This is a genomic window from Streptomyces globisporus C-1027 (assembly GCF_000261345.2).
Classification (GTDB): domain Bacteria; phylum Actinomycetota; class Actinomycetes; order Streptomycetales; family Streptomycetaceae; genus Streptomyces; species Streptomyces pakalii.
On the sequence record NZ_CP013738.1, the window covers coordinates 5525370 to 5640712 of the forward strand.

Here is a 115343-nt window from a genome sequence, read left to right on the forward strand (position 1 = left end):
ACCCCGGCCCTCACCTCCCGGGGCGTCCCCGCCTCCGCGATGGGCACGGTCGCCACCTGGATCACCACAGCGGTCGACGCGGCACGCACGGGCGACGAGGCGGCGATCAGGAAGGTACGGGGAGAGGTGAAGGAGCTATTGGACGCGTATCCGGCACCCGGGCTGCCGGTCGGCTGACGAGGCACTCTGTGCGCCTTCTTCACCTGATCTCCGCCCGCCCAACCTCCCTCTGTGGCACCGTGGATCGACTGATGACCCGGGTGTCCGGGCATCCGCGTAGGGGGGATTTCCATGCGACTTCGTACCGCCGCGGCCTCGGCCGCCCTCGTCCTGTGCGCCACGGCGGGCCTGGCGGCCTGTTCGTCCTCGCCGGGCAGCGCGGACGCCGAGCGGCCCGCCGCCCCGACCGCACCGGCCTCCGTGGAAGGTCTCGCGGAGAACATCGAGACGGGCAAGCTCGCGACGGAGCCGCCCGAGCTGAACGAGCAGAGCGTGGCGGGCCCCGAGAAGTGCGCCCGCTCCGCCGCCGACATTCCGGCGGAGTGTGCCGTCGACCCCTCGTTCGCCGAAGTCACCGAGGGCGAGCGGGCAGCCGAGCCGCCCACCCTGCCGTGAGCGCATTCCCGCTGAGCGGGTGAGGGAACCGGAACGGGAGGGCGGGCACACGACGGTGTGCCCGCCCTCCCGTTCCGCGTACCGCACCGCCGTCGGCGTCCGTGCGACCGCCGGGATCGTCGGCCTTATCACAGGCACCGCTGACCACTTGCGTCACAGGGCCCTTCCTTCCGTCACAGCGATCTCTTAGTCTCACAGCCTGTTCACAATTGATAATTGATGATCTCGCTACAGAGGTCAGGCGCGGGGGTAGTGAAGCATGCGTGAAAACTGGCGCTCGAAGTTGAGCGTTCTCGCCGGGGCGTCGGCACTCGCCCTCTCGGCTGTCACCGCGACGCCGGCGCTCGCCGACGACGCCCCGGAGACCCCCGTGGAAATCCAGCTGCCCGCCGACGTGCAGATCGTCGAAGGCCTCGCCACGGAACCCGGCGCGGAGATCCCCTTCCCGGCGGACGAGGACGAGACGACGGGACCGGCGGGCGCGATGGCCGCCAAGGCCGCCCCGCCGTCCAACACCTGCCTGGGCGCGACCGCCGTCTACGGCACCAGCGGGTGCTTCCAGCACAACGGCGACATCGTCTGGGCGGGCGACACCAAGAAGGACGGCATGTCCGCGGCCGTCGGGGTCTACACCGACTACGGGCGCGCCGCGGAGGTCTGCGTCAACAAGCTCGGTGTGAACACCTGGGCGACCTGCAACAAGGACTACCGCGAGACCGGCAACGTACGCCTGCGCGTCCTGCGCTACGACGGCGACACCGGCAAGTTCTACCAGCCCGAGGCCTGGTCCGGCTGGATCCCGGTCGACGGGAAGTTCTGATCACGTCCCGCTGTGAGGGCGAGCCGGACCACACGTCGCTCGCCCTCGCCCGGCCACGCGGGTGCCGCTACGGGGCCGGTACGGATGACGGTGGGAGCAGGCGCTCGAAGCAGAGCGAGTCAGGCACCTGGGCGTACGCACCGAAGTTGGGGATCCGCCGGTAGCCGGAGCGCGTGTAGAAGCGGACGGCGTCGGGCTGCGCGGGGCCGGTTTCCAGCCGCAGCCGGGTCCAGCCCCTGGCCTGCGCCCACTGCTCCAGCGCCGCCAGGACGGCGGGAGCCACACCGGTGCCGCGCCGGTCCGGCACCACGAACATCCGCTTGACCTCGCCCGACCGCTCGTCCAGGGCGCGCAGCCCGCCGCAGCCGACGGCGGTTCCGTCGGCCGTCCGGGCCACGACGAACACCGCGATGTCGGATGCGGAAGGCGCGCTGCCCGACTCGCTGTCAGGGGTGCCGTACCGCTCGGCCATCTCGGCGCGCTGCCGGGCGCGCAGCATTGCGGCGTCGGGGTGGTCCCAGGCGACGGGTTCGATGTCCATGCGAGGATTCTGCACCCCGGCGGGAGTTGACGAAGTCGGCCGGGACCTGACGGCGTCGGGTAAGGAGCGTGTCGCGTCCCGCGTCCTGTCCCTAGCCTCAAGGAATGATCAGTGCTGAAGCCGGCCGCGTGCTCGCCGACCTCGCCGCGGAGGGGGTGTACCCCTGGCTGGTGTGGGACGACGCGCTGCCTCCCGGCCCCGAGGTCACCCGGCAGGGGTGGCGGGGTATGCGCATGTCGCCCGGCGCGCCACTCGCCGCGGTGCGGGCCGCCTGCGACGTCCTGCGCGACGTCGACGGATTCGTGAGCATGCCGGTGGGGGCGCCGGCCGACCGCCGCGAAGCGTCGCCCGGCGACTGGATAGCGTCCGCCCGGGTGTTGCGGGGCGGGGTCGACCGGCCGAATCTGCTGGTCGGCCTGCCGGCTGACGCCACCGGGATCCGGGCCCTGGTCGGATGCCTCGAGGAAGGCATCTCGGTCGACTCCTCCCCTTGCTACACGGTCGAGCAGTACGCAGAGGTGCTGGACGCCCAGCTCACCGGCCTGGAGAGGGCGTTGTCGGCGGGCGTCGAACCGAGTGCGCCGGTGGTGGCGGCCTCCTGCGCCGTGGGGGTTCTCGACGCGGAGGTCGACGTACGCCTCACCCGGCTCTCGGGCGGAGAACCGCACACCCTGCACGGTACGGCGGGGCCGGCCACCGCCCAGCTGATCTACCGGCTGAGGGAGAAGCGGCTGGCCGGGGCGCGGTGGCGGGCCCTGAGCAGCGCGGGGGCCCGCCTGCCGAAGCTCGTGTGGACGGATACGGGCTCCGGCCACATCCCGGCGCTGGTCGGCTGGAACACCGGACACGCGCTCACCGCGGAGATGGCCGAGGCGGCGGCCGTCGGGGGCGGTCTGCGCGGAGACACCCTCCTGGGCTGCGACGCACCGGCGGCTCGCGCCCTGGACGCCCTGGCCGGGCAGGGCGTCCAGGTGGCGGCGGTCGGCGCGGAGTTGCTGCGCCGCCATCGCCAGGGCCTGTCGTCGAACTGCCGCCTGCCGCGCGACGACAGGCCCTAGCAGGCGGGCACAACGAGCCGCTCCGGAACGGGCGGCCGCTCTCCGACGGGCGGTGCGGACAGGGCCGCGCGGTCCGGGAAGGCCGCGCCAGTCAGGGCGAGGAGAGGGGCGGCTTTGACCGCCGTCTCCTCGAACTCCGCCGCCGCGTCCGAGAGTGCCACGATCGCCCCGCCCACCCCGTACCGCACCCGGCCGGGCGTGACCACGGCCGTACGGATGACGACGCTGAAGTCGGCCGCACCGGAGAGCGACAGATAGCCGATCGCCCCGGAGTACACCCCGCGCGGGCCGCCTTCGAGGCGATCGATGATCTGCATGGTGCGGATCTTGGGCGCCCCCGTCATGGAGCCGCCGGGGAAGGCCGCGCGGAGGCATCCCACCGGGGTGCTGTCCGGGTGGAGGCGGGCGGTCACGGTACTGACGAGCTGATGGACGGTCGCGTACGTCTCCACCCGGAAGACGTCGTCGGCCCGGACGGAACCGACCTCCGCGCACCGGCCGAGATCGTTGCGTACGAGATCCACGATCATCAGGTTCTCGGCGAGATCCTTCTCGTCCGTGAGCAGGCTCGCGGCGAGGGCGGCGTCCTCGGCGGGGGTGGCGCCGCGCGGGCGGGTGCCCTTGATCGGGCTGGACTCGATGTGCCCCTCCGCCGAGATGCGCAGGAACCGCTCGGGCGAGGTGGAGAGCACCGACACGTCACCGAAGCTCAGCAGGGCGCCGAACGGGGCGGGGCTGGTGCGGCGCAGAAGGCGGTACGCCTCCCACGGGTCGACGGTGCTGTCGGCCTCGGCCATGTTGGTCAGGCAGATCTCGTAGCTCTCGCCGGCCGCGATCTCCTCGTGACACGCGGCGATCAGGCCGAGGTAGGCGGCACGGTCGTGACGCAGCCGGATCTCCGGGGAGCCGGCGGGAGCCGCGGGGGGAGCCGCCGGGGCCGCCCCGGACAGGGCCGAGAGCCGGGAGCGGGTGTGCTCCAGCCAGGCGAGGGCGGCCTCCTCCCCGTCGTCGTCGCGTCCGGTTCCGGGCTCGGCGAGGGCGAGCAGATGGGTGGTGCCGGTGAGGTGGTCCACGACCAGGGCGCGGTCCGCGAAGACCATGGCGGCGTCGGGCTCCTCGGAGCGGTGGACGGCGTCCCCGCCGCACTCGGCCTTCAACTCGTAACCGAGGTAGCCGGTCCAGCCGAGGGCGAAGTCGCAGGGCAGCGGCGGGACATCGGTGTCGAGCGCGGCACAGTCACGGTCCAGCCATGCGAGGAACCCGCTCCTGACGGTCTCCGGCGACCCCGGGCCGTTCGACCGCACCGTGACCGTTCCGGCGGACACATCGGCGGTCGCCACCCTGGCGAGCGGACCCGAGGCGTCGCCCATGATCGAGAACCGGCCGCTGCGCCCGCCGTCGTGACGGCTGCTGTCCAGCCAGAACGCGTGGTCGCCGCCACGGAACAGCCGGTCGTAGGCCGTCTCGTCGTCGCAGCCGGTCGGTACCTCGGCGGTCAGGACCCGCAGGGAGCGCCGGGGTTCGGCCGGGTCGCGGCGGGCGACGGGCGCCGGGTTTCCGCCGTGCAGGAGAACTCTCGCGCGGTTACCGCTCCGGTAGTCCCGGGTCAAGCGGTCGAAGTTGGCGAGCAGCTCATGACCGTACTGGCTGCGGATCGACTCCGGGTGGAACTGCACGCCCCACTGCGGGCGGTCCCGGTGGCGCAGTCCCATCACCACACCGTCCGGCGTCCACGCGGTGACCTCCAGTTCCTCGGGCAGGTCGGTGACGGTCAGCGAGTGGTAGCGCACCGCCTCGAACGGGGACGGCAGCCCGGCGAACAGGCCCTGCGACTCGTGCAGTACGGGCGACGTGCGGCCGTGCCGGGGCTCCGGCGCCCTGCGCACGCTCGCTCCCCCGGAGATGCCGATCCCCTGGTGCCCCAGGCAGATGCCCAGCAGCGGAAGGGAGGAGCGGTCGATGATCTCCGCCGAGATGCCGAAGTCGGCGGAGCGGACGGGATGGCCGGGGCCGGGCGATATGACTACGTTGTCAAACCCTTCGAGGAGCGACGGATGCCACGACGGGTCGTCGTTGCGGACGACGACCGGCTCCTGGCCGCCCACCCGGGCCAGGTAGTGGAAGAGGTTGTAGGTGAAGGAGTCGTAGTTGTCGACGAGCAGCGAACGCATGACGGTGTCTGATTTCCCTTGCTCGGGGCCTACGTGCACGGGGGGCGTGTCTCTTCGCGGCGCGCCGGCTCAGGCTCGACGGGAGCGCGGGGCGGGAAGGATCTGGAACAGCAGGTGCTCGACCAGGTCGTTGCCGTATTCGCCCTCCTGGACGAGGCAGGCGGCCAGGGTGCGCAGCTCGCGGCCGCTCTCCGCGGCGATGCGGTGGAGCAGGGCGACGTCGCCCCGGCTGCTGAAGTGCAGCAGGGCCGCGCCCGATGCGGTGGTCCGGCACGGCGCCTCCTCCAGGTAGCGCCGGTGGGCCTGGTAGCCGGTGTCGACGTAGGCGCGCTCGTGGACCGACTCGTAGACGTAGTCGGCGGGGCCGAGGACGTAGTTCGAGCTCCAGAAGACCGTGTCGAAGCGCTCGCCGTCGTCCAGCCCGCCGAACAGGTCGCCGCACACGGCTCTCAACCGGTCCTGCACGCCGTGCCGTTCGGCGTTCCGCACGGTGTTCTCCACTGCCTGGGGGCTGATGTCGCAGGCCACCACCGGACCGTGGGCCGCCAGGGCCGCCGTCACGGCGATCACTCCGGCTCCGCAGCCGATCTCCAGGAACGAGCCCCGCCTGCCGGACACCTCCGGGGCGAAGGCGGTGGTGACCGCCGCTTCCTCCGGGTCCGTGTCCGCCGGCCGCGGGTCGTTGAGTCCCAGGAAGTCCAGGCCCACGCCGGTCGAGGGCGAGTAGACCGGGGCGAAGACCTCGTCCAGGAGATCCCACTCCCGGCCGCCGAGGACGAAGGTGCGGGGACGGTCGGCGCGGGTCAGCGACTGGCGGCTGCGGTTCAGGGATCTGGTGAAACTCCGCACCTGGTGTGCCTCGGCTTCACCGGGGCACCCGAGGATGGGAGCGGTACCGGGACCGGCCGGTGCGGGCACGACTGCCCTGGGCGCGGAGACGACGGATGCGACGGGTACGGCTGACACGGACCCCACCTCTTCCTCGGCGACGGCGCTACTCTCTGCAACGCCTGCATGCACAGCGTGGTCCGGCGCGGGTGCCCGCCGGAAGGTGATGCGACGACACCGTCCGCCCGGCGGGGTGGTGATCTCGTCACCCGTAACCGCTGTGACCTCCGGTGACGGCGGTCAAGTGGTGTTGACCACCTGATGAGATGTGGATTACGTTCCTCGAGGCCTCGATGGGGGAAGGGCCCGGGGATATGACCTGTGCCTGAGGGGAATTGCGGCCTCCTGGGAGGGACCACGTCATGTCGCCCGATGCGGACGGCTCGCTCGACGGCCACGCGCTGAGCATGCTGGAACTGCTGGCGCAGGAGGCGCCGGTGGAGCGGTTCGAGGAACCGGTGCGCCGCGCCGCGGCCGAGGGCGCCCCGGCGGATGCCCTCGCCCGGCTCGGCGAGGCCAGGGACCACGCGTTGAGCGTGCGCCGGCTGTTCGGCCGGCGCCAGCAGCGGGAGGCGGGACTGTCCGCCCTGGTGGACACCGCCCGTGACCTGACGCTCCCGTACAACCTGGACGCCCTGCTGAAGGTGATCACCCGGCGGGCCCGGCTGCTGCTCGGTCTGGACATGTCCTGGGTGAGCCTGCACGACTCGGCCGGCGCGCTGTCACGCGTGCGCGCCGCCGACGGCAACGCTTCGGCGATCACTGTCGGCTTCGAGGTACCGAGCGACGGCGGCGTCGGCAGACAGGCCCGGCAGGGCTCCGCCCCCTTCTGGACCTCGGACTACTTACGCGACGAGTCCTTCGAACACGCCGCCGTCATCGACGACGTCGTGCGGGTCGAAGGGCTCCGGGCCATCGTCGCCGTCCCGCTGCGTCACGCGGACTCCTCCTTCGGCGTCCTCTACGCCGCCGACCGCAACATCCGGCACTTCGTGCCCGACGAGATATCCCTGATGAGCTCACTGGCCGACCTCGCGGCCGTCGCCATCGAACGGACCAGCCTGCTGGAGCAGACGCGGAGCGAGGTCACCGAGCTGGAGGAGGACACCAGCCGGGCCTGGGGGCGCTCGGCCGCCGCCGCCCGACTGCACGGGATCCACAGCGACTTGATCGACCTGATCCTCCACGGCGGCGACCTGCACACCCTGCTCGGGCGGGCGGCCGGCGAACTCGGCGCGGAACTGATGGTCCGCGACGCGGTCGGCAAGGATCTGGAACGGACCGCGGGATTCCCGGCGCCCGCCACCGGCCAGGCGCGTGGCGGTTCACCGGGCGTGCCGAAACCTTCCGCCGGGCGGTCGTCCGCAGCCAGGAGCGCCGATACGGAGACCGGGGACGGCACCACCGGACGAGGGCCGCTGTCCGTCGACGAGGCCGCACTCGTGCGGGCCTCCCTGGACTCCTACGCGCGCAGAGAGCCGATCCGCTGCGAGAGCACGGCGGACGACGACACCGAGGTGTGGGTCCACGCGGTGACCGGCGGCTCGGAGCACCTGGGCACCCTCGTCGTCCACGGGCCGGGGCCGGCCGAGGACGACCGGCGACGGCTGATGGCGCTCACCGCCCAGACGGTCGGCGTACTGATGCTCATGCAGCGCAGCACCGTGGTGGCCGAGGCACACGTCCGCGACGACTTCTTCCACGAGTTGCTCGCCTCCCAACTCTCCCCGGAGCAACTGGCGACCCGGGCCCGTCGGCTCGGCGTCAACCTCGCCCAGCCGCATGTCGTCGTGGTGGCCCGCCCCGAAGGCGGCGCGCAGGGCCGGGCGGTCGTGTGGGCCTCGTCCTACGTGCATCAGCTGTCGGGACTCAAGTACGTCGACGGGGAACACATCGTGCTGCTGGTGCCGGGCGACGATCCCACCGCCGCCGGGCAGACGGTGTCCCGGGAACTGTCCGTGGTGCTCGCCCACCCCGTCACCGCGGGAGCCGCCGGACCGGTCACCGCTCTGGGAGCCGTACGGAGCACCTACCAGGAGGCACAGCGCTGCCTGGACGCACTGACCGCTCTGGGCGGCACGGGCGGCGCCGCCTCCCAGCGGGAACTCGGCTTTCTGGGGCTGTTGTTGTCGGAGCGGCACGACGTCGGCGGATTCATCGCCTCGACGCTGGGCCCCGTGCTGGACTACGACAGTCAGCAGGCGACCGAGCTGCTGCGGACCCTGGAGGAGTACTTCACATCGGGCAACAGCCCGACCCGGGCCGCCGAGACGCTGCACGTCCACCCCAACACCGTGTCGCGGCGCCTGGAACGGATCACCTACCTGCTCGGCAGCGACTGGCAGGAGCCGGCCCGTGCCCTGGAGGTGCAACTCGCCCTGCGTCTGCAACGCGCTCGCCAGGTGCTGGAGCCCGAGGGCGGACCGCCTTCCCGTCCGGGCCCGTGAGTACCGTGACGACACCGGCGCCGCGTACCGCAGCGTATCCGTGACGACACCGGCGCCGCGTACCGCAGCGCAACCCTGAGGACCGGCGGCGCGCAGCGGTGACCTCCGGGCCGGCGGACACCCGCAACCGGCCTCAGCCGGTCGGAGCGAACAGCGCCTCGACCCGGCCGGGCCCTGTCGGCTCTCCCAGACCCACCGGCGCTCCGAAGCCGGCCGACGGCCCGGGCCCACCGAGACCCTCCGGCCCCGGCCACGGGTCGCGGCCGCCGAGAGCGATGGCCGCGTACGCGATCGAGGCGAGCGTGACATGGCGGTGCCATCCCGTGAAGGACCGGCCCTCGAAGTCCCGGAGGCCGACCCGGTCGCCCAGCGTCGCGAAGTCCCCGGCCACCCGCTCGGCCAGCCTGGCCAGCCGCACCAGCGCCGGAACCGGGGTGTCGGCCATCTCGGTGAGCCAGAACCCGGCCGGTGGCCCGTCGGGATCGTGCCACTCCGCCAGCAGCAGCCCCGTCGGTTGCCCGGCGTCCGCGCGGGAGGCCCGCGGCCCCGGGGCGGGCAGCACCACGCGCGCGGCCACCACCAAGGAGCGGCCGGTCTCGCCCGGTGCGCCGCCCGGCACCGGCCACCCGACGGGACGGCGCAGCGCCCGCACCGACGCGGCGATACGGTGCGCGCTCACCCGCCCCGCACCGTGCCCGGGCATCGACGGGTCGGCCACGGTCAGCCCCGTCGTCCCGGACACCCGCAGCAACAACGGCTGTCCGGCGGCGCGGTGACGCTGCATCGTGCCTCCCACGTCCGGGCCCGCGGCACTCATCACCACCGGCGCCCTCGGGACCCGCCAACCGAGCACGGCGCCCAGCACCGAGGCCGAAGCACACTCCTCCAGCGTCTCCTCGACCACCGAGTCGGGGATGTCGGCCCGTCTCCTGTGCTCCTCGTCGTGCACCCAGTCACCCGGCAGGTGCAGCCGCCAGCTGACCGGCACGCTCATGTCCTCGGCGGCGAACCAGACGCCGAACGCCTGCTGGCCGCTGTCGGCCTGGCCCAGGTGAGGGACGAACCGGCGGTGCACGCCCACCGAATGGACGCCCACCTTCGGAATGGACACCGGCTGCACCACCCAGGCCTGGGGTGGCATCACCCCCTGGACATGACGGGCGAGCCGCTCGCGCGTGGCGTTCCATTCCCAGGTGGAGTGTGCGACGAAGTGGTGCAGGCCCTGTTCGGCCGCGCCCCCGCCGACACTGCTGGCGATCCTGCGCACCGACTTGCGGCCGTCCACCGACAGCAGCCCCCGTACGTACTGCTCGGCCCGCCTGCGCTGGTCCCTGCGGCGCAGGACCGGAGAGATCAGCGCGGCCAACAGCTCGGTGACGGTGTCCGTCGGCTCCACGACCTCCAGCCGGCCGAGACCCGGCCCGGCCGCGCGGCCCGACATCACTGCTCTGCTCATGGCTCTCCCGCCCTGTCCTGTTCGCTGCCTCTCCCGATGACCGTCACTCTGCCCGCCCGGGCGGCGACGGGCAGAGGTGTCACGGCGACCCCATCCGGCGTGCGGGTGGTGGCCGGACCACCATGGGGGCCGGTCCGATCCGGTTCCGCGGGCCCGTGGGAGGCCTGGAGGTGTGGTGGGGGCACCACCCCGTGGCACATGCCGTCCCTCGCACCGCTCGGAGCGCGACCTGACGAAGTCGGCGTATCTGACGGAGTCCGCCGGACCTGACGAGAAGCCGGGACACCGCTTGTGAGGGCTTCCGCTCGCTTCGCATGGTGATGACCGAACAACCCACCGCAGCGCCGGGCCCGACGACCCGGCCGCTCGGTACCGCACCGGAGAGGTCACGGGAGAACGTCCGCACGACCTGCTCCACAGCGCGGCACCGTCGCCCCGCTGTACAGCACCGAAGCGCCGCTTCCCACCGCTCCACGCGATCCGATCCGACAGGGGAACCTCCATGCCGTCACCGCAGCTCGTCGATGCCGTTCTCGCCCACGGCGAGAACAGACCCGAAAGGGTCGCGCTGGTGAGCCACCGGCGCACCGTCACCTACCGGGAACTGGCCGATACGGTACGCACGTTCCGCCACCGGCTCGGCCGGCTGGGACCGGTCGCGGGAAACACCGTGTGCGTTCCGGCCCACAAGTCCCCGGAGACCCTCGCCCTGATGCTCGCGGCCTTCCGCGAAGGCCTGGTGGTGCTGGCGCCGTCTCCGGACCTGGGCGGCGCGGCCCGGGACCGGCTGTGCCGCCAGGCCCGCGCCTCCCACCTGCTGGCCGTCACCGACAACGGTGTCATCTCGGCCGAGCCGGTCGCCCAGGACGCCGCCGACGCCTCGCGGTTCGGCACGCCCGACCCCGAGGTCACCCGGCTGCTCCTCACCACATCGGGCTCGACCGGCACACCCAAGATCGTGCCCATTCCCCTCGACGGCTTCGCGGCCTTCGCGGACTGGGCCGCACGGGACTTCGGCCTCACGGCGGACGACGCGAGCCTCTCCTACGCCCCGCTCAACTTCGACCTCGCCCTGCTGGACGTCTGGACGTTCCTGCGGGAAGGGGCCCGGGTCGTCCTGGTCGACCAGGACCGCGCGGCCGACGGCCCGCACCTGCGCCACCTGGTCGCCGCGCACACCGTCACCTTCGTCCAGGGCGTTCCCCTGCTGCACCGGCTGCTGACCGGCGACGGCACAGCCTTCCCCACCGTCCGCCAGGTCGTCACCACGGGCGAGGCCCTCGGGCCGGAACTGCTGCGCCCGCTGGCCGCGGCGTTCCCCGGGGCGCGCTTCCACAACGTGTTCGGCTGCACGGAGACCAACGACTCCTTCATCCACTCCTTCTCGCCCGCCGCCTGGGAGGGCCGGCTGCCCATCGGCCGCCCCGTCGACGGCGTACGCGCCGAGCTGCTCACCCCCGAAGGGGAGCGGCTCTCCGGGCCCGGCATGGGGGAGTTGCTGGTCACCACCCCCTTCCAGACGAGGGGCTACCTCGAATCCTCCCTCAACGCCAAGGCGTTCACCGAGATCGAGGGGCACCCCTACTACCGCACGGGCGACCTCGTCACCCGTGGCACGGACGGCCTGCTGTACCTGGAGGGCCGCGCCGACTGGCAGGTCAAGATCCGCGGCGTGCGCACCAACCTCCTGGAGGTGGAGACCGTCATCGCCTCCCACCCCGACGTCACGGAGGCGGTGGTGGTCGCCCTTCCCGACGAACAGGCCGGAGTACGCCTGCACGCCCAGGTGGTGCGCCGCCCCGCCAGCCGCCTCACCGGACTGGGGCTGCGCGCCCACGCCGGCCGCCACCTGCCCCGCCACGCCATCCCGTCCTCGGTGCGCTTCACCGAGGCCCCTCTGCCCCGCACGTCCACCGGCAAGCCCGACCGAAGCCTGATCAAGGCCGATCGCCTCAAGGAGTCAGCATGACCAGCACCGACATAGCGGCCGAGATCCACGAGTACATCGTGGCCACGTTCCTCGACGGCGAGGACTGCGCGGACCTCACCCACGACTACGACCTGATCGCCAACGGAGTGATCGACAGCCTGGGTCTGGTCCGGATGGTCTCCCACATCGGACGCCTCTACGAACTGCCCGTCGACGACCTGGACTTCGGTCCCGCCGACTTCCGCAGCATCGCCGCCATCACCGCGTTCATCGGCGCCAACTCGCGCGCCCTGGCGGTCTGACCGCCTGGTCCTCCGCGCACGCCGGACCCTCTTTCCCCCCTTCCTTCCTCACCTTTCAAGGAGTTCCCCATGATCATTCGCAGCGTCGACGACGTCGTTCCCGTCCAGTGGGGCAACGGCACCAGCCACCGACTGCTCACCCAGGCGGACGAGATGGGCTTCGCCGTCGCCGTCACGCTGGTGCGGGCGGGCACCACGAGCGCCCTCCAGTACCGCAACCACCTGGAGGCCTGCTTCTGCGTGGCCGGCTCGGGCGAGGTCGTCGAGAAGGACGGCACCCACCACAAGATCCTGCCCGGCATGATCTACGCCCTCGACCAGCACGACCCCCACTACCTGGTGGCCTCCGACGACGAGGACCTGCACCTCATATCGGTCTTCAACCCGCCGATCGTCGGCAACGAGAAGCACACGCTCTCCGAGGACGGCTTCTCCCAGTACTGAGCCGTACGCCCCTCTGCGACCGGCGCCGTACCCACCGCGTCCGGCCAGGAACGGGCCGCACCCCATCTCCCCGCCGTCGGGGCGCCGCGCACCCCGGTGCCGTGCGCCCCGACGGACCCCCGCCCCTCCTGCCGAAGGAACCCCATGCCCCGCCCCCCGAACGCGCCCCCCGACGACCTCTTCACCCTGATGACCCCCTGGGCCGAACGGCTCAACACCGACCTCGACGCACTGGACCGGGAGGCCGTCCTCTCCCCCGAGAAGTGGTCGGCCGTCCGCGAGTCCGGCATCCTGCGCACCCCGTTCGACACCGAGAACGGTGGCCATGGAAGGTCGCTGACCGACACCATGCGGGTGCTGGAGGGCCTCGGGTACGTGTCTCGCGACTCGGGCCTCTCCTTCTCCACCTCCACCCAGATGGTCTCCGTGGGCGTCCCCCTCCAGCGGTTCGGCAGCGCAGAACTGAAGCGCCGTCACCTGCCGGGCATCCTCTCCGGCGAGACGATCACGGCGCACGCCATCACCGAGGAGTCCGGCGGTTCCGACGCGGTGAACACGGCGACCACCGCGGTGCGGGACGGAGACCACTACGTGGTCGACGGCGGCAAGATGTTCATCACCAACGCGCCGGTGGCCGGCCTGTTCCTGCTCTACGTCCGCACGGGCGACCCCGGCCCGTTCGGCCTCACCTGCCTGCTCGTCGAGGCGGGCACGCCCGGTCTGACCGTGGGTCCCGCCATGGACAAGATCGGGCTGCGCACCAGCCCGATCGGCACCCTGGACTTCCGTGGTCTGCGGGTCCCCGTCGCCCAGCGGGTCGGCAAGGAAGGGGCGGGATTCCGGGTCCTGGACTACGTGATGAAGCGCGAGGTGCTGTTCGCCTTCTCCATCACCCTGGGCGAGATGACCCGACGTCTCGAGGAGACGATCGCCTTCGCCAGGAAGCGCGAACAGTTCGGCAAGCCGATCGGCAGCTACCAGGCCGTGTCCCACAAGATCGCCAACATGAGCATCGAGGTCGAGACCGCCCGCAAGTGGCTGCGGGACACCGGCGCCAAGGTGGAGGAGCGGCAGGACGCCTCCCTCGACCTCGCCTCGACCAAGACGGTGGTCTCCGAGGCCAACGTCCGCACCGCCCTCGACGCCGTTCAGATCCACGGTGGACGCGGCGTCCTCACCGCCCACGGCGTCGAGCGCGACCTGCGCAACTCCGTCGCCGGAACGATCTACTCCGGCACCAGCGAGATCCAGCGCAACCGCATCGCCGCGCTCCTCGGCCTCTGATCCGGCCCCCGCCCCTGCCACCCGGCCTCGCGCCGCCCGACCCACGGGACCGCCATGACCTCCCCTCTGTCCGCCCCCGCCCCGCTCGACCCGTACGTCCACCTCACCCGGCCGACCGCCTTCCTCGACTACGAGACGGACGCCGTCCAGGAGTTCATCGACCACGTGGTCGACGACCGCTCCGCCGACCGCCGCACCAACGCGGTGAAGCTGTACTACGCCGTCCGCGACACCGTCGACTACGAGGTCTACGGCGCCGACCTGTCCGCCACCGGCCTCAGGGCCTCCAGCACAGCGCTCGCCCGCTCCGGCTTCTGCCTGCACAAGTCCGCCCTGTACGCGGCGGCGGTACGAGCCCTGGGCATCCCCTCCCGGCTGGTCTACGGCGATGTCCGCAACCATCTCGCCTCGCCCCGCCTGCTCGCCCACATCGGCGGCGACGTCTTCTTCCACGGCCTGACCCAGGTCCACCTGGAGGGCGCCTGGGTGAAGGCCACCCCGGTCTTCAACAAGCTGCTCTGCAAGCTGTACGGCATGCAGGCGCTGGAGTTCGACGGACGGGGCGACAGCCTCCACCACCCGTACGGCCAGGAGGGCGGGGCCATGGAGTTCGTGAAGGACCACGGCGCCTTCGACGACCTGCCCTACGCGTTCGTCATGGCCTCCATGCGCCGCTCCCACCCCCGGTTCGTCGAGGGGGACGGGACCGTGTCGGGCGGCTCACTGGCCGACGAGGCCGAGCCCGCCGTCAAGGCCTGAAGCCACGGACCTCGCTCGCCCGGGTCCACGCAACTCCCCGTTTTCCGAAACGACTTGTGATCCAAAGGAGTCCCACCATGACCGCTGTGACCACCGCCCTGCACCGCGCCCTTGCCGCAGACCCCGACCTGTTGGTCCTCGACGAGGAGGTGGCCGAGGCGCTGCACGAGGGACGGCCGGTCGTCGCCCTGGAGTCCTCGGCCATTCCGCAGGGGCCGGCCTTCCCGGCCAACCTCGACCTGGCACTCGACATCGACGCGGCCGTTCGCGCCTCCGGCTCGGTCCCCGCCCGGATCGCCCTGCTCGGCGGCAAGATCCTCGTCGGTATGGACAAGGACCGCCTGGAGCAGTTCGCCACCGACACCTCCATCCCCAAGGTCAGCACCCGGGGCGTGGGCCTCACCCTGGCGGGCGGCGGCGCCGGCGGGACGACGGTCTCCTCCTCCCTGCTGGCGGCCGATCTCGCCGGTATCCCGGTGTTCGCCGTGGCGGGCATCGGCGGCGTCCACCGGGACGCCCCGCAGAGCTTCGACATCTCGGCCGACCTGGTGCAGTTCACCCGCAGCCGCACCGCCGTGGTCTGCGCGGGCGCCAAGTCGATGCTGCACCCGGCGTGGACCCTGGAATGGCTGGAGACCGCGGGGATCCCCGTCATCGGCTACCGCTGCGACGACTTCCCCGCCTACCTCAGCGTGAGCACCGGAGTCCGCAACCCGCACCGCATCGACGACCTCCGTGAGATCGCCGCCGTGGCGGCCACCCACTGGCAGGTCGGCAACGACACCTCCCTGCTCGTCACCCACCCCATCAGCGAAGCGGACGGCATCCCGACCGCGGACATCGAGGCGGCTCTGGCGGACGCCACCGCGCTGGCGGAGGCCGCGGGAGTCAGCGGCCCCGCGATCACGCCGTACCTCCTCAAGGCGATAGCCGAAGCGACCGAGGGGCGCACCTCCGCCGCCAACCGCGCGGTGCTGCTGTCGACCGCCACCCTCGCCGGTGAGTTCGCCGTACAGATGTCCCTCGAACTGGCCGAGCGCGCGGGGGAGTCCCGGTGAGCGCCGAGCGCCCCGCGATCCTCTTCGACCTCGATGGCACCCTGCTGGACACGCCGGGAGCCATCGCGGGCACCCTGCACCGGGTGCTGGCCGAGACCGGGCACGGCGACGTGCCGGACGAGCGTGTCCGAGCTACGGTGGGCCGTCCGCTGACCGCGGTCTTCGCCGATCTGACGGGCAGCCCGGAGAACAGCGCCCCGGTGGCGGAAGCCGTAGTCCTCTTCCGGGAGTTGTTCCGCCGGACCGTGGTGCCGGAGGCCGCGGCGCTGGTGTTCCCCGGTATCCCCGAACTCCTGCGCACCCTGCGTCGGAGCGGCTACCGGACGGCCGTCGTCACCAGCAAGATCCTTCCCAGCGCCATGGAACTGCTCGAACCGGCAGCCCTGGTCGACCAGTTCGACGCCATCATCTGCCACGGCATGGCGGAGCGCGGGAAACCGCACCCGGACCTGGCGCTCCTCGCGGCGGAACGGATCGGCACCCCCACGCACCTCTGCACGGTGGTCGGCGACGCCGTCGACGACATGCGGATGGCCGCCGGCGCGGGCATGCGGGCCATCGGCGTCACCTACGGCGTAGCGTCGGCGCGTCAGCTCACCGCCTCCGGCGCCGTACAGGTGGTGGAAACGGTCGCGGACCTGGCCCGCGGCCTGGGCCAGGAACCCCCGCGGCCCACCGCCCCGGCCCCGCGCGCGGCCCCCGTACCGCTCCCCTGACAACCCCTCACCTTCTGCTCCCCACGCACGAACCCCACGCACGCATCCCCACGCACGAACCCCGCACATGCATCCACCCCCACGCATCCCACGCATCCCACGCACGAACGGAAGTGGCTCACCATGCAGCACGCCGACCCCCCTCCCGCGACGACGAAGGCCGAGCGAGGCCTGACGGGAGGGCTGCTCACCCTCTCCGCGGCCCAGTTCCTCATCGCCCTCGACTTCTCCGTCATCTTCGTCGCCCTGCCCAGCATGGGCGCGGAGCTGAACCTGTCCGGCAGCGCCGTCCAATGGGTCGTCAGCGCCTACTCGGTGTTCTTCGCCGGATTCCTGATCGCCGGAGGCCGGATCGGCGACCGGCTCGGCGCACGCAACATGTTCATCGCCGCGCTCGTCCTGTTCGGCGTCTCCTCACTCCTGGGCGGACTCGCCGGGGACGCCTCCCTGCTGCTGATCGCCCGAGGCGCCCAGGGCGTCGCCGCCGCGGCACTCCAGCCCGCCATCCTGGCCCTGGTCAACACCACCTTCCCGGCAGGCCGGGAACGCACCCGGGCCCTCGCGGTGTGGGGTGCGGTGGGCGCGAGCGGGCTGGCCGCGGGCGTCGTCATCGGCGGGCTGCTGACCACGGTGTCCTGGCGCTGGACCTTCTTCGTGAACCTGCCGTTCGCCGTGGTGTGCGCGCTGGCCGCCCCCCGGCTGCTGCCCGCCCGTGCCGAGGGCGGCAAGCGTGTCCCGCTGAACATCATCAACGCCGTCCTGTGCACCGCCACGGTCCTCGTCTTCGCCCTGAGCCTGACGCTGGCCGCGGACTCCGGCTGGACCGCCCCCGCCACCCTGATCAGCCTCGCGGTGGGCGCGGCACTGCTCGCCCTGTTCGTCGTACAGGAACGGACCAGCCGACAGCCGCTGGTGGCACCGGTGCTCCGGCGCACGCGCAGCCTGGTCGTGGGCTGCGGCTCCTCCGCCCTCTACATGGCGAGCGTGGCCGGCGTCGAGTTCTACCTGGTCACCCTGCTCCTCCAGGACGGCCGCGGGTACGAGCCGCTGGCCGCGGGCATCGCCTTCCTGCCGCTGGCCGCCTGCATCACCCTCGGCAACGTCCTCGCCGGCCGACTGCTGAACATCCTGGACGTACGGCGCACGCTGACCCTCGCCTTCGCCATCGGCGCGGCGGGACTGATCCTGCTGGGCCTCTCCACCTCCTCGCACGACTACCTCACGGCGCTGCTCCCCGGTCTGGTGGTGAGCGGGCTCGGCCACGGCATGATCTACACCTCGATGTTCGTGGGCGGCACGCGTGACGTCGCCGACCACAACCAGGGTGTGGCCGGGGCGATGATGACGACGACGCAGTACGCGGGCGGCGCGCTCGGAGTGGCCGTCGTGGTGCTGGTGCTCGGCACCGACATCGGGGACGGCGCCTTCCGCGCCGCCTTCCTGCTGGCCGCCGGACTGGCCGTCGCGGGAGCCGCCCTCGCCTGGACCGGATTCACCGCCACGTCGGGCAGGGCGTCCGCGCCCGCCCCGGACGAGGAGGCCGCCCAGGACGCGCCCGCCCACCGGATCGAGGACGGCACGGGCCGCGACCACGCGGAACGGTCCCTCGCCGGCGAGCCGCCCGCGACGGGGAGCGTCGGCCGATGACCGCGACCGCGCACGGCACGGTGGACCACGCACCCCGGCTGGGCCTCCTGGTCATCCACAACGATCCGGTGCCGGAGACGGAGATCTGGCGCATGGCACCCGCGGGCGTGTCCGTCCACACCGCACGCTTCGAGTGCCCCCGCGCCGACGACACCGAGTACGTGGGCAGCCCGGCCCTCGCCCTCGCGGAAGCCCCGGACGTGGTCCGCGGGCTGGACCACCTGGGCAGGACCGGGGTGGACAGCATCACGCTCTGCTTCGGCTCCAGCAGCTTCTTCGGCGGACCCGGCTTCGACACCGCGTTCGCCGCGGCGGCCGCACGCCACGCCCACGGCACACCCGTGCACACGGCGGCCACCGCCATCACCGAGGCGCTCACCGCCACCGCGGTGACCCGGCCCCTCGTCGTGATGCCGCCCTGGTTCACCGAACCGACCTTCCGGGCCACCGACGCGTACCTGCGTACGGCGGGTGTGGCGGGCGACCGGATCGTCCAGTTCGCCCTGTCCTCCCCGTGGGACACCATCACGCGGTACAACGCCTTCGACGCGGGAGCCCACTGGACGATCGCCCCGGACGCGGTCCACCGCCAGGTCGCCGACGCCTACCGCGCCGCCCCGGCCGGAACCTTCGACAGCGTCCTGATACCGGGCAGCGGGTTCCCCGGTCAGGGGGCGGTCGCTGCCCTCGAGAAGACGCTGGGCGTGCCGGTGATCACCTCAAACCAGGCCGTGCTGTGGCACGCCCTGCGGAGCACCCCGTACGCCACCGTACCCACCGCCGATCCGACCCTGCACGGCACTCTCTTCACCCGGCGCATGCGCGGGGAACGAGGCGCGGAGACCACGCCGGTGCGGACCCCCGTGTGAGGTCGGCGGCCTCCCGTGCGGGTCCGGCAGGAAGGCACATGGAGGCACGAAGGCACACAGCAAAAGACCCTCTGATCCGGCGTACTGCCTGATCAGAGGGTCTGTGGCACCTGAACTACGGTGCCCCCGGCAGGATTCGAACCTGCGCACCCGGCTCCGGAGGCCGATGCTCTATCCCCTGAGCTACGGGGGCGAATCGCGGTGTTGCTCTGCGACGGGTGAAACACTACCAGCTCCCTCGGGGTGTCCGTGAACAGGTATTCCGCCGCCATGGCGGGCGAAGGCGGTGGCCACCCGTCCGGGGCGGAAGTGGACAAAACCCGGACGCCGCCCCTCCGGCCGACCTACTCTCGAAGGGTGTCAGGGGCGTACGGCCGCGTGCTTGTTGTCGACGACAACAAGGTCATCCGGCAGCTGATCAGGGTCAATCTCGAGCTGGAGGGCTTCGAGGTCGTGACCGCGGCCGATGGTGTCGAGGCCCTGGACCTGGTCGGGAGAGTCCGCCCCGACGCCGTCACCCTCGACGTCGTGATGCCCCGGCTGGACGGTCTGGAGACCGCCACCCGGCTGCGCTCCGACCCCCGCACCCGCCGTCTTCCCATCGCCGTCATCAGCGCCTGTACGCCTTATGAGGTCGACGCCGGTGTGGCGGCCGGGGTCGACGCGTTCCTGGCGAAGCCGTTCGAGCCGAGTGAACTGGTGCGGATCATGCGCCGGCTGGTGACCGGGGAGGAAGAGGCATCGGCGGATGGGCGCCGCGGGGCCGGGCGGGCAGGGAGCACCGCCGGCTGACCGGCTGGCGGGCCGGGACCGGCTGCCCCGCGCCGTGGAACCGGGCCCGGCCGACCGGATGGCGAAACCGGGTCGCAAAGTGCCCCCCTCTCTCACCTACGCTTGACCCGTGACCCCCGCCGATCTCTCCCGGACCGTGCTGCACGCCGTGCGCCGCGCGGTCGACGAGGATGCGCTGCACGCGCCCGTGCCCGCGCGCGTGCGGGTGGAGCGGACCCGGCCCGGGGGCAGCGGCGACTACGCCTGCGCCGTCGCCCTCCAGCTCGCCGGGCCCGCCGCGCTGCCCGCCCTGGAGGTCGCCCGCATCCTGCGTGAACGCGTCGCCGCCGAGCCCGGCGTCGGGCGGGTCGAGATCACCGGGCCGGGGTTCCTGAGCTTCACCCTCGACGCCCCGGCCGAGAGCGACCGGGCCGTGCTCGCCGCCGTACGGGAGCAGGGCCTCGCGTACGGGCACGGGGACGCGCTCCGCGACGAGATCCACCAGTTCCACCACGCGCGGGAGGTCCGCGCCGCCGTCACCGCCCAGGCCGTGTTCCGGCTCCTCGTCGCCCAGGGCGCCCGGGGCCGGACCACCTGCGACCAGGCGCCCGACCCGGACTGGGTCCGCCTCGGCGTCACCGTCAACGCGTACGGGACACCCCCCACACCCCTCACCGAGATCCGCCCCGTTCCCGCCGGGGCCACCGCGGGGGAGCTGCTGGAGCGGCTCGGGCCCGACGCGGCCCGCTGGGGTCTCCTGCGGGCCGCCGGACACGACCGCGCCGCCCTCGGCCCCGAACTGCTCGTCCAGGGCGAGGCCAACCCGCTCTTCCGGGTCCGTTACGCCCATGCCAGGGCCCGCGCCCTCACCCGCGGGGCCGCCGCCCTCGGCTTCACCGCCGAGGCAGCCCCGTACGGCGCAAGCCCCGCCGGGGCCGCCGAGGCAGCCCCGTACGGCGCAAGCCCGGCCGGGCCCGCCGCGAACGCCGCGCCCGCCCCGTACGACCGCGCCGCCCGCCCCCTCCTCGACCTCATCGCCGACCACCCCGGCGTCCTCCTCGCCGGGGCCCGTCACCGCGCGCCCGACCGGGTCGCCCGGCAGCTGGAAGCCGTCGCGCACGCGTTCTTCGACTTCCACGACTCCTGCCCGCCCCTGCCCGCCGGTGACGAGAAACCCTCGGCCGCCCACCGCGCCCGGCTGGCCATCGCCGAAGCCGCCGGGACGGTGCTGGCAGGCGGCCTGTCCCTGCTCGGCATCCGCGCGCCCGAACATCTCTGACGAGATCAGAAGAGACCCGAGAGAGCATCACGATGAGCCGCTCCGCACACCCCGCAGGCCCCCGTCACGCCGACGTCCTCCCCGAGGGGCACTACTCCGCCCCCGCCGCCGACCTCAACGCCCTCGACGAGAAGGTCTGGTCGCGCACCGTCACCCGTGACGCGGACGGTGCCCTCACCGTCGGCGGGATCGCCGTCGCCCGGCTCGCCGAGGAGTTCGGCACCCCCGCCTACTTCCTCGACGAGAGCGACTTCCGGGCCCGCTGCCGCGCCTGGGCCGACGCCTTCGGGCCCGACGCCGACGTCTTCTACGCCGGCAAGGCCTTCCTCTCCCGTGCCGTCGTGCGCTGGCTCAAGGAGGAAGGGCTCAACCTCGACGTGTGCTCCGGCGGAGAGCTGACCACCGCTCTCGACGCCGGTATGCCCGCCGAGCGCATCGCCTTCCACGGCAACAACAAGACCGTCGCCGAGATCGAGCGGGCCGTCGAGGCGGGCGTCGGGCGGATCGTGCTCGACTCCTTCCAGGAGATCGTCCGCGTCGCCCACATCGCCCAGCGCCACGGGGTGCGCCAGCGCGTGCAGATCCGCGTCACCGTCGGCGTCGAGGCCCACACCCACGAGTTCATCGCCACCGCGCACGAGGACCAGAAGTTCGGCATCGCGCTCGCCGACGGGCAGGCCGCCGAGGCCGTGCGCCGCGCGCTCTCGCTCGACGGCCTCGAACTCATCGGCGTCCACTCCCACATCGGTTCGCAGATCTTCGACATGGCCGGCTTCGAGGTCTCCGCCCGGCGCGTGGTGCAGCTGCTCGCCGAGATCCGCGACGAGCACGGCGTCGAACTGCCCGAGATCGACCTCGGCGGCGGCCTCGGCATCGCGTACACCTCCGACGACGACCCCCGCGAGCCGCACGAGATCGCCAAGGCGCTCAGCGACATCGTCACGCGGGAGTGCGAGTCCGCGAAGCTGCGCACGCCCCGGATCTCCGTCGAGCCCGGGCGCGCCATCGTCGGACCCACCGCGTTCACGCTCTACGAGGTCGGCACGATCAAGCCCCTGGAGGGGCTGCGGACCTACGTCAGCGTCGACGGCGGCATGTCGGACAACATCCGCACCGCGCTGTACGACGCCGAGTACAGCGTCGCGCTGGTCTCCCGCACCTCGGACGCCGAGCCGATGCTCGTCCGGGTCGTCGGCAAGCACTGCGAGAGCGGTGACATCGTGGTGAAGGACGCGTTCCTCCCCGCCGACCTGGCGCCCGGCGACCTGATCGCCGTCCCCGCCACCGGCGCGTACTGCCGTTCCATGGCGAGCAACTACAACCACGCGCTGCGCCCCCCGGTCGTCGCCGTCCGGGAAGGCGAGGCGCGCGTGATCGTCCGGCGCGAGACGGAGGAAGATCTCCTGCGTCTCGATGTCGGCTGATGAAATAGTCATCTCAGGATCCGGACGGGGGTCAGAAACTCCCGTCCGGTGAGTGAGACTGGTCCCCACATGTGCATGTATGAGAAACGAGGTCGGATGATGCGTACGCGTCCGCTGAAGGTGGCGCTGCTGGGCTGTGGTGTGGTCGGCTCAGAGGTGGCGCGCATCATGACGACGCACGCCGACGACCTCGCGGCGCGCATCGGCGCGCCCGTGGAGCTCGCCGGTGTGGCCGTCCGCCGGCCCTCGAAGGTGCGTGAGGGCATCGACCCGGCACTGATCACCACCGATGCGACCGCGCTCGTGCAGCGCGGCGACATCGACGTCGTCGTCGAGGTCATCGGGGGCATCGAGCCCGCCCGTACGCTCATCACCACCGCGTTCGAGAACGGCGCGAGCGTCGTCTCCGCGAACAAGGCGCTGCTCGCCGAGGACGGCGCAGCCCTGCACGCCGCCGCCGAGAAGTACGGCCGCGACCTCTACTACGAGGCCGCCGTCGCCGGGGCCATCCCGCTGGTCCGGCCGCTGCGCGAGTCGCTCGCGGGCGACAAGGTCAACCGGGTGCTCGGCATCGTCAACGGCACGACCAACTTCATCCTCGACAAGATGGACACCAGCGGCGCCGGCTACTCCGAGGCGCTCGACGAGGCCACCGCCCTCGGGTACGCCGAGGCCGACCCGACCGCCGACGTCGAGGGCTTCGACGCCGCCGCGAAGGCCGCGATCCTCGCCGGGATCGCCTTCCACACCCGCGTGAAGATCGGTGACGTGCACCGCGAGGGCATCACCGAGGTCACCGCCGCCGACATCGCCTCCGCCCGCCGCATGGGCTGCACCGTCAAGCTGCTGGCCATCTGCGAGCGCGCCGCCGACGGGGCCTCCGTCACCGCCCGCGTCCACCCCGCGATGATCCCGCTCAGCCACCCGCTGGCCTCCGTCCGCGAGGCGTACAACGCGGTGTTCGTCGAGGCCGAGGCCGCCGGACAGCTCATGTTCTACGGGCCCGGCGCCGGCGGCTCCCCGACCGCCTCGGCGGTCCTCGGCGACCTCGTCGCGGTCTGCCGCAACAAACTGGGCGAGGCCACCGGACCCGGTGAGTCCGCCTACACGCGCCTGCCGGTCAGCCCCATGGGCGAGGTCGTCACGCGCTACCACATCAGCCTCGACGTGGCCGACAAGCCGGGCGTCCTCGCCCAGGTCGCGACGGTCTTCGCCGAGCAGGGGGTATCGATCGATACGGTACGCCAGCAAGGACGTCCAGACGGAGGCGGCGAGGCATCGCTCGTCGTCGTCACCCACCGCGCGCCCGACGCCGCCCTCTCCGGGACCGTCGAAGCGCTGCGCAAGCTCGACACCGTGCGCGGTGTCGCCAGCATCATGCGTGTTGAAGGGGAGTAAAGGACCCATGACCAGCAAGGGCACCCACCAGTGGCGCGGCATCATCGAGGAGTACCGGGACCGGCTTCCGGTCACGGCGACGACGCCGGTCGTCACGCTTCGTGAGGGCGGTACGCCGCTCGTACCGGCGCAGGTCCTCTCCGAGCGCACGGGCTGCGAGGTGCACCTCAAGGTCGAGGGCGCCAACCCCACCGGTTCCTTCAAGGACCGCGGCATGACCATGGCCATCACCCGGGCCAAGGAGGAGGGGGCGAAGGCAGTCATCTGCGCCTCCACCGGCAACACCTCGGCCTCCGCCGCGGCGTACGCGGTGCGCGCGGGGATGGTCTGCGCCGTCCTCGTACCGCAGGGCAAGATCGCGCTCGGCAAGATGGGCCAGGCCCTCGTGCACGGCGCCAAGATCCTCCAGGTCGACGGCAACTTCGACGACTGCCTGACCCTGGCCCGCGCGCTCTCGGACAACTACCCGGTGGCGCTGGTCAATTCGGTCAACCCGGTCCGTATCGAGGGACAGAAGACCGCCGCGTTCGAGATCGTCGACGCGCTCGGCGACGCCCCCGACATCCACGTCCTGCCGGTCGGCAACGCGGGCAACATCACCGCGTACTGGAAGGGGTACACCGAGTACGCCGGTGACGGCGTCTCCTCCCGCTCCCCGCGCATGTGGGGCTTCCAGGCCTCCGGTTCGGCGCCCATCGTGCGCGGCGAGGTCGTCAAGGACCCGTCCACCATCGCCACCGCGATCCGCATCGGGAACCCGGCCTCCTGGAACTACGCGCTCGCCGCGCGGGACGAGTCGGGCGGCTTCATCGACGAGGTGACGGACCGGCAGATCCTGTCCGCCTACCGGCTGTTGGCCTCCCAGGAGGGCGTCTTCGTGGAGCCCGCGTCGGCCGCGTCCGTCGCCGGTCTGCTCAAGGCGGCCGAGGAGGGCAAGGTCGACCCCGGCCAGAAGATCGTCTGCACGGTCACCGGCAACGGCCTCAAGGACCCCGACTGGGCCGTCGCGGGCGCCCCGCAGCCGGTCACGGTCCCGGTCGACGCGGCCACCGCCGCCGAGAAGCTCGGCCTCGTCTGAGCCGGTGCCGGACGGGCCGCGGCAGCCGCCGCGGCCCACCGGCCGACCAGGGTGACGCCGCCCGTGGCGACATCACCCGGTCAACCGTGACAACCCAGCTCAACCGCCCCCTTTCCGGGGCGGAGAGCGCATAGGAGGCGGGCGACACGCATCGTGCGCCTCCTGTGCGCCCTATGTCGCGACAGAACCTTCCTTCGATAAGCTGTACCCCATCCGCCCGACACCCGCCCGACGGTCCGCTGCGGTACGGCAGCCGTCGTGGGCGAACGCGGGACGGGCCACCGGATCCCCTGTACGCCCCGGTGCGCACCGTGTCCCGCCCCCGTCCCCGCAGACCCCGCCGCCGCAGATCCACCGCACTGCATCCCCGCCGCCTTACAAGGAGTGGTCCGACCGATGGCCGGTCCCGCGTTCCGAGCCGCCGCCGTCCGGGTGCGCGTCCCCGCCACCAGCGCCAACCTGGGGCCGGGTTTCGACGCCCTCGGCCTCTCGCTGGGGCTGTACGACGACGTCGTCGTCCGGGTCGCCGACTCCGGGCTGCACATCGACATCGCAGGTGAGGGCAGCGAGAGCCTGCCCCGCGACGAGAGCCATCTGCTCGTGCGCTCCCTGCGCACCGCGTTCGACCTGCTCGGCGGCCAGCCCCGCGGGCTGGAGATCGTCTGCGCCAACCGCATCCCGCACGGCCGCGGCCTCGGCTCCTCCTCCGCCGCCATCTGCGCCGGAATCGTCGCCGCCCGTGCCGTGACGACCGGCGGCGACGCCCGCCTCGACGACGCGGCCCTGCTGGAGCTGGCGACCGAGATCGAGGGGCACCCCGACAACGTCGCGGCCTGTCTGCTCGGCGGATTCACCCTCGCCTGGATGGACGGCGGCTCGGCCCGGGCGATCCGGATGGACCCCGCCGACTCCGTCGTGCCCGTCGTCTTCGTGCCCGGGCGCCCCGTGCTCACCGAGACGGCGCGCGGCCTGCTGCCGCGCACCGTCCCGCACGTCGACGCGGCTCTCAACGCCGGCCGGGCGGCCCTGCTCGTCGAGGCACTGACCCGCCGCCCCGAGCTGCTGCTCGCCGCCACCGAGGACCGGATCCACCAGGAATACCGGGGCCCGGCCATGCCGGAGAGCGTGGAGCTGGTGCACCGCCTGCGCGCCGACGGCGTGCCCGCGGTCATCTCCGGCGCCGGACCCACGGTCCTCGCGCTGACGGAGGAGGGTTCGGCCGACAAGGTCGCCCGACTGGCGGGGGAGGGCTGGGCGGCGAATCGGCTGGCCCTCGACGCGACGGGCGCCAGTGTGCTGCCGCTGGCCGCGTAACCGCATGTGATTACCGGTGAGCGAGAGGGGGAATGTTTGTTGGAGCCGGTAGTGTTAACCTCAAGTCTGCAACCGACGTCTTTGAGGCGCGTTGCTTCGTGTCCCCCTCCGGGACCACCATTCTTCCGGGAGCCTCCCCAACTGCCTGAGCAGCCTGCCTGAGCAGTTTCGAGCACGCTCCGGAACCGGCACGACACCCCTCGCTCGTCCAGGAGTGGGCCGAGCAGGGGGATCTCGCGCCGGACCCCGCACGTTCATCTCTCCGCCGTACCCGGCGGACCACCGCCCCGGCAAGGTCCGCGATCCAGCAAGATCAACAGACCGCAGTCGGACAGCACAACCGGTCGCCGAGCCAGAAGGCCGACGTCCGCTCCAGGGAAGGACCCTTCGTGAGCGACACCACCGATCTGATGGGCGTCACTGCCGACAAGAACGTCGACAGCGCCGCGCCCGCCGAAGGTGCTGCCACTGGCACCACCGCACGGCGCCGCCGCTCCGGCACCGGCCTCGAGGGCATGGTCCTGGCCGAGCTGCAGCAGGTCGCGTCCGGCCTCGGCATCAGGGGCACCGCGCGGATGCGCAAGAGCCAGCTGATCGAGGTCATCAAGGAGGCGCAGGCGGGTGGCGGATCCGCCGCCCCCAAGGCCTCCTCCAAGGCCGCAGAGGCCCCCGCCGAGGCGGAGAGCAAGCCCAAGCGCCGCGCGACCTCCAAGGCGCGCACCGGGGACGAGGGCGCTGCCGCCGCCGAGAAGAGCACGGCCGCGCAGCAGCAGATCGACATCCCCGGCCAGCCGGCCAGCGACGACCAGCCCGCGGGCGAGCGCCGTCGCCGCCGTGCCACCGCGCAGGCGGGCAGCCCCGACACCAAGACCGAGGCGAAGACCGAGGTCAAGGCGAAGGCGGAGCCCGAGGTGCAGCAGAAGACCGAGGAGCGGGCCGAGCCCAAGGGCGACGCCCGGGCCGAGAACGCCACCGACACGGCCGAGGGCCGTCGCGGCGACCGCCAGGGCCAGGGCCGCGGTGACCGCGAGGGCCGCCGTGAGCGCCAGCGCGACCGTCGCGGCAAGGGCGACGACCAGGGCCAGCAGGGCGGCGGCGGGCAGCGCCCGCAGCGCCAGGGCCAGGGTCAGGGCCAGCAGAACCGTGACAACGGTCCGCAGGACGACTTCGACGACGAGGCGGGAGGCCGCCGCGGCCGCCGTGGCCGCTACCGCGACCGCCGCGGCCGCCGTGGGCGCGACGACTTCGCCGGCGATGTGCAGGTGGCCGACGACGACGTCCTGATCCCCGTCGCGGGCATCCTGGACATCCTCGACAACTACGCGTTCATCCGGACCTCCGGCTACCTGCCGGGCCCGAACGACGTGTACGTCTCGCTCGCCCAGGTCCGCAAGAACGGCCTGCGCAAGGGCGACCACGTCACCGGCGCGGTGCGCCAGCCCAAGGACGGCGAGCGGCGCGAGAAGTTCAACGCGCTGGTCCGCCTCGACTCGGTCAACGGCATGGCGCCGGAGTCCGGCCGCGGCCGCCCCGAGTTCCAGAAGCTGACCCCGCTCTACCCGCAGGACCGGCTCCGTCTGGAGACCGACTCCAACGTCCTGACGACGCGGATCATCGACCTGGTGGCCCCGATCGGCAAGGGCCAGCGCGGGCTCATCGTGGCCCCGCCGAAGACCGGCAAGACCATGATCCTGCAGGCCATCGCCAACGCGATCACGGTCAACAGCCCCGAGTGCCACCTGATGGTCGTCCTGGTCGACGAGCGTCCGGAAGAGGTCACCGACATGCAGCGGTCGGTGAAGGGCGAGGTCATCTCCTCGACCTTCGACCGTCCGGCCGAGGACCACACCACCGTCGCCGAGCTGGCCATCGAGCGCGCCAAGCGCCTCGTCGAGCTGGGTCACGACGTGGTCGTCCTGCTCGACTCGATCACCCGCCTGGGCCGCGCGTACAACCTCGCGGCGCCGGCCTCCGGCCGCATCCTCTCCGGTGGTGTCGACTCGACCGCGCTGTACCCCCCGAAGCGCTTCTTCGGCGCCGCGCGCAACATCGAGGACGGCGGCTCGCTGACCATCCTGGCCACCGCGCTCGTCGAGACCGGCTCGCGCATGGACGAGGTGATCTTCGAGGAGTTCAAGGGCACCGGCAACATGGAGCTCAAGCTCGACCGGAAGCTCTCGGACAAGCGCATCTTCCCGGCGGTGGACGTCGACGCGTCCTCCACCCGTAAGGAAGAGATCCTGCTCGGCACCGACGAGCTGGCGGTCGTCTGGAAGCTGCGCCGGGTGCTGCACGCGCTCGACCAGCAGCAGGCGATCGAGCTCCTCCTGGACCGGATGAAGAAGACCCAGTCCAACGCGGAGTTCCTGCTCCAGATCCAGAAGACGACGCCGGGCAGCGGAAACGGCAACGACTGACGCAGACCCTGGGCGGTTTTCCCAACCGCCTCTTGAATCCGCCCCGTTACTCCGGTGACGGGGCGGATTTCTGCATGTAATATCAATTCGCCGTCACTCTCCCCCCACTTACGGCACCTCCACTTGATGCCCCTGGATAACGGGAGACTTGCGTGCGCATATCGCGTCATGCCGGATCAGTACGAATCATCGGCCGCCTGGCGGCCGTCGGTGCCGCGACGCTGGCACTGCTGGGCGGCGGCCTGACCGTCGGAGCCCAGGCCGCGGAGAGCGGTGAACGCTTCCTGCCGCCGAAGGGCGTCGAGGTGGTGAGCCCGCAGAAGCTCTCGCCGAAGATCATCGGTGGCTCCAACACCGCCTTCAAGGACGCGCCTTGGATGGTGCAGCTGCTTTTCGAGTACGACAACGACGGGCTGTTCTACTTCTCCTGCGGCGGCACTCTCGTCGCCCCCAACAAGGTGATGACGGCCGCCCACTGCGTCACCGACGAGAATGGCAAGGCCCTCGATATGGTCAACCGGGGCATGGTGCTCGCGGGAACGGCCAAACTGGCGGGCGGCCCCAAGGACGAAGGGACCGCTGTAGGGATATCCCGCTCCTATTTCGCGGGTTCGTACAACGCGGCCGAGATCGACAACGACATCGCACTGCTGACGCTCTCCAAGCCCCTGAGCTACACCCCGGCGCAGCCCGCTTCGTACGGTGACACCGCCCGTTACGTCGCGGGGACGAAGGCCACCACCTACGGCTGGGGCATGACCGGCTCGGACTGGGACTTCTCGCCCCTGTCGGACACCCTGCTGCGGCTGGAGCAGCCGCTGCGCTCGGACGCCGAGTGCTCCGAGAACCTCGACGGCGCCATCGGCGTCCCGGGCGCCTACAAGGCCGGCCACATGATCTGCGCGGGCATCGGCGGCACCGGCAACGACTCCACCGGGAAGGCCACCTGCCCCGGTGACTCCGGCGGCCCGATGTTCGTCTCCGGACGCATCATCGGCATCACCTCCTGGGGTCCCGCCAACAGCGTCGAGGCGTGCAACCTGAGTGGCACGTACGACGCTTACACGAAGGTGTCGACCTACTACCGGTCGATCCAGCCCCGTATCGACGACACCAGCTTCAGCGGTGACCACCGGGCCGACGTGTTCGCCCGTTCCACCGGCTCGACCGCGTACACCTTCCCCTCCTCCGGTGAGAAGCTCGCGGCGCGCAAGGTGCTCGCCGGGTCCTACAGCGCGTACAACCTGTTCATCCAGACGGACCTCGACCGGGACGGCTACCAGGACCTGATCGCCCGGCACGGCACGACCGGGGACGTCTACTGGCTGCACCGCTCGGCGAGCAGCTCGACGTACGCCAAGACGAAGATCTTCAGCAACTGGAAGACCGTCCGGGCGATCGTCGCCCCCGGCGATGTGAACAACGACGGCAAGGGCGACATCCTGGCCGTCACCTCCACGGGCGACCTCATGACGTACCCGAGCTACGGCAACGGCAAGTTCAACACCCCGGTCAAGGCCGCGACGGGCTACCAGGCCTACAACCAGGTGCGCGGACACGGCGACCTCACCTACGACGGCAAGAACGACCTGCTGGTCCGTCGCGGCGGGACGAACGACCTCTACCTGGTCAAGGGCACCGGCAAGTCCACGGCCCCCTTCGAGGCGCCGGTCAAGGTCCGCAGCAACTGGTCGACGTACAACCTCCTGGTCACGCCGGGCGATGTGAACGGCGACGCCAAGGCCGACCTCGTGGCCCGCTCGACCGCCGGCGACCTGTATCTCCTCAAGGGCACCGGAAAGGGCGACTCGGAGATCTTCGCCACACAGATCAAGCTCGGCAGCGGCTGGAACAGCTACTACACCGTCGGCTGAATCCCCAGGTGAACGCCGCCTCACGGCTCGTACGCCCGTAAGACCTGTGGCCCCCGTCCTCCGACGGGGGCCACAGGCATCCATGCAACCCTTCTTGGTGCTTCGGCCGTCCTCAAGGACAGCCGACCGCGCGTGGAACACCACGGCAGGGGGCACACGGGCACACAGGAGTGACGAGGGAGACGCGTGAGCGAGCAGAGCAGGGGCACGGGCCGCATACGCGGCACCGGCAGCCGACGGAGGAAGCCGACCCGCGGGCGCCGGGCCAAGGTCGTCGCGGCCTGGACGGTGGCGGGAGTCGTGGTCGTCGGCGGGGCCGGTCTGGGATACGCCTACATGGCGCTCGACGGCAATCTCTCCAGCGTCGACATCGACGCCAAGCTGGGCGCCGACCGTCCCGACGACGTCGACGACGGCTCGCAGGACATCCTGGTGCTGGGCTCCGACTCGCGCTCCGGCGACAACAGCAAGTACGGCCAGGACGAGGGCGCGGCCCGCTCGGACACCGCGATGGTCGTCCACGTCGACAAGGGCCACAAGTCCGCGAGCGTCGTCTCGATACCGCGCGACACCCTGATAGAGCGCCCCGCCTGCGCGAGCGACACCACGGACGAGACGGTCCCCGCCGAGCACCGGGCGATGTTCAACACCGCCTACGAGGTCGGCGGGCCCGCCTGCGCGGTGAAGACCGTCGAGTCGATGTCCGGCATCCGCATGGACCACTACCTGGAAGTGGACTTCACCGGCTTCAAGAAGCTCATCGACGAGCTCGGCGGCGTCGAGATCACCACCAAGACCGCGATCGACGACTCCAAGAGCCACCTCGACCTGGAGCCCGGCACCCATACCCTGAACGGCGAGGAGTCCCTCGGGCTCGTCCGTACCCGCAAGAGCGTCGGCGACGGCAGCGACCTGGGACGCATCCAGCTCCAGCAGGCGTTCATCAAGGCGCTGATGGACCAGGCGAAGAGCGTCGGGGTGTTCTCCAGCCCCAAGAAGCTCTACGGTCTCGCGGACGCCGCCACCAAGGCCGTCACCACCGACTCCGGACTCGGCTCCGTCAAGAAGCTCACCGGATTCGCAGGCGGTCTCAAGGGGCTCGGCGCCGACAACGTCCACATGGTGACCCTGCCCGTCGAGTACGACCCGGCCGACCCGAACCGGGTGCTGCCGCAGGAGAAGGCCGGACGGCAGGTCTGGGCCGCGCTCAAGAACGACCGGCCGATCCCCGCCTCCGCCACCGAGAAGTCGGCCGGCGACAAGGGCGACGCCGACAAGGTCGTCGAGTAGCCCACCGGTCACCCCGGGTGCACGGCCGGGTGGCGGGAATACCCGCGCCCCGCCCCCGGTTTTGGGAGATACGGCCGGTCCTGGCAGACTGGTACGTCGGCCCCGGTTCACGGCCCCGCAAATCCGCGCGGACGACCCGGCGCCCTCCCGAAACTAGGAGACACCTTGAAGCGCGACATTCACCCCGAGTACGTCGAGACGCAGGTCAGCTGCACCTGCGGTGCGTCGTTCACCACCCGGAGCACCATCGACAACGGCACCATCCGTGCCGACGTCTGCTCCGAGTGCCACCCGTTCTACACGGGCAAGCAGAAGATCCTCGACACCGGCGGCCGCGTGGCCCGCTTCGAGGCCCGCTTCGGCAAGGCTGCCGGCTCCGCCAGCAAGTAGCGAGCCACTGCGCCGGTTCCTGGCGCCCTCTTCCCGGGGGCGTCGGAACCGGCGTTTTTTCCGGTCGGGTGTCCGGGGGAGACCCGACGGACGCCCCACCGGCAGTCACGTCCTCCAGCAGGCCCGCAGATCTCAGAGCAACCAGGAGCCCCCGCATGTTCGAGGCGGTCGAGGAACTGATCGGTGAGCACACCGGTCTCGAGAAGAAGCTCGCCGACCCGTCGGTCCACGCCGACCAGGCCAACGCGCGCAAGCTGAACAAGCGTTACGCGGAGCTGACCCCGATCGTCTCCACGTACCGGGCCTGGAAGCGGACCGGCGACGACATCGAGACCGCCCGCGAGTTCGCCGCGGACGACCCCGACTTCGCCGCCGAGGTCAAGGAGCTGGAGAAGCAGCGCGAGGAGATCACGGAGAAGCTCCGCCTCCTCCTCGTCCCGCGCGACCCCAGCGACGACAAGGACGTGCTCCTGGAGATCAAGGCGGGCGCCGGCGGCGACGAGTCCGCCCTGTTCGCCGGTGACCTGCTGCGCATGTATCTGCGCTACGCCGAGCGCGTCGGCTGGAAGACCGAGATCATCGACTCCACCGAATCCGAACTCGGCGGCTACAAGGACGTCCAGGTCGCGGTCAAGACCAAGGGCGGCAACGGCGCCACCGAGCCCGGCCAGGGCGTCTGGGCCCGGATGAAGTACGAGGGCGGCGTGCACCGCGTGCAGCGCGTGCCCTCCACCGAGTCCCAGGGCCGCATCCACACCTCCGCCGCGGGCGTGCTCGTCACCCCCGAGGCCGAGGAGGTCGACGTCGAGATCCACGCCAACGACCTGCGCATCGACGTCTACCGCTCGTCAGGACCCGGCGGCCAGTCCGTCAACACGACCGACTCCGCCGTCCGCATCACGCACCTGCCGACCGGCGTCGTCGCCTCCTGCCAGAACGAGAAGAGCCAGCTCCAGAACAAGGAGCAGGCCATGCGCATCCTGCGGTCCCGGCTGCTCGCCGCCGCCCAGGAGGCCGCCGAGCAGGAAGCCTCCGACGTCCGCCGCAGCCAGGTCCGTACCGTCGACCGCTCCGAGAAGATCCGGACGTACAACTTCCCGGAAAACCGCATCTCGGACCACCGCGTCGGCTTCAAGGCGTACAACTTGGACCAGGTGCTCGACGGCGACCTGGACGCGGTGATCCAGGCGTGCGTCGACGCCGACTCCGCCGCCAAGCTCGCCAACGCGTAAGCGACCCGCCCGCCCCGCACCCCCCGTACGGAGAACCGCGATGAACCTGCTGCTCGCCGAGGTGGCCCAGGCCACCCAGCGGCTGGCCGACGCCGGTGTCCCCTCACCGCGATTCGACGCCGAGGAACTCGCGGCCTTCGTGCACGGGGTGAAGCGGGGCGCGCTCCACGCGGTCCCCGACAGCGACTTCGACGCCCGCTACTGGGAGACCATCGCCCGCCGCGAGGCCCGCGAACCCCTCCAGCACATCACCGGCCGCGCCTTCTTCCGCTACCTGGAGCTCCAGGTCGGACCCGGGGTCTTCGTGCCCCGCCCGGAGACCGAGTCGGTCGTCGGCTGGGCCATAGACGCCGTGCGCGCGATGGACGTCGTCGAGCCCGTCGTCGTCGACCTGTGCACCGGATCGGGCGCCATCGCGCTCGCCATGGCCCAGGAGGTCCCCCGCTCCAAGGTGCACGCCGTGGAGCTCTCCGAGGACGCCCTCAGGTGGACGCGGAAGAACGCCGAGGGGTCCAGGGTCACCGTGCACAAGGGAGACGCCCTGAGCGCCCTTCCCGAGCTCGACGGCCAGGTCGACCTGGTGATCTCCAACCCGCCGTACATCCCGCTCACCGAATGGGAGTACGTCGCCCCCGAGGCCCGCGACCACGACCCGGAGATGGCCCTCTTCTCCGGCGAGGACGGCCTCGACACCATCCGCGGCATCGAACGCACCGCCCACCGTCTGCTGCGCCCCGGCGGCCTCGTCGTCATCGAGCACGCCGACACCCAGGGCGGCCAGGTCCCCTGGATCTTCACCGAGGAGCGGGGCTGGGCCGACGCGGCCGACCACCCCGACCTCAACAAGCGCCCCCGGTTCGCCACCGCCCGCAAGGCCATGCCGTGACCGGCCCCCGGCACCACCACCCGTACCCGCACCTGTCCGAGGAGGCCGGCTGATGGCTCGGCGATACGACTGCAACGACGCCACCGACCGGACCACGGGCCTGCGCGAGGCCGCATCGGCCGTCCGCCGGGGCGAACTGGTCGTGCTGCCCACCGACACCGTGTACGGGATCGGTGCGGACGCCTTCACCGCGGAGGCCGTCGCGGACCTGCTGGACGCCAAGGGCCGGGGCCGCAACATGCCCACCCCCGTCCTCATCGGCTCCCCGAACACCCTGCACGGCCTGGTCACCGACTTCTCCGAGCAGGCCTGGGAGCTCGTCGACGCCTTCTGGCCCGGCGCCCTCACCCTCGTCGCCCGGCACCAGCCCTCCCTCCAGTGGGACCTCGGCGACACCCGGGGCACCGTCGCGATCCGGATGCCGCTGCACCCGGTCGCCATCGAGCTGCTCACCGAGGTCGGCCCGATGGCCGTCTCCAGCGCCAACCTCACCGGACACCCCTCGCCCGAGGACTGCGACGCCGCCCAGGGCATGCTCGGCGACTCCGTCTCCGTCTACCTCGACGGCGGCCCGACGCCCGGCATCGTGCCGTCCTCCATCGTCGACGTCACCGGCGCCACCCCGGTCCTGCTGCGCGCCGGCGCCCTCTCCGCGGAGGAGCTGCGCAAGGTGGTCCCCGACCTCGAGGTGGCCAATTGACCGCCCCCGAGGGGCGTGGCATAGCGGGGCGGACCGACACCTTCCGCATCCTCCACGTCAGCACCGGCAACGTCTGCCGCTCGCCCATCACCGAGCGGCTGACCCGCCATGCCCTGGTGGACCGCCTCGGCGACCCGCTCAGCGGCGGCCTGATCGTGGAGAGCGCGGGCACCTGGGGCCATGAGGGCGCCCCCATGGAGGCCAACGCCGAGGTCGTCCTCGCCGACTTCGGCGCGGACGCCAGCGGTTTCGTCGGCCGCGAACTGCTCGACGAGCACGTCATCCGCGCCGACCTGGTCCTCACCGCCACCCGCGACCACCGCGCCCAGGTCATCTCCATGGGCCACTCCGCGGGCCTGCGCACCTTCACGCTCAAGGAGTTCACCCGGCTGGTCCGGGCGATAGACCCGGCCACCCTGCCCGATGCGCGCGACGAGGGCGTCGTCGAGCGCGCCCGCGCCCTGGTGCGCGCCGCCGCCGCGCTGCGCGGCTGGCTGCTGGCCCCGACCGCCGAGGCGGACGAGGTCTACGACCCCTACGGGGCGCCCATCACCTTCTTCCGCTCGATCGGCGACGAGATCAACCAGGCCCTCGACCCGGTCGTCACCGCGCTCACCGGCGTACGCGCCCCGCACTGACCCTCCCGCGCCGTGCGGTACGCCGGTGCGCCGACCGGCGTACGGCACCCTCCGACAGCGGGCACGCCGCCCCGCCCCGGCGTACGTTGGAGCTGACACCGGCACCCCTCGCCGGCGCACCCACCTCCAGGCCCGGAGCCGTCCCATGCCGGTCACCTCTCCCGCCGCCCCCGCCGCCGTGCCGCCCGCGCCCGAGCACCCCGACCCGCTGCCCCAGGACTTCGGCACGCTGCTGGGCCAGGACCCGGAGATCGCCGGGATCCTGCTCGCGGAGCGGGACCGGCAGGCGGGCACCCTCCAGCTGATCGCCGCCGAGAACTTCACCTCGCCCGCGGTCCTGGCCGCCCTCGGCTCCCCGCTCGCCAACAAGTACGCCGAGGGGTACCCGGGAGCCCGCCACCACGGAGGCTGCGAGCAGGCGGACGCCGCCGAGCGCATCGCCGTACGCCGTGCCACCGCCCTCTTCGGCGCCGAACACGCCAACGTCCAGCCGCACTCCGGCTCCTCCGCCGTCCTCGCCGCCTACGCCGCGCTGCTGCGTCCCGGCGACACGGTCCTCGCGATGGGACTCCCGTACGGGGGCCACCTCACCCACGGGGCGCCGGGCAACTTCTCCGGCCGCTGGTTCGACTTCGTCGGATACGGGGTCGACCCGGACACCGGGCTCATCGACCACACCCGGCTCCGCGCCCTGGCCCGCGCCCGCCGCCCCAAGGCCATCGTCTGCGGCTCCATCTCCTATCCCCGCCACCCCGACTACGCGCTGTTCCGGGAGATCGCCGACGAGGCCGGGGCGTATCTGATCGTGGACGCCGCGCATCCGATGGGGCTGATCGCCGGGGGAGCGGCGCCGAACCCGGTCCCGTACGCCGACGTGGTCTGCGCCACCACGCACAAGGTGCTGCGCGGTCCGCGCGGCGGCATGATCCTGTGCGGCGCCGATCTCGCGGAGCGGATCGACCGGGCGGTGTTCCCGTTCACCCAGGGCGGGGCGCAGATGCACACGGTGGCGGCGAAGGCGGTCGCGTTCGGGGAGGCGGCCACCCCGGCGTACACGCTCTACGCCCACCAGGTCGTCGCCCACGCCCGGGTGCTCGCCGCCGGTCTGGAGGCGGAGGGCTTCGAGGTGACGACGGGCGGCACGGACACCCATGTCGTCGTCGCGGACCCGGCCCCGCTCGGTGTCGACGGCCGCACCGCCCGTGAGCGCCTGGCGGCGGCCGGTATGGTCCTCGACACGTGCGCCCTGCCGTACGGGGACGCCCGGGGCATCCGGCTCGGCACCGCCGCCGTCACCACGCAGGGCATGGACGACGGGGACATGGCCCGCATCGCGGCCCTGTTCGGAGCAGCCGTACGGGAGCCGGGCGATGTGAGCCCGATCGCGGCGGAGGTCCGGGCGCTGGCGGAGCGGAATCCTCCCTATCCGGGGTAGGCGAGGCGCATGGAACCATCACCCGTACCGTTGAGTCCTTGTATCAGAGACTAGGGTGTGGGGCTGAGATGGCCGGCGAAACCTGTGGGGCAGCCCGTGCGTGATTACCTGCTGACGCTCTGTGTCACGGCAGCGGTGACCTATCTGCTGACCGGACCGGTGCGTAAGTTCGCCATCGCGATCGGGGCGATGCCCGCGATCCGTGCGCGCGACGTCCACCGCGAGCCGACACCCCGGCTCGGTGGGATCGCCATGTTCGGCGGGCTGTGTGCGGGGCTGATCGTCGCCGACCACCTGTTCAATCTGCAGGGTGTCTTCGAACTCTCCAACGAGCCACGGGCGTTGCTCTCCGGAGCCGCCCTGATCTGGCTGATCGGCGTGCTCGACGACAAGTTCGAGATCGACGCCCTGATCAAGCTCGGCGGTCAGATGATCGCCGCCGCCGTCATGGTCATCCAGGGGCTCACGATCCTGTGGCTGCCGATCCCCGGCGTCGGCACGGTCGCCCTCACCCAGTGGCAGGGCACGCTGCTCACGGTGGCGCTGGTCGTCATCACGATCAACGCGGTGAACTTCGTCGACGGCCTCGACGGGCTCGCGGCGGGCATGGTGTGCATCGCCTCGGCGGCGTTCTTCCTGTACGCCTACCGGCTCTGGATGGGGTACGGGATCGAGGCGGCGGCCCCCGCGACGCTGTTCGCGGCGATCCTGATGGGCATGTGCCTCGGCTTCCTGCCGCACAACATGCACCCGGCGCGGATCTTCATGGGCGACTCGGGCTCGATGCTGATCGGCCTGGTGCTGGCGGCCGGCGCGATCTCGATCACGGGCCAGGTCGACCCGGACAACATGCGGATCTTCTTCGAGGGCAGTGAGCGCGGGGCGACCCACGCGATGTTCCCGGTCTTCATCCCGCTGCTGCTGCCGCTGACGATCATCGCGATCCCGGCCGCCGACCTGATCCTGGCCATCGTCCGGCGCACCTGGAACGGCCAGTCGCCGTTCGCCGCCGACCGGGGCCACCTGCACCACCGGCTGCTGGAGATCGGGCACTCGCACAGCCGGGCCGTGCTGATCATGTACTTCTGGTCGGCCCTGATCGCCTTCGGCACGGTCAGCTACTCCGTGCACTCGGCCTCGATGTGGATCGTGTTCGTGATCGTGGGGGCGAGCGCGGTCGGTCTGATCCTGTTGCTGCTGCCGCGCTTCACCCCGCGTACCCCGCACTGGGCCAACCGCTTCGTGCCGCCGCGCTACCGCCACCGGGCCGCGGAGCAGGAATCCTCTCCCTCGCCCTCCTCGGGCGAGCAGCCGGTGCCCGTGGCCTCCGGGGCCCAACAGGGCGCGGGGGGCGCTCAGATGGGCGAGGAGGACGCCGAACGGGCCCCTGTGGCGGTCGGGGTGTCCGGCGTCAACGGCGCTACCGCGATCGGCGCTCGTTCGCGTTTCTCCGATCGCCGTTCCGTCGATTCCTCCCGTTGACGATTCGGAAGTCGCGGTGCATTAGCAGACATTGCGACGCCTTGTCGTGCACACACGCGCGGGTTAACCCTCATGTGTGACAGTTGGCACACTTTCCAGGTAAAGACCTCATCAAATAGTTTGTGATACCGTTCACGAGACCCGGTGACGGAGCCGAAGGACCCTGGTAGGACGGTCCATTGGCCTGGTAATCCGCCTCGCGGACCGGGCCTACGCTCGTCCATGACGACGCCCCATTCCTCCTCTCAGACCAGTGGAGCTGCCGCCATGCAGTCCGACATGCGCGAAGTACTGCGCATCGCCACCCCCACCGCCGCGGTGGGAGCCATCGCCACGCTCGTCGGCGGGCTCGTCGTCGGCGGCAAGGGGGCGGTCGGCGCCGTCGTGGGCTGTGTGGTGGTCATCCTCTTCATGGCCCTCGGGCAGCTGGCGCTGCAGTGGGTCGCCAAGTCGATGCCGCACCTCTTCCAGGGCATGGGGCTGCTGGTCTACTCGGTCCAGCTCGTGCTCCTGCTCGGCCTGATCATGGCCATCAGGAACACCTCTCTCTTCGACCTCCAGGTCTTCGCCCTCACGCTGGTCGTCTCGGTGATCACGTGGATCGTCACGCAGACCGTGCTGCACGCCAGGAGCAAGACCCTGTACGTCGATCCCGACGGGGAGAGCGAGAAGACCCCCGGCGGAACCGAGGGGAAGCATGACCAGTAGGGCCGGGATAAAGCCCTGTTCGACATGCTGCTATCGTCCGGTCTCGGTTGCGGTACTGCGGGCGCGGACAACACGGCTGTCGCCTGATACATCGCGAGGCTTCGGGCCCAGCCGCCGCCTCCTCACCGTAAGAACCAGTCCGGTGCCGACCTGCGGCTGCCAGCCGCTCCGATACAACGAGGTAGCCGTATCCATGCGCCATGCAGAAGGAGCTCCTGGTGACTGCTGACGCCCAGACGCTCGCCTTCGAGGTTGACTGCCACCTGTTCCAGGGCTCGTGCGGATTCCCAGCCCCGAGCGCGTGGTCGTTCATCTTCGACCCGATCTTCTCGATCGGGCCGGTCGAGTTCAACAAGCCGATGCTGCTCGCGATCATCGGGACCTTCGCCATCCTGGCTCTGTTCTGGGCCGGCTTCTCCAAGCCCAAGGTCGTCCCGGGCAAGCTCCAGATGATCGCGGAGACGCTCTACGACTTCGTGCACCGGGGCATCGCCAAGGAGATCATCGGCAAGAAGGGCGAGCCCTTCGTCCCGCTGCTGGTGTCCCTGTTCTTCTTCGTCTGGATGCTGAACCTCTGGGCGATCATCCCGATCGCACAGTTCCCGGTGAGCTCGCTCATCGCGTACCCGGTCGGACTGGCCCTGCTGGTCTGGGTCGTCTACATGACGGTGACCTTCCGGAGCAACGGCTTCGTCGGCGGTATCCGCAACCTGTGCGTACCCAGCGGCCTGCCCAAGCCGATCTACGTGATCCTGACGCCGATCGAGTTCGTCTCGAACATCTTCGTGCGCCCCTTCACGCTGGCGGTCCGGCTCTTCGCGAACATGTTCGCCGGCCACATCCTGATCCTGGTCTTCACGATCGCGACCTGGTACATGCTCGGCACCGTGCTCGGCACCGTCTACGCCACCGCGTCGTTCGCCGTGACCCTGGCCCTGACCGTCTTCGAGATGTTCATCCAGGCGCTCCAGGCCTACGTGTTCACCGTGCTGACCGCCACGTACTTGTCCCAGGCGCTCGAAGAAGCGCACTGAGGACACCCGGGCCACCACCCGGACACCCCCTAGAACGTCCGGTGGACGCAATCTCCACCGGCCAATCAAGAGAAGGAATCACAGATCCATGTCTGAGACTCTCGCAGCCGTTGTGGGCAACGTCGGCACCATCGGTTACGGCCTCGCGGCGATCGGCCCCGGCGTCGGTATCGGCATCATCTTCGGTAACGGTGTGCAGGCCATCGCCCGTCAGCCCGAGGCGGCCGGCCTGATCCGCCAGAACATGCTGCTCGGCTTCGCGGTCATCGAGGCCCTGGCCCTGATCGGCTTCGTCGCCCCCTTCATCTACCCGAAGTAGTCCCGGCGACCTGACGATACGTTTCCGACGAAAGGTCCACCATGTTGCATCTGGCAGCCGAGGAGCCGCAGTCACCGCTGCTGCCGGTCTGGCCCGAGATCGTCATCGGTCTGATCTGCTTCAGCATTGTCTTCTTCGCGTTCTACAAGAAGCTCCTCCCGGCCATCAACAAGGCCCTGGACGAGCGTCGCGAGGCGATCGAAGGTGGCATCGAGAAGGCAGAAGCGGCTCAGACCGAGGCGCAGAGCGTTCTTGAGCAGTACAAGGCCCAGCTCGCCGAGGCCCGCCACGAGGCCGCGCGTCTGCGCCAGGAGGCGCAGGAGCAGGGCGCCGTCATCATCCAGGAGATGAAGGCGGAGGGTCAGCGCCAGCGCGAGGAGATCATCGCCGCCGGCCACACCCAGATCGAGGCCGACCGCAAGGCCGCCGCCTCGGCGCTGCGTCAGGACGTGGGCAAGCTCGCCACCGACCTGGCCGGCAAGCTCGTCGGTGAGTCCCTCCAGGACCACGCCCGGCAGAGCGGCACCGTCGACCGGTTCCTCGACGAGCTCGAGGCGAAGGCCGAGGCGGCCCGATGAACGGCGCGAGCCGCGAAGCACTGGCTGCCGCACGCGAGCGTCTCGACGCGCTGACCGACAACACGTCGGTCGACGCGGCGAAGCTCGCCGAGGAGCTGGCCTCGGTCACCTCGCTGCTCGACCGCGAAGTATCCCTGCGCCGGGTTCTCACCGACCCGGCCCAGAGCGGCGAGAGCAAGGCCGAGCTGGCCACGCGTCTGCTCAGCGGACAGGTCGGCGGCGAGACCGTCGACCTGGTCTCCGGACTCGTCCGGTCCCGCTGGTCGCAGTCGCGTGACCTGGTGGACTCGGTCGAGGAGCTGGCGAACACCGCCGACCTCACCGCGGCCCAGCGCGGCGGCAGCCTCGACGACGTCGAGGACGAGCTGTTCCGGTTCGGCCGGATCGTCGGTTCCGACACGGAGCTGCGTTCCGCGCTGACCAGCCGTACGGCCACCGCGTCCGCCAAGGGCGAGCTGCTGCGCAGCCTGCTCGGCGGCAAGGCGCAGCCGGTCACCGAGCGGATCATCGTCCGCCTCGTGACCCACCCGCGTGGACGTAGCCTGGAAGCAGGGCTGGACTCGCTGTCCAAGCTCGCCGCGGAGCGCCGGAACCGCATGGTCGCCGTCGTCACCTCGGCGGTGCCGCTCAGCGACCGGCAGAAGCAGCGCCTCGGCGCCGCTCTGGCGAAGCTCTACGGCCGCGAGATGCACCTGAACCTGGACGTGGACCCCTCGGTCCTCGGCGGGGTCTCGGTGCGTGTCGGTGACGAGATCATCAACGGCACCGTCGCGGAGCGCCTCGACGAGGCGACCCGTCGCATGGCCGGCTGAGACAGAGCAAGACCTAGCAAGACCAGCGGCCCGGTTGGGCCGTGCAGAAATTGCAGAAGATTCCTGGGGGTCGGCCCCCAGACCCCCTTAAGAAACTTCGGGCCCAACAAGGAGAGCAGGGAACCCAGATGGCGGAGCTCACGATCCGGCCGGAGGAGATCCGGGACGCACTGGATAACTTTGTCCAGTCGTACCAGCCGGACGCGGCCTCGCGCGAGGAGGTCGGTACGGTCAGCGTTGCCGGCGACGGCATCGCGAAGGTGGAGGGTCTGCCCTCCGCCATGGCGAACGAGCTGCTGAAGTTCGAGGACGGCACCCTCGGTCTCGCCCTCAACCTCGAGGAGCGCGAGATCGGTGCGATCGTCCTCGGCGAGTTCAGCGGAATCGAGGAGGGCCAGCCGGTGCAGCGCACCGGTGAGGTGCTCTCCGTCGGCGTCGGCGAGGGCTACCTCGGCCGCGTCGTCGACCCGCTCGGCAACCCGATCGACGGTCTCGGCGAGATCGAGACCGACAGCCGTCGCGCCCTCGAGCTGCAGGCCCCTGGCGTCATGGTCCGCAAGTCGGTGCACGAGCCGATGCAGACCGGCTACAAGGCCGTCGACGCCATGGTGCCGATCGGCCGCGGCCAGCGTCAGCTGATCATCGGCGACCGTCAGACGGGTAAGACCGCGCTGGCCGTCGACACGATCATCAACCAGCGCGACAACTGGCGCTCGGGCGACGTGAACAAGCAGGTCCGCTGCATCTACGTCGCCATCGGTCAGAAGGGTTCTACCATCGCCTCCGTGCGTGGTGCGCTCGAAGAGGCCGGTGCGCTGGAGTACACGACCATCGTCGCCGCCCCGGCGTCCGACCCGGCCGGCTTCAAGTACCTGGCGCCGTACACCGGTTCGGCCATCGGCCAGCACTGGATGTACCAGGGCAAGCACGTCCTGATCATCTTCGACGACCTCTCGAAGCAGGCCGACGCCTACCGCGCCGTGTCCCTGCTGCTGCGCCGCCCGCCGGGCCGCGAGGCCTACCCGGGTGACGTCTTCTACCTGCACTCCCGTCTGCTGGAGCGCTGCGCGAAGCTCTCCGACGAGATGGGCGCCGGTTCGATGACGGGCCTCCCGATCGTCGAGACCAAGGCGAACGACGTGTCGGCGTTCATCCCGACCAACGTCATCTCCATCACCGACGGCCAGTGCTTCCTGGAGTCCGACCTGTTCAACGCGGGTCAGCGTCCGGCGCTCAACGTCGGTATCTCGGTCTCCCGAGTCGGTGGCTCCGCCCAGCACAAGGCCATGAAGCAGGTCTCCGGCCGGCTTCGCGTGGACCTCGCCCAGTACCGCGAGCTGGAGGCGTTCGCCGCCTTCGGTTCCGACCTGGACGCGGCCTCGAAGGCCTCGCTGGAGCGCGGTAAGCGCATGGTCGAGCTGCTGAAGCAGCCGCAGTACGCCCCGTTCCCGATGGAGGAGCAGGTCGTCTCGGTCTGGGCCGGCACCACGGGCAAGATGGACGACGTCCCGGTCGAGGACATCCGCCGCTTCGAGAGCGAGCTGCTGGAGTACCTGCGCCGTGAGCGCAAGGACCTCCTGACCAGCATCGCCGAGGGCGGCAAGATGTCCGACGACACGCTGCAGTCGATCGCCGACGCGATCGCCGCCTTCAAGCAGCAGTTCGAGACCTCGGACGGCAAGCTCCTGGGCGAGGGCTGATCGATGGGCGCTCAGCTTCGCGTTTACAAGCGCCGCATCCAAGCCGTCACCGCGACCAAGAAGATCACCAAGGCGATGGAGATGATCGCCGCCTCGCGCATCGTCAAGGCGCAGCGCAAGGTGGCGGCATCGCAGCCGTACGCGACCGAGCTCACCCGTGCGGTGACCGCGGTGGCGACCGGCTCCGACGCCAACCACCCGCTCACCACCGAGGTCGAGACGCCGACCCGGGCCGCGGTCCTGCTCATCACGAGCGACCGCGGTCTGGCCGGCGGTTACTCCTCCAACGCCATCAAGGCCGCGGAGCGACTGCGGGAGCGCCTTGCCTCGGAGGGCAAGGAGGTCGACACGTACATCGTCGGCCGCAAGGGTGTCGCGTACTACGGCTTCCGCGAGCGCAAGGTCGCCGACTCCTGGACCGGCTTCACCGACAACCCGGCGTACAGCGATGCCAAGCGCGTCGCCGCCCCGTTGATCGAGGCCATCCAGAAGGAGACGGCCGAGGGCGGCGTCGACGAGCTGCACATCGTCTTCACGGAATTCGTGTCGATGATGACGCAGAACGCGGTCGACGCCCGGATGCTGCCGCTTTCGCTCGACGACGTGGCCGAGGAGAGCACCCGCAAGGGTGAGATCCTCCCGCTCTTCGAGTTCGAGCCGTCGGCCGAGGACGTCCTGGACGCCCTTCTGCCGCGCTACGTCGAGAGCCGTATCTACAACGCACTGCTGCAGGCTGCCGCTTCCGAGCACGCCGCCCGCCGCCGCGCGATGAAGTCGGCCACCGACAACGCCGGGGACCTCATCAAGAGCCTGTCCCGGCTTGCCAACGCGGCCCGCCAGGCCGAAATCACCCAGGAAATCAGCGAGATCGTCGGCGGTGCCAGTGCTCTGGCCGACGCGACCGCGGGGAGTGACAAGTAATGACGACCACTGTTGAGACGGCCGCTGCCACGGGCCGCGTCGCCCGGGTCATCGGCCCGGTCGTCGACGTGGAGTTCCCCGTCGACGCGATGCCGGAGATCTACAACGCCCTCCACATCGAGGTCGCCGACCCGGCCGAGGAGGGCGCTCGCAAGACGCTGACCCTCGAAGTCGCCCAGCACCTGGGCGACGGCATGGTCCGCGCGATCTCGATGCAGCCCACCGACGGTGTGGTGCGCCAGGCCCCGGTCATCGACACGGGCACGGGCATCACCGTTCCCGTCGGTGACATCACCAAGGGCAAGGTGTTCAACACCCTCGGTCAGATCCTGAACGAGCCGGAGGCCGAGGCGCAGATCACCGAGCGCTGGCCGATCCACCGCAAGGCCCCGGCCTTCGACCAGCTCGAGTCCAAGACCGAGATGTTCGAGACCGGCCTGAAGGTCGTCGACCTTCTCACCCCGTACGTCAAGGGTGGAAAGATCGGTCTGTTCGGTGGTGCGGGCGTCGGCAAGACGGTCCTCATCCAGGAAATGATCATGCGTGTGGCGAAGCTGCACGACGGTGTGTCGGTGTTCGCCGGTGTCGGCGAGCGCACCCGTGAGGGCAACGACCTCATCGACGAGATGACCGAGTCGGGCGTTCTGGAGAAGACCGCGCTCGTCTTCGGCCAGATGGACGAGCCGCCGGGGACGCGTCTGCGCGTGGCCCTGTCCGCCCTGACCATGGCGGAGTACTTCCGCGATGTGCAGAAGCAGGACGTGCTGCTCTTCATCGACAACATCTTCCGCTTCACGCAGGCCGGCTCCGAGGTCTCCACGCTGCTCGGCCGTATGCCGTCCGCAGTGGGTTACCAGCCGACCCTGGCCGACGAGATGGGTGTGCTCCAGGAGCGCATCACCTCGACGCGTGGTCACTCGATCACCTCGATGCAGGCGATCTACGTCCCCGCGGACGACCTGACCGACCCGGCCCCGGCCACCACGTTCGCCCACCTCGACGCGACGACGGTTCTCTCCCGTCCGATCTCGGAGAAGGGCATCTACCCGGCCGTGGACCCGCTGGACTCGACGTCCCGCATCCTGGACCCGCGGTACATCTCCCAGGACCACTACGCCGCGGCCAGCCGCGTCAAGGGGATCCTGCAGAAGTACAAGGACCTCCAGGACATCATCGCGATCCTCGGTATCGACGAGCTGGGCGAGGAGGACAAGCTCGTTGTCCACCGTGCCCGTCGCGTCGAGCGCTTCCTGTCGCAGAACACCCACGCCGCCAAGCAGTTCACCGGCCTGGACGGTTCGGACGTCCCGCTCGACGAGTCGATCGCCGCGTTCAACGCGATCTGCGACGGGGACTACGACCACTTCCCCGAGCAGGCGTTCTTCATGTGCGGTGGCCTGGACGACCTCAAGGCCAAGGCCAAGGAGCTCGGCGTCTCCTGAGCCTCCGGCTCACCGAGGGGGGTGGGTGTGTCCCGCCCCCCTCACCACGCCCCGTAGAATTGACCCAACACCCGGCCGGGCGGCCGGGTGGTGACCCGAGGAGCCACCCTTGGCTGCTGAGCTGCATGTCGAGCTGGTCGCCGCGGACCGAAGTGTCTGGTCCGGCGAGGCCACCCTGGTCGTCGCGCGTACCACGTCCGGCGACATCGGCGTCATGCCCGGTCACCAGCCGCTTCTCGGTGTGCTGGAATCGGGCCCGGTGACGATCCGCACGAGCGAGGGCGGTACCGTGATCGCCGCCGTGCACGGTGGATTCATCTCGTTCGCGGACGACAAGCTGTCGCTGCTGGCGGAGATCGCCGAGCTGGCCGACGAGATCGATGTCCAGCGCGCCGAGCGGGCGCTGGAGCTCGCGAAGTCGGATGCCGACGCTGCCGCTGAGCGGCGCGCCGAGATCCGTCTGCGTGCGGTGGCGGTGCTCTAGCACCCCACGGACAGATGTTTTTACTCAGCCGCGGCCCGAGCTGGAGCGATCCAGCCGTGTCGCGGCTGAGGCGATGCAGGTGCAATACGGTTGCGGTGTTCGTTACTCGACGATGCGAGGAGGTCGGTGGAGATGGTCCTCGCATTGTGGGTGGGCTTGTCCGTCGTCGTCATGGTCCTGCTCGGACTGTTCGTCTTCGGCCTGCGCCGGCGGCTGATCCAGCGCTCCGGAGGGACCTTCGACTGCAGTCTGCGCTGGGATGTGTCCGAGGAACCGGACTCCCTCGGCAAAGGCTGGGTGTACGGGGTCGCCCGCTACAGCGGTGACCGCGTCGATTGGTTCCGGGTCTTCTCCTACGCTCCTCGCCCCCGCCGGGGCCTGGAGCGTTCTGCGATCGAGGTGATCGCCCGCCGGATGCCGGAGGGCGAGGAGGAGCTCGCGCTGCTGTCCGACTCCGTCGTGCTCGGCTGTCTTCACCGGGGGACGCGCCTGGAGCTGGCGATGAGCGAGGACGCCCTCACCGGCTTCCTGGCCTGGCTGGAGGCGGCACCGCCCGGCCAGCGGGTCAATGTTGCCTGATATGCAGTCCCGCTGGTAGGGGGCCCCGGACGAAGTCTGGGGGAGGGTGAACGTGGCGTAGCGGGCCGCACACACCGCCGTACACAGCGAAAACCGGGGAGACGGGGGGCGGACCCGTCTCCCCGGCGCTTTTCCGGGGTCGTGCTTTTCGTGCTGCTTCGGGCTACGGCGTGGGGATCACTTGAGACCGTTGGCGATCGCGGTCACGAGTTCGCCGTTGGTGGTGTCACCGGAGAACTCCCAGGAGAACGCGCCTCCCAGGCCCTGGTTCTTCGCCCAGGTCATCTTCGAGCCGATGGTGGCCGGGGTGTCGTAGCTCCACCAGTTGGTGCCGCAGTGGGCGTACGCGGTGCCGGCGATGGTGCCGTTCGCCGGGCAGGAGCTCTTGAGGACCTTGTAGTCCTCGATGCCCGCCTCGTACGTGCCCGGGGCGGCGCCGGTCGCCGTGCCGCCGGGGGCGGCCTGGGTGACGCCGGTCCAGCCGCGGCCGTAGAAGCCGATGCCGAGGAGCAGCTTCTTGGCCGGGACGCCCTTCGCCTTCAGCTTGGCGATGGCGTCGGCGGAGGTGAAGCCCTGCTGGGGGATGCCGGTGTACGAGGTCAGCGGGGAGTGCGGGGCCGTCGGGCCCTTGGCCGCCCAGGCGCCGAAGAAGTCGTACGTCATCACGTTGTACCAGTCGAAGGACTGGGCCGCGCCCCCGTAGTCGGCGGCGTCGATCTTGCCACCGCTGGAGCCGTCCGCGGTGATGGCGGCGGTGACCAGGTTGTTCGCACCGAACTTGGCGCGCATCGAGTCGGCCATGGTCTTGATCGCGGCCGGGCCGCTGGTGTCACAGGTCAGACCACAGGCGTTGGGGTACTCCCAGTCCAGGTCGATGCCGTCGAAGACATCGGCCCAGCGGGGGTCCTCGACCAGGTCGTAGCAGGACTGGGCGAAGGCGGCGGGGTTCTGGACGGCCTGGCCGAAGCCGCCGGACCAGGTCCAGCCGCCGAACGACCAGAGGACCTTGATGTGCGGGTACTTGGCCTTCAGCTTGCGCAGCTGGTTGAAGTTGCCGCGCAGCGGCTGGTCCCAGGTGTCGGCGACGCCGTCGACGGACTGGTCGGCGGTGTACGCCTTGTCGTAGTCGGCGTAGGAGTCGCCGATGGTGCACTTGCCGTTCTGCACGTTGCCGAAGGCGTAGTTGATGTGCGTGATCTTCGCGGCGGTGCCGGACGTCACCAGGTTCTTGACGTGGTAGTTGCGCCCGTAGACGCCCCAGTTGGTGAAGTAACCCAGGTTGATCTTGTCGCCGCCGGGCTGCTCGCCGCCGCCACCGGTGGTGCGTACGGCCGTGGAGGCGGACGCCGGACCGGTCTGGTCGGCGGTGTCCCGGGCCTGCACGGCGTAGGAGTAGTCGGTGCCCGCGGTCAGGCCGGTGTTGGTGTACGTGGTGCCGGTGACCGTGGCGACCTTCGCGCCGTCGCGCAGGACGTCGTAGTTCTTGATGCCCTTGTCGTCGGTGGCCGCGGTCCAGCTGAGCTTCACCGAGGTGTCGGTGATGTCGCTCGCGGTGGGCTTGCCGGGGGCGGAGGGCGCGTTGTCGCCGGGGACGCTGCCGCCGTCACAGGAGGCGCCGTTGAGCTTGCAGCCCGTGGGGGAGCCGGAGCCGGTGCCGTTGAAGCCGAAGCTGACGCTGGCACCGGGCGCGACGGTCCCGTTCCAGGAGAGGTTCTTGGCGGTGTAGTGGTTGCCGCTCTTGGTGAGGCTCGCGTCCCAGGCGGAGCCCGCCGCGGTGCCCGAGGGGAAGTCCCACTCGATGGTCCAGGAGGAGAGCGCGGTGGTGCCGGTGTTCTTCACCGTCCACTGGCCCTCGAAGCCGCTGCCCCAGTCCGACTTCTTGGTGTACGTGGCGGTGGCCGACGCGGCCGCCGAGGCGGGGGTCGCGAGGCCCACCATCGCGGCCAGCGGCACGACCAGCGCGGTCAGGCCCGCGACGACCTTGGATCTGCCGCTGACGGCGGGCATCCATCTGAATCTGGAACGGCGTTGGGGGGTTTCAGTGCTCAACGGTGCTCCTCGGGTGAGGTCCAACAAACGGGGGTGATTCGTGGACTGCAAACCCTGCGCCGCCCTGAGTACGGGTGCTCTCGTACTCACCGCAGTGTGTGTTCGGTGACAGTAGAAAGGTCTGGACCAACCGTCAAGAGGTCTGGACCAAAGACCGGCCCCCGGTTCAGATCCCCAACTCCTGTGCCAGCACCGCCGCCTGAACCCTGCTGCGTAGCTTCAGTTTGCCCAGCAACCTGCTGACATGGGTCTTCACCGTGGCCTCGGCCATCGACAGGCGCAGCGCGATGTCCGCGTTGGACAGCCCTTCGCCCAGGCACCCCAGCACCTCGCGCTCACGCCGGGTGAGCGCCTCCAGCGCTGCCAGCACCGCCGGATCAACCGTGCTCCGCTCGCGTACGGCTCCGCCTCCCGCTCCCCCTCCCGCGAACTCGGCGATCAGCCGACGGGTCACCGCGGGGGCGATCAGTCCCTCGCCGCGCGCCACCGTCCGTACCGCCTCCAGCAGTTCGCGGGCGTCGGTGTTCTTCAGCAGAAACCCGGAGGCGCCCGCGCGCAGCGCCCCGAAGACGTACTCGTCCAGATCGAACGTGGTCAGCACGAGGACGTCCGCCAGCTCCTCCGCCACCACCTGCCGGGTCGCCGACACCCCGTCCAGCCGGGGCATCTGCACATCCATCAGGACGAGATCCGGCCGGAGTTCACGGGCCAGGCGTACCGCCGCCTCGCCGTCCCCCGCCTCCCCGACGACCTCGATGTCCGGCGCGCTGGAGAGGATCAGTACGAGCCCCGCGCGCACCGCCGCCTGGTCCTCGGCCACCAGTACCCGGATCGTCATTCCCGCATCTCCCTTTCCCGTACGGGCAGTTCGGCCCGCACCCGCCAGATCTTCACGCCGTCGCCGTCCGGTTCGGGCCCCGCCCCGAATGTCCCGCCGAGCAGCGCCACCCGCTCCCGCATGCCCACGAGACCCGCCCCCGAGCCGGGCGCCGTGGGCCCGGTCCGGCTGCCGAACGCACTGGTCACCTCGACCGTCAGCAGCTCCCCGGCCCGGCCGAGCCGCACCACGACCGGGCCCGGCGCCGCGTGCTTGAGGGCGTTGGTCAGGGACTCCTGCACGATCCGGTACGCGGCCAGCTCGACCGGCGTCGGCAGCGCATCGGCCCCCGGGTACCGGGTGTCCTCCAGGGTGCAGACGAGTCCGCTGGACGCCCCGTTGGCGTTCGTCTGCTCGATCAGGGTGTCCAGGGCCGCCAGCGTCGGGGCCGCGGCCGGGGTGTCGTCCTGGCCGCCCTCGCGCAGCAGCCCGATCAGCCGGCGCATCTCCGCGAGCCCCTCGACGCTGTTCTCCCGGATCACCTTCAGCGCGTTCCGCGAGGTCTCCGGTTCGTCGATGGACAGGGCCGCCGTGGAGTGGATCGCCACCGCGGAGAGATGGTTGGCCACCATGTCGTGCAGCTCCCGGGCCATCCGGGCCCGCTCGGCGATCACCGCCTGCGTCCGGTCCATCTCGGCGAGCCGCGCGGTCTGTGCGGCCGCCAGCCGGGCCGCGTCGGCGGCGGTGCGATGGCTGCGCACACTGACCCCGGTGAGGGCGGGAATGAAGGAGACGAGCCCGATGACCAGGCCGATCAGCAGCGCCTCGGGCTTGCGGAACCAGGCCAGGAAGCCGATCGTCGACGCCACGGTGACCAGCAGTGTGGCCACCGGGAGGCGGCGGGCGGCGGCCGGGGTCCCGTAGAGCACGGCCGCGTACATGACGTCCGTGAACATCAGGATGGTGGCGAGGCTGCCCCGGGTGAACTGGTCCGCCACCAGCGCGAGCGTGCCGACGGCCAGCGCCGTGCGCGGGGCGTTGCGGCGCAGCAGTTCGGCCGCGGCCATGGCGGTCAGCGGTACGAGGGTGACCCAGGACGCGGAGAAGGGGTGGCCGCCCTGGGTGTGGAGGCCCAGCAGCCACAGCAGCAGCCCCCCGAGCAGCCCGGAGACGGCGAGGGCCACCGCGTCGCGGTCGGGGCGGATCGAGGTGAGCACCCCTCCATCCAACACGCACCGCCGCCCCCGGACCTCCCTTCGCGGGCCGATCCGCGACTACATCGAAGGATGCAGTCCGGTTTCGTCACCGCCGACGACGTCACCGCGCCCGGCGGCCGGGAGGCTGGAGGGGAACGGGAGGAGAGAGTCGTGATCGCCCTACTGGTCGTGGCCTGCGAGGTCGCATTCTGGGTTCTGCTGGCCGCCGGACTGGCCCTGCGGTACGTCGCGAGGAAGCCGAAGCTCGGCGCGGCCGTGCTGCTGTGCGAGCCGCTGCTGGAGGTCGTGCTGCTGGTGGTGACGGCCATCGATCTGAAGAGCGGGGCCGAGCCGGACTGGAAGCACGGCCTGGCCGCCGTCTACATCGGCTTCACGGTCGGCCTCGGCCACCACACCATCAAGAAGGTGGACGCCTGGGTCGCCCACCGCTGGTTCGGCGGCCCGCCGCCGGTCAAGCCGCCGAAGTACGGAACGGCCCGCGCCGTCCACGAGTGGCGCACGGCCGCCCGCTGGATCCTCGCCGCGGTGGTCGCCCTGGCCCTGCTCCAGGCGGCGGTCTGGTACGTCGGCCCGGACGGCGCCGTCAGCTCGCTCCAGAGCTGGCAGCAGAAGATGCTCCTGGTGATCGGGATCAACGTGATCATCGCCGGCGGCTACACGCTCTTCCCGAAGCAGGCCCCGAAGGACGCCGACGCGGTTGACCGCGAGCCGGCCGACCGGTTCTAGACTCCAGGGCCTACCGCTCGCCGCCCGGCACCCACAGCACGTCCCCGACCTCCTTGTTCGCGCTCCGCGCCAGGATGAACAGGAGGTCGGAGAGGCGGTTGAGGTAGGTGGCGGTCAGGGTGTTCATCGACTCGCCGTGCACCTCCAGGGCCGCCCAGGTGGACCGCTCGGCCCGCCGGACCACCGTGCACGCCTGGTGCAGCAGCGCCGCCCCCGGCGTACCGCCCGGCAGGATGAAGCTGCGGAGCTTCTCCAGCTCCTCCAGGAAGCGGTCGCAGTCCGCCTCCAGCTTGTCGATGTAGGACTGCTCGACCCGCAGCGGCGGGTACTTCGGGTCCTCGACCACCGGGGTGGAGAGGTCGGCGCCCACGTCGAACAGGTCGTTCTGGACCCGTACGAGGACCTTGACCACGTCCTCGGACAGCTGCCCGAGCGCGATGGCGGTCCCGATCACCGCGTTGGCCTCGTTGGCGTCCGCGTACGCCGAGATCCGCAGATCGGTCTTGGCGGTGCGGCTCATGTCGCCGAGGGCCGTCGTGCCCTGGTCGCCGGTCCGGGTGTAGATGCGCGTCAGATTGACCATGGGGTCAGCGTAGTGAGGCGGGAACCCTCAACTACACGCGGCGCGGAGCCGAATGACGCGTCCCGGTGTGATGTCCGTCATCTGAGACGTGACGCGCATCTCTTCACCGCCCCAGCACGCCCGACGGGTACTAACCTCCGCCGGAGAGTATGTGAACCCCCGTGAACTCAAGCGCACGGGCGAACAGAAACCAAGGGGTGCGAACGTGGCCAGGAAGCTCGCCGTCATCGGTGCCGGACTCATGGGATCCGGGATCGCGCAGGTCTCCGCCCAGGCGGGCTGGGACGTCGTGCTGCGGGACGTCACCGATGCCGCGCTGACCCGGGGCCGTGACGGGATCAAGGCCTCGTACGACAAGTTCGTCGCCAAGGGCAAGCTGGAGGCGGCCGACGCCGAGGCCGCGCTCGCCCGCATCACCACGACCACCGACCTCGACGCCGTGGCCGACGCGGACATCGTCGTGGAGGCCGTCTTCGAGAAGCTCGAGGTCAAGCACGAGATCTTCCGCGCCCTCGACAAGGTCGTCGGCGAGCACACCGTCCTCGCCTCCAACACCTCCGCCATCCCGATCACCAAGATCGCGGCCGTGACCGAGCGCCCGGAGCGCGTCGTCGGCGTGCACTTCTTCTCGCCGGTCCCGATGATGCAGCTCTGCGAGCTGGTGCGCGGCTACAAGACCAGCGACGAAACCCTCGCCACCGCACGGGAGTTCGCCGAGTCGGTCGGCAAGACCTGCATCGTCGTCAACCGCGACGTGGCGGGCTTCGTCACCACCCGGCTGATCTCGGCGCTCGTCGTCGAGGCCGCCAAGCTGTACGAGTCGGGCGTCGCGACCGCCGAGGACATCGACATCGCCTGCAAGCTGGGCTTCGGCCACGCCATGGGCCCGCTCGCCACCGCGGACCTGACCGGCGTCGACATCCTGCTGCACGCCACGAGCAACATCTACACCGAGTCGCAGGACGAGAAGTTCGCCGCCCCCGAGCTGATGCGCCGGATGGTCGACGCGGGTGACATCGGGCGCAAGAGCGGGCAGGGCTTCTACACGTACTGATCGGATCCGAAGGCGGAACCTGATCGGATCCGCCCTCTCGGCCCGGCCGGCCCACCGCCGTCCGGGCCGGGGGAGCCGGGGATCTTACCCGGAGGAGGCCGGACGCCGACGAACCGGAGTCACTCCACCGAGTGAATTCGGTATCGGTTCGCTCACAGACGGCAACTTCCCCGTCGCTGCGGCAGTCAGTGGTGGCAGAGGCACGGCCGGCGTGACGGCGGATCAGACGGACAGACAGACCGACGGACCTACAACGGAGCATGACCGGGGAGCGCATATGCACATCAGGGGCGACCACGCCGAGCTGGTCGTCGGGGGCCGCCTCGACGTCCGAAGCGCGGCGGACGCCCGTACGGTCCTGCACTCCGCCGTGGACGACGGAGTCGGCGACCTCGTGCTGGACCTGACCGAGCTGGACTCCTGGGACGCCACCGGGCTCGGCGTCATCATGGGGGCCCACCGCCGGGCCGGACGGGCCGGCCGCCGCCTCGTGCTGCGCGGCGTGCCACCGCAGATGCAGCGCCTCCTGGTGGCCACCCGGCTGCACCGCATCCTCGCGATCGAGGGCGGTATCGCCGCGGAGTCGCTGCCGCGCGTCTGAGGAGTGCCCGGCGGACGGTCACGGGCATCAGGAGCGGAAGTCACGCAATCCTCACCGGAACGTGACGTCCTGGACGGCGTGGCACCCCGGCGCTTCATGAATACTGTGCCAAGGTCTAGGGTTCGGCCGTCCGCCGAATGACAACGAACCCATGGCGGACACCGGACCGGAAGCGACAGCGGGGCGCGTGTGAGGCCGGGAGGGGCAACCGCGCACGACGCGTCTGGGGGACTTTGCGATGGACCCGACACACCGGGCACCCGATGAGTACGGGCAGGGCCACGACCGCTCCGGCGGCGAGCCCGGCCACCGTCGGCCGTCCCGCGACTCCGGCGGCGCCGGCTTCGGCCCGCAGACACCGCAGCAGGTCCGCGTCGTCCAGCTGACCGCGGGCGACCTGCTGCTCACGGTCAACCCCGTCGACGGCAGCGAGGTCGAGGCGATTCCGCCCGGCTCGGGACCCGACGCCCCGGTCCGCCGCACCGCCGCCGAACGCGCCGACCACGAACGCGCCGGCGCACCCCCCGTGCCCGCCGGTCCGCCCGCCCCGCAGCTGCCGCTCCTGGAGCGCCAGGAGGAGCGCGAGCGCCTGGTCCGGCTGCTGGCGCGCGGCCGCAGCGTCCGGCTCACCGGCCAGCCCGGCTCCGGCCGTACGGCCCTGCTCGACGCCGTCGCCTCCGACTGCGCCGACCTGGCCCCCGACGGGGTCGTCCGCCTCAACGGCCGCGGCCGCACCGGCGCCGACCTGCTGCACGCCCTGTTCGACGCCGTCTACAAGGCCCCGGGCCACCGGCCCGACCGCGACGAACTGCTCGCCCTCGTCCGCGGTATCGGCGCCGTCGTCACCGTCGACGACCTGGAGATCGGCGGAGCGGCCCTCGACGAACTGCTCGCCGCCACCCCCGAGTGCGCCTTCCTGCTCGCCGCCACCACCGACACCACCCCCGGCGTCGACGGCCACCTGGAAGAGGTGCTCCTCGCCGGCCTCGGCCGCGGCGCCTCGCTGGCCCTGCTGGAGAAGGTCGTCGAGCGCCCCCTCACCGAGGAGGAGCGGAACTGGGCGGGCGACCTCTGGTTCGAGTCCGAGGGACTGCCGCTCCGCTTCGTCCAGGCCGGATCCCTCCTCGTCCAGCGCGACCGGCTGAGCGCCGCTCCTGAGGAAGCCTTCGACGAGTACGACTACTTCGAGCCACGCGCGGACGACGCGCCCCCGCCCCCCGCCGTACCCCCCGCCGACGGCCTCGACGTCCCCCTGCCGAGTCTCGGCGAGGGCGCCGCGCCCGCCGAGCTGCTCGCCTCCCGGCTCAGCGAGCCGGCCCGCGCCACCCTGCGCTTCGCCGTCGCCCTGGGCGGCGAGGTGCCCCACCAGGCCCATCTGCCGGCCCTCGTGGGCGACACCCACGCGGACGCCGCGCTCGGCGAACTCGCGGGCTGCCATCTGCTCTCCCCGGCCGGCCCGCGCTACCGCCTCGCCGCCGGAGTCCTCGCCCAGCTCGTGGCCGCCGGTTACGAGGACGAAGCCGCCACCCACGCCCGTACCGCCGCCCAGCACTACGCCTGGTGGACCTCGCACCCCTCGGTCACCCCCCAGCGGGCCGTCGCCGAGGCCGACGCGATCGTCGCCGCCCTGGCCCGGCTGGTCCCGGGCGACGAGGCGGGAGCGGCCAGCGCGGCCGTCCTGCTGGCCCGCAGCGCCTCCCCGGCCTTCGCCGCGGGTCTGGGCTGGGGAGCCTGGGAGCGGGCGCTCAGGATCGGCCAGGAGGCCGCCAGGATCGCCGGTGAGGTCGCCGAAGAGGCTTACTTCCACCACGAGTTGGGTGTCCTCGCGCTCTGCACCGGCAACCCGGACCGGGCCCGGACCGAGCTGGAGACCTCGATCGGGATGCGCGGCGTGCTCGCCGACAAGTCCGGGGCCGTGGCCGGACGCCGCGCCCTCGCCCTGGTCGCGGACCGCTCCGGCGACTTCGCCCCCCTCGTCGGGGCTGCCTCGGGCGACGAGGCGACCGCCGTACGCCAGGACCTTCCCGGTACACCGCAGGGCGGGATACCCGGGGCGCCGCTGTTCCTCCGCAACACCGCCGAGGAGGAGCCCACGGTCATCTCCTCGCTGCCGCCCGGCCCCGCAGCCCGCAAGGTCTCCGGCCGCGCCGTCCTGGGCGGCGCCCGGCGCAACCTGGCCGCCGCGGGCGCGGGCGCCCTGCTGATCGCGGTGCTCGGCACCGTCGTCACCCTCGGCGTCACCTCGGACGGCGACGAACCGGACAGCCGCAACGTCACCACGGAGCAGACCGCCACCGAGGACCCGACCGACGACGGCCTGCCCGCCGACGAGACGGACGACGGTTCGTCCCCGACCGGGGCGGCCACCGACGAGACGTCCGCCGCCCCGAGCGCCTCGGACCCGGCGAGCCCCAGTACCTCCGGGTCGCCCTCTCCGAGCGCCTCCTCGTCGAGCGGTACGTCACCGACGGGCGAGCCGACGGACGGGGAGAGCAGCACGCCGGGTGAGCCGACGCCGACCGGGAAGCCGACCAAGCCCACCAAGCCGCCGACGACCCCGCCCACCACGCCGCCGACGACTCCGCCCACCGAGACGCCGACGACCCCGCCGACCGAGCCGCCCACCGACGGGCCGGAGCCGCCCCCGGCGGAAAACTCCTCCTCGGCGAGCGGCCCGGTGGAATCCGCCTCCGCCCCCGTCGAGTCCGCGAGCGCGTCGGAGTCCGACCCGGCGGCCTGAGCGGGCCGGACAGCGGAGAGCCGGGTGGTTCACGCAGAAGCGTGAACCACCCGGCTCTCGTGCGTACGACGTCGGGGGTGCCGGACGGTCAGAACAGCCGCAGCTTGTCGTCCTCGATGCCGCGCATCGCGTCGTAGTCCAGGACCAGACAGCCGATGCCCCGGTCCGTCGCCAGCACCCGGGCCTGAGGCTTGATCTCCTGCGCGGCGAAGACGCCCCGCACCGGCGCCAGATGCGGGTCGCGGTTCAGCAGCTCCAGATAGCGCGTCAGCTGCTCCACGCCGTCGATGTCACCGCGCCGCTTCAGCTCCACGGCCACCGTCTGCCCGTTCGCGTCCCGGCACAGGATGTCCACCGGACCGATCGCGGTGGGGTACTCACGGCGGATCAGGGTGTGTCCCTCGCCCAGGATCTCGATCCGGTCCGCGAGCAGCTCCTGGAGGTGTGCTTCCACGCCGTCCTTGATGAGCCCCGGGTCGACGCCCAGCTCGTACGACGAGTCGTGGAGGACTTCCTCCATCGTGATGATCAGTTTTTCGCCCGCCTTGTTCACCACGGTCCAGACGCCTTCCTCACCGTCGACGCCCTCCTTCAGGGTGCACGGCGGGGACATCCAGTTGAGCGGTTTGTACGCCCGGTCGTCGGCGTGGATGGAGACGCTTCCGTCCGCCTTCACCAGGATCAGTCGGGGGGCGGAGGGCAGGTGGGCTGTGAGCCGGCCCGCGTAGTCCACGGAGCAACGGGCGATGACGAGACGCATGGTGGGCAACGCTACTCGACGACAGGGGCCCGACGCGATTTCCCCATCCGTCGCCTCCCGTCACTCGGTGCACGCCGCACCGGGCAGCGCGGGCTTGCCCCTCTTTGCGCCCCTTCGTTATTGGCCGGTTGTGTTCCCAATCTCCTGGTGCGGCCCCGACTGCGCGCTTACCGTGGAAGCAGGAGGTCGCCGCCCGTGCACGCTGCGTCGTCGCCCCCCTTCCCTGCCCGTAAGGCCCCGGCCACTCTCCGGGGTCGCGAGAGGAGAACCCATGTCGCTCGACGTCTCACCGGCGCTGTTGGAACAGGCCGAGCGAGGCGAGGTCGACGAAGCCGACTTCGTCGACTGCGTCCGGACCTCCCTGCCCTTCGCATGGGAGATGATCAGCTCGTTGGTGGCTCAGCTGAAGGTCGACGGCGGAGAGTTCGCCGACAACCAGACGCCGCCGCCGGACGAGCAGGCTCGTGGTCAGCTGCTGCGCGCGCTCGCGAGTGATGCGATACGCGGCGCGCTGCAGCGGCACTTCGGAGTGCGTCTCGCATTCCAGAACTGCCACCGCGTCGCGGTGTTCCCGCTGGACGCCTCGGTCGACGACCGACTGGCCAAGTTCACCTCGGTGAGGGGCCAGTTGCTCAACCAGTCGCCCGAACTACGGGACTGCTGAACGCTTCTGCTGCCGTTCCGGGCCGCGGGAGGTGCAACTGGCTCCGGGGCGGCAGCTCCCGTACCACCGCACCACATGTCCCACGCGAGGTCCTTGTCCATGCACAGGCACAGGCACAGGCACAGGCACAGGTCAGGTGAGCAGCGGCAGCACGTCGGCGCCCAGCCGCCGCACGGTCTCCTCGGTCGCCGCGAGATCGCCCGACCCCTCCACCAGCAGGGCGAACCGCGTGATCCCGGTCCGCTCGGCGGTGGCCGCGAGCCGGTCCGCGGCCAGCCGCGGCGTCCCCACCGGGTGCAGCCCGCACAGCAGTTCCGTGTACGCGACCGGGTCCCGCATCACGCGGTGCCTGCCGTCGACCGTGACATGGGCGTCGAGCCCCTGGCGCAGCCAGCCCGGCATCGTCTTCACCAGCAGCTCGGTGGCGTCCCCGGCGCCGTCCGCGATCTGGGCCACCCCGGCGGACACATGTGCGGCCCCCTCCACCACCTCGGGCGGATGCCCGGCCTCCCGCGCGGCCGTACGCCACAGGGCGACCATCTCCGCCTTCTCCTCGTCCCCGCAGTGCATGCCCAGCAGCATCGGCAGCGCCCGCGCCGCCGCGAGCCGCACGGTCCTGGGGGAGGTGCACGCAACGATCGTCTCGGGCCCCGAGACGTCCGGTCCCGGTCCCTCCAGCAGCTCGTCCACGCGCGGCACCACTGCCACCTCGCGGAAGCCGAACCGCTCGCCGCGCCCCGAGACGCGCGGCTCCCGCAGCCAGTCGAGCACCAGGTCCAGCGCCTCGGGGAAGCCGTTCTCGTACGCGTCGAGACCGCCGCCGAACACCTCCAGGTCCACCCACGGACCGCCCCGGCCCACGCCGAGCGAGAAGCGCCCGCCGCTGGTCAGATGCAGCAGCGCGGCCTGCTCGGCGAGCGCCACCGGGTGGTGGTTGGGCAGCACGCTGACCGCCGTGCCGACCCGGATTCTGCGGGTGCGGCCCAGCAGCAGCGCGGCCAGCGTCGTCGCCGACGGGCAGACCCCGTACGGCACGAAGTGGTGCTCGGCCAGCCAGACCGAGTCGAGCCCGCTCTCCTCCGCGGCCTCGGTGGACCGGACGGCCCGGTGCAGGGCCTCGCCCGGCCCCTGTCCCGGGAACTGGGCTGCCAGAACGAACGTTCCGATGCGCATCGTCACTTGCCTCCTTGCGGCCCGACGCGTTTCTCCCCCACCGTCAACAACGTCTGACACGTGCCAAAGGCACGGTCCGGACGGAAGTTGTTGCGATTTTCCGCTAACTCACACCACTGCCGGACCGGACCGGCGGGCTGATCGACTGCTGCCCCGTACGACACCGCCTAGGCTTGGTCGCACCCAGCCCGACCGCTTCAGTGAGGTGTCCCGTGTCCCCGCGCCGCAACCGCCCCCGTGGCGGCGAGAGTCCCGACGAACGTCCCGGCACGGCGCCCGGCAGGTACGGCGGGGGAGGGGCCACCGAGAGCTGGCAGGGCGAGGAGTGGTCGGTGCGCCCGGTCAGCGGCGCGAGCGCCCAGGGCAAGCGGTACCGCTGCCCCGGCTGCGACCAGGAGATCCCCTCCGGGGTCCCGCACCTGGTGACCTGGCCGGAGTACGGCGGCATCGACGACCGCAGGCACTGGCACAAGGCCTGCTGGAACGCGAAGGACCGCCGCACCACGAAGGTGCAGCGGTCCCGGAACGCGCCGCGCTACTGAAGCCTCAGACGTCGCGCCGGTTCAGCAGGGCGACCGCCCCGCCAAGCGCCACTGCGACCAGGCCCAGCATCACCAGCAGCGGTTCCCAGGCGGACGGGCCGGAGTTGGTCATCGTCGTGCCGTAGAGCGCGCTGAGCTGGTTGGGGATCGAGTACTCGACCAGGAAGCGCTGAACGCCCCGCAGGGCGTCGGCGAACATGAAGGGCGCGAGGACCAGCGGCAGCAGCACCACGCCGATCATGATCGTGATCGCGCCCGCCGTGTGCCGCACGATCGCGCCGACCCCGAGCGACAGCAGGCCGAGTCCCGCGATGTAGAGCCCGACGCCGACCGTCGCGAGCGCCCACGCGCCGCCCGAGGCGGCGACCGTACCGCTCAGGATCACGGTCTGGAACACCGCTACGACCGCGGCGGTCACCGTCGTGATGACGAAGACCAGCGAGAAGAAGACGATCGCCTTCGCCGCGAGCACCCGCGCACGGCTCGGGCATGCCGTCAGCGTCGTACGGATCATGCCGGTGCTGTACTCGGAGCCGATGGTCAGCACCCCGAGCGTGATCACGCAGAGCGAGCCCAGCAGCACCCCGAAGAGGCCGAGGGCCAGCGCGGGCTCGCCCGCCAGGTTGGTGTCGTTCGCCGCGAGCAGCAGCGCGGTGCCCACCCCGAGCGTCAGCATCAGCGCGACCATCACGCCGAGCGTCCAGACCGTGGCGCGCACGGAACGGAGCTTGGTCCACTCCGAGGCGATCGCATCGCCCAGGGTGGCGGGCCGGATCGGGATCGGCGACTCGTAGAAGCTCAGCAGGCCCGCCTCCGGCGCCTGCCGGCGGTCCTGCGGGGTGGCCGGGGACGTCATCTCAGGTCCTTGCTGGTCTGCTCTCCGGCCGGGGCGGCGGAAGAGGGCTCGGCGGCCGGGGACGGCTCTGCGGCGGGGGAGGCGGCGGGCGGCGCGGGGGCCGGGCGTGGACCGGGCGGCGGCGGGGCGTACCAGCCCTCCTGCGGCACCTCCACCGGTACGACGGGCTCATCGACGTGGCCGCCGATCGGATGGCCGTACGCGTCCAGCGGTGGCGGCTCCGCGAGGCCCGCCTTGGCGTCGTCCGTCGAGCGGTAGTCCACCAGGCCCTGCGTGAGGCGCATGTACGCCTCCTCCAGCGACGCCTGGTGCGGGGACAGCTCCCAGAGCCGTACGTCGCAGCCGTGGGCCAGGTCGCTGATCCTCGGCAGCGGCAGCCCGGTGACCCGCAGGGCCCCGCCCGGCTCCGACATGACCCGGCCGCCCGCCTCGATGAGCGTGGCCGTCAGCTTCTGCCGGTCCTCGGGGCCGTCCTCGGGCACCCGGACCCGGGCGAAGTCCGCGGAGTTGGCGGAGATGAAGTCGGTGACGCTCATGTCGGAGAGCAGCCGGCCGCGCCCGATCACGATCAGATGGTCGGCGGTGAGGGCCATCTCGCTCATCAGGTGGGACGAGACGAAGACCGTGCGCCCCTCGGCGGCCAGCATCTTCATCAGATTGCGGACCCAGTGGATGCCCTCCGGGTCGAGACCGTTGACCGGCTCGTCGAACAGCAGGACCTGCGGATCGCCCAGCAGCGCCGCCGCGATCCCGAGCCGCTGCCCCATCCCGAGGGAGAAGCCGCTGGTACGCCGCTTGGCGACGTCCCTGAGGCCGACGACGCCGAGGACCTCGTCGACCCGGGCCGCCGGGATCCCGGCCAGCTGGGCCAGGGACAGCAGGTGGTTGCGGGCGGTGCGGCCACCGTGCACGCCCTTGGCGTCCAGCAGGGCGCCGACCTGACGCGGTGCGTTCGGCAGGCTGCGGTAGGGGTGGCCGCCGATGGTGACATGACCCGCGGTGGGGCTGTCCAGGCCGAGGATCATGCGCATGGTCGTGGACTTGCCCGACCCGTTGGGACCGAGGAAGCCGGTGACGGCCCCCGGCCGCACCTGGAAGGAAAGGTCGTCCACGGCCGTCTTCGCGCCGTAGCGCTTGGTCAGGCCGACTGCCTCGATCATGCTCCAGCCCCATCGACTCACTCTGTCGTTCGGGGCTCGGGCCACCCGGCCGCACACCCCCGTAAGACTTAGGAGGATAACCAGGCGCTGTCGGTTCCGGCCAAGTTGCGCACAGGGTGCGAGCGGTCGGTTACGGGCTCTACGCGTCCCGGTTCTTCAGGACCAGGAAGCCGCCGAGCACCGCCGCCAGCACCCAGAGCACCATGATCCCGAGTCCTCCCCAGGGCCCGTACGGGGCGGGATCGGTGTTCATCGCGTCCGGGACGACCTGCATGATCTTGGAACCGGCCTGGTCGGGGAAGTACCGGGCGACGTCCTTGGCCCCCGGCACCGCCGCGAGGATCTGCGAGACCAGGAAGAAGAACGGCATCAGGATGCCGAGCGACAGCATCGAGCTGCGCAGCATCGCCGCGACGCCCATGGAGAAGATCGCGATCAGACCCATGTAGAGCCCGCCGCCGACGACCGCGCGCAGCACGTTGTCCGCGCCGATGTCGGTGCCCCGGTCGCCGAGCATGGCCTGGCTCAGGAAGAACGAGACGAAGCTGGTGAGCAGCCCCACGACGAGGGCCAGCACACCGGCCACCGCGATCTTGCTGAAGAGGAAGGTCGCGCGCTGGGGCACCGCCGCCAGCGAGGTGCGGATCATGCCCGAGCTGTACTCCGTGCCGACCACGAGCACCCCGAACACCACCATCGCGAGCTGACCGAGCACCGTCCCGGAGAAGCTGACGAAGGTCGGGTCGAACGTGGCCTGCTCGGCCTCGGAGAGGTCGTCGAACGTGGCGTTCAGCAGGGCGCTCAGCGCCGCGCCCATCACGACCGTGACCACGAACGCCGAGATGAGGGTCCAGGTCGTCGAGGAGACCGACCGGATCTTGGTCCACTCCGAGGTGAGAACCGCGGGTACCGATGCCATCGTCGTCACTTCCCCTCGGTGTCGTTGCTGCCCGGCTTGTTCCAGGTCTCGCCCCAGCCGGCCCCCACCGCGGGAGGTTCGGCCGCCGGATCCCGGTCCGAATGGGCGTGGTACTCCACCGAGCCGGCCGTCATCTGCATGAACGCCTCCTCCAACGAGGCCCGCTGGGAGCTCAGCTCGTGCAGCACCACCTGGTGCCGGGCCGCCAGCTCGCCCAGCTCCTCGGTCGTGGCGCCGTCGATCTCCAGGACGCCGCCCGATGTCTCGACGGCGGTGAAGCCCTCCTGGTGCAGAACGTCCCGCAGCCGTTCGAACTGCGGTGAGCGCAGCCGGGTGTAGCTGCGGGAGTTCTCCTGGATGAAGTCCGCCATCGAGGTGTCGGCGAGCAGCTTGCCCTGGCCGATCACGATCAAATGGTCGGCGGTCAGAGCCATTTCGCTCATCAGGTGCGAGGAGACGAAGATCGTCCGGCCCTCCGATGCGAGCGCCTTCATCAGATTGCGGATCCAGTGGATGCCCTCCGGGTCCAGTCCGTTGACCGGCTCGTCGAACATCAGGATCTCGGGGTCGCCCAGCAACGCGGAGGCGATACCGAGCCGCTGGCCCATGCCGAGGGAGAACCCCTTGGACTTCTTCTTCGCGACCGCGCTCAGCCCGACCATGTCGAGCACCTCGTCGACCCGGCTGCTCGGGATGCGGTTGCTCTGCGCCAGGCACAGCAGGTTGTTGTACGCGCTGCGGCCGCCGTGCATCGCCTTCGCGTCGAGGAGCGCCCCGATGTACTTCAGCGGTTCCTGGAGGTCGCGGTAGTGCTTGCCGTCGATGCGCACCGTACCGCTGGTGGGGTTGTCGAGATCGAGCATCATCCGCATGGTCGTCGACTTGCCCGCGCCGTTGGGGCCGAGAAAGCCCGTCACGATGCCCGGCCTGACCTGAAACGACAGATGATCGACGGCGACCTTGCTTCCGAACCGTTTGGTGAGTCCCTCGAGCTCGATCATGCGCACACGCTAGAACGCCAGAGCGCCCGGCGCCACCACAAAGGCGGAACCGGGCGCACACGGGGGTACGGCGCTGCTGCGGGGTCAGCGGCTCTGCTGGGCCGGGACACCGCGGGTCGCGGGCTCGTCCTCCACCGGGGTGCCGGCGGCGGCCACGGCGGCGCCGGTCAGCGTCGCCAGCATCTCGCGGACGTTGGTCAGCTGCGCGTTGATCGAGTCGCGGCGGTTGGTGAGCGCCGCCAGCTCGCGCTCCGATTCGCTGCGGATCCGGTCGGCCTTGGCGTTGGCGTCGGCGACGATGTCCTCGGCCTGACGCTGGGCGGTCTCCACCGTCTGGCGGGCCCGGCGCTCGGCGTCCGTGCGGAGCTTCTCGGCCTCCAGGCGGAGCTGCTCGGCGCGGTGCTCGATCTCGGCGAGACGCTTCTCGGCCTTGGCCTGGCGGGAGGCGAGGTCGCGCTCCGACTGCTCGCGGCGCTTGGCGAGGTTGGTCTCGAAGTCGGCCGCGGCCTGGGCGGCCTTGGCGCGGGTCTCCTCGAAGAGGGCGTCGGCCTCCTCGCGCTTCTGCTGGGCGTCCTTCTGGGCGTCGGAGCGGAGCGTGTTCGCCTCGCCCTGGGCCTTCTCGACGATGCGGACGCCCTCGTCCTCGGCCTTCGCCTTGCGCTCGGCGGCGAACGACTCGGCGTCGTTGCGCACCTGCTGGGCGGCGGACTCGGCGAGCTCGCGGTGCTGCTCGGCGGCCCGGCGGGCCTCCTCGCGCAGGTCCTTCGCCTCTTCCTCGGCGAGGCGGAGAATCTTCTCGACACGGGCGCCGAGACCGGCGTACGACGGCTCGGCGTCGTTTACCTGGGCCTGGGCGTTCTGCGTCTCGAGGTGCAGCTCCTCGATGCGCTTTTCCAGAGAGGTGATTCGGGCCAGGGCACTGTCACGGTCCGCGATGAGCTTGGCGATGCGGTCGTCCACCTGACCGCGGTCGTAGCCACGGCGCACGTGCTCGAAGCCGAAGGGGGAGGAAGGGTCACTCATGGGGTTCCTGTCGAATGAGACCGGTGAGGTGATAGAGGGAATCCTAGGGGCCATTGCGGCGTGTCAGCGTGAAGATGCCGGTTTGATCTGGAGAATGACACCCCTTTTGAGTGGCTGACCCCCGGAGTGCTTGCCACTCGAAGGCTTGAATGTCCATGACGAAGCACGGCGCACCGCGGACCGGTCACCGCTCGGACGACTTGCCCCCCGACCGTGTGCCCGCCGCCGCCGGAGCCTTGGCGCCTCCCGCGGATCCGCCGGCCGGTTTCCCGCCCCCGCCCGGAGTCTCGAAACCTTCCAACGCTTCCAGCACGTCCTGGACACGGGAGATCTCCGCATTGATGTCCTCGCGCCTGCGCACCAGGACGTCCAGCTCGCGCTTGCCCGCGTCGACCGTGGCCTCGGCCTCGGCCTTCGCGTCGGCCCGCAGCTTCTCCGCCTCGCGGATCAGCTCGGCCTTCTTGGTCTCGGCCTCCTTCAGCAGCGACTCGGCCCGTTTCACCGCGGCGATACGGACCTTACTCGCCTCCGAATTGGCCTCCGCCATCAGCTCCTTGGCCTTCGCCTCGGCCTCGTCGCGCTGCTCGGTCGCCGCCTTCATCAGGTTGTCGACACGCTCCCCGGCGGTCTTCATCTGCTCGGACGTCTCCCGGCGGGCCCGCTCGTGCAGCTCCTCGATCTCGCTCTCCAGCCGGGCCCGCAGCTCCTCGGCCCGCTCCCGGATCTGCGTCGCGTCGCGCCGGGCGCCGACCAGCAGTTCGTCGGCGTCGGCACGGGCGCGCTCCACCAGGGTGTTGCCCTCGACGGTCGCCTCCGAGGTGATCCGCTGGGCCTCCGTGCGGGCCGCGCCGACCATCGTGTCGGACTGCGTCTCGGCCTCGGTGGCCGTACGCAGCGCCTCTTCCCGCGCCTTGTTGATGAGCTGGTCCGCCTGCTCGGCCGCGTCCGCCCGGCGTTTGGCCGCCGCCTCGCGTGCCTCGTCCAGCAGCCGGTCCGCCTCCTCGCGGGCCGACGAGCGCAGCTCCTCCGCCGCCGACTCCGCCTCGGCGCGCAGCCGTTCGGCCTCCTCGTGGGCGCGGGCCGCGTGCTCCTGCGCGGAGCCGAGCCGCTCCGCCGCCTCCGTGCGCAGCCGCTCGGACTCGGCGGTGGCCTCGGCCAGCATCCGGTCCGCCTTCTCGGTGGACTCGCTGCGGCGGCGGTTGGCCTCCGTGGTGGCCTCGACGACGAGCTGCTCGGAGGCCTGGGCGGCCTCGTTGCGGATGCGTTCGCTCTCGGTGGTCGACTCGCCGATCAGCCGGTCCGACTGGGCCGCCGCCTCGGAACGGATCCGGTTGGCGTCCTGCCGGGCCTCGGCACGGGCGCGCGAGGCGTCCTGCTCCGCCGACGCCAGCGCGTCGGACGCCTCGGTGCGCATCCGCTGGCTGTACTCGGAGGTGTCCGCGCGCAGCCGCTCCGACTCGGTGATCGCCTCGGAGACCGTCCGCTCGGCCAGCGCCTTCGCGGCCTCGGTCTCCTCGCGCGCCTCCTGCCGGAGCCGGCCCGACTCCTCGTTCGCCTCCCGGCGCAGCCGGACCGCGTCCTCCGAGGCCCGCTCCCGCTCGGCGTGCGCGTCGGCGCGGACCCGGTCCGCCTCCTCCTGCGCCTCGGTACGGGTGCGCTCCGCGGCGTGCTCCGCGGCCGAACGCAGGCCGGTGATCTCCTCCTCGGCCTGCTCGTGCAGACCCGAGACGGAGTCCCGTACCTGCTGGGCGGTCTGCTCGGCCGCCGCGACCAGCTCGGTCGCCCGGGCGTCCGCCTCCTCGACCAGCCGGTGCGCCTCGGCCTCCGCCTCCTCGACCCGCTTACGGGCGGAGGCGAGCAGCTCCTCGCTCTGCTCGCGGACCCGCTCACGCTCCTGCTCCGCCTCGGACCGGGCGGCACTGAGGGTCTCCTCGGCCTCACGGCGGCGGCGGGTCGCCTCCTCCTGGGCGGCGGCCAGCGCCTCGGCGGCCTCGGACCCGACCCGCTCGGCGGCGGCCGCGGCCTCCGCGCGCACCCGGCCGGCGCTCTCCTGCGCCTCGGACTTGAGCCGCTCCGCCTCGGCGGCCGCCTCGCTCCGCAGCCGTACGGCGACGTTCTCGCCCTCGGCCCGGGCCTTGGCGGCGTCCGCGGCGGCCTCGTCGCGCAGCCGCTCGGCCTCCGTCTCGGCCTGCTCGGTCAGCGCGCGCTGCCGCTCGGCGGCCTCCGCCCGCAGCCGCTCCGACTCCTCGTTCGTCTCGCGGCGGATCCGCTCGGCCTCGGTACGGGCTTCGCCCAGCGCCTCCTCGGCGGCGGCGAGCTTCGCCTCGGCCTCGGTGTGCAGCCGGGTCAGCTCGTCGGCGGCCTCGGCCTGCCGGGCGGCGACGCCGCGCTCGGTCTCCTCGCGCAGCTCGGCCGCCGCAGCCTCCGCGGCCGCTGTGACGGCCGCCGCCTGCTCCTCGGCCTCGGCCCGCAGCGCGTCGGCCTCGGTCCGGGTGCGCTCCAGCGTCTCCTCGGCCTGCTTGCGCAGGGTCGCGGCCCGCTCGGCGGCCTCGGTGCGGATGCGCTCGCTCTCGCCGTTCGCCTTGGCGCGCAGCTCGTCGGCGTCGGAGCGGGCCTTGGTCAGCAGCTCCTCGGCGGTGCGGGCGCCCTCCTCCAGCTGCTGGACCGCCTCGCGGCGGGCCTCGCCCCGGATCCGCTCGCCCTCGGCGACCGCCTCGGAGCGCAGCTGCTCGGCCTCGCCGCGCAGCCGACGGGCCTCCTCCTGGAGCTCGACCGTCTTGGCCCGGTACTCCTTGGTGTCGTCCTTGGCCGCGCCCTTCAGCTCGTCGGCCTGCTCGGCCGCCTCGCCGCGCAGCCGGTCCGCCTCGGCCTCCGCCTCGCGGCGGATCCGCTCGGCCTCCTCGCGCGCCGCCTTCGTCGTCGACTGCGCGTCCTCGGAAGCCTTGGTGAGCACCTCCTCGGCGCTGCGGGCCGCCTTCGCCAGCTGGGCGGCGGCGTCCTCGGCAGCCGCCGTACCGGCCTTCTCGGTCGCCTCGGCGACCAGCCGCTCCGCCTCGGCACGGGCGTCGGCGAGGGCCTGCTCGGCCTCCTCCTTGAGCGCCTCGGTGCTCTTGGTGGCCTCGCCGACCAGCCGGGCGATCTCCGACTTGGCCGTACGGGTGCGCTGTTCGTTCTGCGACTCGGCGGCGGCCAGCTGCTTGGCGGCGGCCTCCTTCGCCTCGGCGAGGACCTTCTCGGCCTCCAGGCGGGATTCGCGCAGCCGGGTCTCCGCCTCCGCGAGGCGCTGCTCGGCGGTGCGGTTCAGCTCGGCGGTCTGCTGGCGGGCCTGGTCGGTCTCCGCGGTCGTGCTGGAGCGCAGCTGCTCCGCGTGGGTGGTGGCCTCCTGCGCCTGGGCGGAGGCGGCCCCGAGCAGCCGCTCGGCGTCCTTGCGGGCGCGCAGCAGGATCGCTTCGGCTTCGGCCCGGGCGGTCTCTGCCTCCGAGCCGGTCCGCCGACGGGTCTCCTCCGCCAGCCGGGCGGACTCGTCGCGGGCGGCGGCCAGCGCCTGCTCGGCCTCGGCGCGGGACTCCTCCAGCAGCCGGCGGGCCTGCGACTCGGTGCGGGCGCGCAGCTGTTCGGCCCAGGCGACGTTCTCGTTGACATGCGATTCGACGGTCTGACGGCGCTCCGCCAGCTCCTGGTCGAGCCGCTGCCTGCGCTGGACGGCCTCGGTGTGCAACTCGGCCTGAAGGCGCGCCTGGTGCTCGGCGTGCTCCTGGAGGATCCGCTGCGTCTGGGCCCGGGCCTCGCGCAGCTCGCGCTCGGCGTCGCTGCGCATCTGCTCGGCCTGGGCCTGCGCGTTCCGCAGCATCTGCTCGGCCTGGTAGCCGATGTCCGCGCTGTCGTAGGCGGGACGGGTGGCGAGATTGCGCCGGGCCTCGTGCAGCTTGGCACGCAAGACCTCGACCTGGTAACCGAGGTCCTCGGCGTGCTGGACGGCCTTCTCCCGGTCGGTCTTCAGCCGGTCCATCTCGGCTTCGAACCGCGAGAGATGGTCGTCTTCAGCTCGGTGGCTCTCCTGGCGTTCGTAGCCCCGCACTGCGCGGTCCCATCCTTCCCCGAGCTCTCAACTTCTGCGAGCAGGGGAGACCCCAACCCTGGTCGTGACTCTGCACACGGGGGGCTCGCCGACGAGCGGTCCCCCGGGGAATGGTGACAGACAAACGACGAGGACGCGGTACGGCCCCGACCCGGCCCCGGCCCGGAACCGCCCACTCTACCGGGCCGGGTATGCGGCGGTCAGTGGTCCGCCCGGCTCGTGACCAGTTCGGTGAGGACACCGTGGCAGTCCTTGGGGTGCAGGAACGTGATCCGGGACCCCATCGACCCCGTCCTGGGCTCGTCGTACAGCACCCGGACGCCCTTCTCGCGGATGTCCGCGGCGTCCCCGTCCACATCCTCCGTACCGAAGGCGATGTGGTGCACGCCTTCCCCGTTCTTCGCCAGCCACTTGCCCACGGCGGAGTCCTCGCGGGTGGGCTCCAGCAGCTGGAGGTACGAGGCCCCGCCGTCCGAGGTCTCGTTGATCTTGAGCATGGCCTCGCGGACCCCCTGCTCCTCGTTGACCTCGGAGTGGAACACCTCGAACCCGTACGTGGCACGGTAGAACTCGACCGTCTTGTCCAGGTCGAAACAGGCGATCCCGATGTGATCGATTCGCGTCAGCATGGATTCAGCATGGAGTGACCGCGGCGCTCCCGCCATGGTTACGCAACGTGCGCGCCGTCACACCGGCAGCCGGATGACGGGCGGGGGAGTGCTCAGTACATTCAGGTAAACCCTCGTTCACATCCGATCCCAAGGGGCCGTGCCCATGCCAGCAACGACCGGTACCACCACCTCAGTGATCGTCGCGGGCGCCCGGACGCCCATGGGCCGTCTCCTCGGCTCCCTGAAGAGCTTCTCCGCGGCCGATCTCGGCGGCGTCGCGATCAAGGCGGCCCTGGACCGGGCCGGCATCGGCGGCGACCAGGTCCAGTACGTGATCATGGGCCAGGTGCTCACGGCCGGCGCGGGCCAGATCCCCGCCCGGCAGGCCGCGATCAAGGCCGGCATCCCGATGAACGTCCCCGCGCTCACCGTCAACAAGGTGTGTCTGTCCGGGCTCGACGCCATCGCGCTGGCCGACCAGCTCATCCGCGCCGGGGAGTTCGACGTGGTGGTCGCGGGCGGCCAGGAGTCCATGACCAACGCCCCGCACCTGCTCCCCAAGTCCCGCGAGGGCTACAAGTACGGCGCGATCGAGATGCTGGACTCGATGGCGTACGACGGTCTCACCGACGCCTACGAGAACATCCCCATGGGCGAGTCCACCGAGAAGCACAACGGGCGTCTCGGCCTGGACCGCGCCGCCCAGGACGAGATCGGCGCGCTGTCCCACCAGCGGGCCGCCGCCGCGCAGAAGAACGGCCTCTTCGAGGCGGAGATCACCCCGGTCGAGATCCCGCAGCGCAAGGGCGACCCGGTCCTGTTCTCCCAGGACGAGGGCATCCGCGCCGAGACGACCGTGGAGACCCTCGGCAAGCTGCGTCCCGCCTTCGCCAAGGACGGCACGATCACCGCGGGCACCTCGTCGCAGATCTCCGACGGTGCCGCCGCGGTCGTCGTGATGAGCAAGGCCCGGGCCGAGGAGCTGGGCCTCGAATGGATCGCCGAGATCGGCGCCCACGGAAACGTCGCGGGCCCCGACAACTCCCTCCAGTCGCAGCCCTCCAGCGCTATCAAGCACGCGCTGAAGAAGGACGGCCTGACCGTCGACGACCTCGACCTGATCGAGATCAACGAGGCGTTCGCGGCCGTCGCCGTCCAGTCCATGAAGGACCTGGGCGTCACCTCGGACAAGGTCAACGTCAACGGCGGCGCGATCGCGCTCGGCCACCCCATCGGGATGTCCGGCGCCCGGGTCGTCCTGCACCTGGCCCTGGAGCTGAAGCGGCGGGGCGGTGGCACGGGCGCGGCCGCGCTGTGCGGCGGCGGCGGTCAGGGCGACGCGTTGATCATTCGCGTCCCGGGCAAGTAACACCGTAACGACACGAGGCAAGGCGAGAACGGAGCGGTGAACGTGGACGTGGACGTCCCCACGCTGGTCGAGCAGGCGCGAGCAGGCAGGCCGCGTGCGGTGGCCCGGCTGATCTCGCTGGTGGAGGGGGCGTCCCCGCAGCTCCGTGAGGTGATGGCGGCGCTGGCCCCGCTGGCGGGCCATGCGTACGTCATCGGTCTGACGGGCTCGCCGGGCGTCGGCAAGTCCACCTCCACCTCCGCCCTGGTCTCCGCCTACCGCCGGGCGGGCAAGCGGGTCGGCGTGCTCGCCGTCGACCCGTCCTCGCCGTTCTCCGGCGGTGCGCTGCTGGGCGACCGGGTCCGGATGTCGGACCACGCATCGGACCCGGGCGTCTACATCCGCTCCATGGCGACCCGGGGCCACCTCGGCGGCCTTGCCTGGGCCGCTCCGCAGGCCATCCGCGTCCTCGACGCGGCGGGCTGCGACGTGGTCCTCGTCGAGACGGTCGGCGTCGGCCAGTCCGAGGTGGAGATCGCCTCCCAGGCCGACACCTCCGTCGTGCTGCTCGCCCCGGGCATGGGCGACGGCATCCAGGCGGCGAAGGCCGGAATCCTGGAGATCGGCGACGTGTACGTGGTCAACAAGGCCGACCGCGACGGCGCCGACGCCACCGCCCGCGAGCTGAACCACATGCTGGGCCTCGGGGAGTCCCGGGGGCCCGGCGACTGGCGCCCCCCGATCGTGAAGACGGTCGCGGCCCGGGGCCAGGGCACGGACGAGGTCGTCGAGGCCCTGGAGAAGCACCGGGCCTGGATGGAGGAGCACGGCGTCCTGGCCGAACGCCGCACCGCCCGCGCGGCCCACGAGGTCGAGTCGATCGCGGTCACCGCGCTCCGCGAGAGGATCGCGGACCTGCGCGGCGACCGCCGCCTGCACGCCCTGGCGAAGCGGATCGTGGCGGGCAGCCTCGACCCGTACGCGGCGGCGGACGAGCTGGTGGCGGGGCTGACGGAGGGCTCCTGAGCGCCTGAGCGCGCGCTGAAGGCCCCCTGAGCGGATGTGTGCCGCTCAGGGGGCCTTCTCGCGTACGGGGCCGGGTAGGGGGCTGTTTACGAGCTCCCGTCAGTCGTCGTCGCCGTCCCGGTCGTCACGGTCGTCGCCCTGGTCGTCCCGGTCGTCGTTGCGGTCGTCCGCGCGGTCGTCCCGGTCGTCGCCGTCGTCGTCGCGGTCCGCCGTGACCTTGCCGGTCTTGGCGTCCACGCGCAGTTCGTGCTGCTTGCCGTCCTTGCCCGCGACGTCCACGTCCCAGCGCAGGACGTTGCTCCGGCTGCCGTCGTCATCGTCATCGTCGTCGTCCAGGTCGATCGACGTGATGGTGCCCGGCGCGGTCTTCAGGGCGGCCGCGGCCGCCTCGTCCAGGGTGACGGCGGAGGAGCGGGGCGCGTGGTCGTCGCGGTCGTCGTTGTCGTCGTCACGGGTCTTCAGGACCTTGCCGTTGCCGGCGTCCACCGTGACGTCGTGCCACTTCTTGTCGGAGCCCCGGACGTCCAGCTCCCACACCGCACGGCCGTCGTGGTCGTCGTCGTCCCGGTCCAGCTCGGCCCCGGTGACCGTGCCCGGAACGCTCTTCAGCGCGGCGGCGACGGCCTGGTCGAGGGAGATGCCGGCGCTCTTCGCGGCGGCCGGAGCCCGGTCGTCCGACCGGTCGTCGGAGGTGTCGTCCGTACGGTCGTCCCGGTCGTCGGCGAGGCTCACGGTGCCCGCGCTCCTGGTGGACGTGCGGTCGCGGTCGCCGTCGCTGTCCGCGAAGGCGACGGTGGCGGCGGCGGTGCCGCCGATCAGAACGGCCGCGGTGATCGCTGCGATGGTGACGTTGCGCTTCATGAGGTTCCTCCCCGAGAGCTGCTGTGCTGTTCGACGGGATCCACACTGCCGACCCGATGCTGAACGCAGCCTGAAGCCACCTGAAGGCGTCTTCAGGTGGAGTTTGCGAGGCTGTGCGCATGCGCCTGTTGATCGTGGAGGACGAGAAGCGTCTCGCGGTGTCCCTGGCCAGGGGACTGACCGCCGAGGGCTTCGCCGTGGATGTCGTGCACGACGGCCTGGAGGGGCTGCACCGGGCGAGCGAGGGCGGCTACGACCTGGTGATCCTCGACATCATGTTGCCCGGCATGAACGGCTACCGCGTCTGCTCGAACCTGCGCGCCGCCGGACACGAGGTGCCCATCCTCATGCTCACCGCCAAGGACGGCGAGTACGACGAGGCCGAGGGCCTGGACACCGGCGCCGACGACTATCTGACCAAGCCCTTCAGCTACGTCGTCCTCGTCGCCCGTGTCCGCGCCCTGCTGCGCCGGCGCGGGGCCGGAACCGCCGCGCCCGTGCTGACCGTCGGCCCCCTGCACATCGACACCGCCGCCCGCCGGGTGATCCGAGGTGAGGACGAAATCACCCTCACCGCCAAGGAGTTCGCCGTACTGGAGCAACTCGCCCTGCGCGCCGGGCAGGTGGTCAGCAAGGCGGAGATCCTTGAGCACGTCTGGGACTTCGCCTACGACGGCGACCCGAACATCGTCGAGGTCTACATCTCCACCCTGCGCCGCAAGTTGGGCGCCGCCACCATCCGCACCGTACGCGGCGCCGGCTACCGGCTGGAGGCGAAGTGAGGTCCGTCCGGGCCAGGGCCGCCCTCGGAGCCACCCTGGTCGTCGCCGTCGCCCTGATCGGGGCCGGTCTCGCCGTGCTCCTGGTCCTGCGGGACAACCTGATCGGCCAGGCGGACCTCCAGGCCGAGGTGGCCGCCCGCGATGTGGCCGGACAGCTCGCCACGGGCACCGCGTACGACGACGTGGAGCTGGACGACGAGGAGGACCACCCGGTCCAGGTGGTCGACGAGGAGGGCCGCGTCGTCCTCGTCTCCAAGGATCTGCGGGCCGTCACCGGCACCGGCGCGACGGGCGTCACCCCCGTGCCCTCGGACTCGGCGGGGGCCACCCCGTCACCCGGTGACGATGACGACGACGGGGACGACGGCCAGGACGACGACAGCAGCAGCCCGGACTCGGGCGAGGTGTCATCCGACGACCCGGAGTTCTCCGACGGCACCGCCACCGTCGACCGCACCACCGCCGACTACCGCTTCGCCGCCGTCGAGGCGACCACCCGGGACGGGGTCACCCTGACCGTGTACGCGGGCGCCCCGCTCGCCGCCGAGCAGGAGGCGGTCGGCACCGTGCGCGGGGCCATGCTGACCGGGCTGCCGGTGCTGCTGGTCGTCGTCGCCGGGGTGACCTGGCTGGTGACCCGGCGCGCGCTGCGGCCCGTCGAGGGCATCCGCCGTGAGATGGCCGCTATCACCGCGTCCGAGGACCTGGCCCGCCGGGTGCCGGAGCCCGACTCGCGGGACGAGATCGCCGCGCTGGCCCGGACGACGAACGAGACGCTGACCGTCCTGGAGGCGTCCGTGGAGCGGCAGCGGCGGTTCGTCGCGGACGCCTCGCACGAGCTGCGTTCCCCGATCGCCTCGCTCCGCACCCAGCTGGAGGTCGCCGAGGCCCACCCGGAGCTGCTGGACCTCCCGGGCGCGGTCGCCGACACCGTACGGCTCCAGGTGCTGGCGGCGGACCTGCTGCTGCTGGCCCGGCTGGACGCGGGGGAGAAGCCCGGCGGCGGGACGGTGGAGCTGGGCGCGCTGGTCCGCGAGGAGGTCTCGCAGCGGACCGGGGACCGGATCGCGGTGTCGGTGGAGGTCCCGGAGGGCGGGGCGTTCGAGGTGAACGGGTCGCGCGGGCAGCTGTCCCGGGTGATCGGCAATCTGCTGGACAACGCCCAGCGGCATGCCGAGGGGAGCGTCGCGGTGTCGGTCGCGGCCGACGGGCGCGGCGTGCGGGTCGAGGTCCGGGACGACGGGGCGGGCGTCCCCGAGGACGAGCGGGAGCGGATCTTCGAACGTTTCGTCCGGCTCGACGACGCGCGCAGCCGGGACGACGGCGGTGCCGGCCTGGGCCTCGCCATCGCCCGGGACGTCGCGGCCCGCCACGGCGGAACGCTCACGGTGCACCGGGCGGACGGGGGCGGTGCGGCCTTCCGGCTGTGGCTGCCGCGCCCGGCCTGATCAGCGGGGCGCGGCCCTGGTCGCTACAGCTTGCCGCGCTTGCCGCGCAGGTGTTCCGCGATCGGGGTCAGCGCCGCGTGCAGATCGGCCAGCGCCTCGGGGGACAGCAGGTCCATGAAGTGCTGCCGCACCGAGTCGACGTGGTGCGGGGCGACCTTCCTCATCGTCTCCGCGCCGTGCTCGGTGAGGACCGCGAACAGTCCGCGCCGGTCCGATTCGCAGTGCGTACGCCGCACCAGACCGGCGGTCTCCATGCGGGTGATCTGGTGCGAGAGCCGGCTCTTGGACTGCAGGGTGGCGGCGGCGAGGTCGCTCATCCGCATCCGCTGGTCGTCCGACTCGGAGAGGTTGACCAGGATCTCGTAGTCGTTCATGGTCAGGCCGAACGGCTGGAGGTCCTTCTCCAGCTGGTGCATCAGCAGCCTGCTGACGTCCAGGTGGGTGCGCCAGGCGCACTGCTCCGCGTCGCTCAGCCAGCGGGTGGCCGTCTCGGTCTCCATATATGGATTCTACCTAAGAAGTTGAAAGCCGGACGAAATCGGCGAGGTCTGGGGAGTGTGGCAATCGGCGCAGACGTTCGATGTCACACTCCGCAGACTACCGCTCACAAACCGAAGCGACGCTGGAGGTCCCCCAGCTGGCCGGGCATGCGCGGAGTGGAGCCGTGTTGACCCCCACCGCCCGGGCTGCCCGGAACGCCCGGCTCGTTCGGCACGAAGCCCGTCGCCTGCTCCGCCATCAGCGCCTCGGACGACTGGAGCAGCACCGTGCCCGCCCCGACGAACTCGAACTGGTGCTCCTCGCCCGACGTCCCGCCGATGCCCGTCAACGACCGGATCCCGCCCATCACGCCCGTCATGTACCCGTGGTCGTAGTGGTGGCAGGGGGAGGGGCAGTCGGCCCACCCCACCAGCGCCTGCGGATCCACCCGCAGCGGCGGCTCCATGAAGACCACCGGACCGTTGGAAGCGGCCACGAACTTCCCGGTGCCGATCAGCGTCACGAACCCCGGCACGATCGACTGCTTCAGCGCGAGCGACGGCTCGTACGCCAGCAGGTTCCCGGACCGGATCGTCAGGTTCCCGTCGTCCAGGTCGAAGGAGTTCACATCGAAGGCCCGGTCGGCCAGCAGCATCTTCCCGCTGCCCTCGGCCACCACCCAGTCGCTCGCGTGCAGCGGCGAATGGAAGCTGGAACGCACCAGCCGCTCGAACCGGCCGTGCCCGATCCCGTCGAAGTTGATCTGCCCGTAGTAGGCGATCATCTTGCCCTTCTGCAGGAACCACCGGCTCCCCTTGAGCTCCACGCAGAAGGTGTAGGAGTTGACGTTGTCGTCCGACGGCAGCGTCATCGGATCGAAGACCACGGGCGTGCTCACAGCTTCTCCTCCGACGCCTGGACGTACACCGCACCGCTCCCGCTCAGCTCCAGCTGGAACGCCTCGCCGGAGCCCCGCCCCACCATGTCCCGCCAGCCGACCGCCGTGGACAGCTTGTTGCGGACGTCCCCGTGGTGGGCGACATAGGCCTGCGGATCCACATGGACGTCCCGGCCCGGCGTGATCGGCAGCTCGATCACCCCGCCGTGCGCCATCACGGCGACCGCGCCGTGCCCCTTGAGCGTGGTGGTGAACAGGCCCTGGCCGGTCACCTGACCGCGCACCATGCCCATCACCCCGCCCTGCGAACCCATGAACATCGTGCCCTGCTGGAGCGTCCCGTCGAAGGCGAGCAGCCGGTCGGCCTCCACGTACAGGGTGTCGCCCGCCAGGTTGATCACCTGGATGTGGTGGCCGCCGTGGCCGAACATCACCGTGCCCGACCCCTCGACCGTCATCAGCGGCGTCGCCTCGCCCGCCACCCGGCGGCCGATCATCGACGCGAAACCGCCCTGACCGCCCTGGATGTTCGGGGTGAAGGAGACCTCGCCCCGGTACGCCAGCATCGCGCCGCGCTGGCTGAACAGCTTCTGGCCCGGCGCGAGCGTGGCCTCGACCATCTTGGAGTTGATCTCGCGGAACGGCATCAGACATCGCCCCCGACGGTGTTGCGCTCGCTGGGCTGGACGTAGACGAGGCCGTCGCCCTCGAAGCGGATCTGGAACGCCTCGCCGGAGCCCTCGCCCATCAGCGTCCGGAAGTTCACTCCCGACTGGAAGCTCTGCTGGAGCCGGCCCTGATGGGCGATGTACGCGCCGGGGTCGACCATCAGCGGATACTGCGGCGACACCCGCAGCAGCACCGCCGCCCCGTCCGACATGATCGCCGCCTGCCCGGTGCCCTCCACCGTGGTGGTGAACAGGCCGTTGCCGCTCGCCCCGCCGCGCAGCCCGGTGAACGTGGTGCCCGTGCGCAGCCCGGCGTCGGTGGCCAGCAGATTGCTCGCCTCCACGTACAGGGTGTCGCCGTGCAGCGCGACCAGATTGATCTCGCTCGCCCGGTCGGCGAAGTAGCAGGTGCCCTGCCCGGACACCTCCATCACGGTCATCTGCTCGCCGGTCAGCCGGCGGGTCACCATGCCGCGCAGCCCCTCACCGCCGCCGGACATCTTCTTGAAGGTCATCCGGCCGTCGTACGCGACCATCGAGCCGTTCTTCGCCTTGACGGCGTCGCCGGTCAGATCGACGGCGAGCGTCTTGCTGCCTTGGAGTCGGAACATCGCCACGCCCCGAAGGTAGCCCGTCGCCAGGCGCCCGTACCAGGTCCTACGGAACCGTTACGCCCCTGATGCTCCCCTGATGCGCGCGGGGACCGGCCCTGATATGCGGTGATACGCGCGGCCGTGCCCCACGACCGCCCCCCGCTCCGGGGGCGTACCGGCGCGATGTCACAATGTTGGCGGCTTGTGCCCGCGTTCACAAGCCCGCTCGCCCCCTCTCACCGAAGGTGCCCTCGTGGACATCAAGACCGCTTCCGCCCTACATCGGCTGCGCCTCATCTCGCTTCCCGAGGCGCTCTCCTTCCCGGCGCTCCTCATTTTCGGCTCGCTGCTCATGCGCGTCTCGGACATCGACTTCCTGATGCCGCCCCTCGGCATGATCCACGGCATCCTCTTCACGATCTACGTCGTGTTTCTGCTGGACGTCTGGGTCAAGGCCAAATGGCCGCTCAAGCGTGTCGCGCTGTTCTTCCTCCTCGCCGTCATCCCCTTCGGCGGCCTCTACGGCGACAAGCTGCTGAAGAAGTACGAGGCCGACGGCGTCATCGCCGCCCGCGCCCGGCGCGAGGGCACGGTCAGCGCATGATCGTCGCGTTCTCGGTCTCGCCGCTCGGAGTCGGCGAGGACGTCGGGGAGTACGTCGCCGACGCCGTGCGGGTCGTGCGGGAATCCGGGCTCCCCAACCGCACCGACGCGATGTTCACCTCCATCGAGGGGGAGTGGGACGAGGTCATGGACGTCGTCAAGCGTGCCGTGGCCGCCGTCGAGGCCCGCGCCGGTCGCGTCTCCCTGGTACTGAAGGCCGACATCCGGCCCGGCGTCACCGACGGTCTGACCTCGAAGGTCGAGACCGTGGAGCGGTATCTCGGGGGCTCCTGACCCTCTGACGCACCGTCCGCGCGGTTCGTCGCGCGTTCACCCGAAAAGCCCCCGGCGCCACACGGCCGGGGGCTTTTCCGGTCCCGGACCAAAAACCGCTCACTCGGACCTGCCAAGTCGACACGCCGTTAGCCGTCCCCTTCTGTGGGGATATCAACCCGTTCGACAGTGGGAGGCACGGTGCGGTCGGAGGGCTACGACTACGACACCTACAGCCGGCTCGCGGGTCCGCTCACGGAGCCGGAACCGACGGGGTACCGGGTGCGGTACAAGAGCCTGCTCTCGACGGAGAAGCACCGAATAAGAGCCGTGCTGCTGATGACGCTCGCCCCGGTGCTCACCGGGATCCTCCTGCTGTACCTGGTCTGGCCCACGCACTGGACCGAGCGGGAGAACGGGGAGCGCTGGCTGGTCGTCGCCGACACCGTGATGCTGGTGTCGATCGCTCTGATCGAGCTGTTCATGCTGGTCAACGTGGTCTCCATCGCGCACGCCACGCTCGTCGCGCGTGACCCGGTCCCGGTGACGCCCGAGCCCGGCACCCGGGTCGCCTTCCTGACCACGTACGTCCCCGGCAAGGAACCGCTCTCCATGGTCCGCGCCACCCTCAAGGGCGCCGTACAGATCGAGCACGCCGGCCCGCTGGACGTCTGGCTCCTCGACGAGGGCGACGACCCCGGGGCCCGGATGCTCTGCGCCGAGCTCGGCGTCCACCACTTCACCCGGCGCGGGGTCCCCGAGTGGAACCGCGACAAGGGCGTCCACAAGGCGAAGACCAAGCACGGCAACTACAACGCCTGGATCGCCCTGCACGGCGGCGACTACGACTTCTTCGCCTCCGTCGACACCGACCACGTGCCCATGCCCAACTTCCTGGAACGGATGATGGGCTACTTCCGCGACCCGGACGTCGCCTTCGTCGTCGGACCGCAGGTCTACGGGAACTACGACTCGGCCGTCACCAAGGCCGCCGAGTCGCAGCAGTTCCTCTTCCACGCCCTGATCCAGCGCGCGGGCAACCGCTACGGCGCCCCCATGTTCGTCGGCACCAACAACGTCGTGCGCATCGCCGCGCTGCGCCAGGTCGGCGGCCTGTACGACTCGATCACCGAGGACATGGCCACCGGTTTCGAGATCCACCGCCGCCGCAACCCGCGCACCGGGCACTACTGGCGTTCCGTCTACACCCCCGACGTGCTCGCCGTGGGCGAGGGCCCCGCCTCCTGGACGGACTTCTTCACCCAGCAGCTGCGCTGGTCGAGGGGGACGTACGAGACGCTGTTCAAGCAGTACGGCAAGGCGCTCCTCCGGGTGCCCCCCGGGCGCCTCTTCAGCTACACGCTGATGCTCGTCTACTACCCGATGACCGCCGTCAACTGGCTGCTGGGCATTCTCAGCTGTGTGCTGTTCCTCTGGTTCGGCGCCTCCGGCACCCAGGTCGCCGCCTCCATCTGGCTGATGCTCTACAGCGACGCCGCAGCCCTCCAGATCGGGCTCTACCTCTGGAACCGCCGCCACAACGTCTCGCCCCACGAGCCCGAGGGCTCCGGCGGCCTCGCGGGCATGGCCATGTCCGCGCTCTCCGCGCCGATCTACCTGAAGTCGCTGGGCTCGGCCGTGCTGCGCACCGACGGCCGGTTCGTCGTCACGCCCAAGGGCGGCCAGGTCTCCCCGGACCGGCTGCTCACCTTCCGTATCCACCTCTTCTGGGCGGCGGTCCTGCTGTCCTCGCTCGCCGCGTCGGTGTACCTCGACCACACCCATGTCGCGATGCGCACCTGGGCGACGCTGGGCCTCGCGATATCCCTCTCCCCGGTCGCCGTGTGGGCCTGGACCGTCCGGCAGGACAAGCGCGCCGGGGCCGCACGCGCCGTCCCCGTCCCGGCGCCCCCGCCGCCCGAACCGGCGTACGTCACCACGACGACGGCACCCGCCCCGTCGGCGACCACCACGGCGAGTGCCACCACCACCGCAGGAGGGAACTGAGCCATGGCCTACCGGCCCTCGAAGAAGACGAGGAAGACGCTCCTGGGCGGCGGCGCGGTGGTGCTGCTCGCCGGCCTGAACGCTCCCGCGGCGCTGTCCTTCGCCGAGGACAGGTATCACGCGTACAAGATCGACCAGCCGGCGTACAAGGCGGAGTACGGCTCCTGGGAGCGCGTGAACATCCCGAAGGAGTACCGCACCAACGCGATCCACGCGGCGCTCCTGCACACCGGGAAGGTCCTGATCGTCGCGGGCTCCGGCAACGACGAGAAGCACTTCGACGAAGGCACCTTCGACACCGTGCTGTGGGACCCGGCCGAGAACACCTTCCAGAAGATCCCCACCCCGGAGGACTTCTTCTGCGGCGGCCACGCCCAGCTTCCCGACGGCCGCCTCCTGATCGCCGGCGGCACCGCCCGCTACGAGGTGCTCGACGACAAGGTGAAGCGGGCCGGCGGCGGTATGCGGGTCAAGAACGAGAACCCGGACAAGCCGCTGAAGCTCAAGAAGGGCACGGTCTTCCGCTCGCCGTCGGGCGTCGAGTACCGGGCCAGGTTCGACGTCACCGTGCCCAAGGCGAAGCGCGAGTTCGAGGTCGACTACTTCGAGAGCGGCCAGATGAAGCCGTGGAAGACGAAGGTGACCGCAGCCGAGCAGCGGGTCTTCGTCGAGGCGGTGGACGACGGCCCGGACGCGGTGGCGACGGACGCCGCCCAGTACGAGATCGTCGGGCTGAAGGGCAAGGAGGCCGCCAACTCCTACGGCCTCGCCGAGAAGATCACCATGGACAAGCAGGACTTCCAGGGGATCCGGGCCGCCTACGAGTTCGATCCGACGGCGGAGAAGTACATCAGGGTCGACCCCATGAAGGAGGCCCGCTGGTACCCGACCCTCGTCGGTCTGGAGGACGGCCGGGTGCTCTCCGTCTCCGGTCTCGACGACGTCGGCGCGATCCTGCCGGGCGACAACGAGATCTACGACCCCAAGACCAAGAAGTGGGGCAAGGGCCCCTTCCACTACTTCCCGACCTACCCGGCGCTGTTCCTCACCAAGGGCGGCAAGCTCTTCTACCCGGGCGCCAACGCCGGTTACGGCCCGGCGGACAAGGGGCGCGAGCCCGGCATCTGGGACCTGAAGAAGAACACCTTCACCAAGGTCCCCGGCCTCACCGACACCGACCAGCTGGAGACGGCGGCCTCGCTGATGCTGCCGCCCGTGCAGGACCAGAAGGTGATGGTGCTGGGCGGCGGAGGGGTCGGCGAGTCCAAGAAGTCCACGGCCCGCACGGCCGTCATCGACCTGAAGCAGGACAGCCCGGCCTTCGAGGCGGGCCCCGACCTGCCGCAGGGTACGCGCTACCTCAACAGCGTGATCATGCCCGACGACACCGTCTTCACCAGCGGCGGATCCGAGGACTACCGGGGCCGCGGGGCCAGCAACATCCTGAAGGCGCAGTCCTACGACCCGAAGACCAACACCTTCAAGGAGGCCGCCGAGCCGACGGTGGGCCGCAACTACCACTCCGAGGCGCTGCTGCTGCCCGACGGACGGGTGGCGACCTTCGGCTCCGACTCCCTCTACGGCGACAAGGACAACACCAAGCTCGGCAAGTTCGAGCAGCGCATGGAGGTCTACACCCCGCCCGCCCTGCACCGCGCCAAGGACAAGCGCCCGGTGGTCGGGAGCGGTCCCGAGATTGCCGAGCGCGGCACGACGGTCACGTACGAGAGCGCCGACGCGGACCGCATCGCCACCGCCCGGCTGATGCGCCCGAGCGCCGTCACCCACACCACCGACGTGGAACAGCGCTCCATCGAGCTGGGGCTGAAGAAGGCCGGCGGCAAGCTGAGCGTGACCGTGCCGGACGACCCCACGCTCGTGCCGCCCGGCTGGTACATGCTCTTCGTCACCGACACCGACGGCGTCCCCTCCGAAGCGAAATGGGTCAAGGTCGCCTGAGTGCGCGCGGCGGCCTCAGGAGGCGGCGCGCCGGGCGAGGCCGAGGGCGTACTCCGGCCACCAGTCGCCGGCCGGCGGGCCGCCCCGGCAGGTGCCGTCGGAGTCGCCGGGCCGCTTGATCCACAGGTAGGCGTCGAGCCGGTCGTCGCCGGTGTCGGTGGTCGGGGGCGTACCGAGCCCCCGGCCCGGCGGGTTGCACCAGGCCTCCTCGCGGCCCCCGGAGAGGGGGCCGTTGCCGTTGCGGCTGGTGTCGATCACGAAGTGCGAGCCGCCCACCGCGTCGGAGAGCTGTCCCGCGTACGTCTTCACGCTGTCGTTCGACTGGAAGTTGGAGACGTTCAGCGAGAAGCCGTCGGCCCGCTCGACGCCCGCCTGCCGCAGCGGCTGCGCCATCTTGGCCGGCTCGTCGATCCAGTCCGGATTGCCCGCGTCCAGATATACCTTGGTGTTCGGGAGGGCCTTGAGGGTGTCCACCGCCTCGGAGAGGAGCTGGTAGCGCTCGGCGTGGTGCTCGGGCGGGGTGCAGCCGTCCGTGATGTGGGGGAGCGCGTCCGGCTCCAGGATCACGGTCGCGGGGGCGTCCCCGACCGCGCCGGCGAACTCCCCGATCCAGGAACGGTAGGCGTCCGCGTCCTTCGCGCCGCCCGCGGAGTACAGCCCGCAGTCGCGGTGCGGGATGTTGTACGCCACGAGCACGACGGTCTTCTTCGTCCGGGCGGCGGACCGCACGGCGGACCGGATCCCCGGGGCCGGGTCGTCCCACGCGGGCCAGTCGGCCACCGGCCGCTCGGAGATCCGCCGGAGGATCTTCGCCTCCGCGTCGCGTCCCCCCTTCTCCCAGGCGCGTACCTGGCGGGCCGCGTCGCTGTCCGGGTCGACCCAGAACGGGGAGGCCGCGCTCGGGGCGGGTTCCCCCCGGACGAGTCCGTCCCCCTCCTCGGCGGCCCCGGTGACGCGCGGCTGTGGCGTCGAGCACCCCCCGGTGAGGGCGGTCGCCAGGGCGAGGGCGGCCAGGACACGGACGGTACGGGGGAGAGCGCGCGGGACGATGCTGCGGCCGGACATCCAGACCCCTCGGGCGGCGGTGGCTCACGGACACGGGGAAACAGGGGCAATCGTGACATAGTGGTTACAGGGAGTGGTGGCGCGACACCGTCCGTGACGCGTCTGTACGTACGCCCGCTGGATTCCTGACGGGTCCCTACGCACGCGGGTGCGCCTTCACTCCGAGGCGGCCAGCGTTCCCACGCACGCGGGTGCGCCGTCACTCCGAGGCGGCCAGCGCGATCCCCAGCGGTGTTCGCTCGTACAGCACCTGGTGTCCGTAACGCCGCGAGGTCAGCAGCCCCGCCCCGCGCAGCACGGAGAGATGGGCCGAGACGGACGAGGCGGCCAGGCCCAGCCGGTGCGCCAGCGCGCTCGTCCCGGCCGGTTCGTCCAGCGCGCAGAGCACGTCGGCCCGGGCCCGGCCGAGCAGCCGGGCGAGGGTCTCGGGCGTCCGCTCCCCGGCCTCGCTCCACAGCCCGCCGATCCCGCGCGCCGGGTAGATCAGCCCGGGCTGCCAGGGTTCCAGGTGGCCGCCCACCACCTCGGGCCAGACGAAGACGCTCGGCATCAGCACCAGCCCCTGGCCGCCCAGCGCCTGGTGGTGGTCGCCCCGCGTCCCCTTCACGGTGAGCGTCGAACCGTTCCAGCTCAACTGGCTGCTCACCTCGCCCAGCAGCCCTTCCAGACCGCTGTCCGCCAGTCGGCGGGAGTGGTAGGCGATGTCCGCCTCCAGGAGGGCCCGCAGCCGGGGCCAGTACGGCTCGATCAGGGTCTGCCAGACCTGCTCCAGCAGATCGGCGAGCTCACGCACGGCCCGTGCCGGATCGGCCAGCAGCCGCCGGCCCGTCGCGGAGTCCCGGGCACCGGGCCGTTCCGCCAGCGCCAGCGCCATGTCCGCCCACGCCACCTCCGGGTCGACCGCCCGGACGCCCGCGATCTCCTCGTCGAAGGTGGCGAACGGACCGATCGGCGGCGGGCAGATGAAGTCCGGGTTGTGGCCGCCGTCCGGCATCAGCAGCCACAGCGGTTCGAGGTCGAGGGCGGCGGCCGCCGTGCGGATCCGCCGGAGCCAGGGCAGGTGGTAGCCGTGCCGGTGGCGACGGGCCAGGGTGCGCACGGCCTCCTGGGTCTCGAACAGCGGCGAGAGGGCGAACCGGCAGCGCAGCAGATCGCTCTCGGTGAAGTGCAACTGGAACGGCACGCCTCTCCCTCCGCCGTGGACTCCTCGCGGGTCTCAACATTCGTGCTGAGCCGAAAGTCTACGGAGGGCGGGGGCCCGGGCCCCAGTCTCGTCCCATGCCGACCGACAGCCCCGCCCCGGCGGACACACCCCGTACCCCGCCCGCCGGGGCGGGGCAGGTCCCGGCTCCGTTCCCGGAGCGTGCCGCCCTCCCCGACCCGGGCCCCGCGCCCACGCTCCGGGACCCCGACGCCCCGGCCCCCGGCCCCGGTGGCCCGGCTCCCGCCACCCCGCGCGGCTACCGCGCGGTCTTCGCCGTGGCCGAGTTCCGGGCCGTCTTCGCCGCGCATCTGCTCTCGCTGCTCGGCGTCGTCGTCAGCGAGCTCGCGCTCACCGTCCTCGTCTACGACCTCACCGGCTCCCCGCTGCTCAGCGCGCTGACGTTCGCGCTGGGGCTGCTCCCGTACATCGTCGGCGGCACACTCTTCGCCGGGGTCGCCGACCGCTACCCGGCCCGCCGCGTCCTGGTCGTCTGCGATCTGCTCTGCGCGGTCTGCGTCGCCGTGATGCTCGTGCCCGCCACCCCGGTCGCCGGACTCCTCGCGCTGCGCTGCCTGGTCGCCGCGATCGCGCCCGTCTTCACCGGGACCCGGATGGCGGCGCTCACCGACATCCTCGGCGAGGGCGACCTCTACGTCCTGGGCCGCTCCCTGCTGCGGATCGTCTCGCAGAGCGCGATGCTCATCGGGTTCGGCGCCGGCGGGATGCTGCTCACCGTGCTGTCCCCGCGCGGCGCGATCACCGTCACCGTGCTGACCTTCCTCTGCTCGGCCGCCCTCCTGCGCTTCGGCACCCAGGACCGCCCCGCCCGCGCCACCCCCGGCGAGGGCGCGGGCGGGACCCTCCTCAAGGAGTCGCTCTCGGGGGCCCGCCTGGTCCTGGGCGACCGCCGCATCCGCGCCCTGATGCTCCTGTTCTGGCTGCCCGCGATGTTCGTCGTGGCCCCGGAGGCGCTCGCCGCCCCCTACGCCGACGCGATCGGGGCCTCGCCCGCCGCGCTCGGGCTGCTGCTCTGCGCGATGGCCGTCGGGCACATCGGGGCCGAACTGTTCGTGGGGTCCGCGCTCAGCCCCCGTAACCGCTCCCGGATCGTCCTGCCGGTCGCCGCCGTCGGCCTGCTGCCGCTGCTCGTGTACGCGGTCCGGCCCGGGCTGCCGCTCGCCCTGGCCGCCCTCGCGCTGGCCGGGGCGGGGGCGGCGTACGTCATCGGGCTCGACCAGTGGTTCGTCGACGCCGTGCCCCAGGAGCTGCGCGGCCGGGCCATGACGCTGCTCACCGCCGGGCTGATGACCGTGCAGGGTCTCGGGATGGCGCTTGCGGGGCTCGCGGCCGAGTTCTTCCCGGTCCACCAGGTGGTCGCCGGATCCGGAATCATCGGTACCGTCTGCACGCTCCTGCTCGTCGCCGAGGTCCGCCGGACGGACCCCCGGCGGATGCCGTATACCGAAGAACGAGACGGGGCTGACCGGCATGTGACCAGTCGGTAAGGTCGGTGCCGTGCCGAAGCCGCTCAGCCTTCCCTTCGATCCCATCGCCCGTGCCGACGAGCTCTGGCAGCAGCGCTGGGGACCCGTGCCCTCGATGGGGGCGATCACCTCGATCATGCGGGCCCAGCAGATCCTGCTCGCCGAGGTCGACGCCGTCGTCAAGCCGTACGGGCTGACCTTCGCCCGGTACGAGGCGCTGGTGCTGCTCACCTTCTCCAAGGCCGGGGAGCTGCCGATGTCCAAGATCGGTGAGCGGCTGATGGTGCACCCCACCTCGGTCACCAACACCGTGGACCGGCTGGTGAAGTCCGGTCTGGTCGACAAGCGGCCCAACCCCAACGACGGCCGCGGAACCCTCGCCTCCATCACGGACAAGGGCCGCGACGTCGTCGAGGCGGCCACCCGGGACCTGGTCGCGGTCGACTTCGGACTCGGGGTCTACGACTCCGAGGAGTGCGCCGAGATCTTCGCCATGCTCCGCCCGCTGCGAGTGGCGGCCAAGGACTTCGAGGAGCGCTGAGCGCGGCCTTCCCGTGAGGAGCGTTTCTCCGTGAAGGGAGGCCTTTCCGGTAGGAGGGGTCGCGCGAAGATCGCCCCGGACGCCCGGTTACGCTCGATGCCATGAAACAGAACGTGCTCACCCGCTACCGGGTGATGGCCTACGTCACCGCCATCTGGCTGCTCGTCTTCACCGTGGCGATCATCGCGAAGTACGGCTTCGAGACCGGCGACACCATGCTGATCTCCCAGATCCACGGCGTGCTGTTCATCGTCTACGTCGTCTTCGCCTTCGACCTCGGCTCCAAGGCGAAGTGGCCCTTCGGCAAGCTCCTGTGGGTGCTGGCCGCGGGCTGCATCCCCTTCGCCTCGTTCTTCGTCGAACCGAAGGTCAGCCGCGAGGCCCGCGCCCTGGTCACCGACCCGGCCCCGGCCCCCGCGAAGGTCTGACCCGGCACCTCCGGCATCGCCTCGAACCGCCCCGCGCACAAAGCGCCGGGCGGTTTGCCATCGACATTTACTAGGACGTCCTAGTAAATTCGAGGGTATGGACGCTGACGCGATCGAGGAAGGCCGCCTCCGCTGGCAGGCCCGTTACGACAAGGCCCGCAAGCGTGACGCGGACTTCACCACGCTCTCCGGGGACCCGGTCGAGCCCGCGTACGGGCCCCGCCCCGGTGACACGTACGAGGGATTCGAGCGGATCGGCTGGCCGGGGGAGTACCCCTTCACCCGTGGTCTGCACCCCACCGGCTACCGGGGCCGTACGTGGACGATCCGCCAGTTCGCCGGCTTCGGCAACGCCCAGCAGACCAACGAGCGCTACAAGATGATCCTCGCGGCGGGCGGCGGCGGCCTCAGCGTCGCCTTCGACATGCCCACGCTCATGGGCCGCGACTCCGACGACCCGCGCTCGCTCGGCGAGGTCGGCCACTGCGGGGTCGCCATCGACTCCGCCGCCGACATGGAGATCCTCTTCGGGGACATCCCCCTCGGTGACGTCACCACCTCCATGACGATCAGCGGCCCGGCCGTCCCCGTCTTCTGCATGTACCTGGTCGCCGCCGAGCGCCAGGGCGTCGACCCGGGCGTGCTCAACGGCACGCTCCAGACCGACATCTTCAAGGAGTACATCGCGCAGAAGGAGTGGCTCTTCCAGCCCGAGCCCCACCTGCGCCTCATCGGCGACCTGATGGAGCACTGCGCCGCCTCCATCCCCGCCTACAAGCCGCTCTCCGTCTCCGGCTACCACATCCGCGAGGCCGGAGCCACGGCCGCGCAGGAGCTGGCGTACACGCTGGCCGACGGCTTCGGCTATGTGGAGCTGGGCCTTTCGCGCGGTCTCGACGTCGACACCTTCGCCCCCGGCCTCTCCTTCTTCTTCGACGCCCACCTCGACTTCTTCGAGGAGATCGCCAAGTTCCGCGCCGCCCGCCGCATCTGGGCCCGCTGGATGAAGGAGACGTACGGCGCGAAGACCGACAAGGCGCAGTGGCTCCGCTTCCACACCCAGACCGCCGGGGTCTCCCTCACCGCGCAGCAGCCGTACAACAACGTCGTCCGCACCGCCGTGGAGGCGCTCTCCGCCGTCCTCGGCGGCACGAACTCACTCCACACCAACGCCCTCGACGAGACCCTCGCGCTCCCCTCCGAGCAGGCCGCCGAGATCGCCCTGCGCACCCAGCAGGTGCTGATGGAGGAGACCGGCGTCGCCAACGTGGCCGACCCGCTCGGCGGCTCCTGGTACGTGGAGCAGCTCACCGACCGGATCGAGGCCGAGGCCGAGAAGATCTTCGACCAGATCAAGGAGCGCGGCACCCGGGCCCACCCCGACGGGCAGCACCCCATCGGGCCGATGACCTCCGGCATCCTGCGCGGCATCGAGGACGGCTGGTTCACCGGCGAGATCGCCGAGTCCGCCTTCCAGTACCAGCGCGCCCTGGAGAAGGGCGACAAGCGGGTCGTCGGCGTCAACGTCCACCACGGCTCGGTCACCGGCGACCTGGAGATCCTCCGGGTCAGCCACGAGGTCGAGCGCGACCAGGTCAGCCAGCTCGCCGACCGCAAGGCCGCCCGCGACGACGCCAAGGTCACCGCCGCGCTGGACGCGATGCTCGCCGCCGCCCGCGACGGCTCGAACATGATCGCGCCGATGCTCGACGCCGTACGGGCCGAGGCCACGCTCGGCGAGATCTGCGGGGTGCTGCGCGACGAGTGGGGCGTCTACACGGAGCCGCCGGGCTTCTGAGGACGTGCGGCCGGGGCGCGGAAACTCCCCGGAACGTGCGGCCGGGGCGCGGAGACGCCCCGGCCGCGGACCGGCTTCCTCAGCCGGGCAGGCGGCGGCAGTACAGCGCGTCCGGGGTGCCACCGCGGCCGATCGCCGTGGAGAAGGCGATGCCCGCCGCGTACTCGTCGGCCCGGCACTGCGCCTTGTGGTACCCCTTCGCGTAGTCCCCGCCCTCGCCGGAGGCCGGGCGGCTGTCGCCCCGGTCGTCCCACAGGGTGCGGCCCTCGCCCGTGAGCGTGACCCGGGCCGGGGCGCACAGCACCGCCGACACCCGGTCGCCGCGCACGCTGTAGCCGGTCATGAACTGCCCCTGCGAGCACTGGTACTTGGTGAAGCCACGAGCCCAGTCCGTGGTGACGCCGGCCTCCGAGGTCACCTTGCTCAGCGCCCCCGGAGCACCGAGACCGGCGGCCCCCGCGTCGGTGCACAGACCGCCCTGCCCGCGCTGACTGATGCCGATGAGGCGCTGGTCGTCCGGGCAGGTCAGCTTCCGGGCCCCGCCGTCCCAGTCGGCCGCCGCCCGCAGGGAGCGGTTGGCGTCCGCGTGGGTGGCCTTCAGCATCGACCAGGTCCGCACCGGCTCCACCACGCCCTGCCGCCCCGCCGCCGAGGTCAGCGCGCGCCAGGCGGTGGAGCGCCAGTCGTCGGGGTCCAGGACGCTGCGCCGCTCGCCGTTCCCGTCGTAGCGGACCAGGCCCCACTGGTTACCCCGGTCGCCGTCGTGGAAGCCGACGACGGGCCAGTAGGCGAAGTCGAGATCGTGCGCGACCAGGAAGTCCACGGTGTTGGCGAACCACGCGCGGTCCGTGGCGTCCGCGTCCTTCGCCACCCCGAACTCGCTGATCCAGACGGGCGCGGTGAAGTGCCGGTCGGGGGTGTCGGCCACATAGGCGGAGCTGCGGTGCATCTCGGCGAACAGCTCCGCGCGGCTCAGATCGCGGTAGCGCGGATCACTGGTCTCCCCGATCCCGGTCGCACCGCTGTGCCGGGGGCCGGTGTAGCCGTAGTAGTGGGCGGCGTAGACGAGTTTGTGCGAGCGCACCAGCGTGTGCGACAGCTCCGCCACCGGCTTGAGGTGCGGGCGGTCGCGCCAGAAGCCGTCCACCGGGATACCGGCCCAGTTGATGCCCTCGACCATGATGAGCAGGTCCGGGTTGGCGTCCTTGAGGATGCGGTCGCCCGCGCGCTGGGCGGCGGCGGCCCAGTCGTGCGCGTCGCCGCGCCCCCAGTTGGGGTCGTCCCACACGTCACGGCGGACCTCGTTGCGCAGATCGGCCCCGACCACACGGGGGTTGGAGCGGTAGCGCTTTGCCAGCAGCACCCAGTCCTCGATCCACTCCTCGGTGCTCTGGCCGCTGTTCCAGCGCTCGCTGCCGTCCACCCCGCAGCACCAACGGGTCTGCGTGCTGTGGTTGTTGAGGATGACCGCGAACCCGGCGTCGGTCAGCGCGCGGACCGCCCGGTCGAAGACCTCCAGGGGGCGCAGGCCGTTCAGCTCCGGATTGGCGGTCAGCCCGGAGACCGGCCGGGTGTCGTCGGTCATCTGGTTGGAGAAGGGCAGCCGGACACTGTTGAGCCCCAACTCCCGGAAATCGGCGATGATCTCGCCCATCGGCTTCCGGTCGAGCCCGAGGGGCGCCCGGTGGCCCACCTCGCCCGCGTGGTTGTTGGCCGGATCGTCCTCCGGTCCGGAGCCGTTCCAGGTGCCGCTGGAGCCGTGCCAGTTACCGGACTTGAGCTTGAAGCGGCGGCCCTCGGCATCCACGACGTAGCGGCCGCGGGTGCTCAGGGGCGGCGTCCAGTGGGGCGACGCTGCCGGTTGTGCGGCGGCGGGGGCGGTCGCTGCGGGCCGCTCCGGCTGGGCGGTGGCCGCAGTGGGGGAGAGCAGCGCTCCGGTCAACAGGAGGACGAGCGGGGCCAGTAAGCGCGTACGCACGGGGCGACTCCTCTGGTCGGAAGGATCGCCCCGAGACTAAGGTCCACGCCGCCACTCTTGAAGGGCCCCTGACAACCTTGTCACCCCGCCTGGGCGCCCGCCAGCCCCAGCAGCAGCAGCGAGGTGAAGCCGCTCGCCCACTCGGCGTCCACCGGCTCCGCGCTCACCAGGGTCCGGTGCACCACCGCACCGGCGATCACGTCGAAGATCAGGTCCGCGTTCCGGGCCGCGGTCGACGCGTCGTCCTCGTACCGCAGTTCACCGCGGGCCTGGGCGCGCTCCCGGCCCAGCAGCACCAGCCGCTTCTGCCGGTCCACGATGGCCGAGCGGATCCGGTGGCGCAGCGAGTCGTCCCGGGTGGACTCGGCGACCACCGCCATCAGCGCCGTTCGGGCCTCCGGCCGCTCCAGCAGCGCGGCGAACTGGAGCACGACGCCCTGCACATCGGCGGCCAGGCTGCCCCGGTCGGGCAGCTCCAGCTCGTCGAAGAGGACCGCGACCGCGTCCACGACCAGCTCGTTCTTGCCCGCCCAGCGCCGGTAGAGGGTCGTCTTGGCGACCCCGGCCCGGGTCGCCACATCGCTCATCGTCAGCTTCGACCAGCCGAGATCCACCAGGGACGCCCGCGTCGCCTCAAGGATCGCGGCATCGGCCGCGGTGCTGCGCGGACGCCCTGTTCGGGTGGCTTTGGGGTCGGTGTCGCTCATGATGCGGCGACCATACCGGTCGGTAGGGAGAGCGGTTGTGCCCCGGTGCCCGTGAGACAGATCACCGGGATCACCTGTTCCGGCAGGCTGATCGGCAGTTACGCTACGGGTCGTAGCGTAAGGAAGGCGGTCAGGATCGCCCCGGACGCCACGGAACACACGAGCGACAGCCACCGGGGCCTTCAGAGGGCCCCAGGCGCCGGGTGGGGACCCGGAGCCGCACGGACCGGCCCGGATGGGGATCCGGCAGGTCCACCAGGGTCTTTCCAGGCCCAGCAGGGCCTTTCAGGGGCCCGCAGCCGTTCCGGTCCGTCCGCCCTCGCACGCCGGTGAGGGCCCCGGGCCGGGCCGGTTCTGGCGCTCGCTTTTCGCAGCGGCGCGGTCTCGGGGGAGGATGTACGTATGCAGCCTAGGAACATGTCCATGAGCGGTGTTGTCGACCTCGCCGCGGTCAAGGCGGCCGGAGAGGCCAAGGCCAAGGCGGAGCAGGCCCGCGCGGAGGCCGCCCGCACCGGGGGCGCCGGCGCCGTGTCGCCCGCCGCCCTGGTGATCGACGTCGATGAAGCCGGTTTCGAGCGCGATGTCCTCCAGCGCTCCGCCGAGGTCCCCGTCGTCATCGACTTCTGGGCCGAGTGGTGCGAGCCGTGCAAGCAGCTGGGCCCCCTGCTGGAGCGCCTGGCCGTCGAGTACAACGGCCGCTTCCTGCTGGCCAAGGTCGATGTCGACGCCAACCAGATGCTGATGCAGCAGTTCGGCATCCAGGGCATTCCGGCCGTTTTCGCCGTCGTCGCCGGCCAGGCCCTCCCGCTCTTCCAGGGCGCCGCCCCCGAGGCCCAGATCCGCGAGACGCTGGACCAGCTGATCCAGGTCGGCGAGGAGCGCTTCGGCCTCACCGGGATCGCCGTCGACCCGGACGCAGGGGCGCCGGGAGCGGCCCCGGCCGAGGTGCCGGCCGGTCCGTACGACGCGCTGCTGGAGGCTGCCGCGTCCGCGCTCGACGCCAATGACTTCCCCGGCGCGGTCCAGGCGTACAAGAACGTCCTCGTGGACGACCCGGGCAACCCGGAGGCCAAGCTCGGCCTCGCCCAGGCGGAGCTGCTCGGCCGCGTCCAGAGCATGGACCCGCAGGCGGTCCGCAAGGAGGCGGCGGACAACCCGGGCGATGTGAACGCCCAGATCGCCGCGGCCGATCTCGACCTGGTCGGCGGCCATGTCGAGGACGCCTTCGGCCGGCTCGTCGAGGCGGTCCGCCGCACGGCCGGCGACGACCGGAACGCCGCCCGGCTCCGGCTGCTGGAGCTGTTCGAGGTGATCGGTCCGGAGGACCCCAGGGTCACCGCCGCACGCACCGCGCTGGCCCGCGTCCTGTTCTGACCCGGCCCGCCGTCCGCTTCGGACGCGCCCGATTGTGCCGATGTGACAAGGCGGCCGCACTGCCCACCGGGCGGTGCGGCCGTTTTGCCGTTCCGATGCCGAATACGGGCGCCGTAAGCCCTCGCTTTACCAAAACTTGACAAAGATGCAAGCTGTTACTCGCAGTAAGCCGGGCGGACTGTTCTGTCCTGTTTCCAGGAAGTTTCCCGCCATTCCGATGTCCTTTTCGTGCCACCCTGCGTCGCCGCTCGATGCCGCCCTGTCGTCCTGTGGTTATCGGGCCGTTACTAGCCAGTAACGATCCCCCTTGTGCCAGGGCCGTGAATGGACCACGATCGGCCACGCTCGGTCCAATACCTTCCGCCCGGTCTCCAGCCGGTGTCCGAGGGTCTGTTGGGTCCCCACCGGGTGGGTCGGCGGCAGAGGCGCCGGCCGTGGACAGGGGGGTTCCCGCTCACAGGCGGGGCCTGTCCGACCGGCCGCGCGGACAGTGCGGCCCGTGGTTGTCGCTCGGGGGTGAACGCCGGTGGATCGGATGCGGGACACGTCTCCGATACGGGCGCTCTCCTTCCCGAGGGCGTAGCACTTCTCCCATCCCAGGACGGGCACGACGCCCGGCCGGAGATGTACGTCCGAGAAGAAGGAGCAAGTATGGGTTCCCAGGTTCGCGGTGGGACGAGATGGAAGCGGTTCGCTCTGGTCATGGTGCCGAGCGTCGCCGCGACGGCCGCGGTGGGCATAGGCCTGGCCCAGGGCGCGCTGGCGGCTTCGTTCAGCGTTTCCGGCCAGGAGTTCAAGGTCAAGGCCAAGGAGCTGGAGGGCTGGGACTTCGTCCAGTACGGCAGCGTGGCATCGGGCAAGACGCTGGACGGCAAGCCGCAGCATGCTCCCGTCGCGGTGTCCGGGTTCAGCAAGGCCTACATCACCAACATGTGCCAGTCGGTGGTGACGCCGAACCTGCCGTTCGGGCTGGGTAACGTCACCCTCCAGCTGACGGCCGGCACCGGCGACAAGAAGGTCTACGCCAAGGACCTCTACCTGGATGTCTCGGAGCTGGGCGCGGACGCCACGTTCAAGAACATCGACATCGGCGTCGCGGCGGGCTCGCTGCCCAAGGACGACACCAAGCCCGGCATCCAGCCGGGAACGCAGGCCAATCCGAACGGCTTCTCCCAGCGCGCGGACAAGGCAGTGCTGACGGATGTCGAGCAGAAGGCATGGGCGACGACGGCGGGCACGTTCAAGCTCCCCGACCTGTCGCTGAAGCTGGTCTCCGGCGTCAAGGAGTGCTACTAGCACTCGCCCGGGCGGCCGGGGCTGCAACGGCGTCCGGCCGCCCACCCTTTCTTCTTCTCCTTCAGCAGTACCGGTTCCAGGGAGCTGTTTTCCATGAGCCCCGAGTCCACAGGGCAGAACGAGCACTACATCCGCGTCTATCGGCGACGCTTCCGCGCCTGGCGGGGTAACCGGCCGTTCTGGGCCGGACTGTTCACCATGGTCGGTGGCGTTCCCATCGCCTACTTCCCGTATGCCAACATGCATCTCGGCAACGTGACGCTGGCCATGTCCACCACGGCCGGCGCCGGATCCCTGATCATCGGGGTCCTGCTGGTCACGCTGGGCCTGACGATGTGGTTCCACAGCATCGTGCGGGTGTTCGCCGGCGTCGCGGCCATTCTGCTCGCGCTGATCTCCATACCCGTCGCCAACATCGGCGGCTTCATCGTCGGATTCCTCTTCTCCCTCATCGGCGGAGCCCTGTCCATTTCCTGGGCACCGGGAGACCCGAAGAGCGTCGAGGAGGCCCCGCGCCCGGACCAGCCGTACGAGGAGCGCCCCGAGGGCGAGCTCCAGGGGGCGGCGGCCGTGCCGCAGCAGCAGGGCGCCGAGTTCGACGCGCCGGCCGAGGGCGGGAGGCATCGTGCGGGGTGACGACGGACAGCGGGCGGACGCCCGCCTCGGCGACGGGCTCCCCGAGCGCAGGGGACCCCGCCACGCGGCCCCCAGGAAGTCGCTGCTGACCAAGCTTCACCTCCCGAGCGGCAAGAAGGCGCTGGCGCTCGCGGCGATGCCGACGGCGGTCTTCGTGGGCATGGGACTCACCCCCAAGCTCGCCCTGGCCGACGACCACGGCGACATCCCCTTCGCGGCGGGACCGTGTGTCACCCGGTCCGACGAGCCGAGCGAGAGCGAGTCGCCGAAGCCGACCCCGTCCCCCTCGGCCACCGAGAAGGACGATGCCTCCGGCAAGGACGACACCGCGACTCCGAAGCCCTCGGCGAGCGGTTCCGCGTCCGACCCGGACAAGGACCCGGCGGCCGGCGACGCGAAGCCGGACCCGGACAAGTCGGCTTCGTCCGCCGATGAGAAGCCCGCCGAGAAGCCCTCCGCGACCCCGACGCCCACGAAGTCGAAGAACCCCCTCGACCCGCTCGGCCTCGGCGACGCCCTCAAGGACCTCTTCGACGGCCCGGACGACGACAAGGCGAAGGACGAGGCCGAGGAGTCGGCCGACCCGTCCCCGAGCCCCACCACCGAGGCCCCGAAGCCGTCCGCGAAGCCCGAGGACACGGCGAAGGATCAGCCGAAGGACCCGGTCGAGGACGCGGCCGACCAGGCGAAGGGGACGTCCGACAAGACGGCCGACGCCATCCGCGAGGCGGCCGGAAAGGCCGGCAAGGACGTCGAGGAGCTCGACGAGGACGCCAAGGGACTCGACCCCAAGAAGGACGAGGACATCCCCGACGGCGCCAAGCCCCGCTTCCCGTGCCCCGAGGCCGACCCGGAGGCGCTCGCCGCGGCCGAGCTGGAGCCCGGCATTCCGCTGCTCCCGTCCGACCCGTGGACGCTGGAGTCGACGCTCCTCACGCTCAACGGCCTCGACTACCACGGCATCGTCGAGGTGAAGAAGGCGGACGGCAGCATCAAGAAGGTGCTGAAGTTCACCGCCAGCTCCATCGACATCAAGGACCTGCACCAGCTGACCGTGGGCCCCGCGGGCACGACGGGCCATGTGAAGTCGCGGCCCGGCTCCACGTCGACGATCCGCGACGGCGAGGTGACGATGTACACGGAGGAGCTGAAGGGCAACCTCTTCGGCCTCATCCCGATCACCTTCAGTCCGGAGACCCCGCCGCCGCTGAACGTCCCCTTCGCCTTCTTCACCAAGGTGACGGTGAAGCAGGCCGGCCAGTTCGGCGGCACGCTCACCGTGCCCGGACTGAACAACTACCTGGAAGGCGGCAAGGGCTAGCCGCCGCCCCTGCCCGCCTCCCCGAGCCCGTCCGGGAGCCGCACAACGCCGTGGGCCGTACTCCTCACCAGGAGTACGGCCCACGGCGTTGTGGTGCGGGGTGCGGGTCAGTCCCGTTCGCCGCCGCCCAGGTGGTGCACCCGGACCATGTTGGTGGTGCCGGGGACACCGGGAGGCGAGCCGGCGGTGATGACCATCGTGTCGCCGGAGCTGTAGCGGTTCAGCTTGAGCAGCTCCGCGTCGACCAGGTCGACCATCGCGTCGGTGTTGTCCGCGTGCGGGACGACGTGCGACTCGACGCCCCAGCTCAGCGCGAGCTGGTTGCGGGTGGCCTCGTCCGTGGTGAAGGCCAGGATCGGCTGGGCCGTGCGATAGCGGGAGAGGCGGCGGGCGGTGTCGCCGGACTGGGTGAAGGCGACCAGGGCCTTGCCGTCGAGGAAGTCCGCGATCTCGCAGGCCGCACGGGCCACCGAACCGCCCTGCGTACGGGGCTTCTTGCCCTGGACGAGCGGCTGGAGGCCCTTGGAGAGCAGCTCCTCCTCGGCGGCGCAGACGATCTTCGACATCGTCTTGACCGTCTCGATCGGGTACGCGCCCACCGAGGACTCGGCGGACAGCATGACCGCGTCCGCGCCGTCCAGGATCGCGTTGGCGACGTCGGACGCCTCGGCGCGGGTGGGCCGCGAGTTGGTGATCATCGACTCCATCATCTGGGTCGCCACGATCACCGGCTTGGCGTTGCGGCGGCACAGCTCGATGAGGCGCTTCTGCACCATCGGGACCTTCTCCAGCGGGTACTCGACCGCCAGGTCGCCACGGGCCACCATCACACCGTCGAACGCCATGACGACGCCCTCCATGTGCTCGACCGCCTGCGGCTTCTCCACCTTGGCGATGACGGGGACCCGGCGGCCCTCCTCGTCCATCACCTTGTGCACGTCCTTGACGTCGTTCGCGTCCCGGACGAAGGAGAGGGCGACCAGGTCGCAGCCCATCCGCAGGGCGAAGCGCAGGTCCTCGACGTCCTTCTCGGACAGGGCCGGCACGTTGACCGCCGCGCCGGGCAGGTTGATGCCCTTGTGGTCGGAGATGACGCCGCCCTCGATGACGATGGTCTTCACCCGGGGGCCCTCGACCGCGACGACCTTCAGCTCGACGTTGCCGTCGTTGATCAGGATCGGGTCGCCCTTGACGACATCGCCGGGCAGACCCTTGTAGGTCGTACCGCAGATCGACTTGTCGCCGGGGACGTCCTCGGAGGTGATGGTGAACTCGTCCCCGCGGACCAGCTCGACCGGGCCCTCGGCGAACTTCGCCAGCCGGATCTTCGGGCCCTGGAGGTCGGCGAGCACGCCCACCGCGCGGCCGGTCTCGGCGGCCGCCTTGCGGACACGGTCGTAACGGCCCTGGTGTTCCTCGTGGGAGCCGTGACTGAAGTTGAAGCGGGCCACGCTCATGCCGGCCTCGATCAGAGCGACGAGCTGCTCGTGCGAGTCGACGGCGGGACCGAGGGTACAGACGATTTTGGAACGGCGCATGAGGCGGATCCTATCGGTTTGTTTCGCTGCGGAATATTCCGTCTGGTGGAAGATACAAAGGGGCGCGGGGGCGCTCAGTTGTCGATGCGCACCGGGCTGTCGGCCTCACCCCGGCTGACCAGTGCGAACGTCTGCTCGGCGATCTCCAGCTCCTCGTCCGTCGGCACCACGGCGACCGCCACCCGGGCGTACTCCGGCGAGATCAGCCGCGGCTGAGGGGACCGTACGGAGTTGAGCGAGGCGTCCACCGCCATGCCCAGCTCCTCCAGACCCGCGATGGCAGCTTCCCGCACCGGGGCCGCGTTCTCCCCGACCCCCGCCGTGAACGCCACCGCGTCCACCCGCCCGAGCACCGCCGTGTAGGCGCCGATGTACTTCTTCAGCCGGTGGATGTAGATGTCGAAGGCCAGCGCCGCCCGCTCGTCGCCCTCGTCGATCCGGCGGCGGATCACCCGCATGTCGTTGTCGCCGCACAGGCCGACCAGACCGCTCTTCTTGTTGAGCAGGACGTCGATCTCGTCGGCCGACATGCCCGCCACCCGCTTCAGGTGGAAGGTGACCGCCGGATCGATGTCCCCGGAGCGCGTACCCATCACGAGCCCTTCCAAAGGCGTCAGCCCCATCGAGGTCTCCACGCACCGCCCGCCCGCGACCGCCGAGGCCGACGCCCCGTTGCCCAGGTGCAGCACGATGACGTTCACCTCCTCGGGGGTCTTCCCCAGCAGCTCGGCCGTCTTCCGCGATACGTACGCGTGCGAGGTGCCGTGGAAGCCGTAGCGGCGGATCCGGTGCGCGTCGGCGGTCTCCACGTCGATCGCGTACCGCGCGGCCGCCTCCGGCATCGTCGTGTGGAACGCCGTGTCGAACACCGCCACCTGCGGCAGGTCCGGTCGCAGCGCCTGCGCGGTGCGGATGCCGGTGATGTTCGCCGGGTTGTGCAGCGGGGCGACCGGGACCAGCCGCTCGATCTCCGTCAGCACCTCGTCGGTGATCACGGTCGGCGCGCTGAACCGCAGCCCGCCGTGCACCACCCGGTGCCCGATCGCGGCCAGTTCGGGGGAGTCCAGGCCGAGCCCGTCCGCCGCCAGCTCCTCGGCCGCCGCCTTCAGCGCCTCGTCGTGGTCCGCGATCCGGCCCGTACGCTCCCGGGGCTCGGCGCCGCCGCCGGTCAGCGGCGTGTGCACCAGGCGCGAGGTGTCCTCGCCGATCCGCTCGACCAGACCCGAGGCGAGCCGCGAGCGGTCGCGCATGTCGAGGAGCTGGTACTTCACCGACGAGGAGCCGGAGTTGAGGACGAGGACGCGGTGCGGTTCCACAGGGGCTGCCGTGCTTTCGTGGTCGGAAACAGGAGAAGTCGTCATGCGGGGCGCTCCTCGCTCTGCGCCTGGATCGCCGTGATCGCCACCGTGTTGACGATGTCCTGGACGAGCGCGCCGCGCGAGAGGTCGTTGACGGGCTTGCGCAGACCCTGGAGGACCGGGCCGACCGCCACCGCGCCCGCCGAGCGCTGCACGGCCTTGTAGGTGTTGTTGCCGGTGTTCAGGTCCGGGAAGATCAGCACGGTCGCCTGGCCCGCCACCTCGGAGTCCGGGAGCTTCGTCGCCGCGACGGTCGGCTCGACCGCCGCGTCGTACTGGATCGGCCCCTCCACCCGCAGCTCGGGCCGCTCCGCCCGCACCCGCTCGGTCGCCTCGCGCACCTTGTCGACGTCCGCGCCGGAGCCGGAGGTCCCGGTGGAGTACGACAGCATCGCGACCCGCGGCTCCACGCCGAAGCGGGCCGCCGTCACCGCCGACTGCACCGCGATGTCCGCGAGCTGCTCGGCGTTCGGGTCCGGGTTGACCGCGCAGTCGCCGTACACGAGGACCTTGTCGGCCAGGCACATGAAGAAGACGGAGGAGACGATCGACGCGTCCGGCTTGGTCTTGATGATCTCGAACGCCGGGCGGATCGTGGCCGCCGTGGAGTGCACCGACCCGGACACCATCCCGTCGGCAAGGCCCTCCTGCACCATCAGCGTGCCGAAGTAGTTCACGTCCGCCACCACGTCGTACGCCAGCTCCACCGTCACCCCGCGGTGCGCGCGCAACTGCGCGTACCGCTCGGCGAACCGCTGGCGCAGCTCCGAGGTGTGCGGGTCGATCAGCTGGGTCTCGGCGAGGTCGATGCCGAGATCGGCGGCCTTCTTGCGGATCACGTCCACATCGCCGAGGAGCGTCAGGTCGCAGACGTCCCGGCGCAGCAGTACGTCGGTGGCGCGCAGCACCCGTTCCTCGGCGCCCTCCGGCAGCACCACGCGCTTGCGGTCGGAACGGGCCTGCTCCAGCAGCTCGTGCTCGAACATCATCGGCGTGACCCGGCCGCTGCGGGCCACCGAGATCCGGTCGAGCAGCGCCGCGGTGTCCACGTGGCGCTCGAACAGACCGAGGGCGGTCTCCGCCTTGCGCGGGGTCGCCGCGTTCAACTTGCCTTCGAGGGTGAAGAGTTCGGCGGCGGTGGGGAAGGATCCGCCGGCCACCGACACGACCGGGGTCCCCGGTGCGAGCCGGGCGGCCAGCGTGAGTATCTCCTCGCCGGGCCGCTCGTCCAGCGTCAGCAGCACACCCGCGATGGGCGGGGTGCCCGCGCTGTGCGCGGCGAGCGAGCCCACCACCAGGTCGGCGCGGTCCCCGGGGGTGACCACCATGCAGCCGGGCGTCAGCGCGTTCAGCAGGTTCGGCAGCATGGCCCCGCCGAACACGAAGTCCAGTGCGTCGCGCGCGAGCCCCGAGTCGTCGCCGAGCAGCACCGTGCCGTTCAGCGCCGCGGTGATCTGGGCGACCGTGGGGGCCGAGAGCGCCGGGTCGTCCGGCAGGACGGAGACGGGGACGGGCAGCCGGGCCCCCAGCCGCTCCGCTATCGCCGCGCGGTCCTCGGCGGCGACCCGGTTCACCACCATGGCCAGCACGTCGCAGCCGAGACCGGCGTAGGCCCGGTAGGCGTTACGGGTCTCGGCGCGCACCGACTCCGCGGTCTGCCCCTTGCCGCCGACCACCGCGATCACGGAGGCCCCGAACTCGTTGGCCAGCCGGGCGTTCAGTGCCAGCTCGTCCGGGAGCTGGGTGTCCGCGAAGTCACTGCCCAGCACGAGGACCGCCTCGTACTCCCTGGCCACCTGGTGGAACCGGTCGACGAGCCGCGAGACCAGCTCGTCGGTGCCCTTCTCCGCCTGCACGGCGGAGGCCTCGTGGTAGTCCAGGCCGTAGACGGTGGCCGGGCTCTGGGAGAGCCGGTAGCGGGCCCGCAGCAGCTCGTAGAGCCGGTCGGGACCGTCATGGACCAGCGGGCGGAAGACCCCGACCCGGTCCACCTGACGCGTCAGAAGCTCCATGACTCCCAGTTCGACGACCTGCCGGCCGTCCCCCCGGTCGATCCCGGTCACGTACACGCTCCGCGCCACGCGTGCTCTCCGTCCATGTTCGGTGCCGCGACCCGCGGGGCGTCCGGACGGGCGGTGCTGCCCCCGTGCCCGCCCGGTGTTCCGCCGGGTGCGGCATTGGCCTGCATTGCCTCTTGACGATACCTGCGGGGGCCGCTATATCGCCCGCCGGAGGTCCCGGCGGGCGACGGCCACAGGTCCCGTCTTTCGGGTTCTCTCCCCCCACAGGTGCCCGCCCCGGCCCGGACGAAAGCGCGGGGTCCGTGCCCGGCGTGGGACAATCGTCGCGGTTCAGGGCAGGGGGGCCGCCACCGTCGGCCTCCCGGAAAAGCGCGACTAGCGAGCAGGAGACATACCTCGATGCGCATCGGAATTCTCACCGCGGGCGGCGACTGCCCCGGCCTGAACGCAGTGATCCGGTCGGTCGTCCACCGGGCCGTCGTCGGCCACGGAGACGAGGTCATCGGCTTCGAGGACGGCTTCAAGGGGCTGCTCGACGGCCACTTCCGCCCCCTCGACCTCAACGCCGTCAGCGGGATCCTGGCCCGCGGCGGCACGATCCTCGGCTCGGCCCGCCTGGAGCGCGACCGGCTGCGCGAGGCCGCCGAGAACTGCGAGGAGCTGGCCCGTCGTTACGGGATCGACGCGCTCATCCCGATCGGCGGCGAGGGCACGCTCACCGCGGCCCGCATGCTCGCCGACGCCGGAATGCCGGTCGTCGGCGTCCCGAAGACCATCGACAACGACATCTCCTCCACCGACCGCACGTTCGGGTTCGACACGGCGGTGGGCGTCGCCACCGAGGCCATAGACCGTCTGAAGACCACCGCCGAGTCCCACCAGCGCGTGATGGTCGTCGAGGTCATGGGCCGGCACGCCGGCTGGATCGCGCTGGAGTCCGGGATGGCCGGCGGCGCCCACGGCATCTGCCTGCCCGAGCGACCCTTCCAGGTCGACGACCTGGTCAAGATGGTCGAGGAGCGGTTCTCGCGCGGCAAGAAGTTCGCCGTCATCTGCGTCGCCGAGGGCGCGCACCCGGCCGAGGGCTCCATGCCGTACGCCAAGGGCGAGATCGACCAGTACGGCCACGAGCGCTTCCAGGGCATCGGCAACCGCCTCGCCATCGAGCTGGAGACCCGGCTCGGCAAGGAGGCCCGACCGGTCATTCTCGGCCATGTCCAGCGCGGCGGCACGCCGACCGCCTACGACCGGGTGCTCGCCACCCGCTTCGGCTGGCACGCCGTGGAGGCCGTGCACCGCGGCGAGTTCGGCCGGATGACCGCCCTGCGCGGCACCGACATCGCCATGGTCCCGCTCGCCGAGGCCGTCACCCAGCTGAAGCGGGTGCCTGCCGAGCGGATGTACGAGGCCGAGTCGGTCTTCTAGGCCTGCCCACGGAGTTCTGACCGCACGGGCCGCACGGGCGGCCCGTGCGGAGTCACACCCCGGCGGTCCGCCAGAACTGCTCCACCACCCGCGCCAGGAACGCCCGGCCCGCGTCGCCCGTCGACCCGGAGCGCTCCTGGCCGGTGCTGCTCCAGCTCAGCGTCGAGACCATCAGGGCCTGGTAGTCGGTGTGCAGCTGCTCCAGCACGTCCTGGATCAGCGCCCGGTCCAGCGGGACGACCTTCGCCACCGGCCGGACGTACGCCTGCCAGCGCGTGGTGACCGCGCTGCTCAGCAACTCCGCCAGCTCCTCGTCGCGTCCCGTCGCCGTCAGGAACTGCGCCGCCGAAAGACCCAGCGCCCGGCACAGCGCCGCCGACTGCTTCTCGTTGCCCCGCCAGCGCCCCGACTCCTCCATCCGCAGATACGAGGCACCGGTCATCCCCAGCTGACGGGCCAGCTCGTCCACGGTCAGGTCCCGGGTCATCCGGTGCTCCCGCAGGGTGGCCGCGGCGGCCAGCAGCTCCCCGGGCGCGCACCACAGGACGCCGGCGAGTGCGGTCAGCTCGCGTTCCCCGGGGGTCGCGATGCCGCGCTCCCAGGCGACGACGGTCTCCGCGCTGATCCGGAGTCCGTACTGGGCGGCGAGCCCGTAGGCGACATGGCCGGGAGCCATCCCCAGTGCCTCGCGGAGACGGCGCGCGGCGGGGGCGTTGAAGGGCGGGGTGGGGTGCACGGGCCCACCGTAGAAGTCCATTTCCGCCCTGGCTACGGTACGTTCCCCACAGAACACGCTTCGTAGGAAACTCCAGCCGCGAACCGGGCGGGCGGTACGGGAAACCCGTCCCACCAGCGCTTTCTTTTCCATCTCCGAAAGGGGCATCCAGGGCCGGAAAACCGACCGGCAAGCGCTTGTCTTACCGGCGGGCGCCGAGCGGTCAGCGCCCTGCGGCCAGCCAGCTGTAGTGCAACTCCGGTCGGCCGACCTGCCCATAATGTGGACGCCTCACGGCGCTGCCGACCGTCACCAGATGCTCCAGATAACGCCGGGCCGTGATCCGCGAGATACCGAGACGCTCCCCGGCGACGGCCGCCGTCACCCCTTCCGGGGACTCCTTCAGCACCCGGGTGACCGCCTCCAGCGTCGGCCCGCTGAGCCCCTTGGGCAGCGCGGCCGGATGCGCGACCCGCAGCGCGCCCAGCGCCCGGTCCACCTCCTCCTGACCGCTGGCCTCCCCGGCGACGCCCCGGAACTCCGCGTACCGCACCAGCCGGTCCCGCAGCGTGGGGTACGTGAACGGCTTCAGCACGTACTGCACGACGCCCAGCGACACCCCCTCGCGCACCACCGCGAGATCCCGCGCCGAGGTCACCGCGATCACATCGGCCCCGTGGCCGGAGGCGCGCAGCGAGCGCAGCAGCCCGAGCCCGTGCCCGTCGGGGAGATAGAGGTCGAGCAGCAGCAGGTCCACCGGGGTCCGCTCCAGCGCGCGCACCGCCGCCGCCCGGGTGTGCGCCACCGCGGTCACGGTGAAGCCCTCGACCCGCTCCACGTACATCTGGTGGGCGTCGGCGGCCACCGGATCGTCCTCCACCACCAGGACTCTGATCATGCCGTGACCTCCTTCGCCCGGGCCCCCGCCGTACGGTCCCCGAGCGGCAGCCGTACGGTGAACCGCGCTCCGCCGTCCGGACCCGCGTCCAGCTCCACCGTGCCCCCGTTGCGGTGCGCCGCCTGCCGCACCAGCGCCAGGCCGAGCCCGCGCCCCGCCCCGTGCGTCGACCAGCCCCGCCGGAACACCTCGTCTGCGGCCTCAGGACCGATGCCCGCCCCCGTGTCCGCGACCCGCAACAGCAGTTCCCGCTCGTCCGCGAGCGCGGTCACCGTGACCCGGGCCCGGCCCGCAGGGCCCCCGGCCGGCCGGGACGAGGGCACCGCCGCCCCGGACTCCTCCGCGTCCTCGGGACCCTCCGACGCCGCGTCCACCGCGTTGTCGATCAGATTGCCCAGGATCGTCACCAGATCCCGCTGGGCCAGCGACGGCGGCAGCGCCCCGTCGTCGATCAGGCTGTCCTCCGCGAGCACCAGCTCCACCCCCCGCTCGTTCGCCTGGGCCGCCTTGCCCAGCAGCAGCGCGGCCAGCACCGGTTCCTCCACCGCCCCCACCACCCGGTCGGTCAGCACCTGGGCCAGTTCCAGCTCCGCCGTCGCGAAGTCCACGGCCTCCTCCACCCGGCCCAGCTCGATCAGCGACACCACGGTGTGCAGCCGGTTCGCCGCCTCATGGGCCTGCGAGCGCAGCGCCTGCGTGAAGCCGCGCTCGGAGTCCAGCTCGCCGGTCAGCGCCTGCAGCTCGGTGTGGTCCCGCAGGGTCACCACCGTGCCCCGCTGCTCGCCGCCCACCACCGGGCGGGTGTTGACCACGATCACCCGGTCCGCCGTCAGGTGCAGCTCGTCCACCCGCGGCTCCGACGCCAGCAGCGCCCCGGTCAGCGGTGCGGGCAGGGCCAGCTCGTCGACCGTACGGCCGACCGCCTCGGTGTCCGGCGCCAGGCCCAGCAGTTCCCGCCCGGCGTCGTTGATCAGCGCGATCCGCCGCCGCCCGTCCAGCATCAGCAGCCCCTCGCGCACCGCGTGCAGGGTGGCCTGGTGGTAGTCGTGCAGCCGGCTCAGCTCGGCGGCGTTCATCCCGTGCGTGTGCCGCCGCAGCCGGGCGTTGATCACGTACGTGCCGATCCCGCCGAGCGCCAGCGCCCCGCCCGCCGCCAGCGCGAGGGCGCCGAGCTGTTCCCGTACCTGCGAGGAGACCCGGTCCACGGTGATGCCCGCGCTGACCAGGCCGACGATCCTCCCTCCGTCGCGGATCGGGGTCACCACCCGTATCGAGGGACCCAGCGTGCCGGTGTACGTCTCGGTGAAGGTCTGGCCGCGCAGGGCCTTCGCGGTGTTCCCGAGGAAGGTGTCCCCGATCTGGCTGGTGTCCGGGTGCGTCCAGCGCACCCGCTCGGTGTCCATGATCGTGACGAAGGCGATCCCGGTGTCCTCGCGCACCCGCTCCGCGTACGGCTGGAGTACCGCCGACGGGTCCGGGGTACGGATGGCCTCCCGTACGGAGGGGGAATCGGCCACCGCGAGGGCCGCCACCCGCACCTGGCGGGCGGCCGTCTCCTCGGCCTGCGCGCTGCCGGAGACATACGCGAACACGGCGCACCCGGCCACCACTGCGGCGATGAGCACGACCTGCATGGCGAAGAGCTGGCCCGCCAGGCTGCGGGGGCGGGTACGGGGGAGGCGCATACCCCACAGTCTGCCTGGCCCGGCCGGAGGCTCCCAGAGGTCTCCCCGATGGCCGGAAAGCGACTGTGAACGATATGAACGCAAGGGTGACCGGGGTCACAGGCCGGTGGATAGTCACCGAAGCCCCCAGGGACGGGGGCGCACGTTCTGACCGAGCCGAGGAGCCCCACCATGGCTGTGGCAGCCAAACAACGGGACCGCACCCACTACCTGTACATCGCCGTGATCGCCGCCGTGGCGCTCGGCATCCTGGTGGGCTTCGCGGCCCCCGGGGTGGCCGTCGAGCTGAAGCCCATCGGCGCCGGATTCGTGAACCTGATCAAGATGATGATCTCGCCGATCATCTTCTGCACGATCGTCCTGGGCGTCGGCTCGGTCCGCAAGGCCGCCAAGGTCGGCGCGGTCGGCGGTCTGGCGCTGGGCTACTTCCTGGTCATGTCGACCGTGGCCCTCGCCATCGGCCTGCTGGTCGGCAACTTCCTGGAGCCCGGCTCCACCCTCCACATCACCGAGGCCGCCCGCGAGGCGGGCGCGGAGCAGGCCGGGGGCGCCGGCGAGTCCACCGCGGACTTCCTGCTCGGCATCATCCCGACCACGATCGTCTCCGCCTTCACCGAGGGCGAGGTCCTCCAGACCCTCCTCGTCGCGCTCCTCGCGGGCTTCGCGCTCCAGGCGATGGGCAGGACGGGTGAGCCGATCATCCGCGGCATCACCCACATCCAGCGCCTCGTCTTCCGCATCCTCGCCATGATCATGTGGGCCGCCCCGGTCGGCGCGTTCGGCGCGATCGCCGCGGTGGTCGGCGAGACCGGGCTGGACGCCCTGAAGTCCCTGGCGATCATCATGATCGGCTTCTACGTCACCTGCGCGCTGTTCGTCTTCGTGGTGCTCGGTGCGCTCCTGCGGCTGATCGCCGGGGTGAACCTGTTCTCGCTGCTGAAGTACCTGGGCCGCGAGTTCCTGCTGATCCTCTCCACCTCCTCCTCCGAGTCGGCGCTGCCGCGGCTGATCGCGAAGATGGAGCACATGGGCGTCAGCAAGCCCGTCGTCGGCATCACCGTGCCGACCGGCTACTCCTTCAACCTCGACGGCACCGCGATCTACCTCACGATGTCCTCGCTGTTCATCGCCAACGCGATGGGCGACCCGCTGAGCGCGGGCGAGCAGATCTCGCTGCTGGTCTTCATGGTCATCGCCTCGAAGGGCGCGGCCGGCGTGACCGGCGCGGGCCTGGCGACCCTGGCCGGCGGCCTCCAGTCGCACCGCCCCGAACTCGTCGACGGCGTCGGCCTGATCGTCGGCATCGACCGCTTCATGAGCGAGGCCCGTGCCCTGACCAACTTCGCGGGCAACGCGGTCGCCACGGTGCTCGTCGGCCACTGGACCAAGGAGATCGACAAGGACCGGGTGGGCGAGGTGCTGGCCGGACGGATCCCGTTCGACGAGAAGACCCTCGTCGACGACGGCCACGGCCCGGCCCCCTCCGAGGAGGTCCCCGAGCAGCGGGACAGCGCGCCCGCCGAGCAGCCCGCCAAGGTCTGACCCGCGCCGCCCGCCAGGCCCCGCGTCACCGGCGGGGCCACCGCGCCGCCCGCCAGGACCGCTGCGGCTTCCCCCCCCCGGCCGCTGCGGTCCGCCCCCGAGGACACCCGTATCCCCCGGTACGGGTGTCCTCGCGTCGGCTGTGGGTACGAGGCGGCGTGCCCGTGGCCGGTACCGCCCCCTTGTGTCCGTGTTCTGTCACGACCGGTCCGGCCCGGACAACCCTCCTCGTCCTGCACCGGTCTTGACAGGTGCAGGACCGCAGTCAGCCCCCATGCGCCCCACGACCGAAGGACTTCCATGCGTATCGCCCCTTCCCGCAGCCGTACCCTGCGCGGCGGGACCGCCGCCGTGGCCGCCGCAGCGCTGGTGGCGCTGGGCGCCGTACCGGCGCTCGCCGCCGACCCGGAGCCCGACCTCGGTGTCGGAACGATCGCACCGGTCAAGGGGCTCCAGCCCGGAAGCTCCTTCTCCACCCCGCTGACCTTCCTCAACAAGGGGACGGCTGAGGTGCCGTCGGTCTGGGTGACGTACGCGGTGTCGCCGGGCCTGAAGGCGGACGAGACGTACAAGAACTGCACGTACTACACCATCGGCTCCCACGACGAGACGCCCGCGTCGAACGTCGCCTCCTGCAGGATCGACCAGCCGCTGAAGCCGGGCGTCGTCTACGGCACGGCGAAGCCCGTCTCGCTCAAGGCGCTCGACTCCGCGTTCCGCGACGACCTGCGGGCCACCATCGGCGTCGACGAGCCGTCCCCGGGCGACGGCGGCGCCACCGACCCGGTGCCCGGCACGGGCGACCCGCTCACCCTGGTCGAGAAGGGCCCGGCCACCGACGCCGACCGGAAGAACCACCCCGAGGCGTACGCCGAGACCGACGTCACCGCCGCGAACACCGCCGACTTCGCGCTGACCGGCGACGAGCAGCAGGGGAAGGTCGGGGACAAGGTCACCGCGACGGTGAAGTTCGCCAACAAGGGCCCCGCCCGCGTGCAGGGAACCCGCGACCAGAGCGTGACCACCGTCGACATCCGCATCCCGAAGGGCACGTCCGTCGTCAAGCCGCACGGATTCTGCGACGCGGTCACCAAGACCCACTACCGCTGCGGGACCTCCCAGTCCTGGGTGGACGTGAACGGGGGCGAGGCCTACCCCTTCGTCCTGCGCATCGACAAGGCGGTCGGCCGCACCACCGGCGAGGTCTCCTTCACCGGCCAGGAGCGTCCCTTCGACCGGAACGCCGAGAACGACACCGCGCAGCTCGTGATCGACACCGGCAAGGACGAGGGCACGGCAGGCTCCTCGGGCTCCGACGGTTCCTCCGGCTCCACCGGCGGCTCGTCGTCCACCGGAGGCTCCGGCTCCACCGGCTCCACGGGCACGACCGGCTCCACGGGGACCTCCGGCGGCTCCGGCGACGCGGGCGGCTCGACGACCGGCGGCGCCACCCCGCAGACCGGCGGCAACCTCGCGGCGACCGGCTCGGACTCCACCGGCCCGCTCATCGGCATGGCGGCCGCGGCGGTGGCGGCGGGCGGCGGCATCCTGTGGGCCGTGCGCCGGCGGTCGGCGGCCCAGAGCGGCTGACGACCGGACCGACGCGACCGGGCGGGACCCTCACGGGTTGCGCCCGGTCGGCCGTTGACCTGCATCCTTTCCCGGAAGTGCGTATCTGACAGTCAAGTGGGTTCTGGTCAGGCCCTGTTCGCGCGCCAAGGATGGTCCCCATGACGCAAGCGCACACGACCACCGAACCCGCACCCGCATCCACCCCCGTCACCGTCCTGGGCCTCGGTGACATGGGCCGCTCCCTGGCCCGCGCCTTCCTGGCCGCGGGCCACCCCACCACCGTCTGGAACCGCTCGCCCGGGAAGGGCGAGGACGTCGTCGCGCTGGGCGCCGTGCGGGCCGTATCCGCCGAGGAGGCCGTCCGGGCGAGCGGACTCGTCGTGGTCTGCCTCGTCGACTACGACGCCTCCGACGCGGTCCTGGAACCGCTGGCCGGAGCGCTGGAGGGGCGGGTCCTGGTCAACCTGACCTCGGACACCCCGGCCCGTTCCCGGCAGTCCGCCGCCTGGGCCGCGAAGCACTCCCTGGCCTACCTCGACGGGGCGATCATGGTGCCGGTCGACGTGGTCGGCACGGCGGACGCCCTGGTCCTCCACTCCGGCGACCGTGCCGCCTACGCCGCGCACGAGGACACCCTCAAGGCGCTCGGCGAGCCCGCCACCTACCTGGGCGAGGACCACGGCCTGGCCGCCGCCTACGACATGGCGATGCTGGACTTCTTCTACGGAGCCATGGGCGGTCTCGTCCACGCCTTCGCGCTGGCCCGCGCGGAAGGCATCGAGCCGGCCTCGCTCGCCCCGTACCTCACCACGATCACCGGCATCCTGCCGCCGATCGTGGAGTACACCGCGGCGGAGGCCGGCTCCGGTGCGTACCCCGCCAACGGCGCGAACCTCGGCATGATGGCGGCGAGCGTCGACCACATCCTGCACACCGCGAAGGACCGGGGCCTGGACGTCTCGCAGCTGGCCGGGCTCAAGTCGCTCACCGACCGGGCGATCGCCCAGGGGCGCGGCCCCGGGGCCTGGTCGAGCCTCGTCGAGGTGATCGCCGCCGAACGCTGACCGGCCTGGAACGGGGGAGGGGCCGGTGCCGCGTCCCATCGGACGCGGTACCGGCCCCGGCCGCTTCACGGTCCCGTACGGGCTACGCCGGGCGGAACCACACCGTCGCCAGCGGCGGCAGCGTCAGCGAGATGCTGTTCGGCCGGCCGTGCGCGGGCACCGCCTCCGCCTTCAGCGGCTCCTCGTTGCGCACATCGCTCCCGCCGTACCGGGCGGCGTCGGTGTTGAGGACCTCCACCCAGCCCTCCGTGCCGGTCTCCGGCACCCCCAGGCGGTAGTCGCCGCGGACCGCAGGGGAGAAGTGCGAGACCGCGAGCAGCGGCGAGCCGTCCGCGTCGTAGCGCAGGAACGCGAACACGTTGTCCTCGGCCGCCCCGCCGTCCACCCAGCTGAACCCCTCCGGCGAGGTGTCCCGCTGCCAGAGCGCGGGCACCGCCCCGTACACCGCGTTCAGATCGCCCACCAGGTCCCGCACCCCGCGGTGGTCGCCGGACGCCTCGTAGGACGGGTCCAGCAGCCACCAGTCCGGGCCGTGGCCCTCCGACCACTCCGCGCCCTGAGCGAACTCCTGTCCCATGAAGAGGAGTTGTTTGCCGGGGTGGGCCCACATGAAGCCCAGATAGGCGCGGTGGTTGGCGCGCTGCTGCCACCAGTCGCCGGGCATCTTCGACACCAGCGCCCGCTTGCCGTGCACCACCTCGTCGTGCGAGATCGGCAGCACATAGTTCTCGCTGTACGCGTACACCATCGAGAATGTCATCTCGTTGTGGTGGTACTTGCGGTGGACCGGCTCCTTGGCCACGTACTGGAGCGAGTCGTGCATCCAGCCCATGTTCCACTTCAGCCCGAAGCCCAGGCCCCCGCTGTCGGTGGGCCGGGTGACACCGTCCCAGGCGGTGGACTCCTCGGCGATGGTGACGACGCCCGGGTTGCGGCGGTAGACGGTGGCGTTCATCTCCTGGAGGAAGGCGACCGCGTCCAGGTTCTCCCGGCCGCCGAACTCGTTGGGCGACCACTGGCCGTCCTCGCGGGAGTAGTCGAGGTAGAGCATCGAGGCGACCGCGTCGACCCGCAGCCCGTCGATGTGGAACTCCTCGCACCAGTAGGTGGCGTTGGCGACGAGGAAGTTGCGGACCTCGGTGCGGCCGTAGTCGAACTCCAGCGTCCCCCAGTCCGGGTGCGCCGCGCGCTGCGGGTCGGCGTGCTCGTACAGCGGACGCCCGTCGAACTCGGCCAACGCCCAGTCGTCGCGCGGGAAATGGGCGGGAACCCAGTCCATGATGACGCCGATCCCCGCCCGGTGCAGGGCGTCGACGAGGAAGCGGAAGTCGTCCGGGGTGCCCAGCCGCGAGGTCGGCGCGTAGAACCCGGTGACCTGATAACCCCAGGAGCCGCCGAAGGGGTGTTCGGAGACCGGCATCAGCTCGACGTGCGTGAACCCGAGGTCCTTGACGTACGCGGGCAGCTGCTCGGCAAGTTGACGGTACGTCAGCCCGGGCCGCCAGGAAGCGAGATGCACCTCGTACACCGAGAACGGGGCCTCGTGCACCGGGCGGTCGCCCCGGTGCGCCATCCAGTCCGCGTCCTGCCACGCGTGGTGCCGGGCCGTGACGATCGACGCCGTCGCGGGCGGCACCTCGGTACGCCGGGCCATCGGGTCGGCCCGCACCGTGTGCGAACCGTCCGGGCGGCAGATGTCGAACTTGTACAGCGCGCCCTCGCCGACCCCCGGCAGGAACAGCTCCCACACCCCGGTCGAGCCGAGCGACCGCATCGGGAAGCCCGTGCCGTCCCAGTAATTGAAGTCGCCGGTGATCCGCACACCGCGCGCGTTCGGCGCCCACAGGGTGAACCGGGTCCCGGCCACTCCCTGGTGCTCCATCGGCTCCGCGCCGAGCGCCCGCCACAGCTCCTCGTGGCGGCCCTCGCCGATCAGATGCAGGTCGAGGTCGCCGATCGCGGGCCAGAAGCGGTACGGGTCCTCCACCTCGACGGTGTTGTCGTCGTACGCCACTTCCAGCCGGTACGCGGGCACCTGCGGCACCGGCAGCACACCGGAGAAGAAGCCGTCGCCGTCGTCGTGCAGCTCGGCCCGCAGCCCCGTCGCCAGCACGGTGACGGTCCGGGCGAACGGCCGCAGCGCCCGGACGAGCACCCCGCCGGGGATCGGGTGGGCGCCGAGCACGTCGTGCGGCGCGTGGTGGTCGCCGGCGAGCAGGCGGCCGCGGTCCGCGCCGTCGAGGGCCGGTGCCGGGCGGGCGCCCTGGCCGTCTCCGGCCTGCCGGGGGCGCGGCGGGCCCGCGTCCGCCCGCTTGGGCCGGGTGCGCTTGGCGGGCGCGGCCTTGGTGGCGGTGGCGACGGGCGCCGGTGCGGGGGCGGCCGCCGCGTCGGCCGCGGTCTCGGCGGCCGCGGTCTCGACGGCGGGTTCGGTGACGGTCTCGACAGCCGCCTCGGCGGGGACCTCGGCGGACTTGCGGGATGCCTTGCGGGACGGCTTGCGGGCGGTCACAGGGACTGCCTCCTCGGGGAGTGAAGGGGGAGAAGCACGGGTGGAGGGGCGGGAGCGTCGGGAGGGGGGAGAGGAAGGCTCAGGCCGCCGCGGACTGGGCCAGCCGTTGGATGGCGGCCATCGGCACCGGCAGCCAGTCGGGGCGGTGCCGGGCCTCGTACACCACCTCGTACACGGCCTTGTCGGTCTCGTGGGCACGCAGCAGCTCCGGTTCGCCGCGCGGATCGCTGCCCGAGGCCTGCGCGTACCCCTCGCAGTAGGCGGCACGGCAGCGGGCCGCCCACTCCGGGTTCCACGGGCGGTGCGAGCGGGCCGCGTAGTCGAAGGACCGCAGCATGCCCGCGACATCGCGCACCGGAGGTGCGGGCATGCGGCGCTCGGGCAGCGGGCGGGCCGGTTCGCCCTCGAAGTCGATCAGCGACCAGAAGCCGTCGGCGGAGCGCAGCGTCTGCCCGAGATGGAGATCGCCGTGCACCCGCTGCTGGGCCCAGCCGCTGCCCCGGACCCCGAGGTCCGTCACCGCGTCGAACGCGGCGCGCAGCCCCGGGACGTACGGCACGAGCGCCGGTACCGCCTGGGCGGCGGCCTCCAGCCGCTGGGTCATCTGGGCGACGAGCTGCCGGGTCTGGGTGCCGCGCAGCGCCGGGGTCGGCAGCGCGGCGGCGAGCGCCGTGTGCACCTCGGCGGTGGCCCGGCCCAGCGCCCGCGCCTCGGGCAGGAAGTCGCGGCCCGCGGCGAGCGCGGCCAGCGCGAGCTGCCAGCCGTCACGCGCCCCCTGCAGGAAGGGCTGGAGGACACCGAGGGTGAGCGGTTCGGCGCCGGGGGCCTCGAGCCAGGCGATCGGGGCGGGTACCCGTTCGCACCCCTCGCCGGCGAGGGCGAGCGGCAGCTCCAGGTCCGGGTTGGTGCCCGGGAAGACGCGCCGGAAGATCTTCAGGATGAACGCGTCCCCGTAGACCAGCGAGGAGTTGGACTGCTCGGCGTCCAGCACCCGGGGCGTGAGACCGGCCGGGATCTCGGCGGTCCGCTCGAAGCGCAGCGAGCCGAGACTGCCGGGGCGGCGGAACCGTTCCAGCAGCACATCGGCCAGCCGGGGGTCGTGCAGCGCGTCGTACACGGTCCGTCCGGCGAGCGGCCCCCGCTCCACCCGGCCGACCAGCGCTCCGGCGAGCACCGGCGGCAGTGACGTCCGTACGCCCAGGAGCAGTTGGTAGCAGTCGTCGGCCGCCCGGGCCGACCGGGAGGGCTGCTCGACCCGCAGGAGGAGGTGCAGGAGTCCGGGGCCCGCCGTGCCGTCCAGCGGCACCATCTCGGTGGCCGCGACCAGCCGGAAGCCGGTGACGGGCCGGCCCTTGCCGGCGAACCAGCGCTGCCGGGGCAGCCATGCGTGGAGCAGCGGAGCGAGGGACGGGAGCAGGGCCCCGTCCGTCGTACTTCCGGTGGTTGCGCTGTTCCTCGTGCTCTTCGCCAGGGCGACGTGAGTGGATGCAGCCTCCGACATGGCATCGCGTCCTTTCCCCGGGCACACAGGATGCGAAGAGTGTCCCGGATTGCGGCAATGGCTGTCCGGCTGTGCGGGACGTGTCGGGAGAGGAAGGTGCTTACGGACTCGAACGGCGGAACCGTGATGGCCCGGGGCGAGGGAACCGGTTGGGTGCCCCGGGGTTTTCGTTTCGCTCAGAGTGCCCCGTGCGGGGCGGTGGAAACCGCCCCGCACGTAACCGACGCTCTCTCAGGCCGGCGGCGCGTCCTTGCGCAGCCGGAACCAGTAGAAGCCGTGTCCCGCAAGGGTCAGCAGGTAGGGCCACTGACCGATGGCCGGGAAGCGTACCCCGCCGATCAATTCCACCGGATGACGTCCGTTGAACGATCGGAGGTCCAGTTCCGTCGGCTGCGCGAACCGCGAGAAGTTGTGCACGCACAGGACGAGGTCGTCCTTGTACTCGCGGGTGAACGCCAGCACCGCCGGATTGGAGGACGGGAGTTCGGTGTACTCGCCGAGACCGAAGGCCGGATTCTGCTTCCGGATCTCGATCATCCGGCGGGTCCAGTGCAGCAGCGAGGACGGCGAGGCCATCGACGCCTCGACGTTGGTGACCTGGTAGCCGTAGACCGGGTCCATGATCGTGGGGAGGTAGAGCCGCCCCGGATCACTGGAGGAGAACCCGGCGTTGCGGTCGGGCGTCCACTGCATCGGGGTGCGCACCGCGTCCCGGTCGCCCAGCCAGATGTTGTCGCCCATCCCGATCTCGTCCCCGTAGTAGAGGATCGGGGAGCCGGGCAGCGACAGCAGCAGCGCCGTGAAGAGCTCGATCTGGTTGCGGTCGTTGTCCAGCAGCGGGGCGAGCCGCCTGCGGATGCCGATGTTGGCGCGCATCCGCGGGTCCTTGGCGTACTCCGCGTACATGTAGTCGCGTTCTTCGTCCGTGACCATTTCGAGCGTGAGCTCGTCGTGGTTGCGCAGGAAGATGCCC

General features: G+C 71.3%; 101 protein-coding genes and 1 tRNA gene (2 of these 102 cut by a window edge). 66 read left to right on the plus strand and 36 right to left on the minus strand.

Annotated features, from left to right (window positions below):
• The 3 genes from WQO_RS24490 to WQO_RS24500 all read left to right on the plus strand — a co-directional run.
• On the plus strand, positions 1–177 hold the end of the coding sequence (locus WQO_RS24490; RefSeq protein WP_010060221.1) for a serine hydroxymethyltransferase. The gene continues 1125 nt to the left of window position 1, outside the view; only the last 177 of its 1302 coding nucleotides appear in the window; the start codon falls outside the window, past its left edge; it ends in the stop codon at positions 175–177.
• 114 nt (positions 178–291) lie between these two features.
• Positions 292–615 (plus strand): hypothetical protein, encoded by a 324-nt coding sequence (locus WQO_RS24495; RefSeq protein WP_010060219.1) that lies wholly within the window; start codon positions 292–294, stop codon positions 613–615.
• A 259-nt stretch (positions 616–874) separates the two neighbouring features.
• Positions 875–1435 (plus strand): hypothetical protein, encoded by a 561-nt coding sequence (locus tag WQO_RS24500; protein WP_010060218.1) that lies wholly within the window; start codon positions 875–877, stop codon positions 1433–1435.
• 67 nt (positions 1436–1502) lie between these two features.
• Here the strand turns inward: WQO_RS24500 and WQO_RS24505 are convergent, their stop codons facing one another.
• A complete protein-coding gene (locus WQO_RS24505) occupies positions 1503–1976 on the minus strand; it encodes a GNAT family N-acetyltransferase (RefSeq protein WP_010060217.1) in 474 nt (157 codons plus the stop codon).
• A gap of 104 nt (positions 1977–2080) precedes the next feature.
• Here WQO_RS24505 and WQO_RS24510 point away from each other — a divergent pair, with 104 nt between their 5' ends.
• Positions 2081–3034 (plus strand): transaldolase family protein, encoded by a 954-nt coding sequence (locus WQO_RS24510; protein ID WP_107115837.1) that lies wholly within the window; start codon positions 2081–2083, stop codon positions 3032–3034.
• On the opposite strand, the gene pabB is transcribed toward WQO_RS24510, so the two are convergent.
• Entirely contained in the window at positions 3031–5205 is a 2175-nt protein-coding gene (gene pabB / locus WQO_RS24515; RefSeq protein WP_010060214.1) for an aminodeoxychorismate synthase component I, read from the minus strand. The genes WQO_RS24510 and pabB overlap by 4 nt on opposite strands.
• A 69-nt stretch (positions 5206–5274) precedes the next feature.
• Positions 5275–6171 (minus strand): methyltransferase domain-containing protein, encoded by an 897-nt coding sequence (locus WQO_RS24520; RefSeq protein ID WP_237274162.1) that lies wholly within the window; start codon positions 6169–6171, stop codon positions 5275–5277.
• 284 nt (positions 6172–6455) lie between these two features.
• On the opposite strand from WQO_RS24520, the gene WQO_RS24525 reads away from it, so the two are divergent.
• A complete protein-coding gene (locus WQO_RS24525; protein ID WP_010060212.1) occupies positions 6456–8540 on the plus strand; it encodes a helix-turn-helix domain-containing protein in 2085 nt (694 codons plus the stop codon).
• Between the two features lie 133 nt (positions 8541–8673).
• On the opposite strand, the gene WQO_RS24530 is transcribed toward WQO_RS24525, so the two are convergent.
• A complete protein-coding gene (locus tag WQO_RS24530) occupies positions 8674–9981 on the minus strand; it encodes an IS701 family transposase (RefSeq protein ID WP_010060211.1) in 1308 nt (435 codons plus the stop codon).
• Between the two features lie 517 nt (positions 9982–10498).
• On the opposite strand from WQO_RS24530, the gene WQO_RS24535 reads away from it, so the two are divergent.
• The 9 genes from WQO_RS24535 to WQO_RS24575 all read left to right on the plus strand — a co-directional run bounded on the left by WQO_RS24535 (position 10499) and on the right by WQO_RS24575 (position 19005).
• Positions 10499–11965, plus strand: coding sequence for an AMP-binding protein (locus tag WQO_RS24535; protein WP_010060210.1), 1467 nt, complete (start codon positions 10499–10501; stop codon positions 11963–11965).
• Complete coding sequence (locus WQO_RS24540; RefSeq protein ID WP_010060209.1) at positions 11962–12228, plus strand: acyl carrier protein; 267 nt, start codon at positions 11962–11964, stop codon at positions 12226–12228. The genes WQO_RS24535 and WQO_RS24540 overlap by 4 nt, the downstream gene beginning before the upstream one ends.
• Positions 12229–12297: 69 nt before the next feature.
• Entirely contained in the window at positions 12298–12672 is a 375-nt protein-coding gene (locus WQO_RS24545) for an ectoine synthase (RefSeq protein ID WP_010060207.1), read from the plus strand.
• Positions 12673–12816: 144 nt separating this feature from the next.
• Positions 12817–13956 carry an acyl-CoA dehydrogenase family protein gene (locus WQO_RS24550; RefSeq protein ID WP_010060205.1) on the plus strand — a complete coding sequence of 380 codons (1140 nt, stop codon included), beginning with the start codon at positions 12817–12819 and terminating at the stop codon, positions 13954–13956.
• 54 nt (positions 13957–14010) lie between these two features.
• Positions 14011–14715, plus strand: coding sequence for a transglutaminase-like domain-containing protein (locus tag WQO_RS24555; protein ID WP_010060204.1), 705 nt, complete (start codon positions 14011–14013; stop codon positions 14713–14715).
• 77 nt (positions 14716–14792) lie between these two features.
• On the plus strand, positions 14793–15773 hold the full coding sequence (locus WQO_RS24560) for a pseudouridine-5'-phosphate glycosidase (RefSeq protein WP_010060202.1): 981 nt from the start codon (positions 14793–14795) through the stop codon (positions 15771–15773).
• Complete coding sequence (locus tag WQO_RS24565; protein ID WP_010060200.1) at positions 15770–16489, plus strand: HAD family hydrolase; 720 nt, start codon at positions 15770–15772, stop codon at positions 16487–16489. Before WQO_RS24560 ends, WQO_RS24565 begins: the two co-directional genes overlap by 4 nt.
• A 123-nt stretch (positions 16490–16612) precedes the next feature.
• Positions 16613–18136 carry an MFS transporter gene (locus WQO_RS24570; protein WP_010060198.1) on the plus strand — a complete coding sequence of 508 codons (1524 nt, stop codon included), beginning with the start codon at positions 16613–16615 and terminating at the stop codon, positions 18134–18136.
• On the plus strand, positions 18133–19005 hold the full coding sequence (locus WQO_RS24575; RefSeq protein ID WP_010060197.1) for an aspartate racemase/maleate isomerase family protein: 873 nt from the start codon (positions 18133–18135) through the stop codon (positions 19003–19005). Before WQO_RS24570 ends, WQO_RS24575 begins: the two co-directional genes overlap by 4 nt.
• A gap of 121 nt (positions 19006–19126) precedes the next feature.
• Here WQO_RS24575 and WQO_RS24580 read toward each other — a convergent pair.
• Positions 19127–19198: transfer RNA gene (locus WQO_RS24580), tRNA-Arg, on the minus strand.
• Positions 19199–19383: 185 nt separating this feature from the next.
• Between WQO_RS24580 and WQO_RS24585 the strand changes: the two genes are divergently transcribed.
• From WQO_RS24585 to WQO_RS24710, 26 genes are all read left to right on the plus strand, one after another.
• Complete coding sequence (locus WQO_RS24585) at positions 19384–19797, plus strand: response regulator (RefSeq protein WP_010060196.1); 414 nt, start codon at positions 19384–19386, stop codon at positions 19795–19797.
• Between the two features lie 109 nt (positions 19798–19906).
• Positions 19907–21055: an ArgS-related anticodon-binding protein NrtL gene (gene nrtL / locus WQO_RS24590; RefSeq protein WP_010060194.1), complete on the plus strand. Its 1149-nt coding sequence runs from the start codon at positions 19907–19909 to the stop codon at positions 21053–21055.
• A gap of 32 nt (positions 21056–21087) precedes the next feature.
• The gene (lysA, locus tag WQO_RS24595; protein WP_010060192.1) at positions 21088–22479 is read left to right on the plus strand and encodes a diaminopimelate decarboxylase; all 1392 of its coding nucleotides are present in this window, start codon (positions 21088–21090) and stop codon (positions 22477–22479) included.
• A gap of 96 nt (positions 22480–22575) precedes the next feature.
• Positions 22576–23877 carry a homoserine dehydrogenase gene (locus WQO_RS24600; RefSeq protein WP_029182243.1) on the plus strand — a complete coding sequence of 434 codons (1302 nt, stop codon included), beginning with the start codon at positions 22576–22578 and terminating at the stop codon, positions 23875–23877.
• A gap of 7 nt (positions 23878–23884) precedes the next feature.
• On the plus strand, positions 23885–24955 hold the full coding sequence (thrC, locus tag WQO_RS24605; protein ID WP_010060188.1) for a threonine synthase: 1071 nt from the start codon (positions 23885–23887) through the stop codon (positions 24953–24955).
• 396 nt (positions 24956–25351) lie between these two features.
• Positions 25352–26269 carry a homoserine kinase gene (thrB, locus tag WQO_RS24610; protein WP_030810984.1) on the plus strand — a complete coding sequence of 306 codons (918 nt, stop codon included), beginning with the start codon at positions 25352–25354 and terminating at the stop codon, positions 26267–26269.
• A 389-nt stretch (positions 26270–26658) separates the two neighbouring features.
• Entirely contained in the window at positions 26659–28686 is a 2028-nt protein-coding gene (gene rho, locus WQO_RS24615; RefSeq protein WP_010060183.1) for a transcription termination factor Rho, read from the plus strand.
• 152 nt (positions 28687–28838) lie between these two features.
• Entirely contained in the window at positions 28839–30560 is a 1722-nt protein-coding gene (locus WQO_RS24620) for a trypsin-like serine protease (RefSeq protein WP_010060182.1), read from the plus strand.
• Positions 30561–30746: 186 nt separating this feature from the next.
• Entirely contained in the window at positions 30747–31850 is a 1104-nt protein-coding gene (locus WQO_RS24625) for an LCP family protein (protein ID WP_058954088.1), read from the plus strand.
• A gap of 165 nt (positions 31851–32015) precedes the next feature.
• Positions 32016–32240, plus strand: coding sequence for a 50S ribosomal protein L31 (gene rpmE / locus WQO_RS24630; RefSeq protein WP_003966263.1), 225 nt, complete (start codon positions 32016–32018; stop codon positions 32238–32240).
• 155 nt (positions 32241–32395) lie between these two features.
• Positions 32396–33472: a peptide chain release factor 1 gene (gene prfA, locus WQO_RS24635; RefSeq protein ID WP_010060179.1), complete on the plus strand. Its 1077-nt coding sequence runs from the start codon at positions 32396–32398 to the stop codon at positions 33470–33472.
• A 40-nt stretch (positions 33473–33512) separates the two neighbouring features.
• On the plus strand, positions 33513–34358 hold the full coding sequence (prmC, locus tag WQO_RS24640) for a peptide chain release factor N(5)-glutamine methyltransferase (RefSeq protein ID WP_010060178.1): 846 nt from the start codon (positions 33513–33515) through the stop codon (positions 34356–34358).
• Between the two features lie 52 nt (positions 34359–34410).
• Positions 34411–35058, plus strand: coding sequence for an L-threonylcarbamoyladenylate synthase (locus WQO_RS24645; protein ID WP_010060177.1), 648 nt, complete (start codon positions 34411–34413; stop codon positions 35056–35058).
• Complete coding sequence (locus tag WQO_RS24650) at positions 35055–35696, plus strand: arsenate reductase/protein-tyrosine-phosphatase family protein (RefSeq protein WP_010060176.1); 642 nt, start codon at positions 35055–35057, stop codon at positions 35694–35696. Before WQO_RS24645 ends, WQO_RS24650 begins: the two co-directional genes overlap by 4 nt.
• A 145-nt stretch (positions 35697–35841) precedes the next feature.
• The gene (locus tag WQO_RS24655; protein ID WP_010060175.1) at positions 35842–37131 is read left to right on the plus strand and encodes a serine hydroxymethyltransferase; all 1290 of its coding nucleotides are present in this window, start codon (positions 35842–35844) and stop codon (positions 37129–37131) included.
• Between the two features lie 84 nt (positions 37132–37215).
• Complete coding sequence (locus WQO_RS24660; RefSeq protein ID WP_010060174.1) at positions 37216–38613, plus strand: MraY family glycosyltransferase; 1398 nt, start codon at positions 37216–37218, stop codon at positions 38611–38613.
• Between the two features lie 267 nt (positions 38614–38880).
• Complete coding sequence (locus WQO_RS24665) at positions 38881–39321, plus strand: hypothetical protein (RefSeq protein WP_010060173.1); 441 nt, start codon at positions 38881–38883, stop codon at positions 39319–39321.
• 200 nt (positions 39322–39521) lie between these two features.
• A complete protein-coding gene (atpB, locus tag WQO_RS24670; protein WP_010060171.1) occupies positions 39522–40355 on the plus strand; it encodes a F0F1 ATP synthase subunit A in 834 nt (277 codons plus the stop codon).
• Positions 40356–40443: 88 nt separating this feature from the next.
• Positions 40444–40674, plus strand: a complete 231-nt coding sequence (gene atpE, locus WQO_RS24675; RefSeq protein WP_006127588.1) for an ATP synthase F0 subunit C — start codon at positions 40444–40446, stop codon at positions 40672–40674.
• Positions 40675–40715: 41 nt separating this feature from the next.
• Positions 40716–41252, plus strand: a complete 537-nt coding sequence (locus tag WQO_RS24680; protein WP_010060169.1) for a F0F1 ATP synthase subunit B — start codon at positions 40716–40718, stop codon at positions 41250–41252.
• Positions 41249–42064: a F0F1 ATP synthase subunit delta gene (locus WQO_RS24685; RefSeq protein ID WP_058954089.1), complete on the plus strand. Its 816-nt coding sequence runs from the start codon at positions 41249–41251 to the stop codon at positions 42062–42064. The genes WQO_RS24680 and WQO_RS24685 overlap by 4 nt, the downstream gene beginning before the upstream one ends.
• Positions 42065–42192: 128 nt before the next feature.
• Positions 42193–43764, plus strand: coding sequence for a F0F1 ATP synthase subunit alpha (gene atpA / locus WQO_RS24690; protein ID WP_010060167.1), 1572 nt, complete (start codon positions 42193–42195; stop codon positions 43762–43764).
• A gap of 3 nt (positions 43765–43767) precedes the next feature.
• Positions 43768–44685, plus strand: coding sequence for a F0F1 ATP synthase subunit gamma (locus WQO_RS24695; RefSeq protein ID WP_010060166.1), 918 nt, complete (start codon positions 43768–43770; stop codon positions 44683–44685).
• Positions 44685–46127 (plus strand): F0F1 ATP synthase subunit beta, encoded by a 1443-nt coding sequence (atpD, locus tag WQO_RS24700; RefSeq protein ID WP_010060165.1) that lies wholly within the window; start codon positions 44685–44687, stop codon positions 46125–46127. The genes WQO_RS24695 and atpD overlap by 1 nt, the downstream gene beginning before the upstream one ends.
• Positions 46128–46236: 109 nt before the next feature.
• Complete coding sequence (locus tag WQO_RS24705; RefSeq protein WP_010060164.1) at positions 46237–46611, plus strand: F0F1 ATP synthase subunit epsilon; 375 nt, start codon at positions 46237–46239, stop codon at positions 46609–46611.
• A gap of 132 nt (positions 46612–46743) precedes the next feature.
• Positions 46744–47190, plus strand: a complete 447-nt coding sequence (locus WQO_RS24710) for a DUF2550 domain-containing protein (protein ID WP_006127595.1) — start codon at positions 46744–46746, stop codon at positions 47188–47190.
• A 177-nt stretch (positions 47191–47367) separates the two neighbouring features.
• Here WQO_RS24710 and WQO_RS24715 read toward each other — a convergent pair whose 3' ends face one another.
• The 3 genes from WQO_RS24715 to WQO_RS24725 form a co-directional block, all read right to left on the minus strand.
• Entirely contained in the window at positions 47368–49239 is a 1872-nt protein-coding gene (locus WQO_RS24715) for a glycoside hydrolase family 18 chitinase (protein WP_029182241.1), read from the minus strand.
• A gap of 166 nt (positions 49240–49405) precedes the next feature.
• Positions 49406–50077, minus strand: coding sequence for a response regulator (locus WQO_RS24720; protein ID WP_010060161.1), 672 nt, complete (start codon positions 50075–50077; stop codon positions 49406–49408).
• On the minus strand, positions 50074–51273 hold the full coding sequence (locus WQO_RS24725; RefSeq protein WP_010060160.1) for a sensor histidine kinase: 1200 nt from the start codon (positions 51271–51273) through the stop codon (positions 50074–50076). The genes WQO_RS24720 and WQO_RS24725 overlap by 4 nt, the downstream gene beginning before the upstream one ends.
• 150 nt (positions 51274–51423) lie before the next feature.
• Between WQO_RS24725 and WQO_RS24730 the strand changes: the two genes are divergently transcribed.
• The gene (locus tag WQO_RS24730; RefSeq protein ID WP_029182240.1) at positions 51424–51999 is read left to right on the plus strand and encodes a hypothetical protein; all 576 of its coding nucleotides are present in this window, start codon (positions 51424–51426) and stop codon (positions 51997–51999) included.
• Between the two features lie 10 nt (positions 52000–52009).
• Here WQO_RS24730 and WQO_RS24735 read toward each other — a convergent pair whose 3' ends face one another.
• Positions 52010–52582: a cob(I)yrinic acid a,c-diamide adenosyltransferase gene (locus WQO_RS24735; protein WP_010060158.1), complete on the minus strand. Its 573-nt coding sequence runs from the start codon at positions 52580–52582 to the stop codon at positions 52010–52012.
• Positions 52583–52787: 205 nt separating this feature from the next.
• On the opposite strand from WQO_RS24735, the gene WQO_RS24740 reads away from it, so the two are divergent.
• The 3 genes from WQO_RS24740 to WQO_RS24750 all read left to right on the plus strand — a co-directional run bounded on the left by WQO_RS24740 (position 52788) and on the right by WQO_RS24750 (position 56977).
• Entirely contained in the window at positions 52788–53636 is an 849-nt protein-coding gene (locus WQO_RS24740; RefSeq protein ID WP_010060157.1) for a 3-hydroxyacyl-CoA dehydrogenase family protein, read from the plus strand.
• 277 nt (positions 53637–53913) lie between these two features.
• Positions 53914–54237: an STAS domain-containing protein gene (locus tag WQO_RS24745; protein WP_003966237.1), complete on the plus strand. Its 324-nt coding sequence runs from the start codon at positions 53914–53916 to the stop codon at positions 54235–54237.
• A gap of 238 nt (positions 54238–54475) precedes the next feature.
• Entirely contained in the window at positions 54476–56977 is a 2502-nt protein-coding gene (locus WQO_RS24750; RefSeq protein WP_010060156.1) for an ATP-binding protein, read from the plus strand.
• An 88-nt stretch (positions 56978–57065) separates the two neighbouring features.
• Here the strand turns inward: WQO_RS24750 and nucS are convergent, their stop codons facing one another.
• A complete protein-coding gene (gene nucS, locus WQO_RS24755) occupies positions 57066–57737 on the minus strand; it encodes an endonuclease NucS (protein WP_006127607.1) in 672 nt (223 codons plus the stop codon).
• Between the two features lie 271 nt (positions 57738–58008).
• Between nucS and WQO_RS24760 the strand changes: the two genes are divergently transcribed.
• Positions 58009–58401: an SCO5389 family protein gene (locus WQO_RS24760; protein ID WP_006127608.1), complete on the plus strand. Its 393-nt coding sequence runs from the start codon at positions 58009–58011 to the stop codon at positions 58399–58401.
• A 132-nt stretch (positions 58402–58533) separates the two neighbouring features.
• On the opposite strand, the gene WQO_RS24765 is transcribed toward WQO_RS24760, so the two are convergent.
• A complete protein-coding gene (locus WQO_RS24765) occupies positions 58534–59574 on the minus strand; it encodes an LLM class flavin-dependent oxidoreductase (protein WP_010060155.1) in 1041 nt (346 codons plus the stop codon).
• 212 nt (positions 59575–59786) lie between these two features.
• Between WQO_RS24765 and WQO_RS24770 the strand changes: the two genes are divergently transcribed.
• Positions 59787–60116 carry a hypothetical protein gene (locus WQO_RS24770; protein ID WP_010060153.1) on the plus strand — a complete coding sequence of 110 codons (330 nt, stop codon included), beginning with the start codon at positions 59787–59789 and terminating at the stop codon, positions 60114–60116.
• Between the two features lie 4 nt (positions 60117–60120).
• Here WQO_RS24770 and WQO_RS24775 read toward each other — a convergent pair whose 3' ends face one another.
• The 7 genes from WQO_RS24775 to mce form a co-directional block, all read right to left on the minus strand.
• Positions 60121–60972: an ABC-2 transporter permease gene (locus tag WQO_RS24775; RefSeq protein WP_010060151.1), complete on the minus strand. Its 852-nt coding sequence runs from the start codon at positions 60970–60972 to the stop codon at positions 60121–60123.
• Positions 60969–62132, minus strand: a complete 1164-nt coding sequence (locus WQO_RS24780) for an ABC transporter ATP-binding protein (RefSeq protein WP_010060149.1) — start codon at positions 62130–62132, stop codon at positions 60969–60971. Before WQO_RS24780 ends, WQO_RS24775 begins: the two co-directional genes overlap by 4 nt.
• A 139-nt stretch (positions 62133–62271) precedes the next feature.
• Positions 62272–63051 carry an ABC transporter permease gene (locus tag WQO_RS24785; protein ID WP_010060147.1) on the minus strand — a complete coding sequence of 260 codons (780 nt, stop codon included), beginning with the start codon at positions 63049–63051 and terminating at the stop codon, positions 62272–62274.
• A 5-nt stretch (positions 63052–63056) separates the two neighbouring features.
• Positions 63057–64052, minus strand: a complete 996-nt coding sequence (locus WQO_RS24790; protein ID WP_029182239.1) for an ABC transporter ATP-binding protein — start codon at positions 64050–64052, stop codon at positions 63057–63059.
• Between the two features lie 84 nt (positions 64053–64136).
• Entirely contained in the window at positions 64137–65075 is a 939-nt protein-coding gene (locus WQO_RS24795) for a coiled-coil domain-containing protein (RefSeq protein ID WP_010060145.1), read from the minus strand.
• A 184-nt stretch (positions 65076–65259) separates the two neighbouring features.
• Positions 65260–69153, minus strand: coding sequence for a polarized growth protein Scy (gene scy, locus WQO_RS24800; protein WP_010060144.1), 3894 nt, complete (start codon positions 69151–69153; stop codon positions 65260–65262).
• A 200-nt stretch (positions 69154–69353) separates the two neighbouring features.
• The gene (gene mce / locus WQO_RS24805; protein ID WP_010060143.1) at positions 69354–69782 is read right to left on the minus strand and encodes a methylmalonyl-CoA epimerase; all 429 of its coding nucleotides are present in this window, start codon (positions 69780–69782) and stop codon (positions 69354–69356) included.
• 175 nt (positions 69783–69957) lie between these two features.
• Between mce and WQO_RS24810 the strand changes: the two genes are divergently transcribed.
• Both WQO_RS24810 and meaB read left to right on the plus strand, forming a co-directional pair.
• Entirely contained in the window at positions 69958–71133 is a 1176-nt protein-coding gene (locus tag WQO_RS24810) for an acetyl-CoA C-acetyltransferase (RefSeq protein ID WP_010060142.1), read from the plus strand.
• A gap of 36 nt (positions 71134–71169) precedes the next feature.
• Positions 71170–72138: a methylmalonyl Co-A mutase-associated GTPase MeaB gene (gene meaB / locus WQO_RS24815; RefSeq protein WP_010060141.1), complete on the plus strand. Its 969-nt coding sequence runs from the start codon at positions 71170–71172 to the stop codon at positions 72136–72138.
• 99 nt (positions 72139–72237) lie between these two features.
• On the opposite strand, the gene WQO_RS24820 is transcribed toward meaB, so the two are convergent.
• Complete coding sequence (locus WQO_RS24820) at positions 72238–72999, minus strand: PepSY domain-containing protein (RefSeq protein ID WP_010060139.1); 762 nt, start codon at positions 72997–72999, stop codon at positions 72238–72240.
• 119 nt (positions 73000–73118) lie between these two features.
• Between WQO_RS24820 and WQO_RS24825 the strand changes: the two genes are divergently transcribed.
• Together WQO_RS24825 and WQO_RS24830 are read left to right on the plus strand one after the other, a co-directional pair.
• Positions 73119–73781 (plus strand): response regulator transcription factor, encoded by a 663-nt coding sequence (locus WQO_RS24825; RefSeq protein ID WP_010060137.1) that lies wholly within the window; start codon positions 73119–73121, stop codon positions 73779–73781.
• Positions 73778–75229 carry a sensor histidine kinase gene (locus WQO_RS24830; protein WP_010060135.1) on the plus strand — a complete coding sequence of 484 codons (1452 nt, stop codon included), beginning with the start codon at positions 73778–73780 and terminating at the stop codon, positions 75227–75229. Before WQO_RS24825 ends, WQO_RS24830 begins: the two co-directional genes overlap by 4 nt.
• A 23-nt stretch (positions 75230–75252) precedes the next feature.
• Here WQO_RS24830 and WQO_RS24835 read toward each other — a convergent pair whose 3' ends face one another.
• The 4 genes from WQO_RS24835 to WQO_RS24850 form a co-directional block, all read right to left on the minus strand.
• Positions 75253–75729 (minus strand): MarR family winged helix-turn-helix transcriptional regulator, encoded by a 477-nt coding sequence (locus tag WQO_RS24835; protein ID WP_010060134.1) that lies wholly within the window; start codon positions 75727–75729, stop codon positions 75253–75255.
• A 104-nt stretch (positions 75730–75833) separates the two neighbouring features.
• Entirely contained in the window at positions 75834–76607 is a 774-nt protein-coding gene (locus tag WQO_RS24840; protein WP_010060132.1) for an AIM24 family protein, read from the minus strand.
• Entirely contained in the window at positions 76604–77254 is a 651-nt protein-coding gene (locus WQO_RS24845) for an AIM24 family protein (protein ID WP_010060130.1), read from the minus strand. Before WQO_RS24845 ends, WQO_RS24840 begins: the two co-directional genes overlap by 4 nt.
• Entirely contained in the window at positions 77254–77886 is a 633-nt protein-coding gene (locus WQO_RS24850; protein WP_010060129.1) for an AIM24 family protein, read from the minus strand. The genes WQO_RS24845 and WQO_RS24850 overlap by 1 nt, the downstream gene beginning before the upstream one ends.
• Before the next feature lie 235 nt (positions 77887–78121).
• On the opposite strand from WQO_RS24850, the gene WQO_RS24855 reads away from it, so the two are divergent.
• The 4 genes from WQO_RS24855 (at position 78122) to glxA (ending at position 82710) form a co-directional block, all read left to right on the plus strand.
• Positions 78122–78472 (plus strand): DUF3817 domain-containing protein, encoded by a 351-nt coding sequence (locus tag WQO_RS24855; RefSeq protein ID WP_010060127.1) that lies wholly within the window; start codon positions 78122–78124, stop codon positions 78470–78472.
• Positions 78469–78765 carry an MTH1187 family thiamine-binding protein gene (locus tag WQO_RS24860; protein ID WP_010060125.1) on the plus strand — a complete coding sequence of 99 codons (297 nt, stop codon included), beginning with the start codon at positions 78469–78471 and terminating at the stop codon, positions 78763–78765. Before WQO_RS24855 ends, WQO_RS24860 begins: the two co-directional genes overlap by 4 nt.
• Positions 78766–78945: 180 nt before the next feature.
• Entirely contained in the window at positions 78946–80751 is a 1806-nt protein-coding gene (locus WQO_RS24865; RefSeq protein WP_010060124.1) for a glycosyltransferase family 2 protein, read from the plus strand.
• A 3-nt stretch (positions 80752–80754) separates the two neighbouring features.
• Positions 80755–82710 (plus strand): radical copper oxidase GlxA, encoded by a 1956-nt coding sequence (gene glxA, locus WQO_RS24870; RefSeq protein ID WP_010060123.1) that lies wholly within the window; start codon positions 80755–80757, stop codon positions 82708–82710.
• 15 nt (positions 82711–82725) lie between these two features.
• Here the strand turns inward: glxA and WQO_RS24875 are convergent, their stop codons facing one another.
• Complete coding sequence (locus tag WQO_RS24875) at positions 82726–83775, minus strand: glycoside hydrolase family 6 protein (protein ID WP_058954090.1); 1050 nt, start codon at positions 83773–83775, stop codon at positions 82726–82728.
• Positions 83776–83974: 199 nt separating this feature from the next.
• A complete protein-coding gene (locus WQO_RS24880) occupies positions 83975–84958 on the minus strand; it encodes an ArsR/SmtB family transcription factor (protein ID WP_010060120.1) in 984 nt (327 codons plus the stop codon).
• Positions 84959–85053: 95 nt separating this feature from the next.
• Here WQO_RS24880 and WQO_RS24885 point away from each other — a divergent pair, with 95 nt between their 5' ends.
• From WQO_RS24885 to WQO_RS24900, 4 genes are all read left to right on the plus strand, one after another.
• A complete protein-coding gene (locus WQO_RS24885) occupies positions 85054–86484 on the plus strand; it encodes an MFS transporter (protein WP_010060119.1) in 1431 nt (476 codons plus the stop codon).
• A 10-nt stretch (positions 86485–86494) separates the two neighbouring features.
• Positions 86495–87004: a MarR family winged helix-turn-helix transcriptional regulator gene (locus WQO_RS24890; protein WP_010060117.1), complete on the plus strand. Its 510-nt coding sequence runs from the start codon at positions 86495–86497 to the stop codon at positions 87002–87004.
• Positions 87005–87105: 101 nt separating this feature from the next.
• Entirely contained in the window at positions 87106–87432 is a 327-nt protein-coding gene (locus WQO_RS24895) for a DUF3817 domain-containing protein (RefSeq protein ID WP_029182238.1), read from the plus strand.
• A gap of 97 nt (positions 87433–87529) precedes the next feature.
• On the plus strand, positions 87530–89230 hold the full coding sequence (locus tag WQO_RS24900) for an acyl-CoA mutase large subunit family protein (RefSeq protein WP_010060112.1): 1701 nt from the start codon (positions 87530–87532) through the stop codon (positions 89228–89230).
• Between the two features lie 79 nt (positions 89231–89309).
• On the opposite strand, the gene WQO_RS24905 is transcribed toward WQO_RS24900, so the two are convergent.
• Positions 89310–91208, minus strand: coding sequence for a glycoside hydrolase family 5 protein (locus tag WQO_RS24905; RefSeq protein ID WP_010060111.1), 1899 nt, complete (start codon positions 91206–91208; stop codon positions 89310–89312).
• Positions 91209–91288: 80 nt separating this feature from the next.
• Complete coding sequence (locus WQO_RS24910; RefSeq protein WP_029182237.1) at positions 91289–91915, minus strand: TetR/AcrR family transcriptional regulator; 627 nt, start codon at positions 91913–91915, stop codon at positions 91289–91291.
• A 402-nt stretch (positions 91916–92317) separates the two neighbouring features.
• On the opposite strand from WQO_RS24910, the gene WQO_RS24915 reads away from it, so the two are divergent.
• The 4 genes from WQO_RS24915 (at position 92318) to WQO_RS24930 (ending at position 96542) form a co-directional block, all read left to right on the plus strand.
• Entirely contained in the window at positions 92318–93289 is a 972-nt protein-coding gene (locus WQO_RS24915; protein WP_010060109.1) for a tetratricopeptide repeat protein, read from the plus strand.
• A gap of 651 nt (positions 93290–93940) precedes the next feature.
• Positions 93941–94585 (plus strand): DUF6230 family protein, encoded by a 645-nt coding sequence (locus WQO_RS24920; protein WP_073820637.1) that lies wholly within the window; start codon positions 93941–93943, stop codon positions 94583–94585.
• Positions 94586–94678: 93 nt separating this feature from the next.
• Positions 94679–95221: a DUF6114 domain-containing protein gene (locus WQO_RS24925; RefSeq protein ID WP_010060107.1), complete on the plus strand. Its 543-nt coding sequence runs from the start codon at positions 94679–94681 to the stop codon at positions 95219–95221.
• Complete coding sequence (locus tag WQO_RS24930) at positions 95211–96542, plus strand: hypothetical protein (protein WP_010060105.1); 1332 nt, start codon at positions 95211–95213, stop codon at positions 96540–96542. Before WQO_RS24925 ends, WQO_RS24930 begins: the two co-directional genes overlap by 11 nt.
• Positions 96543–96649: 107 nt before the next feature.
• Here WQO_RS24930 and pyk read toward each other — a convergent pair whose 3' ends face one another.
• The 3 genes from pyk to pta form a co-directional block, all read right to left on the minus strand.
• Positions 96650–98080 carry a pyruvate kinase gene (pyk, locus tag WQO_RS24935; protein ID WP_010060103.1) on the minus strand — a complete coding sequence of 477 codons (1431 nt, stop codon included), beginning with the start codon at positions 98078–98080 and terminating at the stop codon, positions 96650–96652.
• A gap of 74 nt (positions 98081–98154) precedes the next feature.
• Positions 98155–99396, minus strand: coding sequence for an acetate kinase (locus WQO_RS24940; protein WP_193407308.1), 1242 nt, complete (start codon positions 99394–99396; stop codon positions 98155–98157).
• Positions 99397–99437: 41 nt separating this feature from the next.
• Positions 99438–101519 (minus strand): phosphate acetyltransferase, encoded by a 2082-nt coding sequence (gene pta, locus WQO_RS24945; protein WP_010060098.1) that lies wholly within the window; start codon positions 101517–101519, stop codon positions 99438–99440.
• A gap of 339 nt (positions 101520–101858) precedes the next feature.
• Between pta and WQO_RS24950 the strand changes: the two genes are divergently transcribed.
• The gene (locus WQO_RS24950) at positions 101859–102884 is read left to right on the plus strand and encodes an ATP-dependent 6-phosphofructokinase (protein ID WP_010060097.1); all 1026 of its coding nucleotides are present in this window, start codon (positions 101859–101861) and stop codon (positions 102882–102884) included.
• Between the two features lie 52 nt (positions 102885–102936).
• On the opposite strand, the gene WQO_RS24955 is transcribed toward WQO_RS24950, so the two are convergent.
• From WQO_RS24955 to WQO_RS24965, 3 genes are all read right to left on the minus strand, one after another.
• Positions 102937–103641, minus strand: coding sequence for a helix-turn-helix domain-containing protein (locus tag WQO_RS24955; RefSeq protein ID WP_010060096.1), 705 nt, complete (start codon positions 103639–103641; stop codon positions 102937–102939).
• Positions 103642–103822: 181 nt separating this feature from the next.
• On the minus strand, positions 103823–104497 hold the full coding sequence (locus tag WQO_RS24960; protein WP_010060095.1) for a response regulator: 675 nt from the start codon (positions 104495–104497) through the stop codon (positions 103823–103825).
• Positions 104494–106182: a sensor histidine kinase gene (locus WQO_RS24965; RefSeq protein WP_010060094.1), complete on the minus strand. Its 1689-nt coding sequence runs from the start codon at positions 106180–106182 to the stop codon at positions 104494–104496. Before WQO_RS24965 ends, WQO_RS24960 begins: the two co-directional genes overlap by 4 nt.
• A gap of 171 nt (positions 106183–106353) precedes the next feature.
• On the opposite strand from WQO_RS24965, the gene WQO_RS24970 reads away from it, so the two are divergent.
• From WQO_RS24970 to WQO_RS24980, 3 genes are all read left to right on the plus strand, one after another.
• The gene (locus WQO_RS24970; RefSeq protein ID WP_010060093.1) at positions 106354–107724 is read left to right on the plus strand and encodes a C4-dicarboxylate transporter DctA; all 1371 of its coding nucleotides are present in this window, start codon (positions 106354–106356) and stop codon (positions 107722–107724) included.
• A gap of 300 nt (positions 107725–108024) precedes the next feature.
• On the plus strand, positions 108025–109314 hold the full coding sequence (locus tag WQO_RS24975; RefSeq protein ID WP_010060092.1) for an LAETG motif-containing sortase-dependent surface protein: 1290 nt from the start codon (positions 108025–108027) through the stop codon (positions 109312–109314).
• A 140-nt stretch (positions 109315–109454) separates the two neighbouring features.
• Positions 109455–110360: an NAD(P)-dependent oxidoreductase gene (locus WQO_RS24980; protein ID WP_010060090.1), complete on the plus strand. Its 906-nt coding sequence runs from the start codon at positions 109455–109457 to the stop codon at positions 110358–110360.
• An 82-nt stretch (positions 110361–110442) separates the two neighbouring features.
• On the opposite strand, the gene glgB is transcribed toward WQO_RS24980, so the two are convergent.
• From glgB to treS, 3 genes are all read right to left on the minus strand, one after another.
• Positions 110443–112869, minus strand: a complete 2427-nt coding sequence (gene glgB / locus WQO_RS24985) for a 1,4-alpha-glucan branching enzyme (RefSeq protein WP_010060088.1) — start codon at positions 112867–112869, stop codon at positions 110443–110445.
• Positions 112870–112948: 79 nt separating this feature from the next.
• Positions 112949–114370 (minus strand): maltokinase N-terminal cap-like domain-containing protein, encoded by a 1422-nt coding sequence (locus tag WQO_RS24990; RefSeq protein ID WP_010060086.1) that lies wholly within the window; start codon positions 114368–114370, stop codon positions 112949–112951.
• Positions 114371–114601: 231 nt separating this feature from the next.
• Positions 114602–115343, minus strand: the 3' end of a protein-coding gene (treS, locus tag WQO_RS24995) for a maltose alpha-D-glucosyltransferase (RefSeq protein ID WP_010060085.1). Its footprint extends 965 nt past the window's final position; the window shows 742 of its 1707 coding nt (coding positions 966–1707); its start codon lies beyond the right edge, outside the window; the stop codon is at positions 114602–114604.

Coding starts and splice junctions, on each gene's coding strand:
- thrB (WP_030810984.1), top strand. CDS start 25,352: ATGGCCGGTCCCGCGTTCCGAGCCGCCGCCGTCCGGGTGCGCGTCCCC.
- atpA (WP_010060167.1), top strand. CDS start 42,193: ATGGCGGAGCTCACGATCCGGCCGGAGGAGATCCGGGACGCACTGGAT.
- lysA (WP_010060192.1), top strand. CDS start 21,088: ATGAGCCGCTCCGCACACCCCGCAGGCCCCCGTCACGCCGACGTCCTC.
- WQO_RS24875 (WP_058954090.1), bottom strand. CDS start 83,775: ATGTCCGGCCGCAGCATCGTCCCGCGCGCTCTCCCCCGTACCGTCCGT.
- glxA (WP_010060123.1), top strand. CDS start 80,755: ATGGCCTACCGGCCCTCGAAGAAGACGAGGAAGACGCTCCTGGGCGGC.
- WQO_RS24795 (WP_010060145.1), bottom strand. CDS start 65,075: ATGAGTGACCCTTCCTCCCCCTTCGGCTTCGAGCACGTGCGCCGTGGC.
- WQO_RS24970 (WP_010060093.1), top strand. CDS start 106,354: ATGGCTGTGGCAGCCAAACAACGGGACCGCACCCACTACCTGTACATC.
- WQO_RS24765 (WP_010060155.1), bottom strand. CDS start 59,574: ATGCGCATCGGAACGTTCGTTCTGGCAGCCCAGTTCCCGGGACAGGGG.
- WQO_RS24535 (WP_010060210.1), top strand. CDS start 10,499: ATGCCGTCACCGCAGCTCGTCGATGCCGTTCTCGCCCACGGCGAGAAC.
- atpD (WP_010060165.1), top strand. CDS start 44,685: ATGACGACCACTGTTGAGACGGCCGCTGCCACGGGCCGCGTCGCCCGG.
- WQO_RS24825 (WP_010060137.1), top strand. CDS start 73,119: ATGCGCCTGTTGATCGTGGAGGACGAGAAGCGTCTCGCGGTGTCCCTG.
- WQO_RS24505 (WP_010060217.1), bottom strand. CDS start 1,976: ATGGACATCGAACCCGTCGCCTGGGACCACCCCGACGCCGCAATGCTG.
- WQO_RS24545 (WP_010060207.1), top strand. CDS start 12,298: ATGATCATTCGCAGCGTCGACGACGTCGTTCCCGTCCAGTGGGGCAAC.
- mce (WP_010060143.1), bottom strand. CDS start 69,782: ATGCTGACGCGAATCGATCACATCGGGATCGCCTGTTTCGACCTGGAC.
- WQO_RS24955 (WP_010060096.1), bottom strand. CDS start 103,641: ATGGACTTCTACGGTGGGCCCGTGCACCCCACCCCGCCCTTCAACGCC.
- nucS (WP_006127607.1), bottom strand. CDS start 57,737: ATGCGTCTCGTCATCGCCCGTTGCTCCGTGGACTACGCGGGCCGGCTC.
- WQO_RS24560 (WP_010060202.1), top strand. CDS start 14,793: ATGACCGCTGTGACCACCGCCCTGCACCGCGCCCTTGCCGCAGACCCC.
- WQO_RS24960 (WP_010060095.1), bottom strand. CDS start 104,497: ATGATCAGAGTCCTGGTGGTGGAGGACGATCCGGTGGCCGCCGACGCC.
- WQO_RS24600 (WP_029182243.1), top strand. CDS start 22,576: ATGATGCGTACGCGTCCGCTGAAGGTGGCGCTGCTGGGCTGTGGTGTG.
- WQO_RS24900 (WP_010060112.1), top strand. CDS start 87,530: ATGGACGCTGACGCGATCGAGGAAGGCCGCCTCCGCTGGCAGGCCCGT.
- WQO_RS24835 (WP_010060134.1), bottom strand. CDS start 75,729: ATGGAGACCGAGACGGCCACCCGCTGGCTGAGCGACGCGGAGCAGTGC.
- WQO_RS24680 (WP_010060169.1), top strand. CDS start 40,716: ATGTTGCATCTGGCAGCCGAGGAGCCGCAGTCACCGCTGCTGCCGGTC.
- WQO_RS24920 (WP_073820637.1), top strand. CDS start 93,941: ATGGGTTCCCAGGTTCGCGGTGGGACGAGATGGAAGCGGTTCGCTCTG.
- WQO_RS24745 (WP_003966237.1), top strand. CDS start 53,914: ATGCACATCAGGGGCGACCACGCCGAGCTGGTCGTCGGGGGCCGCCTC.
- WQO_RS24695 (WP_010060166.1), top strand. CDS start 43,768: ATGGGCGCTCAGCTTCGCGTTTACAAGCGCCGCATCCAAGCCGTCACC.
- WQO_RS24885 (WP_010060119.1), top strand. CDS start 85,054: ATGCCGACCGACAGCCCCGCCCCGGCGGACACACCCCGTACCCCGCCC.
- WQO_RS24570 (WP_010060198.1), top strand. CDS start 16,613: ATGCAGCACGCCGACCCCCCTCCCGCGACGACGAAGGCCGAGCGAGGC.
- WQO_RS24510 (WP_107115837.1), top strand. CDS start 2,081: ATGATCAGTGCTGAAGCCGGCCGCGTGCTCGCCGACCTCGCCGCGGAG.
- WQO_RS24850 (WP_010060129.1), bottom strand. CDS start 77,886: ATGTTCCGACTCCAAGGCAGCAAGACGCTCGCCGTCGATCTGACCGGC.
- prfA (WP_010060179.1), top strand. CDS start 32,396: ATGTTCGAGGCGGTCGAGGAACTGATCGGTGAGCACACCGGTCTCGAG.
- WQO_RS24775 (WP_010060151.1), bottom strand. CDS start 60,972: ATGACGTCCCCGGCCACCCCGCAGGACCGCCGGCAGGCGCCGGAGGCG.
- WQO_RS24530 (WP_010060211.1), bottom strand. CDS start 9,981: ATGTCGGGCCGCGCGGCCGGGCCGGGTCTCGGCCGGCTGGAGGTCGTG.
- WQO_RS24965 (WP_010060094.1), bottom strand. CDS start 106,182: ATGCGCCTCCCCCGTACCCGCCCCCGCAGCCTGGCGGGCCAGCTCTTC.
- WQO_RS24860 (WP_010060125.1), top strand. CDS start 78,469: ATGATCGTCGCGTTCTCGGTCTCGCCGCTCGGAGTCGGCGAGGACGTC.
- WQO_RS24720 (WP_010060161.1), bottom strand. CDS start 50,077: ATGACGATCCGGGTACTGGTGGCCGAGGACCAGGCGGCGGTGCGCGCG.
- WQO_RS24845 (WP_010060130.1), bottom strand. CDS start 77,254: ATGCCGTTCCGCGAGATCAACTCCAAGATGGTCGAGGCCACGCTCGCG.
- WQO_RS24990 (WP_010060086.1), bottom strand. CDS start 114,370: ATGTCGGAGGCTGCATCCACTCACGTCGCCCTGGCGAAGAGCACGAGG.
- WQO_RS24790 (WP_029182239.1), bottom strand. CDS start 64,052: ATGATCGAGCTCGAGGGACTCACCAAACGGTTCGGAAGCAAGGTCGCC.
- WQO_RS24950 (WP_010060097.1), top strand. CDS start 101,859: ATGCGCATCGGAATTCTCACCGCGGGCGGCGACTGCCCCGGCCTGAAC.
- WQO_RS24895 (WP_029182238.1), top strand. CDS start 87,106: ATGAAACAGAACGTGCTCACCCGCTACCGGGTGATGGCCTACGTCACC.
- pabB (WP_010060214.1), bottom strand. CDS start 5,205: ATGCGTTCGCTGCTCGTCGACAACTACGACTCCTTCACCTACAACCTC.
- WQO_RS24685 (WP_058954089.1), top strand. CDS start 41,249: ATGAACGGCGCGAGCCGCGAAGCACTGGCTGCCGCACGCGAGCGTCTC.
- WQO_RS24710 (WP_006127595.1), top strand. CDS start 46,744: ATGGTCCTCGCATTGTGGGTGGGCTTGTCCGTCGTCGTCATGGTCCTG.
- WQO_RS24735 (WP_010060158.1), bottom strand. CDS start 52,582: ATGGTCAATCTGACGCGCATCTACACCCGGACCGGCGACCAGGGCACG.
- WQO_RS24645 (WP_010060177.1), top strand. CDS start 34,411: ATGGCTCGGCGATACGACTGCAACGACGCCACCGACCGGACCACGGGC.
- WQO_RS24525 (WP_010060212.1), top strand. CDS start 6,456: ATGTCGCCCGATGCGGACGGCTCGCTCGACGGCCACGCGCTGAGCATG.
- WQO_RS24575 (WP_010060197.1), top strand. CDS start 18,133: ATGACCGCGACCGCGCACGGCACGGTGGACCACGCACCCCGGCTGGGC.
- WQO_RS24750 (WP_010060156.1), top strand. CDS start 54,476: ATGGACCCGACACACCGGGCACCCGATGAGTACGGGCAGGGCCACGAC.
- WQO_RS24760 (WP_006127608.1), top strand. CDS start 58,009: ATGTCGCTCGACGTCTCACCGGCGCTGTTGGAACAGGCCGAGCGAGGC.
- thrC (WP_010060188.1), top strand. CDS start 23,885: ATGACCAGCAAGGGCACCCACCAGTGGCGCGGCATCATCGAGGAGTAC.
- WQO_RS24555 (WP_010060204.1), top strand. CDS start 14,011: ATGACCTCCCCTCTGTCCGCCCCCGCCCCGCTCGACCCGTACGTCCAC.
- WQO_RS24540 (WP_010060209.1), top strand. CDS start 11,962: ATGACCAGCACCGACATAGCGGCCGAGATCCACGAGTACATCGTGGCC.
- WQO_RS24915 (WP_010060109.1), top strand. CDS start 92,318: ATGCAGCCTAGGAACATGTCCATGAGCGGTGTTGTCGACCTCGCCGCG.
- WQO_RS24500 (WP_010060218.1), top strand. CDS start 875: ATGCGTGAAAACTGGCGCTCGAAGTTGAGCGTTCTCGCCGGGGCGTCG.
- WQO_RS24495 (WP_010060219.1), top strand. CDS start 292: ATGCGACTTCGTACCGCCGCGGCCTCGGCCGCCCTCGTCCTGTGCGCC.
- WQO_RS24910 (WP_029182237.1), bottom strand. CDS start 91,915: ATGAGCGACACCGACCCCAAAGCCACCCGAACAGGGCGTCCGCGCAGC.
- WQO_RS24655 (WP_010060175.1), top strand. CDS start 35,842: ATGCCGGTCACCTCTCCCGCCGCCCCCGCCGCCGTGCCGCCCGCGCCC.
- WQO_RS24550 (WP_010060205.1), top strand. CDS start 12,817: ATGCCCCGCCCCCCGAACGCGCCCCCCGACGACCTCTTCACCCTGATG.
- WQO_RS24820 (WP_010060139.1), bottom strand. CDS start 72,999: ATGAAGCGCAACGTCACCATCGCAGCGATCACCGCGGCCGTTCTGATC.
- WQO_RS24975 (WP_010060092.1), top strand. CDS start 108,025: ATGCGTATCGCCCCTTCCCGCAGCCGTACCCTGCGCGGCGGGACCGCC.
- WQO_RS24925 (WP_010060107.1), top strand. CDS start 94,679: ATGAGCCCCGAGTCCACAGGGCAGAACGAGCACTACATCCGCGTCTAT.
- WQO_RS24780 (WP_010060149.1), bottom strand. CDS start 62,132: ATGATCGAGGCAGTCGGCCTGACCAAGCGCTACGGCGCGAAGACGGCC.
- WQO_RS24665 (WP_010060173.1), top strand. CDS start 38,881: ATGCAGTCCGACATGCGCGAAGTACTGCGCATCGCCACCCCCACCGCC.
- WQO_RS24980 (WP_010060090.1), top strand. CDS start 109,455: ATGACGCAAGCGCACACGACCACCGAACCCGCACCCGCATCCACCCCC.
- atpE (WP_006127588.1), top strand. CDS start 40,444: ATGTCTGAGACTCTCGCAGCCGTTGTGGGCAACGTCGGCACCATCGGT.
- WQO_RS24785 (WP_010060147.1), bottom strand. CDS start 63,051: ATGGCATCGGTACCCGCGGTTCTCACCTCGGAGTGGACCAAGATCCGG.
- prmC (WP_010060178.1), top strand. CDS start 33,513: ATGAACCTGCTGCTCGCCGAGGTGGCCCAGGCCACCCAGCGGCTGGCC.
- pyk (WP_010060103.1), bottom strand. CDS start 98,080: ATGCGCCGTTCCAAAATCGTCTGTACCCTCGGTCCCGCCGTCGACTCG.
- atpB (WP_010060171.1), top strand. CDS start 39,522: ATGCAGAAGGAGCTCCTGGTGACTGCTGACGCCCAGACGCTCGCCTTC.